The sequence below is a fragment of the Paenibacillus sp. EB106-06-01-XG199 genome (assembly GCF_058791575.1).
This window is the reverse complement of the sequence record NZ_JBYTDQ010000001.1, coordinates 1,089,050-1,204,392: the sequence shown is the minus strand read 5'-3', so window position 1 is coordinate 1,204,392 and position 115,343 is coordinate 1,089,050. Positions and strand designations below refer to the sequence as shown.

Sequence of the window (115,343 nt, the reverse complement as noted above, 5' to 3'; positions counted from 1 at the left end):
CGCCAAAGGACGCGATAACGCACGAACACCTATGCAATGGGATACTTCCGATAACGCTGGTTTTACACGAGGGGAACCATGGATTAAGGTGAATCCGAATTATAAGCACATCCATGCCGAACAAAGTTTGAATAACCCCGAATCCATATTCCATTATTACCGGAAGTTAATTCAATTAAGGAAAGATCATGAAGTAATCGTATATGGTGAATATGAGCTGATCTTTCCAGAGAATCAAGACGTGTTTGCATATACCCGAACATTGGATGGTACCAAAATTCTTGTCGTATGCAATTTCAAAGGATATACGACCGAACTCCCGCTTCAGGGACAATTGGCACAGACGAATCAGCTGTTGATATGCAATTATACAGGTGATATGACGGAGAGCGAATTGCGTCCATACGAAGCAAGAATGTACCTTAGCCATGATAAAGCATAATACGTTAAATAAAGTTTAGTCCTCAAAACTGCTATTATATTCAAGATCCGGTATTGATCTGATATGGATCTGCCCGATGTATAAGGCACCCAACGATGATAATGGTTATGACATCAGTGATTACTGTTCCATCATGGCTGAATTCGGCACGATGGCGGACTTTGATCAATTACTAAATGAAGTTCATCACTGCGGCATGAAACTTATTATGGACTTGGTGATCAATCATATAAGTGACGAACACCCGTGGTTTATAGAATCCAGAGGTTCGCTGGATAACCCTAAACGAGATTGTTACATCTGGAGTTATGATAGAAGAAATAACGGAAAAATTAAATGGAAGATTTGGAAAAGTGAATTTGATCCGTCTTACAGGCGGATACACTAATCTTACATTTCTTATCGAGGGTACTAATCCATTATTAGTGGCTAATGAGGTAAATTGTTTGAATTTTTTACAGGGGTCGGGAGTTACACCTATCATTCATGATGTATTGGACATTTCTAATATGAGAATTGTATTAATGGACTATAAGAATGGTATTCATGGACACTCTAATACATACAAACCACTTTAATGAAAATGGCAAAGGGATAAGAAAAAGTAATATTGCTATGTTAAAGGATGCGGATTTAGATTTGAAATACGTACCAGTTGAACTAACTAAGCAGTCAAAGGAGATATTATGTAGGGCTGAATGGGGAAATCCTTTGAATGATTTAGCTTGGGTATGTTGGTTTACAAAGCTTCATTACTCTGAAAAAGCACTTTTACTGAATACAGCATTTATAAATGAATACCTATCCCATTATCCCTTAACCATTTCGTCAGAACAATTAAAAGCATGTTGTTTATATAAAGTATTGAATATCCTTATAAGGGTAAGTAATGCTCCTGTAGAAGTTCAAAACGAATGGGTTAGACGTTTAGAGTGGACAATTAATACAGATTTTTCTGACGTATGTCAAATGATTTCTTAACAGTCTATATAAAAGGGGAATTCTATCCAAAGAAAAGCCAAATCCATTGTTAGGATTGGCTTTTCTTCTTTATATGCTGATATAACCCACCGAACTAAAACATGCTGACGGGTTTGTTTTTTTCTGCAGCGTGTCTAGTAGCTAGGACGGAAACCCGACTTTTTTAACATGTCTAATTTCTATGCATTGATTTGTTCAGATGTACAGGAAAGATAATACTACTATATCCTACTATGAAATTGCATCGGGTGAACAGGGAGGAGGAGAATGAGCGGATTCTACAGCGGTTGGAAGTCCAAACATTCTCTGTAGTTACGGCCAATCCCCATATAGAAGTAATGTTTATATAAAGGATATTCTACAGAGTCCGCGAATTAGACATTATCCGGAATTTCGAAAGCCCGTATTAACAGGGGGATACGAATAGAACTCAGGCAAGCCATCGGCGAAAATGAAACAGACGCTTACAGCCCAGTATCCAACCGACGATGAGGTATAACAGAATGCGGTGCACTGGGAATTGGATCAACAAGATCCATTTAAAGAGGTTGGGAGGTATAAAGATGCCAAAAACGATATTAGTTGTAGACGACGATGAAGAAATCGTAAAACTCATCACAAAGAGTTTAAGGTACGAGCAATTTGCAATAATTTCGGCATGTTCCGGGAAAGAAGCCTTATCTGCATTGGAAGAAAACCACATTGATTTCATCGTTCTTGATATAGTGATGCCTGATATGGATGGACTTGATGTCTGCAGAAGTATCCGAAAATCTTATAATGTTCCAATTTTGTTTTTAAGTGCGCGTGATAAGGACATTGACAAAATCGTCGGGCTTGAAATAGGAGCAGACGATTACATGACCAAACCTTTCAGTATTCGGGAGCTTGCCTCCAGGATAAAGGCCCACTTCAGAAAAGTGGACAGGCTGTTTAAAGAGTGGGATGAACTTAGTACCAGTAACGAAAAGGCGGATGCTCCGCTCATTTTGAACGATAAGACGTTTGAAGCATTCCTGCATAGCAGGAAGCTCGACTTATCAACGAAGGAATTTCAAATTTTGTCTATTCTTATGCGTCACCCCAATCATGTATTGACTCGTGAGCAGATATATCAAAACGTCTGGGGAGACGAATACGGAGAAATAAATACCGTAACGGTCCATATAAAAAATATCCGTAAGAAACTTGGTCCTGAATATGACTTTATTAAAACCATATGGGGCATAGGATATAAATACACGGAAAGAGAGCAATAGTATGAAACTGAAAATAAAAATTCCTCTCTTATTCCTGCTGATGCTTATAATTTTTATGTTTTCAATTGGAATGTACCTGAAGCTTGTCTTTGCAGTATATTCCCCTATACGCAGTTCATTGCTGGACTCACGATATATTGCATTGCTCCTGCCCATATTTGGCATTGCCTTTTTCATATTTATTATTCTGATTATCTATATTCATTTTTGCATAGAGAAACCCATTCAGCTTCTGAATACCAGGCTGGAAGAAGTAAATATTGTACATCCAATGCCTCCGCTAGCTTTGAGGAGTAATGACGAGATCGGAGAACTTTATAAGCACTTCAATAAGATGGAGCATAGGCTTCAACTCGCCCACAGAGAGCAAACCGATATGATTGCCGCAATCGCCCACGATTTGAAAACACCCCTGACCTCTATTAACGGTTTTACTGAACTGCTGGCTGCACACAAGGACTTACCAGAAACGGAAAAGCAGGAATATTATGAATTGATTCAAAGGAAGTCAGAATATATGGTCGAACTCATCAATGATTTCTCCAGCTTCACCAAAGAAAAACTGGAGTTGGAATCCATGGTAGCTAAACCTGTAAATGCATCAAAATTATTCGAAAAAATTGCCCTTGAATATGAGTACGAGCTGGCGGGACTTGACAACGAGCTTACTTGCCGCCACTCATTCACGGACAATATATTGCTAATGGTCAATGAACCGATGATCCGTCGGGTTTTCGGCAACCTCTTTAGCAATGCTGTAAGATATGGAGGGAAGAATAAGCTGAAAGTGTATATGACCGGATACCCGCTAGGACATTATGCCTATTTCCAAATCGAGGATAATGGGATTGGAGTGCCGGATAAGGATATTTCTTCTCTGTTCCTCAAATTTTTCACTGTGGATAAATCGCGGCAAATCCAAAAGGGCGGGCTGGGGCTGGGTCTAGCAAGCTGTAAGTCCATTATTGAACATCACGGTGGCGAAATTGTTGCCTACCCTTCCGAATATGGCGGTTTGGGGATAAGATTTAGCCTTCCCCGGGCGGCACAGCGCTGACCTTATTTTTGCACACATATTCTTTTACAACAAAGTTAAAGGCTGCTGCCACACACACCCGGGAAGCTGCCTTTTTTGTTTTTTCAGCGGTTTATAGTTTTTTATATTCTCTTTATAAACATTTATTTTTCTTTTAAAGAAGCTTTATCTTTGTGTTGTAAAAATTACTTGTAGTAAAAAAACTACAATCACTAGAACTGGAAAAGGAGAATGCTACAATGTCAATTGAGTTCAGCCGTTGGCCCAATAACTACATGATGTCATACCAAGTCACCAAAGCTTTGGGTATGGCAAGCCTAGGTGCTACGGACGTCACCGAGATCTACGAGGCCTGCAAAAAAATCGACCCCGATGATAAGGATACGTGGCACAGGGAATGGCTCATAACCGCCCAGGCACTGGAAAGACACGGCAAGGAGGCCGAAACAGCTGGAAACTGGTATACAGCACGAAACTGCTACATTCGCGCCTGCAATTACTACAGAATCGCAGAGTATGCGGTGATGGATGATGACATCGAGAAAATCCGTATCTTTAAGAAGGTAAATGAACTCTTCGAAGCTGCCGGAAAGTACTTCGATGTCCGCCCGGAGAAGATTGAGGTTGATTACGAGGATGTCAAGCTGGAGGGGTACTTCTTTTCCCCTTCCTGGATAAAAGGTCCAAAGCCGACTCTTTTTGCTCTTAACGGTGGCGATGAGTGGTCAATTGAAAATTATTTCTGGCTAGGTCCCGCCTTCATTTCGTGTGGATATAACTTTCTGGTCTATGACCAGCCTGGCACCGGCCTCTCGCTGTACGAAAAAGGAAAGGGGAGACGGGCGGATAGTGAGGCTTTCCATTCCCGGGCAATCGACTTTCTTCTAACACGGCCGGAAGTCGATCCCGATAAGATTATCGTGCACGGGGAGAGTTTTGCGGCTTACGACTCGCTGCGATTCGCTTCGTTCGATCACAGGATTGCTGCCGTCATCTCCGACGGCGGTACGCACGCCTTCGACTGGGGTGCCATGCTTAATTGGATGCCGCCGAGTCTGGCCGCACACGGCATGAGAATTCTAGGGGCAAAAAGCTTGGAGGATTTTGCGGGGAATCCGCGTTTTGCCTATGATCTTGAGGGCAAGCTCCACCAGATAGAATGTCCGCTTCTTGTAATGCACGGAGCGGAAGAGATATTGGTTCAGCCAAATCCCCTGACACAAGCCTTGAAGAATTACGAGCAAGCGGGTTCAAAAAACAAGACGTTCTACCCGATAGAAGATAGACGACTTGGCGGATTAGAACACTGTCAGGTAGACAACATCAACGTGCTGCATGAGGTAGTGCTGAATTGGCTCTGCTCAATTGGGCTTGGGCCAGCCTCGCCTCGCTTAAGCGATTGCCAGGACATCATAAAGTAGATTTATTGAAAGGTTTCTAATTGAGCTTGTTCAGGAGTGTCGTACTTAGATTCCTGAATAAGCTCTCTCTTATGGAGGAGTTGCCGGAAACTAGCACCACAAATCGAAGCTTTTATTTATATCCTTAATAAGCCTTGATTGTTTATAATATGATGATAAAACAGAGAGATAAAAGCAACAGCTATGTGCATAAGGAAGGAGGATCGTTAATCATGGTGCTGCATAAAAAACAAAATAATCATCTCAGGCTGAAGCGGATTTATGAGAAAGCTGAGCCAGAGGATGGGTACCGGATACTGGTAGACAGACTGTGGCCCCGTGGCATTTCCAAACAAAAATCCGCAATTGACGAATGGATGAAGGAGATTGCCCCCAGCCCCCGGAGCTGCGAAAATGGTTCGGCCATGAGCCAGGGCGGTTTGCGGGATTTACAAGCAGCTATATCAGGGAGCTGGAGGAAGACCCGGAGCGCGGCAGACTTGCTGCAAAGATTGATGAACTGGTGCTGGAACAAGAGGTTACTTTGGTCTATGGAGCAAAAGATCCCGTTCATAATCATGCGAACGTCCTGCTTGAATGGCTTGTTTCCCGATAAAATACAGGCCGCCCCCAGATCGACTAAGATCCGGGAAGCGGCCTATGTGTTTTCTTACTAGTTGTTGTCCAACTGCAGGGCGGGGCCGAAAAATTCATAATGAATTTGTTCTTCTTTCATTCCGAGCGCATGCAGTTCACGAATCATCGCTTCCATAAAAGGTACCGGACCGCAAACATAAGCATCACCTGTAATGTCTACATATGTCTTTAGGACTTCACCTGTAATTACGCCATCCGGACCACCGGAATAGAAGGTTTTGGTCTTAACATTGCTCATAACAGATGCATGTTTCTCGACATCTTTACGGAAAGCGGCCAGTGCTTCATTCCGCGCAGAATGCAGGAATACAGTCGGCCGTTCCGGCGTTGCTGCCGCAACGGTTTCGAACATGCTTATCATCGGCGTGATGCCTACACCACCAGAGATAAAGGCCACTGGCGTTGTTTTGGTGGCATCCAGCAAAAACTCACCCGCCGGGGCGCTTACTTCGACGGTATCTCCTTCTGCAACCTGCTCATGAAGATAAAGCGAGACGACGCCATTCGGATCATTATCTGCTTCGCGTTTCACGGAAATGCGGAATTCATCCGCTTTTGGTGCTTGTGAAAGGCTGTACTGGCGGATCATGGTGTACTTCTCCCCAGGGATTAGAACACGCACAGAGATATACTGTCCTGGCTTATAATCCGGTACATTGGAACCGTCTGCCGGTTTGAGGTAGAACGATGTAATGTTGGTGCTTTCTTGTACTTTGCGCGCAACAGTGAACGGTTTGAAGAAGTTCCAGCCATTTTCCTGTTCCCGCGCTTCTTTGTACATGCTGTCTTCAACGCCGATAAAGGCACCTGCGATGACGCCGTAGGCTTCTTCCCATGCTTTGAGAATGTCATCTGTGGCGGCATCACCCAGCACTTCCTTGATGGCTTTCAGTAAAAATTCGCCGACGATCGGGTAATGCTCCGGTTTAATGCCAAGACTGACATGCTTGTGTGCAATCTGGACAACCGCAGGCAGAATACTCTCAAGGTTGTCAATGTGGACGGCTGCTGCGTACACCGCATTGGCAAGTGCAGCCTGCTGGCGGCCTTGCGCCTGGTTGGCATGGTTAAATACATTAAGAAGTTCTGGATGGGCTTCGAACAAATTCCGGTAAAACACAGATGTAATGGTTGTGCCATGTTCGGCTAATACGGGTGCTGTGGATTTGACAATATCCCTGGTTTCCTGTGATAAAATAACGATCAGCTCCTCTCAATTGTTGCAAATTTAATATATACTCATTTTAAGTTAAAAGATATATTTAAAATACCACTTTAACAAAATGGACAATATATATGATATTATTTGTAATAAATATCACTTACTATACCTACAAATGGAGGGAAATATGAGACTTACTTTGTATACAGATTTTTCTTTGCGAATCCTCCTCTATCTTGGATCAAAACAGCAAAGTGAGCTTTCAACCATACAAGACATTTCGAACGCTTATCATATATCTAAAAATCATTTAATGAAGGTCTCACACGAATTAGGAAAGGCAGGATATATTGAAACTGTAAGAGGGCGGGGGGGAGGCATACGGCTTGCCCGGACACCTGAAGAGATAAACATTGGGGAGGTCGTACGCCGGATGGAAGACGACTTCTATCTTGTCGAGTGCTTCAATCCTTCAGGCGGCAGCTGTCCGATCTCCCCGGTTTGTGGACTTAAAGGAGCGCTTGCCAGAGCACTTCAAGCCTATCTGCAGGTACTTAATGAATATACGCTGCAGGATTTATTAATCAACAAAGATGACCTGCGTGCTATTCTTCAACAGCAGGAGAAGGTCACGCCTCCGCTAACAACAGCCGTTCTTCATCCCGGCTATGAATGGAGTTCACAACCAACAGGGCATGGAACTGATGAATCGCCTCAGGAGTGAGGCCGTCTTCAGCAAGCATTGCTTTCACATCTTGTACTATGATTCGCAGCAGTTCATGGTCACGTGTCAGCTGTTTAACTGCGTCTTGCAAGTGAGGACTCTTCTCGGCCATTTCCTGATAGAAACCCTCTTCTTCCGCATCGGCGTGGCTAATGATTCGCGTCTCCCAATACTCAATCAAATGATCGGCTGCTTGGCGCGCCACCTCGAATTCTTTTGCTTCCAGAAGCTCTTCCACTTCTTCAGTTTTAGCTATAGCACCAGACAGCCCGCCTTGATGAATGGCATGATGGGCGTGCAACTGGCGCAATGAAGGACCTGTCATGTGGCTCATCCTCTCGTTTTTTTTCAGTATAGCACACCAGAAAGCAGTGGAATTCCCGCTAAGGAATTCCCCGGATCACAAACAGGGAACTCCCTAATAGGAACTAATATCCTTAATCATCAAGTCCACAACACAGCTTTTCTCTCAGCGGGGAAGGCTTTTTTTGCTTTTTATTCAGATCAAGGGAATTCCCGCGGCGCAATAGGCGATTCCCTAATGGGAAGTATCGCCAGGGGGATCCATAATGAGATTAATTGAATGAATGTATTTTTTTACGTAACCCTGTCCTTCATTCTGCAAAGGAGTGTTCGTAATCGATGAAGAAAAAATATGGTCTCAACTTTTTCAAGCCAATTGAAAGCTATTCCGGGAACTGGTCCATTCTTGAGGAGAAAAACCGGGATTGGGAGAATATGTACCGCCAGCGCTGGTCTCATGATAAAGTAGTCCGCACCACTCACGGAGTCAATTGTACAGGTTCCTGCAGCTGGAAGGTATTTGTGAAGAACGGAATTATTACCTGGGAGAACCAGCAGATTGATTATCCTTCCTGCGGGCCGGATATGCCGGAATTCGAACCGCGCGGGTGTCCCCGTGGAGCTACATTTTCGTGGTATGAATACAGTCCTCTACGTGTGAAATATCCCTATGTTAGAGGGAAGCTGTGGCGTCTGTGGCAAACGGCGCTGTCCGAGCATGACAATTACGTCGATGCGTGGGCCAGCATTGTAGAAGATCCTGCGAAGTCTGATCTTTACAAGAAGGCCCGCGGCAAAGGCGGCCATATCCGAGTGGGATGGAACGATGTACTCCACCTCATTTCGGCACAATTGATTTATACCATTAGAAAATATGGACCCGACCGGATCGCCGGCTTTACACCTATTCCGGCCATGTCGATGGTCAGCTACGCTTCGGGTGCGCGCTTCATCTCGCTCCTGGGCGGGCAAATGCTGAGCTTCTATGACTGGTACGCCGATCTTCCTCCGGCATCTCCGCAAATTTGGGGGGAGCAGACAGATGTACCGGAATCTTCCGACTGGTACAATGCTGGCTATTTGATGATGTGGGGGTCCAATGTGCCGCTTACCCGGACACCGGATGCACACTTCATGACGGAAGTGCGGTACAAGGGAACCAAGGTAGTATCGGTGGCACCGGATCTCGCGGAAAACGTCAAATTCGCCGACAACTGGCTGGCGCCAAATCCCGGTACGGACGCCGCGCTCGCTCAGGCCATGACGCATGTAATTCTGAATGAGTTCTACAATGAGCGCCAGGAACCGATGTTCCTGAATTATGCCAAGCAATATACAGACATGCCTTTTCTGATTTTGCTGGACACGCATGAAGATGCCTTGAAAGGCGGACGTTTCCTCCGGGCGAGTGACCTCGGTGAGATGTCACAGCATTCAGACTGGAAACCGGTCATCTTTGACAAGTCGGCCAGTGAATTTATCGTTCCCAATGGGACCATGGGCCAGCGCTGGGAAGAAGGCAAGCAATGGAACCTGATCCTTCAACGTGAAGATGGAAGCAAAGTGGAGCCGGCGCTGAGTATTGAAGGTCATGGAGAGCAGTGGGCAGAAATTGTATTCCCTTACTTCGACAATGCCGGTAACGGTACGTTCAGACGGATGATCCCGGTCAAAACAATCCAGCTTGCAGACGGTACAGAACGGGTTGTTGCCACTGTTTATGATTTGATGATGAGCCAATACGGCATCGCTCGTACAGCCAGCCCGCTGAATGCCAAGGACTACACTGATGAATCCTCTCTTTACACGCCTGCCTGGCAGGAGGAAATTACAAGTGTGAAAGCAAGTGTTGTCGTTCAAATCGCCCGGGAATTTGCCCAGAACGCGATTGATACGGGCGGACGTTCGATGATTATCATGGGGGCTGGGATCAATCACTGGTTCAACAGTGACACCATTTACCGTTCCATCTTGAATCTGGTGATGCTCACCGCTTCACAAGGAGTTAACGGCGGGGGCTGGGCGCATTATGTCGGTCAAGAGAAATGCCGCCCGATCGAAGGATGGTCAACGGTAGCCTTTGCTAAAGACTGGCAGGGTGCGTCCCGTCAGCAAAATGCCACATCGTTTTTCTACTTTGCAACAGAGCAATGGCGTTATGAGGAGAGCGGCACGGATTCGCTGAAGTCGCCAACTGGCGGAAAGGTAGCTTATCAGCATCCGGCTGACTATAACGTGCTGGCTGCACGTCTCGGCTGGCTGCCGTCCTTTCCGCAGTTCAATAAGAACAGTCTTTTGTTTGCGGAAGAAGCTGCACAGCAGGGCAAGAAATCCAATGCCGAAATAATTGACCACACGCTGGAAGAGATCAAATCGCGTAAAACCCGCTTTGCGGTGGAAGATCCGGGCGCTCCTGAGAATTTCCCGCGTTCACTGTTTATCTGGCGCTCGAACCTGATCTCAAGCTCCGCGAAGGGGCAGGAGTATTTCATGAAGCATTTACTGGGAGCTTCCGACGGGCTGCTCGCCGAGCCGAATGAAGAGCAGAAGCCGGAGGAAATCATCTGGCGGGAAGATGTGGAAGGCAAGCTGGATCTGATGGTTGCCCTGGATTTCCGGATGACCACAACGCCGCTGTATGCGGATATTGTTTTGCCTGCGGCCACATGGTATGAGAAAACAGATTTGTCATCAACAGACATGCATCCTTTTGTTCACCCGTTCAATCCGGCTGTGAACCCGCTGTGGGAATCACGTTCGGACTGGGATATTTACCGCCAGCTTGCGGAGGTTTTCTCCGAAATGGCGAAATCGCATCTGCCTGGCGTCTACAAAGATCTTGTCTCAACACCTCTCGGCCATGACTCAGTAAGCGAGATTTCACAGCCTATGGGCCATGTGAAGGACTGGGCCAAAGGCGAAATAGAAGCGATCCCGGGCAAAACAATGCCAAACTTAAGTATTATAGAACGGGACTATACCCAAATTCATGATAAGTACATCACGCTTGGACCCAACCTTGCAACTGGCAAAGCTGGGGCACATGGCATCAGCTTCTCTGTCGCCGAAGAATATGAGGAATTGAAGCAGATAAGCGGAGTTCATTACGATGATTCGATCAAAAACGGCCTGCCAAAACTTCAAACTGCCCGTCAGGCGGCAGATACGATCCTTCATCTGTCATCGGCTACCAATGGCCGCGTATCCCAGAAGGCTTACGCGCAAGCAGAGAAAGATTCGGGCGTCGAGCTCAAAGATATCTCGGCTGACCGGGCAGCAGAGAAGATTACGTTCCAGAGCATCACCGCTCAGCCGAGGGAAGTCATTCCTACACCGGTATTCAGCGGCTCGAACAAGCAGGGCCGCCGTTATTCACCGTTCACTACCAATATCGAACGTCTTGTTCCTTTCCGTACCTTGACAGGAAGACAGCATTTCTATATTGACCATGAGATCTTCCTGCAGTTTGGAGAATCGCTGCCAGTCTATAAGCCAACCTTACCGCCGATGGTCTTCGGACCGCGTGACAAGGCTGTGAAAGGCGGACAGGATTCGCTTGTTCTACGGTATTTGACACCGCATGGCAAGTGGAATATCCACTCTACCTACCAGGATAACCAGCACATGCTGACCTTGTTCCGCGGGGGTCCAACCGTATGGATTAACAATGAGGATGCCGAAGCGCATCAGATTTCCGATAATGACTGGCTGGAAGTATACAACCGCAACGGTGTCGTAACCGCACGCGCAGTCGTCAGCCACCGGATGCCGAGAGGCACCATGTTTATGTACCACGCCCAGGACAAACATATTCAAGTACCAGGCTCTGAGATCACGGATACTCGCGGCGGAAGCCATAATGCTCCTACACGAATTCATTTGAAGCCTACTCAGATGGTGGGCGGATACGCACAGCTCAGCTACGGTTTCAACTACTATGGTCCAATCGGCAACCAGCGGGATGTCTACGTAGCCGTACGCAAAATGAAGGAGGTTAACTGGCTTGAAAATTAAAGCGCAAGTAGCAATGGTAATGAATCTGGATAAATGCATTGGCTGCCACACATGCAGTGTCACCTGCAAGACAACCTGGACTAACCGTAAAGGCGCGGAATATATGTGGTTCAACAACGTTGAAACGAAGCCGGGGATCGGCTATCCGAAACGTTGGGAAGACCAGGAGCTCTATAAAGGCGGCTGGAAGCTGCGTAAAGGAAAACTGGAGCTGAAGTCAGGCAATAAGCTGTCCAAGATCGCGCTCGGCAAAATCTTCTACAATCCAGACATGCCGGAAATGAAGGATTACTATGAGCCGTGGACTTACAATTACGAACATTTGACGAATGCAGGCGAGCAAAAACATTCCCCGGTCGCACGGGCACATTCGGCGGTAACGGGTGAGAAAATGGATCTGGAATGGGGGCCGAACTGGGAAGATGATCTCGCTGGAGCGCATGTAACGGGACCGCTGGATCCGAACATCCAGAAAATTGAGGAAGAGATCAAATTCAACTTCGAGAAATCTTTTATGATCTATCTGCCCCGCCTATGTGAACACTGCCTTAATCCGAGTTGTGTCGCGTCCTGTCCTTCCGGTGCGATGTACAAACGGGATGAAGACGGAATTGTGCTCGTCGACCAGGAAGCCTGCCGCGGCTGGAGATATTGCATGACGGGCTGCCCGTATAAGAAGGTGTACTTCAACTGGCAGACCAACAAGGCGGAGAAATGTACCTTCTGCTTCCCGCGCGTGGAAGCGGGCTTGCCGACGGTCTGCTCCGAGACTTGTACCGGCCGGATTCGCTATTTGGGCGTTCTGCTGTATGACGCCGACAAAGTACTTGATGCTGCTTCGACGCCGGATGAGAAGGACCTGTATAAAGCACAATGTGATCTGTTTATGAATCCGCATGATCCGGAAGTAATCGCTCAGGCAAGAAAAGACGGCATTTCGGAAGACTGGCTGGAGGCAGCCCAGAACTCCCCGGTCTACAAGCTTGCCATCGAGCACAAGCTGGCATTCCCGCTTCATCCGGAATACCGGACACTGCCAATGGTTTGGTATGTGCCGCCGCTTAGTCCGATCATGAATTATTTTGAAGGAAAAGATTCGCTGAAGAATCCGGATCAGATCTTCCCGGCTATCGAAGAAATGCGCACTCCGATCCAGTATTTGGCCAACATGCTGACTGCAGGTGACACGCAGACGGTCAAAGAAGCCTTACAGCGGATGGCAATGATGCGCTCATATATGCGTGCCAAATCTACAGGTCAGGACTTCGACCTAAGCCGTCTGGAACGTGTAGGCATGACTGCGCATCAGACGGAACAGATGTACCGGCTGCTCGCTATCGCCAAATATGAAGACCGCTTTGTGATTCCGACTTCCCATAGAGAAAAGCATATGAACCCTTATCGTGCTCAAGGTTCGACCGGCTATGGCAATAGCATGGGAGATACGGGCTCCGGCTCCGGCTGTGACGGCTGTGGCCCGGCCAGCGCTGCAGGAACTACGATGAAGAGCGGCAAGGAAATGTATGAAGAGAACTTCTACGGAGGGATTTGGCGTGATTGATCTGATCAAATTATACGATTTCAAGCAATCCTTCGGATATTTCGCCCTGCAGCTTATGTACCCGGAGAAGCTGGATTTTCATCCGGCTTTTCTGGAAGAGGCGTTCAGCAGCGGCCACCCGGGTTACGCCCATGTGCACACCTACTGGTCAATGATGCAAAACTTCAGCCTGGAAGAGATTCAGGAGAGTTATGCGGCCACTTTTGATTTCCAGAAAGACTGCGCCCTGTACATGACCTATTTTAAATTTGAAGATGCCAAAGAACGCGGACAGATGCTGGCCAAACTGAAGCTGTTATACGAGATGTTCGGGCTGCAAATGCCAGAAGGTGAGCTGCCCGATTATCTTCCGCTGATGTGTGAATTTCTGTATGCTGCAGAATGGCTTGAAGATCCGTCGGCACCTGAGAATTTCAGCATGCTGATTGCGATTCTTGAGGATGGCACCTATCATCTGCTCAAGGCGCTTGATAAGAATAAAAGTCCCTATTTCCATCTGGTGAAGGGATTGCGTGAAACATTCAAAGCTTGTGCCCGACAGGAGGCCCCCAGTCAATGAATATGTTTGCTCAGTTTCTATGGGTTATTTTCCCTTACATCTGTATGGTGGTCTTTATCGGCGGACATATCTTCCGTTACCGCAAGGATCAGTTTAACTGGACGGCGAAATCCAGTGAATTCATTGAAAAGAAACAGTTGAAATATGGAAGTATCTTATTCCATCTTGGGATTATTCCGGTCATTTTTGGCCATATCGGGGGTCTCGCCATACCGAAGTCATGGATGGAGGCAATCGGTGTCAATGAACATCTTTACCACATAGGCGCGCTGTATATTGGCGGATTTTTCGGAGTAGCTACGTTACTGGGGATGATCATTCTGACCTCCCGCCGTTTTACGATCAAGAATGTCCGCCGGCTCAGCAGTGCCTCCGATTTGATTGTCAATTCACTGCTGCTCTTTATCGTCTTTATGGGAATGTACTCCACAATCGTAACCAATGCTGTACAGCCCGAGTTTGATTACCGTGAGACGATTTCCGTCTGGTTCCGGGGCCTCTTCATGTTCAGACCGGATCCGTCACTTATGGAAAGTGTGCCGTTTTCCTTCAAGCTGCACATCCTGTCCGGCTTCGCCATTTTTGCCCTTTGGCCGTTCACCCGCTTAGTCCATGTATGGAGTGTTCCATTGAATTATGTAGGCAGAAGTTATATTCTATACAGAAGAAATAAATCGAATTAAAGGAAAGTAAGCGAAAACTTCTTTCCCTGTTCAATTAGGAGAGAGAACGATGACAAATACGGTGAATTACCAAAAGGAGCTAGATCAGATCCGTAAGGTTTTAGGTTATGATTTTATGTCAATGGCCCTTGCTGAACCGGCAGAATATGACTATGTGATCCGATGGAAATACGCCTCCGGCAATACGAATGACCGTTTCAAACGGATTGTACTGCAATCGGGAAGAGGAATTGCGGGAATCGTGTTCAAGACCGGAAAACCGTTCTTACTCTCTTCTGTACAGAAACATGTGCAGCCTGATACCTTGTTTAACTATCCCATTACTAAGATGGAGAATTTGAACAGCATTGGCGCTGTCCCCATATGGAACGATGCCCGTGTCGCAGGTGTACTGCTTGGAGGATTCAGGGGAGAAGAGCAGGTAACCGGAGAAATGCTGCACGCCTTGGAGACAGTTGCGCGTAAAGGTATTGGAGACTTGAACGGGAAGGAATTGTTGCTGAGTTGAGGGTACCCGGAATGGATCTGCCGAATCTGTTAATGACGAAGCTGTTTGAGAACAGCATGGAGGCCATGTTCTTTTTTGACCGGGAAGGGAAAGCCCTGGCAATGAATCCGGCTGCAGAAAATATCGTAGACAAGGATATCCTGAAGCAGCTTTATCAGGGAAATCCCCAGGCCCTTTGTGGAACTTGCCGGGGGTATACCAGTGAAACGGAACTGCGCACCTGCCTTAACTGTTATTTCAATACTCCGGACTCCGAGGATTTCACATCCTATCAAGTTTACCTGGAAACCAAAGACAAAGGGATTGTTCCTTATGCCGCTACGTTTCATACCATTGATTACGAGCAAGGTATCCGGGTATTTATGCTGAGAGATTTAACCAGACAGTTCAAAACACAAGAGAAGTTTTATCAGAACAAAATGATGAAACATGTGATAGAAGCACAGGAAAATGAACGCAAACGGATATCCCGTGAGTTGCATGACAGTGTTGCCCAGGAGTTGATGAGCGCCGTCATTGATCTTCGCGTGCTCAAATATATGACATCTGACGAGCAGCTGCTGAGGAAAGTGAAGCAGACTGAGGTATCAATGACCCGGCTGCTGAATGATATCCGCAACCTCTCAGTAGAGCTTAGACCTGCGGCACTCGATGATTTCGGATTGGAAGCTGCTTTCCGGTCCCACTTCAAACGGATGGAACAAAGCTATGGCCTTGTAATCGAATATAAATCTCAGCTTTCAGAGAAGCGCTATGAGAGTGAAATCGAGACCGTCATGTACCGGGTTTGCCAGGAAGCCGTTTTGAACGCGCTAAAGTATGCCCAAGTAGACACGGTCAAAGTTTCTCTTACAGAGAAAGACGATGTCCTGCGGCTCCTGGTCGAAGATGAAGGAACCGGCTTCAAATTGGGGGACGAACCTAGCGGAACCGGACTTGGCCTCTTTGGCATGCAGGAACGGGCGGAATTGGTTGGCGGTACTTTCAATGTAGATTCAGGTATCGGCAGAGGTACAAGAATCCTTTTACAGGTTCCTGTAGGATTTGCTCAAGGGAAGGAATGAGATTCTGATGAAGATCGTCATTGCAGACGACCATGCGATAGTACGCAGCGGATTCTCCATGATCCTGAATTTTCAGGATGATATTGAAGTAATCGGAGCGGCGGCAGACGGAAGAGAAGCTTATGCCATGGTAGCCAAATTCCGGCCGGATATTCTGATCATGGATCTGAGCATGCCGCCGGGAGAAAGCGGACTGACTGCGACAGGCAAGATTAAAGAGGATTACCCGGATACCAAAATCCTGATTCTGACGATGCATGATGATGAGGAATACTTATTCCATGTACTCAAGAACGGAGCTTCCGGATATGTCCTCAAAAGCGCGCCGGACGAGGAGCTATTGCTGGCCATTCGGACCATTTATGAAGGCGGGACCTACATCCATCCCAAGATGGCGACTTCTCTAGTCCGTGAGTTTATCAAAAAGGATAAGACCGTCAGCACAGAAGACCTGTTCGAACTGTTGTCGAAACGGGAACTGGAGATCTTGCCGCTAATCGCCAAGGGATACGGCAACAAGGAAATTGCTGAGAAGCTGTTCATCTCCGTGAAAACGGTCGAAGCCCACAAAGCTAAAATCATGGAGAAATTAAATCTTAAAAGCCGGCCTGAGCTGGTTGAATATGCATTAAGGAAAAAAATGCTGGATTTCTAACCGGTGAATGGAGGTTATGCTTGCGTGCCGGATTTTTCAGAATTGCAGTTTACAACACCCGCCATGCGCATTCTTGAGAATGAACACCGTTATCTGTCTTTTCTTATGGAAGAATGGCATGCCATCGTGCTTTGGTTTGAACAGGAAACGATAAGTGTGGATGAAGGCTGGACACGGGTTCAAGAGCTGCGTAAAGGGGTCCTCGATTTTACCGGTCCGCTGAAGAAGCATACAGCGAAGGAAGAAACACACTTTTTTCCGCTGCTTGGCACTTATATCGGTTTTGAACAGGGGCCGCTTGTCGGTATTCAGGAGGAGCACAGCGAAATTGACGATTACATCGGCCATTTCCTGCATCACACGGGTGGCGGGATAGAGCTGCTGTCACTTGAAGAGATGCGCGAAGCTGTGAAGTACGCCGGAGAAGCTTTTGAAGTATTGACTGTGCACTTTGTAAAAGAGGAGAATGTCATTTATCCGATGGCCGAAAATCAGATGAATGCCTTAGACAAAGAGCGGTTATGCCAGAAACTAAATACACTCATCACCTGAAACACAGGAGGGGTTGTCCCAAAAGCCTTGAAATGGCTGCTTGGGACAGCCCCTTTTTTATGCTTTGTAGCTAGCTGCGACTGAACCTTTACTCTAAACTTGTCAGTTCAAGTTATATAGAACTTAAGAAGGTGAGTCCAGTGTCTTCATACAGGGCGAAGATGTTCCTGCCTATTTTCAGGGTTTACCCTGTCAGGGAAAGGGTTCTCCCCTATATCTGAACAGGGGGATCGGCGGATACAATGAGATCAGGAAATACGTATCTAGAAAGACAATCAGGAGAATAAATGGCGAAAAGGTGAGTTGAATGATTAAAAAAATGCAGTTGCCGCTACAAACATTAAACTTGATTCTCGGATTCATGGTATGGGTTATTATTTCCTCCCTGATGCCTTTTATTTCCGAAGACATCAGCATTCCACCAGGAAAATTGGCGATGGTCACCGCAATTCCGGTTGTCCTGGGTTCGATTCTAAGAATTCCGCTTGGCTATTATGCAAATATTTTAGGAGCACGGGTTATCTTTATGACCAGCTTTATTCTGCTCTTGTTTCCGGTCTACTTTATTAGTGAAGCTTCTACAATGACTCATTTAATTATTGGAGGAACTTTTCTTGGAGTCGGCGGGGCTGTATTCTCAGTAGGGGTTACTTCACTGCCTAAGTATTTCCCTAAAGAAAAACATGGTTTGGTAAACGGGGTTTACGGAATAGGCAATATCGGAACTGCCGTCACAACCTTCTCTGCCCCGTTCGTAGCCGCACAAATCGGCTGGTCGCCGACTGTCAAGATGTACCTGATCCTTTTACTTATCTTTATTGCGTTGAATTTCTTTTTCGGGGACCGGCACGAACCCAAGATGAAAACACCAATCATCGACCAAATCAAAGGCGTTGCCAAAAATGAGAAGCTCTGGCTGTTCTCGCTGTTCTACTTTATTACCTTCGGGTCTTTTGTAGCGTTTACGATTTATCTGCCGAACTTCCTGGTCTCCAATTTTGGACTGGAAAAGGTGGATGCAGGCATGCGCACAGCCGGCTTCATCGCAGTTGCTACCTTTTTCCGGCCGGTAGGTGGCTGGCTCGGCGACAAATTCCAGCCTTTGTTCCTGCTGATTGGCACATTCAGTATCTATACGGTTGCAGCGATCATTCTTGCATTTATGCCTTCCATGGGTCTGTATACAGCGGGCTGTCTTGCCATTGCAGTAAGTGCGGGAATCGGAAACGGTGTTATTTTCAAATTGATGCCTTTGTACTTTAATAAGCAGGCTGGAATTGCCAACGGGATTGTGTCAATGATGGGTGGTCTTGGCGGCTTTTTTCCGCCGATTATGCTGTCGTTGATTTATTCGGTCACAGGTCAATATTCCATTGGATTCATGCTGCTCTCGCAGGTGGCCCTAGCCAGTCTGGTGCTGGTGGTATGGCTGTATTATCAGGATCGGCTTGCGCTTACCTCTGAAGTGTTCAACTCGACCGGGCAGGGGATTCTGGTAACCGATGTATCAGGACTTATTAAAACCGTGAATCCGGCATTTACGAAGCTCACGGGCTTCACCGAAGAAGAAGTACTCGGCAAACAGCCCAGTATCCTGAAGTCAGGCCGCCAATCCAAGGATTTCTACAGCGGCATGTGGAGTGAAATCAGGGCGAAGGGGATGTGGCAGGGCGAAATCTGGAATCGACGCAAAAATGGTGAGGAATATTTGCAGTGGCTAAATATCAGCGCTGTCAAAGACGAGACAGGCGAAGATGTCCGCTATGTGGGCACGTTTAGCGATATCACGCAGAAGTAACCGAAAGGGACGATGCCAGATGAATGTACATCCACCACAAGATCAACGGCGGCGGCCCATCCACGATTTGCGGATATCTGTAACCGACCGGTGCAATTTCCGGTGTTCCTACTGCATGCCAAAAGAAGTGTACGGTGAAGATTATGCCTTCCTTCCCACAAGTGAACTGCTGACATTTGAAGAAATTCACCGCTTGACGAGGTTGTTTGTTTCGCTTGGTGTAAGCAAAATCAGGCTGACCGGCGGTGAACCGCTAATGCGGCGGGGTCTGCCCGGTCTTGTTGCCAAGATGGGCTCTTTGGACGGTGTAGAAGATATCGGTTTAACGACCAATGGGGTGCTGCTAGGGCAACAGGCGGAGCCTCTATACGAGGCGGGACTACGCAGACTGAATGTAAGCCTGGATGCACTGAATCCTGAGCTATTTGGGAGAATGAACGGGCGTGGCATCAAACCCGGTTTTATTTTAAAACAGATTGATCATGCTATAGAAACAGGTTTTGAGGTCAAAGTGAACATGGTGGTGCAAAGAGGTCTGAACGAACCGGAGATTCTGCCGATGGCCCGCTATTTCAAAGAAAGAACTATAACGTTGCGGTTCATCGAGTTCATGGATGTCGGCAACGACAATGGCTGGAGCTTTGAAAAAGTCGTAACGAAAAAAGAAATTATGGAGCGCCTCCAAAGTACATTCGAGCTGGAAGCACTCGATAACAATTATTTCGGTGAAGTTGCCCAACGCTACCGCTATAAGGGCAGCAAGGCAGAGGTTGGTTTTATTACTTCGGTATCTGAGTCGTTTTGTTCTTCCTGCACGCGCGCCCGGCTGTCCTCTGACGGCAAATTTTATACCTGCCTGTTCGCATCAAGCGGTTTTGATCTCAGGAAGATGATTCGCAGCGGGGCGGATGATCAAAGCTTGCTCGAAGCTATTAGGAACGTCTGGGAGCAGCGTACAGACCGCTATTCTGATGACCGGACGGAACAAACCGTAAGGAATAGAACAAAGATAGGGATGTCCTATATTGGAGGTTAAAGACTGATATTACGATGGGAGATGAATTGTGCCAATGAACGGAGCACAGCTGCTAATTCAGATGTTGATAGAGAAGAAAATTGACACCCTATTCGGATACCCCGGCGGTGCGGTATTACCTTTGTATGATGCTTTGTATGATTGCGACAGCATACAGCATGTTCTCGTTAGACATGAGCAGGCAGCGGTACATGCCGCTGATGGATATGCCAGAGCAACGGGACGCCCGGGAGTAGCGCTTGTTACCAGCGGGCCGGGTGCCACAAATGCGGTTACCGGCATTGCTACAGCCTTTATGGACTCGATTCCGTTAATCGTCCTGACGGGCCAGGTATCCACCGATCTCATAGGTCTGGACAGCTTTCAGGAAGTAGACATTTATGGCATGACGATGCCCATTACCAAGCACAACTATATTGTCAGGGAGGTCGCCGATCTTCCGAAGATTGTGAACGAGGCATTCCATGTGGCAACAACGGGACGACCCGGCCCAGTCCTCATTGATTTGCCGAAGAATGTAATGGCAGCAGAATTTAACATGGAGGAACTCTCTGGCAATCAGGATTCCCAGCCATATATCCGGGGTTATCAGCCAAAGCATTCAATTGATCTTCTGGATATCCAGCTTGCAGCTGATCAGTTAAACCGTTCTGAACGCCCGCTTATTCTTATTGGTGGAGGCTGTATGACAGGTAATACTCCGGCGTTGTTAAAAGAGTTCGCCGAGCAATTCAACCTTCCTGTAGCCAGTACGCTCATGGGTTTGGGTGCCTTTCCATCCGGGCATCCCCTACATCTGGGTATGGTTGGGATGCACGGAACAGTCGCGGCCAATCGTGCGCTGCAGGGTGCTGACGTGGTGTTATGTCTCGGGGTTCGTTTCAGTGACCGTGTTACAGGCAACCGTAAAGCATTCTCGCCGGGCTCTTATAAGATCCAAGTCGATATTGATACTTCCGAATTAAATAAAAACGTTGCAGTCGATCTTGCTATTACAGGAGAATGCGCAGATGTGCTTGCCGGACTGTCTGAAAAAATACATATGCAAGAACCTGCTGTTTGGAATCAGCAAATCCGGATCTGGTCCAAGCGTTCAACAAAATCACCCCGGGTGAAGGATAATAAGCTGACTCCGGTTGAGGTGATAAGATGTATACAAAATGCAACAGATGGCGATGCCATCATCTCTACCGACGTAGGACAGCATCAAATTTGGACGGCCACACATTATAATTTCTCAGAAGCCCGTTCTTTCCTGACCTCCGGCGGGCTTGGGACAATGGGCTATGGCTTACCGGCTGCAATTGGTGCTGCAGTAGCTTTTCCTGACCGTCAAGTAGTGTGTATCACGGGAGACGGAAGCATCCAGATGAATATGCAGGAAATGATGACAGCGGTCGATCTGGGCCTGAACGTCAAAGTCGCTATCTTCAAAAATGGCTATCTGGGCATGGTAAGGCAGTGGCAGCAGCTGTTTCTTGGCCGCCGTTATTCTTCCGTACGCATCAGTTCACCCGACTTCGTAGCCTTGGCCAAATCCTTTGGCGCTCAGGGGCTCCGGGCCGATAATCTTGCCGAGGCCGAGCATATTATTGATCTTGCCCTCCATACGGACGGACTTGTCGTCATGGAGTTCGATATTACCGAGGAAACGAATGTATATCCCATCGTACCTCCGGGGTCCAGCAATCAGGACATGATTGTTGAATAACATCAGACCAATTCAAAAAGGATGTTTCTCTATCGAATCACCGGTAGAGGACCATCCTTTCTTTTGCTGCCAACCACTAGAAGTACAGCACAAGCACAGACACATACAACATAAGGGAAAAGCCAATTTCAATCATTCCGGTACGCTTGGCGGTGATCCCTGTCTTGGGGAGAATGGCTGCCCGCAGCAGCAGGATAACAAGTGGAGCGAGCAATGAAGGGAATAGCAGCAGACCAGCCACAGCGAACAGCAGATGATACAGAACAGATCCGTAATAGAAGCGGATGTTATTTCGTTCACGAATAACCGTTTTGACATACAAGGCGGTCCCGATAAAATAGAGTACGCTGAGCAGGAACAGCTCTGTCACGGCTCCCCAGTTTTCTCCTTTGCCGACATAAAAGACAGGATAAATGATCAGGCAAAATGCCAATATGGCGCAAATATCATTAAGCAAGGCACGTTCATTTTTGGTTTTTGCATAATACAGATTAACAGCGAACAGGGGAACAAGCGGCAGAACAAATCCTAACAGCTTAGGTTCAGCAATCACCAGATATAGGATAAAGGGCAGAAGCAGAATCCCGTAAACCCGCATAGGCTGTAGGTAACGCTCCAATTTCCCTGTCTTTACCCATTGCAGCAACGGGAAGCTGAACAAATAAATCAGAAGCCAGCAAACAAACAGGGGAATATGTATAAATTGCCCTTTCGATGAAGCAACTCCGAACAGAAATGGAAGGATAAGCATCGCCCAAGCCCCGTGCTGGTTGGGTATGTACTTCCTCATGAGAACAAAACCTCCTTCCCTGAAAATAAACGACAACCATAGGTTGCCGCACTACTTAACTATACGTCCTTACCTATGTTGTTATAGTGATTTGAGACACTAAGTATCGATAATGTATGAATAACAGACATTTACCTCGTGCATAGTAAAGAAGAACGCTGGTAATGAAGTGGAATAAGAAGGGAGTGCTGTGGAGCATGAAGGAAAAAGAAATTAAACAGAATGCGATTGAAGCGGACCAGTTGAACTTTCACGACCAAACGGACGATGTAGTCCGTAGTGTGTCTGCCCCAAAGGGGATCAACGAAGCCGTTGTAGCTATGACCTCACATATCAATAAATACGATGTACCGGATGAGCTGGAAGACAATAATTAATGAATCGAGCGCGTGCAGGTTAACCTGATACGCGCTTTTTTATATGGCCTGATAAACTTCCCTGACGATAGCTGTCAGGGAAGTTTAATTATAATAGGTTTATCAAATGTGATTGGAGTGTTATAGAATGCAAACCCAAAAAGCTTATCTTTATGTATTTAATACAATGTCAGACTGGGAATACGGATATTTAATTGCTGAACTAAACACAGGCAGATATTTCAAAAAAGATTTAGCGCCTTTAAAAGTAGTTACGGTAGGAGCTAATAAAGAAATGATTTCTACGATGGGTGGACTGAATATAAAACCGGATATTTCCATTGATGAGTGTACATTTCAGAGTAAAGATCTTTTAGTTTTACCCGGAGGGAATACTTGGGGAGAAGATATTCACCAGCCTGTCTTAAAAAAAGTTGGCCAAGCTTTACAGCTAGGCACTATTGTTGCTGCAATTTGTGGGGCAACTGAGGGTCTGGCGAATAATGGATACCTAGATTCTAGAAAGCATACAAGCAATAACTTGGAGTATCTTAAAATGGTCTGTCCGAATTATAAAGGAGAAAAATTCCATGAGATAGGACCTGCTGTATCTGGTGAGAATCTGGTTACTGCATCAGGGGTAGCTCCTCTGGAATTTGCGATGGAGGTACTGAAACAATTAGATGTATTTACACCAGATACATTGCATTCATGGTACAAACTCAATAAGACTCAACAACCTGAATACTTTTTCCAGTTAATGAGTTCAATATCCTTGTAAGCGTGCAATCAACATGTGATTATACATTATTGCGAAAATGTTGGGGGGAAACACCTACATATTTTTTGAATAGCCGCGAGAAGTAAAAAACATCATTGTATCCAAGGGAAACGGCAGTATCTTTAATCGATCGATCTGTATTCAGCAGTATATTTTTGGCTTCGGAAATTTTGAGACGGTGAATGTACTTATTAAGTGAGTACCCGGTATGTTTCTGAATGATACGCCGGAGCGTGGATATCGAAATGTGGTAGCGTTCGCAAAATGCAGCAGCATCAAAACTTTGATGCAGGGATGCCGCAATATCATCCATGAGCTTGGTGATGTAGTCGGTCGAATCAGTATTTGGCTGGCTGCTGTGTACAAATTCATACAAAAGGGATTCCAGGAGTAAGGAAGCCCGGTCCAGATTGCTTGGAATGCCGCTTTCCATCAACATGAAGATTCGATCAATTTTGCTCTGCTGTTCATCACCCAGTCCTGTCTGGCGAACACGGTAAGGTTCGGTTAACCAGGTGGAGAGCCACTCCTCAATTCGTGATCCTTCAACTGTGAAATAGAATTCATCCCAAGTCTCTTGCGGGTCGGGTCCATAGTCAAAGGTGGCATCTGGAAAAAAGACAAAAAAAGAACCTTTATGAACAGGCTGCTTTTCCTTGTTGTTAACCTGATATGTGCCCTTGCCGCCTGCAATGTAGACGAAAGCATAATGATCGAATTGTGCATGGGGTCGATAGAGCGAGCGGTTGGGGAGGTGCCCCACATTGACGATCGATAATGATTTTAGCTGCAGCTTACTTTCATCTGTCGTGCGATCAATAATGCGAATAGGCTTAGAACTGATTGTATAGTCCATGTAGGTGGTCATGATGGTTATTCTACCTCCAGAAGAGTCATGTTATCTTAATTGTATAATAAAATATGACCAATATATAGGAGGGTTCACGCGGCATGAGTAAAAAGAAAATTGGACTGATCGGAGCCGGCTCTATCTCCGACTTGCATTTGCAAGCCTATCAGGGGAATAAACATGCAGAACTATATGCTATATGTGACTTGAATCAGCAACGGGCAGAAGATAAAGCGAAGCAGTACAATATTCCGAACGTGTATACAGATTATCATGATTTATTGGCCAATCCGGAAGTGGAAGCGGTCAGCATTTGTACGTGGAACAACAGTCATGCAGAGATCAGTATTGCAGCCCTGCGTGCCGGTAAGCATGTGCTAGTGGAGAAACCTTTATGCCGCAGCGTTGAAGAAGCGAATGCCATCCAGAATGCGGTACGTGAAACTGGCAAGTTGTTGCAGGTCGGATTTGTACGCCGTTACGACGCAAATGCGCAGCTTGTAAAGAACTTCATTGAGAAAGGTGAACTGGGTGAAATCTATTATGCTAAAGCTTCTTGTATCCGTAGACTTGGGAATCCGGGTGGCTGGTTTGCAGATGTTGAACGTTCCGGGGGCGGTCCATTAATTGATCTCGGAGTCCATGTTATTGATTTGTGCTGGTATATGATGGGGCGTCCAAAGCCCGTTTCGGTTAGCGGCAACACGTATCATAAATTAGGCAACCGCGCGAATGTGAAGAACTTATCCTTTTATCAGGCAGCCGATTATGATCCAAGTATCAATGGAGTGGAAGATATGGCCAATGCATTAATCCGTTTTGAGAATGGGGCATCACTTATGGTTGATGTCAGCTTTACCCTTCATGCGAAGTCAGATGAGCTTGCTATTCGTTTATACGGTGATAAGGGCGGAGTGGAAATTGAGCCTGAATTGACCATGATTACTGAAAAATATGACACTATTCTGAATGTAGCTCCGCAAACAGACAGCAAATCCATAAATGTGCCGGAGGCATTTTGTAATGAAGTGAATCACTTTCTGGCCTGCCTGCAAACTGGTGCAACACCGATCAGTCCGGTAGAAGATGGCTTGCAAATCATGAAGATATTGTGCGGTATCTATGAGTCTGCGAACAAAGGACAAGAAGTTCAGCTCTAATAGAATTTCAGGAAAAGAGGGTGAAACCATGAAACTGGGAGTCAGTTCATACAGCTTGGTAAATGAGTTGGAATCGGGTGAAATGGATATTTTGGGTGTAGTTGATTGGATTGCCGACCAAAGCGGCGAGCATATTGAGATTGTACCCATTGGATTCGAATTGACTGGTAATCCTGACTTGGCGGACGTTATTCGGGAAAAGGCAAAGTCACGGAACATAGATGTCTCCAACTATGCCATCGGCGCTAATTTTGAAACAGATTCACAAGAAGCCTTTGAGCTGGAAATCAAGCGGGTAATGGGTGAAGTCGATGTTGCCGCAAGACTGGGTGTAACTCGTATGCGCCATGATGTAGCAAGCAGCAGCGATACTTCGATCGGCAACTTTCATCGTCAATTGGACCGCCTGGCAGAAGCCTGCGGGCGAATTGCCGATTATGCAGCACAGTACGGTATAGTAACCAGCGTGGAGAATCATGGCTATTTTATACAAGCCAGTGACCGGGTACAGGCATTGATTCAGCGGGTGAATCGGACAAATTTCCGTACAACGCTGGATGTGGGCAATTTCATGTGCGTGGATGAGAACTCTGTGGTTGCCGTGAAGAACAATATTGCATATGCTTCTGTGGTGCATGTCAAGGATTTCTATTGGAGACCTTCGTATCAGAATCCCGGGGAGGGCTGGTTCCAAACGGCAAGCGGTAATTATTTAAGAGGTGCAATCGCAGGCCATGGAGATATTGATATGCGTGAAGTGCTTCGTGTGGTTAAAGCGTCAGGATATGACGGATATATTTCACTGGAATTTGAAGGGCTTGAGGAATGTAAACGGGGAACCCGGATAGGTCTTGATAATGTGAGAAGGCTTTGGAACGAAAGTTAATCTGCGATGAGATCAGAACCCAATAAAGAGGAGGCTTAATAATGAATTTGGCAAACCCGATTGGTATAATGGTCGATAGTTTGCGTCTTAACTTGCGGGATGGACTGGCGAAAGCTAAAGAGCTGGGAGCAGATGGTGTACAAATCTATGCAGTTGAAGGTGAGATGGACCCTGAGAATCTGTCCCCGCGAGAGCGAAAGGAATTGAAGAGTTATATCGAATCCCTCGGTCTGAGTATTTCAGCATTGTGTGGTGATCTGGCTGGCCATGGCTTTCAAGATGCAAAGGTAAATTCGGCGAAAATCGAAAAATCGAAGCGTATTCTCGATTTAGCAGTTGATCTGGGAACACAGATTGTTACCACGCATATTGGTATTGTTCCGAATCAGGTGAATGATCCAGTCTATGATACGATGCAGCGTGCGTGTGAAGAGCTTGGTGTCTATGCCAAGAGCTTGGATGCCTATTTTGCAATTGAGACTGGACCGGAAAAATCTGCACATTTGAAGCAATTCCTCAATTCGCTGAGCACGAATGGCGTTTCTGTCAACTTTGACCCTGCCAACATGGTCATGGTAACGGGGGACGATCCTGTTCAAGGGGTGCACAATCTGAAAGATTACATTGTTCATACGCATGTGAAGGATGGCATCCGCCTGCGGGAAGTAGATCCCCGTGAAGTCTATGGAGCGTTAGGCTATGAGCCGATGAGTCACGACCGTATTGCCGAAGATGCTGCATCTGGCGCAAGCTATCGGGAACTGGCTTTAGGGGAAGGCCATGTGGATTTTGATAACTATTTCAAAGCGCTCCAGGATATTGGCTACACCGGGTATTTGACCATTGAACGCGAAGTGGGCGATCAGCCGGAAGCTGATATTGCCAAAGCGATTGATTTTATCCGGCGATATCGTTAAAGAAATAGGGCAGTGTTGAATACAACCAAAAAAGGCGAGTCTCTGAATAATGGAGACTTGCCTCTTTTTGTTGTTCTGCGTTTAGCTTAGGCAACCTAGCCAAGTGAACACACCTTCGGCTAAATCCCAGCCACCGTCAGCCTCTTCATACTCACCAAACCCTAGGGTTATTATACTTTTGGAAAATGGGTGTTGACTTAGAGTTAACTCCAGAGGGTAAACTCCTCTATGTAGCTATAGCAAATTGTTGACCGTTAGAGATATGTACCAGATACTAAGGAGTGAAGAAAACATGTGTAGAATCCATGTACTAAGTGTAGCAAGTGCAAAAGCACCTTTTGAAAAAACAACGATTGAGCGAAGAGAACTGCGGCCCAATGACATTTTAATTGATATTCAATTTTGCGGCATTTGCCATTCCGACATTCACAATGCTTTTGATGAATGGGGCGGCGGAATTTTCCCGATGGTCCCCGGGCATGAAATGGCCGGAGTCGTAACAGCTGTGGGTACTGAAGTCACTACATTTGCTATTGGCGATCGAGTGGGTGTCGGCTGCTTTGTGGACTCCTGTGGAGAATGTGAGTACTGCCTACGTGGTGAGGAGCAGTTTTGTACGAAAGGCGTTGTGAACTCGTACAATTCATATGATTACGATGGTAATGTGACCTATGGCGGATACAGCCAAAAGATCGTGGTCAAAGAAGCGTTCGTTGTCCGCATCCCCGACAGCCTGGCTTTGGATGTGGCAAGCCCGCTATTATGCGCAGGCATCACCACTTACTCTCCTTTGAAAAAGTGGAACGCCGGCCCAGGCAAAAGGGTTGCTATTGTAGGTATGGGAGGTCTTGGTCATCTGGCGGTCCAATACGCACATGCCATGGGTGCTGAAGTAACCGTCCTCAGCCAATCTATGAATAAGAAAAGTGAGTCGCTGGAGCTTGGCGCAGATCAGTATTATGCAACCAGCGATCCCGCAACATTTACTGAGCTGGCAAATCATTTTGACCTCATCTTAAACACAGTATCTTCAAATCTTAATGTCGATGCCTATCTGTCTATGCTTCGGATCGACGGAACGCTTGTAAATGTCGGTGCACCAACCGAGCCTGACAAGTATCAAGTATTCTCACTAATCATGGGCCGCCGCAGCATTGCGGGTTCACTCGTTGGCGGAATTCAGGAAACTCAAGAAATGCTCGATTTCTCTGCAGAGCATGGGATTGCTCCAAAAATCGAGGTCATTTCTGCTAACCAAGTAGACGAAGCCTTCGAACGTGTTGTCCGCAGTGATGTGCGTTATCGTTTTGTCATCGACATGTCTACCTTGTAAGGACGAAGTTTCATGCAATATAATAGTTGATGCAAACCGGGAGGTGAAGCGAGTATGGCGTTGGCCATTAAACAGGTAGCAGAGAAATTTGATGTTTCTCAGGATACACTCCGTTATTATGAACGGATTGGGCTGATTCCTCATGTAAATCGCAACAAAAGCGGCAACAGAGATTATACGGAAGAAGACTGCAAATGGGTTGAGTTTATCATCTGTATGCGACATGCCGGTCTCTCGATAGAAGTATTGATTGAATATGTCGATTTATTTAACCAGGGTGATGAATCCGCCGAGGCCAGAAAAGATCTATTAATCGAAGAGCGCAAGCAGCTCGCCATAAGAATGGAAGTCATGAAAAAAACGCTGGAACGCCTGGATTCTAAGATTTCAAGGTATGAGGAAACTATAGGAAAAAGAGAAAAAACACTAAGAAGATCTACTGAGAAGTTTGATAACGAAATCTAGGATTAAACACCTGTGTACGATCTCTTTAAGGCGTAATAAAAAGCGAACCCGCAGCTACAGTGCTGCTGGTTCGCTTTTGTTGGTTAACTTTTCGCTGCTGCAATGGTCATTATATATCAAGTTTAACGTTATCTATAAGTCATTCATCATTTCATTAACGTAGGTGCTTTTCAACGATTGGACTGTGGATTCCCTGTTTATCGAATAAGAAATTTTATAGATACAGGAGTATATCACGTTCAGGACGTATTCAAATGCTATTTGCGAGGAAAAGGTTCCGATCTTGGCATGTTTTACTTCGTCATTTGGCACTTGAATACAGAGCGTACTGAGTTTTGCCAGTTCACTTTGATTGGTAGCTGTGATAGTGATAAAAGGGATCTGTTCACGTCTGAAGTTCTGAGCGGCTCTTACATAAATCGGTGATTTTCCGTGGTAAGTCAAGAAAATCGCGCAATCCTCTTCCGTCAAATTAACGGTATGATACGCCCATTCGTACAGCTCCGTAGCGATCACTACGTATTTGTTGATTTTAATCATTTTATTCTGAAAACTCTTCGCGCGGATTTGGGAATCGCCCAAGGCATAGATAAAGATCCTTTTGGCTTGGTCCAGCATCCCGGCTGTTTGGGACAGCAAATCATCATCCACGTAGGCAAAGGTTTTGTCGATCGTTTCCTTCATCAATTCAGCAATTTCTTTCGCCACTTGAAGTGGAGATTCCTCATCACTAAACGGATAGTTAGGGTCGACGCTGGAAATGTTCTGGGTATATTGCTGGAATTCCCGGGCAAGTTTAATGATGAACTCTTTAAATCCGGACAGCCCGAGTTTATGGGTTAAGCGACTGACCGCTGAGTGCGACGTATAGGTAGCCTTTGCAAGCTCCTGAATATTTAAATGCAGTATGCTTTCTTTATGCATCAGAATATAGGCAGCGATACTTTTTTCATTTGGTGTAAAGTTATGCATTTCCGATAATTGGGTCAATATCTTCAACTAATTCACTCCTATAAACATTTTGTTCAAAAAGCTACCGGGATCTAACCAAGGAATTGGTGAATTGTACCGTTTTGCCGGCTGATCCTTTACGTTAGACTGAGTTCTTCTATAATAAATGAAAAAGACCTGAGGGGGAATCCATATGCTTACGATCGGTTATATCGGGAATGGCAAAAGCACAAACCGTTATCATCTGCCTTTTTCATTAAACCGGGAAAATTTAAAGGTGAAGGCGATCTACGCCCGTAATCCGGATAAAGGAGAGTGGGAGAAGGCGCAAGGCGTCCTTTACACTGATGAACTTGCAACTTTAATGAACGATGAAGAGATTCAGTTGATCGTGATTTGTACACATATTGATTCGCATTATGCTTATGCCAAAATGGCGCTTGACCACGGGAAGAATGTGCTTGTCGAAAAACCTTTTATGCCAACCAAAGAAGAAGCAGTCTCAATCTTCCAATACGCCAAAGAGAAAAAGCTGGTACTCCAATGTTATCAGAATAGACGTTTCGATTCGGACTTCCTCACGACCAAAAAAGTTATCGAATCAGGCAAACTGGGTGATTTGCTGGAGGTGGAGATGCATTACGATTATTATCGCCCGGAGACCCCGAATTCAGTTAAGTATTACTCCAAAAATAACAGTTATTTATACGGACATGGGGTTCACACCATTGATCAGGTCTTATCCTACTTTGGGGAACCGGAATATATACATTACGATGTTCGTCAACTGCTGGGAACCGGCAGAATGAATGATTACTTTGATCTGGATTTCTATTATTCTACACTCAAGGTATCGGTTAAATCGAGCTTCTTCCGCTTGAAGGCGCGGCCAAGTTTTGTTGTATACGGAAAAAAGGGGGTATTCGTTAAACAAACGCAGGACCGCCAGGAAGAGCACCTGAAATTATTTTATTTGCCCAAGGGACATGCTGATTTTGGCATTGATTTGCCGGAGCATTATGGTACCCTGATTTATCTGGATGATGCAGGCCAATATCATGAAGAAAAGGTCGTCTCTGAGAAGGGCGACTATGCCCGGGTATATGACGATATGTATCAAGCTATCATGCAGGGCAAAGATAAGACAATAAAAGATGAAGAAACGATTGCCGTTATGGAGATCATCGAGAATGGGATAGAGGGGTGCAGCTAGAATGAAATTAGGAATCGTGGGAGCCGGCAATATAGTGATGGAGTTATTAAGTTTTGTTCGTGATATTCCTACTATTTCATTACAGGCCATCTGTTCAAAACCTGACCATCAGGAAAAATTGCTGACCCTGCAAGGCCAATATGGAATCTCTCAGATCTTCTACAATTATGCTGAGATGCTTGGCAGTGATGAAGTGGATACGGTCTATATCGGGCTGCCTAATCATCTGCATTATTCCTATGTGAAAGAAGCTTTACTGAGAGGCAAGCATGTCATCTGTGAGAAGCCGTTCACATCCAATTTGGGTGAATTTCTGGAGTTGAAAGAGATTGCACTTCAGAGTGGATTAATACTGGTAGAAGCCATCACGAATCAATATTTAAAAAACTATCTAAGCATGAAGGAATTTCTGCCCAAGCTGGGTGAGCTTAAAATCGTGGAATGCAATTATTCCCAATATTCATCCCGCTATGATGCCTTCAAAGCAGGAGAGGTGCTGCCCGCGTTTAACCCGGAACTATCCGGGGGAGCGTTGATGGATATCAATATTTATAATATTCATTTGGCAATAGGCCTCTTCGGAAGCCCGGAGAAGGTGGAGTACTTTGCGAACATGGAGCGTGGGATTGATACTTCTGGCATTCTGATGCTTGATTATGGTAAATTCAAATGTGTCTGCATAGGTTCAAAAGACAGCGCAGCTCCTAGTGCAGCTAACATTCAAGGCAATAAAGGATATATCCGCCTGACAGGCTCGACAAACAGTATAGATTGCTTTGATTATGTTCCCAATAAGGAGCAACCCATCCGGGTGGATCGTAAAGATCATCCCCACCGGATGTATGATGAATTCATCGCCTTTGACCGTATGATAAATGAAATGGATATGGAAAAGGTTACGGATAGGCTCGAACATAGCGAGAGAGTCATGCGTGTGATAGAGCTTGCCAAGCTGTCTGCCAATCTTGTGTTTGGACCGGACAGATCAAAGCAATAAATATAAAGAAGGGCCACTGAGAAATTCGGCTTCTTTAATATATTCATCATTAAATTTAGCCACCGAATTTCCATCTGCCATTATGGTGATATTACATCACCTATATCAAAGCTGCAGAGTAAAACACAATTTGATGCACATATAGTTGGATGTAAATCAACTTAATCGAATAGGGGTGACCCACAGCCATAAATGACTGCTTGGGACACCCCCTGCCGTTATCTACACTTAATACCCTTATTTACTGCTCCATAAGGCTACACGGTCTTGAACGAATTTGGTATAGCCTTTTTCCATTTTCTCAACGCCGGCTTTATCCAGTTCAGCCATGTAGGCATCCCAAATTTTATCGAATTCGGCCGGTTTCGCCAGGATGGCCTGGGGAATGCGTTTCCACGTAATATCCCTCATTTTGTTACCCAGAATGGAGACTTCATCCTCGCCCGGAATCGCGATATTCCATGCCGCTCCATAAGCTTTTTCGGTGAATTCTTCTTCTTTCGGGAACAAATCCTTCCAGGTGGTAGCCTTATAAGCGGCTAAGGTTTCTTTTTCGACATCGCTGTAACCCAGTACAAGCTGTTCCGGGAAATTTCTAGTGTAATAGTTGCCGGTTGAGTCCTTGGCGCCATCACCGTAGTGGACCATCATATTCCAGTAGAAGCCGAGCCCGGATTCTTTCGTAAACGCCGTATTGTCGTTGTTAATACGGTCCTGAACTTCTGCAGGAATGACACGTTTGCCGTTCTCCACTACATAATGCTTTCCTTCAATCCCCCAGTTGTTCAGGATTTGTCCTTCATCGGAAGCGAGGTAATCCAGGAACTTAATCGTACGGACCGGATCTGGATTCGTGCTGGAGATCGAGATGCCGTAACCACCCATGAAGCCGGTAGGCCAGAAGCTGGTTTCCTTATATTCTTTCGTAAGCGTTACGGGATAGTGGCCATAGGTCTGATCGAATTTCCCTGCCGTCTTGAGTGCCTGCTGGGCGTCGTTGTAGTCCCAATCCTGGTCAATCAGGCCGAGCACCCGTCCGGTGGCTACTTTAGCTTTGTATTGGTCATACTTCTGGACGAAGCTTTCCTTATCAAGCAGGCCGATGTCATTCATATGGTTCAGCCAGCGGAAGTATTCTTTCTCCTCTGGACGGCGGAAGTGGTAGATGGCCTCATGTGTCTCCTGATCGACGTAATATTCCCCGTCATCCGAGCCGCCTGTCGTGGCAACCGCAGGGTTGGTGACGGAAATATACATATGCCAGTCATCTGCGTTCAGGGAAACCCCAATGTTTTTGTTGCCGTTCTCATCGGTGGGATGCTTCTCCAGATAGGCTTTGATCACATTCTCATAATCAGCAACCGTTCTGATTTCCGGATATCCGGCTTCTTTCACCACGCGGTGCTGCAGTTCGAACCCGCCCCCGGCCACGAATTTCTTCTCATCTACTGCTGCCCAGGTCGGAATGGCATAGATGGACTGGTCTTCATTGGTATACTTGGCCCGGGCGAGGTTATCGCCGAGCACACGTTTGATGTTGGGCGCATATTTATCAATTAATTCGGTCAGATCGATGACCGCTCCGGCGTCGACAAGCTTGCCGATATCCGCTTTAGCGGAAATAATATCCGGATATTCGCCGCCGGCTGCGATCAATGCGATTTTTTGCTGCGGGTCACCGACAGCAAATTCCGCATCGAGGGTAACACCTGTTTTCTCTGTAAGTACTTTACTGACTTCGTCTTTCATATTGTTCCAGTTCGGATTCGGGTCCTCCGCGAAGAAGGAGAGGGTAAGCGGACTTAAATCTTCGGCTTTCGCCGTAGCCTCTGCGGTGGCGCTGCCACCATTTGTAGCCTTAGTGCCTCCGGCATTCTCTGCGGTATTCTTGGTATTGTTCGAGCCGCCGCAGCCAGCCAGCACACTGAGGAGCAAGGTCAAGACCATCAGAATGACGTACGGTTTCGCTGTCTTTCTTGTCATAAATAGAAACCCTCCCTTTTTCTGGTCACAAAATGTATTGTATACACAGGCTAAGCCTGCCGATACCGGAGACGGACTAGCTTTTTACTGAACCCAAAGTCATGCCTTTGACGAAATAGCGCTGCAGAAACGGATAGACGACCAGAATAGGTACAGTGACGACGATCGTGATCGCCATTTTGACCGATTCCGGAGAGATTTGAGCCATAACCTCGGTCATATTGCGGCCGCGGAAATTATCTGCATTGGTCGTCGTGCTCTGGATGACCTTCATCAACTCAAACTGCAGGGTGGTCAGCTCATCCTTGGAACCGTTATAGAGGTAGGTATCTAACCAGGAATTCCACTGGCCGACAGCCAGGAACAGGGCGATGGTTGCCAGCGCCGGTTTGGTTAGCGGGAGAATAACCCGCCAGTAAATCGTAAAGTCGTTAGCCCCGTCCAGCTTGGCGGATTCCTGCAGGGCGTAAGGGAGGCCATCGATGAAGGAACGGATGACGAAGACATTAAATGCACTTACGAGACTGGGCAGGACATAGACACCGAAGGTCCCCATCATATGCAGATTTTTGATCAGGATGTAGATGGGGATCAGTCCGCCCGAGACGTACATAGTAAGCGCCAGAAATGTGGAGACAAATTTGCGGGCCTGAAAGTCTACCCGGCTCAGGGTGAAGGCCAGCATGGAGGCACTGACTAGCCCGAGGATCGTGCCGATGACGGTGCGCAGGATAGAAATTTTAAGTCCGGTCATTAGCCCGGAATAGGCAAAGATCGTCTCATAGTTCTTAAAGGTGAAGACACGGGGGAAAACCGTAATCCCGCCTTTGATACTGTCTGTGGAGTCGTTGAAGGAAATCGCCAGCACATTCAAAAAAGGATACAACGTGGCTATGGTCACCACAGTAATCGCAACATAGACTACCAAATCGAAGATGCGGTCCGACCAAGACGCAGCGGCCATTTTTTTGTTCAGCATAAGGGCCTCCTATATAATGCTTTCCTTCGTTATTTTTTTGAAAATTCCATTGGCCACAAACAGCAGAATCACACTCACCACAGAGTTAAAGATGTTAATAGAAGTACCGAAGGAGAAACGTCCCATGCCCAGTCCATAGTTCAGTGCATATAGATCCAATGTCTGCGAGAAGTCGCGCACCAGATTATTTCCTAGCAGGAACTGCTTCTCGAAACCTATACTGATTAAATGCCCGATTGAAATAATGAGCAGTATAACAATCGTAGTCCGGATGCCGGGCAATGTAATGTTACGCACCTGCTGCAGACGGCTCGCACCATCCACCCTTGCGGCTTCATACAGCTCCGGGCCTATACCCGAAATGGCTGCAAGATAGATAATCGTGTTCCAGCCCGTTTCCTTCCAGACATCCGAAGCCGTGACAATCCCCCAAAAGAAATGGCCTTTGGCCATAAATTGAATAGGTTCACTGATAAGATGAAGGCCCATCAGCAGATCGTTCACCGCACCGTTGTCGGTAGATAGCATCTTGCTGATAATCCCGGCGGCAACTACCCAGGATACGAAGTGGGGAAGATAAGAGACCGTCTGTACGAAGCGTTTCAGAATTTGCAGCCGCATCTCATTCAGAAGGATGGCGAATATGATGGGAATGATGAATCCGGCAAGCAGGCCCATGATACTCATAGCGAGCGTATTGCGCAGCGCATTGAAGAATTGCTCATCCTGGAAAAGCTCTCTAAAGTACTGCAGACCGACCCATTTCTGCTCGAAAAAGGATTTGCCGGGTTTGTATTTTTGAAAGGCCATAGTCCATCCCCATAACGGCAGGTAGTTAAATACAAATGCCCAGAGCACAAACGGGATGGCCATCATATAGAGATATTTCTGCTGTAGAAACGTTGCCCAAAAGCGTGAGGCAGGCTTCTTCGGCTCCAGCTTCATTTTGGTGGTGGTAATCGCTTTCATTTATGTCCCTCCTTCGATATGGCATTATCATAAGCTACAGTAAATCAGGGAAACACCCGAACATTTTATATAAAAAACAGGGGGAAATCAGCTCTTTTCGTAAGCGATTTCTGAAACTTCGTGCTCACACAGAGCTTCCTCTACGGTAGACGGAAGGAGAGATCCCTTCAACTTTTTTGAACTTTTCGCGAAAATAATCCACATCGCTGAATCCGACTTCGCTCGCAGCCTGATGGATTTTCCAGCCCTGATCCAGCAGCTCCTTGGCTTTTTCAATGCGGACCTTGTCCAGATAGCTATTGAAGGAAAGGCCTGTACTGTTTTTGAAAAGCTTGCCCAGATAAGCGCTGCTGTAAGTAAACACATCCGCCAGCGTTTCGAGTTTCAAGTTCTCATTGTAATGGCGGTGAATAAGGTCTAGCAGTCGCTTCATTAAGACGTCCATATCGTCTCGGGTAATTACGCCGGCATACTGCTCCAGCATAGTGGTGATGTAGCGATACAGCTGGGGCAAGGAGGTGTGTTTATAGATTTGCTGGATTTGCTCATCCATCCGGTTGTGCTGCAAAGCCAGCTCACTGTATTGGAGTGAGAGTTTGTTGATCAAATGCGTGACCATTCGTACATAGCGTGATTTCATAGCCATCTCGGAGTAACTGGCGGCGATCATCAGTTCACCGGTTTCCTGGATTAAGGAAGGGAGTACATCGAAGCTGCCGATATCCATGGCGAAATACAGGCGCTCCACCACAGAATCAAGCCTGCATTCCACTTCCTCCGGTCTGACCTTGAGTACTTTCTTCAGCTTTAGGGAATCCGGTCCAATCATACCTGACTCGTCGTAGAAAAAATGCTCCTTCATCCGTACCAGTGCGGATTGGCGGGAGACGGGAAGCTCCTCCAGGGTATCCACCATATCACCCGCTGTGATGATGCATTCAAGCCCATGGGCAGTTACGGCTTGCTGTATATTCTGTACCATTAATTTGCGTACAAGCTCCTTCTGATAAGAGGGCTGCAGGAGAACCCCCAAATAGGAGTCCAGCGAGAAGACAATCCCCCACGCCTGTTCATCAAAGCTTGCTGCAAGTCTGGCTTTTACGGCCGTTGAAGGCCCGTTGTCCGCATTGTCCTGGAGCAGCAGCCGGATCAGGACTACCTGATAGGAATCCCATAGCAGTCCTGCTTCATGGATGGATGCCTCCATTGATGGCAGCATCTGCGGGCTGTTCTCCATCAGCAGGGATTGAACCAGCATTTCACGGCTCCATACCTTGACGGCAGCATGATTCTTGCGATGGGAGCTCCTCGCATCCAGCTCAGCGGACAGTTTTGCCAGATATAACTGCAATTCCAATTCATCTACCGGCTTAAGTAAATAGTTATCAATGCCAAAAGCCAGTGCACGCTTAGCATAGTCGAAATCGGCATAACCGCTGAGGATAATGATGTGCATCTCCGGATCGTTTTCCCGCAGCTCTTTAATAAGCTCCAGACCATCTCTGCCGGGCATCCGGATATCTACAATCATCAGATCAGGACTATAGAGTTCATATTTATACTTGGCTTCTATGGCGTTCGCCGCTGTATCTATAATCTGAAATCCACTGCTCTCCCAGTCCAGCAGAGCAGTAAGTCCTTCACGGATTGCCAGCTCATCATCCACAATCAACACACTATACATAAGAATCGCTCCTCAGGGGGATGGCAAAGCTAATCTGCGTTCCGAATCCGGTTTGACTGGACAGGGTAAGTCCGCATTCCGGGCCGTAGGTTAACTGAAGCCGCAAATGAATATTGCGCATCCCGATATTATTGGTTTCATAGTCATCCTTGTTCTCCAGCATCTGCCGGAGTTCTTGCATCCGTTCTTTGGAAATACCTATGCCATTGTCGGATACCTGCACCTTGAGCTGTTTGTCTTCTATACGGATATCCACCCGGACCATACCGCCGTCAATCCGGTTCTCCAGCCCGTGGATCACACAATTCTCCACCAGGGGCTGAATGATCAGTGGCGGAATCTGAATACTGTGAGCCTTGGGGTCTACTTGAAGCTCATAGGCTAACCTATCATCATAGCGGAATTTCTGAATGATCAGGTAGCAGTTTACGGTCTCCAGCTCGCTTTCCAGGCTGATCATCCCATTGCCGACCTCCAGGTTTTTGCGCATCATTTTCCCGAGCAGCCGCACGACCTGGGATATATCAGACTGGCCCCTGACTAGAGCTTTCATGCGGATGGATTCCAGAGCATTGAACAGAAAATGGGGGTTGATCTGGCTGGCCATCATTTTGAATTTAATCTCATTCTGCTTCAGCTCGATTGCATTCTTTTGCCGGTTGGATTCCTGTACCTCGCTCATGAGGTCGTTAATATTCCGCACCATATGATTGAACTGTCTCGCCAGCTGGCCGATTTCATCTTTACCGTCAATTACCAGCGTAGCACTTAGATTACCGGAAGCGACCTTGGAAATATGTTTGCTTAAGTGCAGCATCCGTCCGGTGAGTACCCGGGAGAAATAATAGATAAGCAGAATAGCCATCAGTAATGCAGAAATAATGACAGCGGAAGCCAGTGAGATAATCCGGTTGGGTTCGCTCACGATACTTTCAACGGAAAAGATGGAGATGATGCGCAGACTGTTCAGGCTTCCCCCTGGATGCCAATCATCAATCAGCATTTTGAAAGGTTTGCCCTCAATCGTTATATCATAGGGACCTTGTCCGGCGATCGCGGCAGATACAGGGCTGAAGTTAATATCATCCAGTGATTTGCCCAGCGTATCTGCACGGTTGGAGGCTACTATATTGTCGTTCTCATCTACTATTATGGTTTCAAAAGTCTCCTGATTCAGGATGGCATTTAGTTCGTCCGTATTCACATTTACAACTAAAACTCCAGCGGTACGCTGCTTCAGAAAATCTACTTTGCGGATCAGACTGAGATAATACCGGCCGTCGCGGTTGTCACGGATATAATTCCAGCAGACCAGGCCTTTCTTGGCGATAGCGGTTTGATACCACTGCTCCTGTGTGACCGTATCATCCGCCTGCAGAAACTCCCAGTTGTCAAGAATCGTGGGGTTATTGATATACAGGCGGATGCTGGAGATCTCTTTGTACAGACGGATAAAATCACGAAAGTCAGGATAGTCCCAATATGCCTTCACAACATCATAGACCGACTCGTACCGGTGGTTGGCAGCTTCCTCCAGCCGGCTGTCATTGGACAGCCGGTAAGCAATGTCGAGCGGGACGCCCAGCATTTCGCCGGTCCGTTTTTTCACCCGGTCCACATTGGCTGTAATTTGCTCCAGAGCATTGTCCATCGCCATATTCCGTAGTTCACTCGTCAGAAATAACCCAACAATCAACACTGGAATTAAGGCGACACAGCCAAAAGACAAGAACAGCTTCGTCCTGAGCCGCAAATTGTTCATTAGAGTGATGATTCGGGCATACACAAAAACAAACACCTCCATTAATAAAATTGATAGCGCTTACAATTAAGTGCATCGTTAAACTATCATCCATTAAATGTAATACAATATGCATTTATTGTCTCGTGAAAGAACTATATAGATTGAATTTGGAAAATTAAAAAGGGGGGAAGTGAAGGAGGAGAAGTTTGGATACTTACGGAGCGACTAAAGAAGCTGAGAAGTAAGATGGGTGAAGCAGGAAACAGCTATGTTCAAGGAGAAAGTAATGGGGAACCAAAGATCAGGAGTAACAACATAGGGTTGCATAGATTACCATGATTAGGAGTGAAAGAGTTGCAGACAAAGATTAGCCTTGAAGGCGAGTGGAAATTGCAATTAGATAAGGAGAAGCAGGGACTGCAGCTGCCTTTTTCTGATTTCATTACCTTGCCGGGAACGACATCACATGCCCGCAAGGGACCGAAGAACGAAGAGGTTCTGGTCAGCGCCCTGACAGATGAGTACCTGTTCGAAGGGTCGGCCTGGTATTCGAAGGAAGTAGTCATTCCAGAAGAACTCGCAGGAAAGACTTGTTTTCTATATTTGGAGCGTACCAGGCTTACGACACTCTGGCTGAACGGTCAAGAGATTGGCAGCCGTGATAGCCTGAACACCGCGCATGTATATGATTTGACAGGGAAGCTTCAGCCTGGCAGTCAGACACTCACTGTCCGGGTCGATAATACCGGTTATCCGACCAAAGGCGGACATATGACTTCGCCGGACACTCAGACCAACTGGAACGGAATCACAGGACGCATCGAGCTTCAGTTCTACGGCAAGTCCTATTTGAGCGGAATTCGGCTCGATCCGAATCTGCCCGAACGTTCTGTCCGAATCACAGGAACACTGGAAGGAACGGCTGTAACAACGATTGCTGTATCAGCTTCCAGTTTTAATAGCCAGACAGCCCATTCAGTGGCTGAGCAGGAATTCACAATCTCGCCGGGGAACTTTACGATCGACTACACGTTAGGTTTGGATGCGCTTCCTTGGAGTGAAACCGCACCCAATCTCTATAACCTTAACATCCTCCTGAAGGATGGAGCAGTCGGAACCGGCGAATTGTATGAGTCGTTCTTCGGCTTGAGGGAGTTCAAGGCGGACGGCGAGAAATTCACGATCAACGGGGAGAAGACTTTTCTCCGCGGTAAACATGACGGGCTGATCTTCCCATTGACCGGATATGCCCCGACTGACGTAGAGGAATGGCTTAGAATCCTGGGGATTTCCAAATCCTATGGTATCAACCATTACCGCTTCCACACTTGCTGTCCGCCGGAAGCGGCCTTTACCGCTGCCGATAGGCTCGGGATCTATATGGAGCCGGAGCTGCCGTTCTGGGGAACGATTACGGAACCATCCGACGAGGGTCATAACCAGGCGGAGCAAGACTATCTGGTCAGTGAAGGATATGAAATTCTGAAAGCGTTCGGCAATCATCCGTCATTCGTGATGATGTCGCTAGGCAATGAGCTGTGGGGCAGCAGAACCAAGATCGATTCCATTCTCAAAGACTATAAAGCATTCGACAATAGACCCCTGTATACTCAAGGCTCGAACAACCACCAATGGGTTCCGGAAATTCTGGAGCATGATGATTTCTTCTGCGGAGTGCGTTTCTCGAAGGATCGTCTGTTCAGAGGCTCTTATGCGATGTGCGACGCACCGCTCGGTCATGTCCAGACTGCGCTGCCGGGTACGATGAAGGATTATGACGACCAGTTCGTTCCACCGTCCCTGCAGGGCAGGGAGATAGCAGAAGCTGGAGGCACTGTCCAAATTCAGTATGGTACCGAAGCCAAGACGGTGCAGGTCGGAGACACATCCGGGGAATGGATTCCGCATATTCCTGTGATCTCGCATGAGATCGGGCAATACGCGACTTATCCGAATTATGAGGAAATCGGCAAATATACAGGAGCGCTCAAAGCTGGGAATTTCAAAATTTTCCAAGAACGGCTGGAAAGCAATGGCCAGGGACATCTCGCGGGCAAATATTTCGCGGCTTCTGGACAGCTGGCGGCTGCTTGTTACAAAGAAGAGCTTGAGGCCGCTTTCCGCACCCGGAGACTTGCTGGCTTCCAGCTGCTGGATCTGCAGGATTTCAGCGGACAGGGTACAGCCTTGGTTGGTATCCTCGATGCCTTTATGGATTCCAAGGGAATGATCACGCCTGAAGATTGGCGCACCTTCTGCAGCGATGCTGTCCTGTTGGCAAGATTCCCGAAATACAACTACGTCTCCGGAGAAGTCTTCAGCGCCAGCGTCGAGCTGAGCTGGTTCCGGCCCGGAACACCAGACTCCCTTGTGCTGCAATGGGAGTTGACCACAGATGGCAGAACGCTGGCCGAAGGCTCAAGTGAAGTTAACATCCCGGCGGGTTTGAATTACATCGATATCTGCCAGCTGGCCATTGATCTTCCTGCCGTCCAGAGGATGACCAAAGCTGTACTTACTCTGAGAATCGCCGGATCAGATATCCGTAAATCCTACGACCTGTGGGTATATCCAGAGAAAAGCAGTTCCGGGCTGGATGGCATCCGCATTTTCGAAGAGCTTTCCGATGAGGCACTTGCGCTGCTGGAGCAAGGTGACAACGTGCTGCTCATGCCGAAACCGGAGTCGCTTCATAACGCTGTTGAAGGCTTCTATTGTACGGATTTCTGGTGCTACCCTATGTTTCGCTCCATCTCTGAGAGCATGAACCGCCCGGTACCTGTTGGTACCCTGGGGCTGCTGATCGACAACAGCCATCCTGTGTTCCGTGATTTCCCGTGTGAACAATATTCCACGTACCCTTGGTGGAGTATCATAGAGAACTCAAAATCAATTATCCTGGACGGAACCGACCGGGAGTGGAGCCCAATTGTGCAGACAATCGACAACTTTGAGCGTAATCATAAGCTGGGGTTCCTCTTTGAGTGCCGAGTAAGGGCGGGCAATCTGCTGGTCTGTGCCCTCGACGCCAGTAAAGCAGGCGAAACGCCGGAAGGAAGACAATTCCTGTCCAGCGTAGCCGGTTATATGGCATCCAGCGAATTCAAACCGCAGTACACAGCAAGCGTATCAGAGCTGCACAAGCTTATTCAATAAGCATCAGGCCCAGTTCAATCTATATAGATCTTAAGTTCAATTTTACAGGGAGCCGTTTATCGGCTTCCTGTTTTTTTTAGATATACAGAAGTAGAAGAAGGAGAGATTGTGATAGGGAGATCAATCAAGCATATTGAAAATAGATATCGAATAATAACCTCGCAGAGTAGGCTTTTCTTGCCCGTTAGTGCTCATAAAAATAAATTGTCAAAATCATGCTTTATTTGGGAGTATTTTGTTGTAAATTTGTCATTATTTAGTTATAATTCTATTAATCATCAATGAGTAACGACGTCAATCTAGCAACATGAAAGGATGAACAGAGTGGCACTGGAATCGCATCATCTGCAGCTCGAGTATGAATTCTTAAAGGCTCTGAGGAATGCTGAAGTTCCGCTAGGAGCCAGCACTCTGGTTCATACGCTGGGGAAGAAATATGAACTCAGCCAGGCAACCATCGGACGCAAGCTGATGGAATTTGATTTCGAGGGCTATACCGTTCTGGAAGGCCGGAAAGGGCGTATTCTGACGGAAAAAGGAACAAGGCGCATTGAATATTTGGAGAAAGAGCTGCACCAGAAAAATGTGAATTCTCAATTCCTGCAGCTATTGAATAATTCAGGAGAGTCCGCACTGGTGGATGTGTTAGTGGCCAGACGGGCGCTTGAGCGGGAAATTGCCGCACTGGCTGCACAGCGGGCTACAAAGGAAGAAATCAGTCTGCTAGAGGCTTCTATTGCAAGTCAGAACAAGCTGTTATCGCAAAATATCATTCCCTATGAAGAAGACCGTGAATTTCATACTTTACTAGCACTTACGGCGCGTAATCAGGTATTGCTCCATGCGGCTCAGCTGGTATGGCAAACCGGCAAGGACTTCCTGGAAACCGCCTATATTCGCCGTACGGTGGGCAGCGAGCTTGTGGTTGATCACCGTAAAATTCTGGATGCCGTTGCTGCGGGTTCACCTGAGCAGGCGGAAGCGGCAATGGTTATGCATATCAATCAAATGATAGAGGATGTCAAACGTTATTACGCTATCCAAAATCAGGAACAGCGCAATTTGTAAATGCTTTGAATAAAGGAGTGGAAAGTGTGGAGATCCATTACCGCTTAGGCATAGATATTGGCGGAACCTTTACGGATGCCATTGTTACAGACGGGCAGGGCCAGATTGTCGCGGCGCTCAAAATACCCTCGATAGCCGATGCTCCCGAACAGGCGATATTCCAGGCATTAGACCAGCTGCAGTCGAAGGGAGTGGACACACGCAAAATTGAGCTCTTCGTACATGGTACTACACTTGGCGTAAATACGCTGATCGAACGCAGTGGTGCAGTTACCGGGCTGCTGGTGACCAGAGGTTTCCGGGATGTACTCGAAATACGCCGCTTGCGGCTTGAGAATACAACTAACCTCTATGGGGATAAAACGCTGCCGCTTGTCCCGCGTCAGCTTGTAAAAGAAATTGATGAACGTCAGCTCGCAGACGGCAGAGTGCTCACCCCACTGGACCCGCAACAACTGCTCCAGGCAGTGGATGAATTGATGCAGGAGGGGGTTACGGCGCTGGCCATCAGCTTCCTGCATTCTTATGCCAATGCCGGGCATGAGCAACTGGCCGAACAGCTGATCCGTGAGCGTTATCCGCAGCTGTTCATCTGCAGAAGCAGTGCAATCTGGCCGCAGCAGCGAGAGTTCGAGCGGACGCTGGCCGCAGTGATGAATGCTTATGTAGGCGAACGGATGGGGTCTTATTTCAAGCGTCTGCAAGAAGGAATCGGACCCTACAGCGTATCGGCGACGTTGCTGTCCACCATGTCAAACGGTGGTATGATGACCGCTGCCCGCGCTGCGTCCGAGCCAGTAAGGACGCTCCTGTCCGGTCCTGCCTCGGGTGTGATTGGCGCAACCTTTATCGCGGAGCAGGCAGGGATTAACCAGGTCGTTACCTTCGACATGGGCGGGACAAGCGTAGATGTCGCCTTAATCGACAAGGAGCCTGCTTACTCCACAGAGAATCAGGTGGGGGATTTCCCGGTCATCATCCCTGCGGTAGATGTAACCGCCATCGGAGCAGGCGGAGGCTCGATTGCCTGGGTTGATTCGGTCGGGGTATTGAAGGTAGGGCCACGCAGTGCTGGCGCCAAGCCGGGCCCGGCGTGCTACAACCGCGGCGGCAAGCAGGCAACAACCACGGATGCCTATTTGTATTTAGGCATTCTGCAGGCCGACCGTTTTCTCGGCGGCCAGATGCAGCTGTTCCCTGAACTGGCTGAACAGGCGCTTACGATTTTGGGTGACCAGCTCGGGCTAACTGCCAAGCAGACGGCGCAGGCCATTCTGGATGTGGCCACTGCGAATATGTATGCCCAATTCTCACCGCTGATGGCGCGAAAAGGAGTCGATCCCCGTGACTTCACTCTGCTTGCCTATGGGGGGGCCGGCCCGATGCATGCTTTTCTGATGGCACGTGAAGTTGGCATCCGCCGGGTGCTAATTCCACCTTCTCCTGGCACGCTTTGTGCTCTGGGCTGTACGGTTGCCAATTTGCGCAACGACTTTGTCTTCACACTTCACAAGCGCAGCCGTGGACTGGATGCCGAAGAACTTCAGACACATTTCTTTTCGCTTGAGCAGCAAGGACGCCGCTGGATTGAGGATGAGGCTAAGGGCGGAGTAACCCTGGGCGGTACATACGTCATTTACAGCGCGGATATGCGATATGAAGGACAGGCATTTGATCTGGAGGTTATCCTCTCAGATTCTGATATTTCTGATCCTAAAGAAGCGGAGATTAAATTCCACCGCAAATATGAATCCGTGTTCGGAATCAGCCAGCCGGAGGCGGAAGTCATGTTTGTCAATCTGCGGGCAAGTATCGTCGGGCTTCTGCCAAGTAAGATTAGGGCAGCTTCTCCGCAGGTAGCAGGCAGTGGAAAACCTGTGGAGACCCGGGGAATCACTTTTGACGGATTGGATTATCAGGCTAAGGTGCTTAATCGGGAGCATCTGAACGCAGATACAAGAATCTCCGGTCCGGCTATCCTTGAGGAATATGATACGACGGTGTTTGTACCTCCCGGCTACACAATACACGGAGATGCTAACGGAAATATTATCGGGGAGGCAGATCTATGATTACGGATAAAGTCTTCCTCGAAATCTTCAATAACCGGATTCAGGCAGCAGTAGAGGAAATGGCCAACGTTGTGCTGCGCACCGGCTTTACCGCTTTTGTCAAGGAAACGGGTGATTTCGGCACCTACCTGTTAACGCCGGAAGGCGAGACGTTCGGCTCTCCGCTGAATACTGGATACAACCTCTCCCTCGGAATTCCTGCGGCTACCGCCATCAAGGCAATACACCAGTGGCAGGAAGGTGACATAGTCATCTGTAATGACCCCTATACCACGGGGGGGATGGTTACCCATCTGCCGGATATTCACCTGATTAAGCCTTATTTCCATGACGGCAGGATCATTGCTTTTGGACTTTGCTTCGTACATTCTTCGGATGTCGGCGGAAAGGTTCCGGGCAGCGTATCGCCAAGCGCCTATGACATACATATGGAGGGCATCCGGATTGCGCCGGTCAAGCTGTATGAGGCTGGCCGCAGGAATGAGCAGGTGCTCCGGCTGCTGCTGGACAACAGCCGGATTCCCGGGCAGAACCTTGGCGATCTCAATGCGCTTATGGCAGCGCTGAACAGAGGGGAACAGCGGCTGAAGGAACTCATCGGCAGATATGGTGCGGAGCAGGTGGAGCAAGGCATTGAGAATCTGCTGGAGTATGCGGAGCTTAAAGCCCGGGCGATCATTCAGGATATTCCCGACGGCTCCTATGACTTCTGGGACTATCTGGAGAAGGGTCCCGGCGGCTATCCGATCCGGCTGCGCTGCCGCATGACAATTACCGGCACGGATATCTATCTGGACTTTAGCGGAACCGACCCGCAGGTTAGAGCTTCGTTTAATATTCCGACCCATAACCAGCAAGGGCACTATATGCTTGTGCCGGCGTTGATCCGCTACTTCCGGACACTGGATCCGGCGATTCCATGGAATTCCGGGATGGTGCGGATGGTGCGCAACTACGCGCCTCCGGCATCGGTGCTCAATCCGGAACCGATGGCGGCAGTAGGTGCGCGAGCGGCGACCTTTATCCGGGTGATGGATGTCATTACAGGGGCGCTGAGCCAGGCGCAGAGCAGCAAGGTGCCGGCTGCAGGAGCAGGTCAAGCCTGCATTGTGATGATGGCAATGACCGATGCTTCCGACGGCAAGAGCAAAGTTGGTGTAATTCAGCCGATCTGTGGCGGATCAGGGGCAAGACCGATGAAGGATGGGATTGACGGGATGGATTTCGCCGTAGGCCATTTGCGGAATATCCCGGCTGAAACGGTTGAGGCGGAGATGCCTGTACTAATTGAACGTTACGGTTTAAGGGCGGATTCAGCCGGAGCCGGCAAATTCAGGGGCGGCAGCGGCATCGACCTGCGCGTCAGGATTCTCAGTCCGGATACCGTGATGACCGCAAGAAATATGGAACGGATGGAATTCCAGCCCTGGGGCCGCTTGGGAGGTGGTGTAGGTAAGCATGGAGAAGCGATATTTAATGAAGGCCGGCCAGATGAACGCAACCTTGGCCGGATTGATGAGCTTTTACTACAACCGGGAGATACCGTGACTTTTCTGTCCCAGGGCGGCGGCGGATATGGAGATCCTTATGAACGGGAACCTGCATTCGTACTGAATGATATGCAGAAAGGACTTTTGTCGGAAGATCAGGCGCGGGAGCAATACGGTGTAGTGCTAAATTCAAATGGCAAAACCATTGATGAAGCATCCACTAAGCTGCTGCGTAATGGCCGCAGTAAGAATCGGGAAGCTTTCAGCTTCGGGGAAGCCCGGACTGCGTTTGAAACGGTGTGGACGGATAAAATGCAGCTCGCCGTGAACGCTGCTCTGAGCAGCTATCCGCTGGCACTTCGGGATTATTTGAAGAGACAGACGATGGCAGAAGCTGAGTCCAGAGTTGCTGCGGGCCATCCAGTTTCGGCTTCAGCAGTACCAGAGATCATGGAAGAATTGCGCAGGGGAATAGGGCTGCGCTGATGACAACAGCGGCTATGACCGGAAGGCGACAAAATTAGGAATTATATTAAATAACCTGAAGGAGAGAACCGAATGAGTACTCAAAAACTTAAACGCTCTTATATCTTACCGGCAATGTCGCTTGCCATGATTGTGGCACTATCAGCTTGTGGAGGGGGAAACAACGCGAATAACGCTACCGGAAACAATATTGCTGATAACAATCCTGCCGGGAAATCGGAAGATTCGACAGCAGCCGGCAGTGGTGAAAAGGTCAAGCTGACCATGTTTATCTGGGCCGGCTCCAATCAGGATGTGGTTCCTAAAGAAGTCGTAGCAGAGTATGTGAAGAACCATCCGAATGTTGAGGTGACCTTCGAAGAATCCTCCAATGCTGTAATGTATCCTAAAATGCTGGCAGGCAAGCAGGCTGACCCGAACAATCCGATTGTAAACTTCGGTTATTTCAACGCAGATGCTTCAGCCAAAGGCGTCAATGACGATATGTGGGAGCCGCTTGACCCGGCCATAGTCACCCATATGAAGGACATTCCCGAAGCATTCCACACCGCTGATAACAAGGGCATCGTCTGGGGCGTGTCGAGCTTTGCGCTGGTCTACAACAAAGATCTGGTAAAAACACCGCCGACAAGCTGGAACGACCTGTGGGGAAACGAAGAGTTCAAAGGGAAAACTGCATTGTGGGATTACATGTTCTATTCTTATCTGTCCCCGCTTCTGGCTGTAAAAGGGGAAGAACTCGGCGCATCCTACGAGAATCCAGAGCCGGCCTTCCAGTTCTGGGCGGATAACAGCGAGCAGATCGGCACACTGGTTACCTCGAACGACCAGCTTAAGGGTCTGCTCGATTCGGGCGATGCCCTGATTGCTCCGTTCAGCTCACAAGTAGCACAAACTTGGATCGACGGCGGCTCGCCGCTGGCCGTAGCTTATCCTAAGGAAGGTGCGATTTCCTTCCCTTATTCGCTGCAGGTTGTCAAAGGTTCTACGCCGGAGCAGGCAAAAGTGGCCAACGAGATCATTAACGAGCTGCTTAGCGCAGATGCGCTGTCCCGTTACGCCGAGGCGACAGGCACTCCAGTGACGAGCACGGCAGCAGTCATCCCGGATAAATACAAGGATGATCCATCCTTCTCCGTTGAGGAGCAGAGTAAGGGAATGAATCCTGACTGGGATACGCTGGCCAAGAACAGCTCCGCCTGGAAGGAACTGTGGGACCGTCTGGTCAAAACAAAATTATAAACCGGCTGCTGGCAGCAACCGGAGAGATGGGAGTTGGGACAATGAGTGACGGAGTGGGGCCGATTGCAATCGAGACGCGTGATGTGAGCAAGCGTTATGCGGGAAATACGGCCGTTAATCAGGTGTCGCTACAGGTGAAACGGGGAGAATTCGTCTCTCTGCTCGGGCCCAGCGGCTGTGGGAAAACCACGCTGCTCCGGCTTCTCGGCGGCCTGGAGCAGCCTGATGAGGGGACTGTGCTGCTGTCAGGACAAGATGTCTCGGGGATTCCGGCTTATGGACGAAATACAAATATGATTTTTCAGCAACTGGCGCTGTTCCCGCATATGGATGTCTACAATAACATCGCTTACGGTTTGAAAGTCAAAAATACCCCGAAGCACGAAATTAAACAGCGGGTACAGGAGATGCTGGAACTGGTGCAGCTCGGCAACTACAGCCAGCGCGCCGTCTCCCAGCTATCCGGCGGACAGGCGCAGCGCGTTGCCATCGCCCGTGCCTTAATCAACAAGCCGGAAGTGCTGCTGCTGGACGAACCGTTGTCTGCACTGGATTTGCAGCTGCGGCTGGATATGCAGCGTGAACTGAAAAGGATACAACGTGAATTCGGGGGCACGTTTATCTTCGTTACCCATGATCAGCATGAAGCGATGAACATGTCTGACCGCATCGGTGTCATGCGGGGCGGCAAGCTGCTCCAATATGCGACGCCCGATGAAATCTACGAACGGCCGGTGGACAGCTTTGTTGCCAAGTTTATCGGCGACACCAACCTGCTTCGGGTGAAGGTACTTGGTGCGGAAGAAGGCCGGGTCTGGGTTCAAGCCGGCGGCTTGAAGCTTGCCGTACGCCCGCAGGAAGGGCAGCCCCCGCTCCCTGCGGGGAGTACGGGTTCACTCTCCGTCCGTTACGAGTATCTCCGGATCGGAGAAGCGGCAAGTGGCTGCGACAACCGGCTGGAAGGAAGAGTGACCGAATGTGCATATGGCGGTGCAAGCATCCGCTACACGCTGGATATGGGTGGCCATATCCAGCTGCATGCCAGCACACTGTATCAGCGGGGGGATGCCCGGTATGCTCCGGGCGACTCGCTGCAAATCGGATTCAATCCCGAAGACGGTCTTCTCCTGCCCGTTGATGGCCCTCCACTAAGAGTGGGTTCCTTATGATGAAGGCTGCCGGCAAGCTCGCGGGTCTGTTCTCTCCGGGGAACCGAACCTGGGCGGCTCAGCTGCTGCTGCTGTTGCCTGCGCTTGCCTTGATGGGCATCGTGTATCTAGGTGGACTGCTGATCTTCGGCCGGTATAGTTTTGATCTCTACGAGAACGGGAGGCTGATCCGGGACTGGAATCTCGATTCCTACCGTTCTTTCCTGGGTGACCCTTATTATTGGACCTTGATAGGTACCACCTTTCGAGTCGCCGCCAAGGTAACTTTTTGGAGTCTGCTGCTTGCCTATCCGCTAGCCTACTGTATTGCCGGCCTGAAACGGAAAGGCTTACAACAGTTCTTCTTGCTGCTAACATTTCTTCCGCTTCTCGTCAGTGCTGTTGTCAGATCATATGGATGGCAGCTGCTATTGTCTAAGCAGGGTTTTATGAACTGGCTGTTCATAAAGATGGGACTGACGGATAGCGGATTTGAGATGATGTATAACGAGACCGGGGTTACCGTTGCGCTTGTACATATCTTTCTGCCGTTTATGGTGTTCCCGATCTTGAATGTGCTTACCCAAACCGATGATTCACTGAAAGCGGCAGCCCATGATCTGGGCGCAGGTCAATGGCGCACGTTTCTAACCATTACACTGCCCTTGTCCGCGAGGGGCATTGCGAGCGGGGTGCAGATTGTCTTTACACTCTGCCTGACCGCATTTACAACGCCTCAATTGATCGGAGGCGGGCGCGTCATGACGCTTCCGGTACTGATCTATCAGCGGACATTGGATACGAACTGGCCGATGGCGGCTGTGGCGAGCCTCTTTTTGTTTGCTTCATCGATCTTTGTATCATTGATTGTGAACAAGTTAGCTGACCGGCTGATGTTCCGGCGTACCCGGACGGGAGGGCAGACCCATGACTAAAAAACCACGGGATTACAAATGGATTCTCTACGTATGTGCAGGGGCCGTCGGATTGTATCTGCTGCTGCCGTTGTTGATGATCCTGGTAACCTCAGTGAGCAGCGGAGCCTCCAGCAAGTTTCCGCCCGAGGGGCTGACGCTGGAATGGTACAGCCGTCTGGGTGATCAGAAGCAGTTTCTGGAAGCCTTCCGGAACAGTATGCTGTCTTCAGCGGGTGCAGTTCTGCTGGCTCTGGTTACTGGCACAATGGCTGCGCTGGCGATAGTCCATTATCCTTTTCCGGGCAGGGGACTTTTACGCGCCTTTTTCATGTCGCCAATGGTAATGCCCAAGATTACATTAGGTGTGGCGTATCTGATCCTGTTCTCAAAGATGCACATCGCTGGCGGATTATTTGCCCTGATCCTGGGGGAGGCGGTCATCGTCCTGCCGTTTGTCCTGTCCATTGTTGGCAGCGCTCTCGCCAATCTCAATCCGGCACACCGCGAAGCTGCCGCCGATTTGGGGGCCGGACCTTTTCGCATTTTCTTTACGATCACATTGCCGCAGCTGCGGCTTTCGCTTGTTTTAGCAGGTTCGATTGCCTTTGTCTTCACCTTTGATCAGGTCGAGACGGCACTGCTTATCTTACGTCAGGGAAGTTATACCTTGCCTATACAGCTCTTCTTGTACATGGAAAAATGGCAGGATCCTACGGTCGCTGTCGTGTCCATGGTGCTTATCGCTTTTGCACTTGTTCTGTTTTTTGCAATCAAACTGCTCATCCGCTCCGCACCGGGTCTGGAAAAACTGCTCGGCAGCCGAACGAAGAAAAGGAGGTCTTGAACCTGATGGACAAGCAAATCTCGAATCCTGTTTCCGGAGTCAACCGGCCGCGTGCCGCTGAACTTATGGCAACCAGAGGTCTGGCCGCTCTTGTGGCGACCACACCGGAAAACATCAACTATATTCTTGGCTCGCAGCTGCGGGCCAGCAACTGGACGATGCAAATTTATGCTGTACTGCCGCGTGAACCGGAAACCCGTCCCTGTGTCATTATTCCTACCAACCGGCTGGGTGTAATTGCGCAGCTGGGGATTACCGGAGCAGATTTATATGTGTACAGCGATTTTTTTGTGGAGGGGTCTATCGAAGGCAAGCCATCTACTCCGGATATTGATCTTTTTTACACTTTGCTGCAAAATACGACAACCTATGCGGGGCCGATTGAAGCGTTGGAAGCGGCTCTTGAAGCTCTTGGGCTCAAGGGACAAGCAGTAGGGGTGGATGAAATGAGAATTGCTCCAGATCTGCTTGCTAAATTTGCCGCTGGACTTCCCGGCGGACAGGCTGTTGCAGCCTACCAGCTGTTCCGCCAGATCCGGCAGATCAAAACACCGTTTGAAATCGAACGTCTGCGGAAGTCTGCAGTTCTGAACGAGACGATTGAGCAGCAACTAATCGGTCTGATCGCCGCGGGTGTGCACGAGAAGGACTTGGCCGACCATTACCGGCTTGCCGTGATGAAAGCAGGGGGCACCCCCGCGATGACGGCAGTTGGTGCGGGTCCGCGCAGCGCTCTGCCGCTGATTGAGAATTATTTCCGCGTCATCGAGCCGGGGGACCAGATCCGTTTTGATCTCTGTCTTCAGTTGGACGGATACTGGGGAGATACAGGCCGGACTGTAGTGCTTGGAGAAGCCACACCTTGGATGGAACAGCACTTTCATGCAGTGCGCAGCGGCTGGGAGCAGGCGCTTGAAATGATCCGCCCCGGCGTAAAAGCATCTGACGTCTTCCAGGCAGCTGTAGCCAGAGTTCAGAAGGAAGGCATTCCGCATTACCGGCGCCAGCATGTGGGGCATGCCATCGGCCTGGAATTGTACGATGATGTAACTCTGTCGCCCGGAGATCACCGCATTCTGCAACAGGGGATGGTGCTGTGTGTGGAGGTTCCTTATTATGAACTGGGCGCAGGCGGATTTCAGATTGAAGATACGATCGTGGTGACAGCAGACGGCTACGAGTTCTTAACCCAGATGGAACGAAAGCTGTTCCGCAAATAACAAGGAGGGTTCCGGTCACCCTGTCCTGTTCCGACAATCGGAGTTTCTCCAGCAAAGAAAGTAGGGAGCAATGAAAATTCAGCAGGGTTCAAAATCGTTCCGAAATATTAGTCTTGCCCTGTTTGCCGGAGGTTTTGTCACATTTGCGCTTCTTTATACCCTGCAGCCTTTGATGCCGGAAATTACCGAAGCGTTTGGAATCACGCCGACGGAATCCAGTTTAACCTTGTCGGTCACCACTCTATCCATGGCATTGACCATGCTGTTCATCGGTTCCGTATCCGATGCGGTTGGCCGCAGAGCCATTATGACGGCCTCTCTGGTTGCAACTTCCGTGATCGCCATCATTTCCGCTTTTAGCCCGTTTTTCCCCGTATTGCTGCTGTTGCGTATATTACAAGGCATTGCGCTTGCTGGATTGCCCGCTATAGCAATGACTTATCTTGTGGAAGAAATCGAACCCCTCAGTCTGGGTTATGCAATGGGTCTTTACATTAGCGGCAACTCCATTGGAGGAATGGGGGGCCGGATCATCAGCGGGTTGTTGACCGACTGGTTTGACTGGCGCGCAGCTGTCGGTGTCATTGGCGTGTTGGGTCTGGCTGCGGCTTTGATATTCTGGAGGGTGATTCCGCCTTCGCGCCATTTCGTGAAGAAGACAGGCAAGCTGGGCCAGGTGATTCCACTGCTCTGGTCGCAATGCCGTAATCCGCGGCTCCTTTGTCTATATGGGCTAGGTTTCCTGCTAATGGGCAGCTTTGTCTCCTTGTTTAATTATATTGGCTTCGAGTTGACCGGTGAACCGTACAATCTTAGCCAGTCACTGGCCGGCAGCATTTTCGTCGTGTATCTGATGGGAACCTTCAGTTCCACCTGGATGGGGCGGCTGGCTGACAGGTATGGCCGTACCGGTGTCATTAGGTTAACCCTTGCCATCATTTTAACGGGAGCACTTTGCACGATGCATCCCTTCTTATGGGTCAAAATCATCGGCCTTGCGCTGTTCGCCTTTGGTTTCTTCGGTGGCCATTCCATTGCCAGCAGCTGGGTGGGCCTGGTAGCTGATGATCATAAGTCGCAGGCCAATGCACTGTATCTCTTTTTCTACTACGTAGGCTCTAGTGTAAGTGGTACAGGCGGCGGGTTGCTGTACAGCCATTTTGGCTGGTTCGGCATCATCGGCATGATCGCAGCCTATGTGGCAATTAGCCTGATGTTATGCGGCTTCCTAGTGCATAAGAGCGGGGAGAGGGATTCAGAAACTTTAATTCCATAAACTAAGAAAAGGCAGCCGACGGACGGCTGTCTTTTTTGTATAATCGCCGATTGAGGATAAACTATAAGTTCATCAAATCACGTCCGTTTTCAGCAGTGAAGGAAATATCTGCTTGTCTACTTTCCTTAAAAAACTTGGTAAGGTAGAGGTTAGCAATCAATAAGAGGTGAAAAGTTGTCATGAATAAGAAACACTGTTTGTTCTGCGATGAGATTGTTCCCATTAAACCGGAAGGCGATTACGATAGATATATTGGCTGTGCCTGTTCACCCGGCGGTTTCTATAGCCTGCGGAGAGACAGCTATGAACCTATTAATTCGTTGCCGCACCCCAAGAAACGCGACATGCTTCATTTAATATCAGCTTATATCCGGGAGCTGACCGATTGTGATGAAAAGGTCACTCTAGCCGCCAACGACTTAGAGTCGATTGCAAATTCTCCGAAAATACCCGTTACCATTGAAGATAAAGGAAACCGTCTATTGCAATATTTATACAGACATTCCGAAGGGCCGGAGGAACCTGTTGTCATTCAACCACTCTCCGGCAGCTATAATTTGACCTATTCGCCCAATCTGCAAGAGCTGGTTTATATCATTGATAAGCTGATCAACGAGCAGCTGCTTATCAGGGAAGGTATGTCTTTTAAGCTTACCGGCAAAGGCTGGAGCGAAGCCGCTGCGAACGCCGGAGGGAAAAAATTAAAGCCTTGCGTCGTTCTCATTTCGGATGAGGGGGATTTGCGCACGGAGTGGCTGGAAATACTGTTGCCGAAAATCGAGCAGTGCGGTTATTTGCCGCGATTGCTTACACATACAAAAACGCAGAGCCGTGAACAGTATTCCTTGGAGCTTATCGCGGACAGTAAACTGATGATTGCGGACTTATCCGGTCAATCCCCCGAGGTGTATTTTGCAGCGGGATATGCGCTCGGTTTAAACATTCCAGTGATCTGGACCGTAAACGGGAGCGATGCCGAGAACCTTTTTGTACAAATCCAAGATATCCGTCCGATGGTTTGGGATACAGCCGAGGGGCTGGCAGTATTACTCCAGCAGAAGTTGAGTTTATAGAGGATTTCCAGGATATAACCCGGTAAACGAAGTCAAAATAAATAACAGGCGTCTCTCATAGAGGAGGGCGCCTGTTATTTATGCTTTATAAATTCTCGAAATTTTCAGCATACAGAAAACATTTCAATATCTGTTCACAAGCTGGTCAATAATCTTCAGGATGACTTCCCGCTTAATAGGCTTGCTGACATACTCGTCCATCCCGGCAGCGAGACATTTTTCCCGATCACCTTTCAAAGCATTGGCTGTGACTGCGATAATCGGGGGACAGTTCTCCTTGTGTTCTTCTCTTATCAACTTCACCGCATCGAAGCCGTTCATAATCGGCATGTGCAGATCCATTAAAATGAGATCAAACTTCTCTTTGTGTGCTGCTTCAACTGCGTCTAAGCCGTTTGAGACAGGGGTGATTCTATGACCTAATTTTTCAAGTGTTTTGGTTAACACCAGTTGGTTGATGTAATTGTCTTCAGCAAGCAAAATATTAATCTCTCGTGTAATAGGGTGCTTGTACGAGGAAGATTCTTGAGCGGGAATTGCCGCTGTTTTCTTGGGCTTGATGGTGAAGGTGAAAGACGAGCCACTCTTGCCGTCACTCTCCGCGTAAATCTCGCCGCCCATCATACCGATAATTCTGCGGCTGATAGCAAGGCCCAGACCAGTGCCTTCGTGATTGCGCGTCATAAAGCTGTCAATTTGGGCAAACGGTTCAAAAATGTCATTCAGCCGCATAGGATCAATCCCAATGCCCGTATCTGTTACCGTAAAGGCCAGCTTTGTCGGATCTTCCTTTAGCAGCTTCACTTTTACCGATATATTGCCCTTGGAGGTGAACTTTACGGCATTGCCGAGCAGGTTCAGGAGAACCTGTTTCAAACGGTCGCAGTCTCCGTAAATGTAGTCCGGAACATCGTGATTTATCGTACTGGAGAGCTCGATTTGCTTTTGATCAGCCTTCATAGAAATAACAGCGAAGCTGTCCTTGATGCATTTGCGAAGAGCGAATGTATCTTCTTGCAGTTCAGTTCGGCCTGCTTCGATTTTTGAAAGATCAAGAATATCATTGATGATATTGAGCAGGGTATCCCCGCTTTTGCGGATGATCTCCACATAGCCTCGTTGCTCTTCATTAAGGTCAGTTGTATCAAGCAGAATATCCGTCATGCCGACTACCCCGTTCATAGGGGTGCGGATTTCGTGGCTCATCATGGCAAGAAACTCACTTTTCGCTCTGTTCGTAGACTCGGCAGCCTCCTTTGCAAGCAACAATTGCCGCTGTTCAGAGATGTCCTTACAGATGAGGTAGAATCCGATATTTTGATTACTCACATAAATTGGTGCAATACTGGTAAGCACTTCAACAATCTGGCCACTTTTGGTTCTAAGCGCATTAATGTGCTGTTCAACCGAATCATCGTACAGCGCTTTTTTCAGAATCTTCTGGACATTCTCGTGGCCAATTAGACTCGAAAGCTCCATCCCGATCAGATCGGCCTCTATGGAGTAGCCTGTGATCTTTTCCGCCATACTGTTGGCGTTAATAATTCGGCCGTCTAGCCCAAATGAAATCACGGTGTCATGATTGTATTTTTTGAGTGATGTATACCGCTCAACTGACTCCTGTAGGCGCTGCTCGGATTCCTTTTGCTTGGTGATGTCAATGATTTGGCAAATGTAATACAATGCCTGGTCCGCCTCATCACTGAAAAGCTTGAGAGATAGCAGCCCCCACAAGTCGTCTCCATTTTTTGAAATAAACCGCTTTTCGAGCTGTACGTTGGTTCGGTCACCCATGAGCGTCTTGAGTTGGTGTATAGTTCTAAAATCATCATCGGTATGGGAAAGGTCTTCCAACCTCATGCCGTCAAATTCTGCAGTGGAATAGCCAAAAATCTGTTCAATGGCGGGGTTAACAGTTAAAATCACACCTTCTGGCCCAACAAGGGCGATGCCAAAGGAGGCGTGATCAAATACCTGTTGGTTGAATCGTTCCTGGTTCAGGTTTACGCGATGCATGGCGGCCTCCATAGGGTAAGGTAATGTGTGCGTCAAAAATAGACCTCCTATATGGAAGGCCCCAATCTAATGAAATGAATATAACTCCGAAATTGAATTACCCGATTGATTTTTTATTGAAACAGGAAGAAAATAGAAACACCTGTAATATAATTTCAAGCTAGGAGGATGAATTAGAACAATGTACAATCAAGCCGAAAGAACGCTTACTACCGAACGGTTGATTTTAAGACCCTTTAAAGAGTCTGATGCACAACGTGTCAGTGAGCTCTGCAATAATTACAATATCTATAAAAGTACATTAACTCTACCTTATCCATACTCCAATGATTGTGCATTATCATGGATTCAAACACAAGAGGCTAATTTTAACAGTAATAAATCCTATGAGTTCGCCATTACTGATAAAAATACATATGAGCTCTATGGAGCAATAGGACTGTCAAATAACCAATCGCACAAAAATGGCGAACTAGGGTATTGGATAGGTGAGGAATACTGGGGGAAAGGATATGCGACAGAAGCAACAAAAGCTATCCTTGAGTTTGCCTTCACAGAAAAGCACTACCATAAAGTGTACGCGAGATACTTTGCTTCAAATCCAGGCTCTGGACGGGTTATGCAGAAATCGGGCATGGTGAAGGAAGGTGTTTTATTTCAGCATGTCTATAAAGAAAATAAATTTGTAGACCTTATTCATTATGGAATTATTAATTCTGGAGAATGTTATATAACGAATTAAAACAGCGGTAACCTTGGACGAGAGATACAGTCCTGGACTACCGCTGTTTAGATTATTACGATGGCTATCAGCATATCTGGAATGTTACAGACGAAACTGTTCATTATAAAACGGCTCTACCCCCGCTTTAAGATAGTCTCTGTATGTTTCAACATACCATTCAAGGCATTTCGCTTCCCCGGGTTTAAATCAGAGGCATTCCGCTTTAACGCATCGCGGATGGGGATGACCTCTGTCATTTTTCTGCCGCTTTTCACTTTACGAACTACGCAGGTCGGGATGTAATCGACGTTAGTGATACTTGTGTTTCCTTTTTGATCCTTTTTGATTTTGAGAGTTAGAATGATACTGCTTTGTGTATAAGGAATATTCATTAGCTTAGTCGAAACAAAATTACCCAGTGAATAGATAACAAATTGTTTCTTTCCCCGAACCGCTAACGGTTGAAGAACATGCGGGTGAGAACCCAGGATGATGTCCGCGCCATTTTTAAAGAAGAGGTTGACCAGCTGCTTTTGCCTCTTGTTTGGAGTGTACTTATATTCGTTTCCGAAATGCAGATAAAGCAAGACCAGGTCAGCTTTCTTTTTTAAATTTCGAATTTGCCGGATGATTTTACCGGTTTCTATCCGATTGACCAGCCATGGCTTACTCGCAGGTACAGGAATCCTGTTGGTTCCTGCCGTGTAGGAGAGAATTCCGATCGTAATCCCTTTTACGTTTTTGATAAGAGTTTTCTTGGATTCTTCTAATGACTTAGACGTTCCGGTATGGTCGATTCCAGTATGGTCCAGAACCTTTAACGTGCGAATCAGACCCTGGGTACCATAATCCATGCAGTGATTGTTCGCAGTTACTAATACATCGAATCCGGCTTCCTTAAGGGCCGGGGCCAATTCGTCTGGACACTTGAATATCGGACCGCTTGAACGCAGACTTTTCCGGCTATTCCGCCCGTTTCCGGCAAAGGTGGTTTCGAGATTGCCAATCGTCAAATCAGCCTGTTTCAGATAAGGAGCAACTTTTGCGAACAGGGGGCCGAACGAATAGGTACCGTCAGCTTGTTTAGCATCTGAAATAATATGACGTTTGACCATAAGGTCTCCTACAGCATTTATTTGTATTTCCGTCATCGTTATCCACCTTTTTATTGTTTTGATTAGGATATGGCGGAAGGGGGATATGGGTTATTAATATTCACAGCAGAACAAGGGCTGTTTCGGGACATCGAAAGCTCGGAATGAGGCTTATTTTTTCTTTTTTTATACTTTTTTATATAAAATGTGACCCTACGCATAATCACTTCATTTGTATCGTCTAAATTTATGGTATACGAATTTTTTCTCAAACTTTCATAATTTGATTCAAATCCTCTTTTTTGTTTGGCGGCCATAATAGAATATGGTTATTGATAAACATTATCAACCAAACATTGGAGGTTAACGAAATGAGTACACAGTTCAAAAAAATCGCCGAGGATACTTTCTGGATAGGCAAAATCGATAACCGTCAGGTTCCCTTTCACCGTCTGGTACTATCAAAAGGAACGACCTATAACTCATACCTGTTGAAAACAGGAAAACCGACTGTCATTGATACTGTAGATATGGAATTCGGACGTGAATATGCCGAGTGTCTGGGTGAAATGATTGATCTTCTGGATATTCATTACATCGTGATTAACCATACAGAGCCTGATCACTCCGGTGGACTGGCGGCGCTTGCTGGCAAGGCTGCAAATGCCACAATTGTTTGCACTGAGATTGCCGTACCGGAATTGCAGGAAATGTACAAGCTTCATAGCCGGAACTTCCTGGTGGTTAAAGACGGAGATAAGCTGGATATCGGAGGAAAAACACTTCTGTTTAAAGAAACACCGTACCTTCATACTGCTGAAACGATGATAACCTATTGTATCGAAGATCAAATCTTATTTCCTTGCGATATCTTCAGTACGCATGTTGCGGTGGAGAATCTGTTCAGCGATGAAGCCGGATTTGATATCACGGAAGATTTCCAGGGTTATTACGCCGCTATTATTCATCCTCACAGAAGATATGTAAGAACACTGCTGGAGGCTGTCAAGGATCTTGAAATCCGGATGATCGCTCCTTCCCACGGATTTGTGATCCGGGAGGACATCTGTAAATATATCGAAATGTACGCCACGTTGAGCCGCGAAACCACTCAAGGAAAAAAGGCAGCCATTGTGTATACCACCATCAAAAACAGTACCAAGAAGATGGCCAAAATTATACAAGACTGCTTGCAGGAAAATAATATTGCGACAGAGGTCTGGGATGCGGATAAAAGCAGCGCTGCCGATATTCTGAACAGCATTGCGTCAGCCGATGCAGTCTTTATCGGCAGCTCCACTAAATATGCGGACATGATCGGAAACCTGGAGAACATTCTGAAAGAAATGCAAAACATGAATCTGGAAGGCAAACTTGCTGCAGCCTTTGGCTCATACGGCTGGAGCGGTGAAGCCATTGAAGTCATTCAGGATTATCTGAACGGAACCAACATGACGGTGCAAAGTACTTCTGATGTGATTAAATCCACAGGGATGACACATGTGGAGTTCCCTTTAAGAATCAGATTTTCCCCTAAAGAGCCTGAGAAAGTACAAAAAATTAAAAATGCGGCTGAATTTGTATCGGATTTGCTGCTGAGTTCATTTTAGGAAGGAGGATTATAGGATGACAAAACATTACGTTATTGTCGGCGGCGGAGTAGCCGCCGTCCATGCCGCTAAAGCGATCCGTGATCAAGACGCAGAATCGGAAATCTCGATCCTCGGAGAGGAAGACCAACTGCCCTACAACCGGATTAAACTAACCAAAGGCCTGTTTACCGACCTGCACAGTGAGAAGGTGCTGATCAAGAAGGAAAAATGGTATCGCGATAATCGTATATCCGTAAAGACCTCTACGCGAATCAGTTCTGTCCACCCGGACCGGCAGCTGGTGGAGACAGAAGACGGGCAAAGTGTATCGTATCATAAGCTCCTGTTGTGTATGGGAGCAAGGAACCGCGCGCTACCGATTGAGGGTGCAGGCCTGAACAATGTTCATACCCTCCGTGATATGAATGACGCGGACCGGCTGAAAGACAGCCTGCAGGATGGAAGCCGTGTAGCCGTAATCGGCGGGGGAGTACAGGGAATCGAAACCGCTTGGGCGCTGCATGAAGCAGGCTATCAGGTAACGGTGATTGAAGCATTTCACCGCCTGATGGGCAGACAGCTTGATGAGAAATCCTCACAGCTGCTTAAGGACACCCTCGAACGATCAGGTGTTAAGGTTATTCTGCAATCAGGGGTGGCGTCTATTACAGGGACAGAGTTTGTTACCGGAATTACGCTGGACGATCAGTCTCACTTCTCCTGTGACCATGTAGTTTACTCTATTGGTATCGTGCCGAATACGGCGCTGGTAAATGGCTCGAATATTCTAGTCCGGCAGGGCATTCTCGTAAATGAACAAATGCAAACAAGTGATCCGCATGTGTACGCAGCCGGAGATGTTGCTGAAATTAACGGGCATGTGGAAGGACTGTGGGGCGGAGCGATCGAGCAGGGCCGGATTGCCGGCAATAATATGGCCGCCAATCTCACTGTTTATCGTAGAGCTGTTCCAGTGACCTTGTTTAATGCCTTTGGCCTCTCACTATTTTCAATAGGCAACGTTGATGAACGGCAATGCGATATGGCGGTGCGCGGAGAAGACAATGGAGCGTATACGCTCATCTATGTGAAAGATAACACAATAACCGGGGCGATATCCTGGCAAGGCGCAGCTGCTTCCCTGGTATATAAAGCCGCTGTCGAGCAAGGCACCACGCTTACGGGAATTGATCTCAACGGTAGCAATATCGTGGAAATTATGGCTGAAGTACAAACCAGATTGAACTAAACTACCAACTTTTTAGGAGATGATAATGATGAAAAAATACATCTGCCAACCCTGCGGCTATATCTATGATCCGGCAATAGGCGATCCTGATGAGGATGTGGCTGCAGGCACAGCGTTTGAAGACTTGCCTGAGGATTGGGTTTGTCCGGTATGTGGTGAGGATACAAGCCACTTTGCGCCGGTTGAGGACAAAAAGTCTTAAGGGGGGACAGTTATGAATGAGCATTCTTGCCAACACGCTGCAGAACCTTGTACCCGCAAGGTGCCTATTTTCGCTGCGTTGAGCGATGACGATCTCTCCCGGATCAGCGCCATGATCAAGCACCGTAAGTTCACTAAAGGTCAACCGTTAATTCTGGAAGGGGCGCCGTCGGATACGCTGTACATCATTCAGCGGGGGCATGTGAAATTATCCAAAACAACTCCTGAAGGCAAGGAACAAATTCTGCACATCCTGACGAACGGGGATTTTTTCGGGGAACTGAGCATATTTAACAGCGATGAGCTGAGCAACTTCAGTGCTTATGCGCTGAAAGACACCAATATTTGCATGCTGACCCGATCCGATATGGAGCAGTTAATGACTGATAATCCGGATATTTCGCTTAGGCTGCTGAAGAGTGTTACCAAACGACTAGCCCATACAGAAAATCTGGCGCAAAGCCTGGCAACCAAAGATCCGGAAATACGGATTGCTTACATGATCATGGAACTCAGCGACAAATATGGCAAGCAACGCGGCGGTCATATTCATATTGACCTTCCGCTGTCTCGTGAAGAACTGGCCAGTTATGTCGGGGTCACCCGCGAAACGATTAGCAGAAAATTCTCAAGGTTCGAAGATTCGGGTCTTATTGAGCTGATTGGAAACAAGCAGATGGTTATTATAGATCCGGCAGGTTTGGAGAGTTATATGGGGTATTAAGATATGGAGCAAGCTCCGATACTTGTCGTTCCCGGAGGTTTTCAGTATGATGAATACTGTATAACTTGTCCCTATGGGCTCGATTAATCGGAAGATGGCGAGGAACCCCAATGCAGAAAAGGAATAGCAGGAAATTTTTCCGTATTCGGTTAGAGGAAATGATTCAAACCTTGCGGCATGAAATTCGTTCCGGGAGTATTGCAATCGGCAGTTATCTCACTTCGGAGAGTGACCTGGAGGTGCGCTTCGGACTTAGCAACGCTTCCGTGCGCAACGGGCTTAAGGTGCTGGTGGACGAAGGTTTAATTGAGAAAATCCCTCGCGTTGGCAATCGGGTACTCTCTCCGGTGCCGGAGGGCAGAACGGCGATCAAGTTCGGATATGTGAACACGATCCCAAAGCTCGTAGAGATGCAAGAGCTTCTGAATGAGTTCGGCAAGCGGTATCCGCATATCGAAGTTCAGCCGCTCGAGTTGTCTTCAGGAAACTACTCATCATCGCTAAAGGAACATTTGCAATCGGAAATCATGGATGTCGTACTGATGAACAATAATAATTATCAGGATTTTGTGGAGCAAGGCTGTACGGAGCTGCTGGAACCGCTGGAGGAGCAGCCGGACACCTACCGTTTTCTTTCCGATCCGTTCCGGTATGGTGACCGTAATCGCGTTCGGCCCTTTATTTATTCTCCGGTCGTGCTTTGTTATAATAAACACCATTTTAAGGAAGCCGGCGTATCACCACCTGACAGCAGCTGGACCTGGGATGATTTGTTCGCTTACGGCCGGAAGGTAGCTGAGGGTCAGAATTGGTACGGATTTTATTTTTATTTGCCTTCCCGCAACCGGTGGCCGTTGTTCCTGTTGCAGAGCGGCACGACGTTTGAAGCAGAACAGGACGGCGAAGGCAAATTCCGGCTCAGTGGCTCAAAGCTAATCGACAGTTTAGGTACCATTCGAAAGCTGATCGGCATGAAGGATGTATTTCCAGCCGTACTGTCCGAGAGCGACGCGGATGCGGAAGCGTTATTCTTGCAAGGCAAAGTATCCATGATTATGACGACTTATTACTTCTTGAATCAATTGCGTCATTCCGATCTGGCATTCGATATTGCCCCGCTGCCCAGGCTGCAAAATGCCAATACGCTGCTGATCATAAACGGTCTGGCGGTTAACAGTAAATCGCAGAATAAGGATGCTGCCATGCTTCTCGTCGATTTTCTCACCTCGCATGAGGCGCAACTGCTCCTTCGGCGCAAGACGCTGAATATTGCAGCCAGCCGTTTGGCGATGGAATGGGAAGGGGAGGAAGCCGGTTATCGTCCGGCCCGCTTTCAGTTATACCGCGAGATCTTTCCCACCTATCGTCTGGTCACGGAGCTGGGCTTAAGCAACTGCCAGTTAAAAGACATTCAGCGCGATATCATGATGTTTGTTTCTGGCTTGCTGAATAACGATGAGTTATGCGGCAGGTTAGAGGAAACATTGAACACGATGGATCAGGAGACTCCGCTCTCTTGAGTAGTGCATTGTGATTTGAAAATTACGGCACAGGTTCAGTTCTGAACCTGTGCTTTTTGCTTTGTTGAATGATTTGTTCATCAACAATTACTAACTCATAAAAGACTCATATAAAACATAAATACATATTGACTGCGCTTACATTGTTATTATATGATTCATTAGAAGTCAGATATGAGTTAACGCTGACTCGTAATCATTAAGGTGGTGTAGCTGCAACGATGGAGAAGGACGGCGTTTATTTTCACAATGTTTCGGAGCTGGTACATAAACCCTATCAATCCGGTTTGCACCTGCAGCGTTTTCCGCAGCAAGTGCGTACCGGTTTGTCAGAGAAAGGACGGACCAAGGCCATACAATCGAACGGCTGTGAATTGCGGTTTGTCACCGAATCCAAGCATGTCAGAGTGACCATCGGCTCGAATGATAGCAATGGACGCGTCGTGGTATGCAGAGGGGATTTTTTTCATTCCCAGCATTTACTGCAAGCCGGTGCGGTAACCACCCTGCATTTGGAGCAGCCGGAACGTTTCGCGGAGGTGCCGAGCGGGCGGCTGAACCAGTCTGGATTTTCCTCTAATGTGTGGCGTTTGCATTTTGACCGCTTCGGGGCTGTCTTCTACGATGTGGATGCATTTGGCTGCGAAGTGCGCGTGCCAACTCCAGATGAGGTACCGAAGCTTACAATGCTGGCATACGGATCTTCCATCAGTCAGAGCGCAGGATCCACGCATCATTTCAATGGATACTTGCAGCAGACGGCGCGCAGACTCGGCGTGGATGTGCTTAACCTTGCACTCAGCGGATCCTGTTACTGCGAGAACGTTGTTGCCGATCATCTGGCGGAACGCGAGGATTGGGATTTCCTGTTTCTGGAGCTTGGGGTCAATATGCGCGCAGTGGTGTCTCCCGGGGAATTTAAGCGCAGGGTGTCTTACATGCTGGACCGGGTTATCGAACGCCATCCCGCCAAACCTGTTTTTGTCACTACGATTTACCCGAATCGAGCAACTTATTTTCTTGATACAAGTCATCTTCTTCATGTCCAAGAGGGGATTTTTAACAAAGCGCTGCTTCATTGCTTTGAAAGCAGTAAACATCCGCAGCTGCATCTGCTGGATGGCGCAGCGATTATGTGCGATCTTACATCGCTCACGTCCGATCTGATTCATCCTTCGGATTACGGACACACGCTGATGAGCGAGCAATTAGCAAAGCTGCTGCAGCCGGTGATTGAGCCGCTCCGGACATCTAGTCATTCTAGTGCCGCTGACCAAAATTTTGTAACAGGGAGTTGATGAACATGAAGCGTTGGATGCTTACCATAGCGGGAGTTTCATTATTAGCCGCCTCTATGAACGGATGTTCCACTTCAAATAAGGGAGAAGAGGAACAAGCAGGGGAGAATCCGGGAAAGAACACTGCATTCTCCATATCGTTCCGCAGCGGAAACATTTCGTATGCAGACAATCACCCCAATATCAATGATGACAAATGGGTTAAAAAGCTGGAGGAACTTACCCATACAGATCTTAACATCCGTTTGATGCAGCAGAAAAATTTTGACTCGCAAATGATCCAAATGTTCGCGATCAACGACATTCCGGATGTCGTTCAAGCAAGCTCCGGGCTGACGAATCCCCAGTTGGCCGGTTCCGTGGAGGCCGGAGTATTCATGCCCCTTAATGAACTGCTTGAGAAGTATGGGCAAGATCTGCTCAAGAAAGTTCCTAAGGACGCTTGGGAAAAGGAGACCGATGCGAAAGGCAACATCTACGCGATTCCCGAATGGCTGTCCAATCCGTCACGCCGGGCGACTTGGATTCGTGAGGATCTTCTGGAAAAAACGGGGCTGCCAGAGCCGAAAACAGTGGACGACTTCCTGAACGTCATGCGTGCCTTTAAGAAGCTGGGTGTGGAGAATCCATATATGGGCCGGGAGGACTTTGTATATTCGGATATGTTCTTCGGGTCTTACGATACCTTTGGCAATTTCTTTATGAAACAAGGGGATCAAATCGTACCGAAATTTATGAATATCGAGAATATGCAAAAGACGATTCAAACGTATAAGACAATGTTCGACGAAGGACTGATCAACAAGGAATTTGTCACGATTAATCCCACGAAATTCAAGAACGATATTCTCTCAGGCAAAGCGGGCATCTGGAACATGAATGCCAATCTTTTGATCCAATGGGACCAGCAGCTAAAGGAACAGATACCTACCGCGAAAATGAAACTGATCGCCTCCCCGACAGGGCCGGATGGGAAGGGTGGACTTCGCCTTGTCGGTACGGTGCCGCGAGCCTATTTAATCAACAAGAATGCGAAGGACCCTGCCGGAATCGTCAAGTTTTTCAACTGGATGGTCAGTGACGAAGCGGAAAAGTTCTTTACCTTCGGGATTGAAGGGGAAAATTATACGGTAGAGAACGGCAATATTAACTACAAAAGACCGAAAACCGCCGATGAGGTCGACGAGGAAACGTTCCGTCAAATCCTGCTGTGGTTCGTACAAGATACAACCTACAATAAAGGCGCGCTCAGCCTCACCCCTGAAGGAAAAGACTTGATGAAGCTCTACGATACGGTACTTGCGAGTGAGGGGCGTGACGGGATTCAATTCGAACCCCAGGTGCAAGGCTACCAGAAAAACCCGGATATTACTCCAGGGGGAGATAAACTGCCGCCCGTCATATTGACGCATGTGATCAATATGGTATACGGCAAGGAGCCAATTTCCGATTATCCGAAGGTGGTGGAGGAATGGCTGCAAAAAGGGGGGAGTGATGTCGTCAAGGAAGCAACTGAACGTTTTAACAACAACGACGGTGTCATTTTGTCCCGGCAACAATAAGCATTGATAATATCTATACCTTGTCAGGGAGGAATTCATTTGAGAAACGGACTGCGCAGGAAAGTATTTCGATTCAGCACAAGAGTATTGTTGTCCTTGATATTGTTATGTCCACCCCTTGAATTGCAAGCGCTTACTCAGGTACATGCAGAGACACTGGTGCCGATCTCTTCATCGGCTGAGCCTCAGCCGGTTCCGGTTCCGGAAGGCGTTGAGCTGTATGAAGATGTGCTGATTGGAAATGCTGGAACACGTCCGATTTATACTTCGATAGCCGTACCGAAGACCACGCCTCACGCACCGATGCCGGTGATGGTATACATCCATGGGGGAGGCTGGAACCACGGAGACCGGAAGCAAGCCCTTGCCAGTATCTGCAGCTATGTGACCAAGCGGGGATACATCGGAGTTTCACTGGATTACCGGTTAACCCCGGAAGCGCCGTTTCCGGCGCAAATTCAGGACGTGAAGCTGGCAATTCGTTATTTGCGCGCACATGCAGCAGAATATCATCTGGACCCTAGCCGAATCGGTGTATGGGGTACGTCCTCAGGCGGTCATCTTGCTTCGCTGCTCGGTACAACAGCGCAGATCACTTCAGGTGAGACGATCACACTGGATACAGGACATGTCGTCAACGTTCCGGATTTGAGCGGGAATGGCGGTTGGCAGCAATATTCCGATCAAGTCCAAGCCGTTGTCGATATGTACGGACCAGCAGATTTCACCACAAACTTCGCCAATAGCTACAAATCCGTGAAAGCGCTTTTAGGCGGAAATAACGCCTTCTCTGTGCCGGACCAAGCTCGGCTGGCCATGCCTGGCACTTATGCCTCACCGGACGATCCGCCTTTTTTCATCCGCCATGGTGATGCCGATGCGACGATCCCATACACGGACAGCGTTACGTTCTCCAATCAATTGAAGGATGCAGGCGTAAAAGTGGTCGATGTCAAAATCGTGCCAAAACAAGGACACGGCTTCACCGGCGAGGCGGCTGAACAGGCAAGCGCTGAGGCGTGGGCCTTTTTGAATCAATATGTGAAGAACCGTACCACAACAACACCTCCGGGTGAGGTTCTCTACCGGGACCTCACTAGTCTGACGCCGAGCGACGACGCGGTCATCGACAGCAGTAAACCCGCCGGCAACCTTAGAAGTTGCACCGGTAACATTTCTTTCATCCGGTCAACGCTGGCAGAACCCATCCTTCCTTACGCGACGGTAAACGTAACAGCCAGTGACAGCGATGGCAATATCGCAACGAATACTATTGATAATAACTTGTTTACCCGTTGGTCCGCAGCCGGTAACGGTCCTTGGATCGAATACGATTTAGGCGAATGTAAGCCGATCGGCTATTTAGGTATTGCCGTTTATAAAGGAGATACGCGCACGAGCCAATTGAATATCGAAACTTCAAGTGACGGTGCGGTATGGACTCCGGCATGGTCCGGCGCCAGCCGGTTCATGACTACAGAGATGCAGGCATTCGATCTCCCGGACACAGAAGCGAGATTTGTACGCATTGTAGGTCTTGGGAATTCCGATGGCAGTGCGTTTACAAGTTTATCGGAAGTAGATGTCTATGCGCCGTTTGCGAATGGCGATACACCTGTAGCCAGTATCCCGAATTTCACGCCGGGTCCGCCCCGGGAACCGGTCCCGTTCACAGCTCCAGGATTAACCGAAGCTGACGGAACGGTACATCCGGTTCATTCCCCGCATGTGACAACCGGCCGTGTCCTGAATGTGCTGAACTATCATGCCGATCCCGCTGATAACGATACAGACGACGGTCTTGCCATTCAAGCTGCCATAAACAGTGCCCAGCCCGGTGACGAAGTCTATTTGCCGTCCGGGGTTTATAATTTGAACTCGACACTAGATACCCTTGTCAATTTGAAGCTAAAGTCTGGTGTGAATCTTCGCGGTGAAAATCAATCCGCAACCATTCTCAAAACGGCACTCAACAAGGTGAAAAACAGTGCGCTAATGAAGGTATCCGGTCAGCACGATCTGTCCATATCTAATCTCACCTTAACCTCTACCTGGAAGGGTAACTACACAGCAGATCATAAAGTGAACAATCCGGACGCCGGCGGTCCCGACAGTATGATCACCATTGCGAATTTTGGTGAGCTTCCGTCCTACAACATCACGGTTGACGGGATTACTGTTGAGAAATACTCGCGTATGGGCGTGCGTATCGACAACAGCCGTGATATTGTTGTACGCCGCAGTACGTTCCGCAATGCGACGGATGTAGGTCCGGGTGGTGCCGGCTACGGCGTGTCGATTCAGGGCATGGCCAAACAGGATCGTAACGGATACGATAATGACACGCTTTGGAACGTAGTCGAGGATTCTCGTTTCGAAGGGCCTTATTTGCGGCATGGTGCGCTGATCCAATTTGTTGCACATAACAATGTCCTGCGAAACAATCAGTTTACGAATACAAAGCTGGATGCCATCGATCTGCATGGGGAACTCGAATATTTGAACGAGATATACGGCAATGTGATTAGCGATATTCCTTACGGCGCTGCGATCGGACTGGGAAACACCGGCGGAACAGCACCCAGCAACCACAGTAAGACAGGACCACGCAACTATATCCATGACAATACGATTCGCAATACAAGAGAAGGAATCAATGTAACGATGGGTACCCCGGATACAGTCATCGAACGTAATCTGGTTGAAAACACAGCCCACATAGAGGACGCCAAGGGCATTCGGGTACTGAACGGTCCGGGCACGATCATCAAGGAGAATGTCATTCGCAATAATACCGCGCCTAATTATTGGGCTGTCTCGCTTGAGCATGATCCCGGCGACAGCAAAGCAAATAATATCGGGGAAGGTGACCCGCAGAACGTTCAATTGATCGGGAATTTGCTGACCGGCAATACGAACGGCATACGGCTTCTTGCTGGAACCGGGATCACCCTGCAGGGAAATTTCGTTGACAGCGTAAGTCTCAATTATTTCAAAAGCGAACATGTGGTGGTAGAAGGCTGGCCTTCCAAAAACGAAACTAACCCCTAAAGAAAACACAAGTACACTCACAGAAACCCCATATTGCAAGCGCTTTATTGTAGGTAGAATAAGGATAGATTCAATCACTATTCGAGGAAATGGAGGAAAGACGATGCCACATATTGAGATCAGAATGTACGAAGGCCGAACGCGTGAGCAGAAGGAGGAGATAGTCACTGTATTCACGCGGGAGCTATCCCGGATTATTGAACGGGAGGAGCGGTTCATAACCGTCGAATTTGAGGAAATTCCCCTAGATGAGAATGCTCCGGCAAACCTGTTGAAAACAGGACCTGGAGGAAACGGTCATGAAGGCTAAGTTAACTGGGGTAGACCTTATTAACTACAAGGCCGATACGAAAAAGTCCCTGCTCTTAAACATGTGGAAATTCAGAGCGCTGTACGTGATCGCAATTCCCGGGATTTTGTACTTTATCATTTTCAAGTATGTGCCGTTAGCCGGTTCAGTTATTGCGTTTCAGAACTACAACATTTTTAAAGGCTTCACAGGCAGTGAGTGGGTGGGGCTTGAGCACTTTAGAACCATGTTTCAATACCAGGATTTCGGACGGATCTTAAGCAATACGATTCTGCTGGGCTTGTATGATCTTCTATTCGCCTTCCCTGCTCCGATATTGCTTGCGCTCCTGCTGAATGAAATCCGTCTTGTGTTTTACAAACGCTTTTTGCAAACAGTGGTTTATATGCCCCATTTTCTGTCCTGGGTAATTGTCAGTGGAATCGCTTTGGGCATTCTCTCCCCGGGAACAGGGATCGTGAACCAGGTTTTACAGGCTTTCGGGTTTGAACCGATTTATTTTCTTGGTGAAAATTCATACATTCGCACGATTCTGATCAGTTCCGGCATTTGGCGGGATTCCGGGTACGGTACGATCATTTACCTGGCCGCATTAGCAGGAATCAACCCGGATCTGTATGAGGCTGCAGAAGTAGACGGAGCCGGGCGCTGGAAACAAACCATGGCGATTACACTCCCGTCTCTTATACCGACAATTATGATTTTGTTCCTTCTCCATATCGGGAGATTTCTTGATCTTGGCTTCGAGCGGGTCTGGGTATTCCTGAACGCGCTTAATACCGGGAACGGGGAGATTCTGGACACTTATATCTATAAGGCGGGGCTGCTGTCTCAGCAATACAGCTATACAACAGCAGTGGGGCTATTCAAGTCGGTAGTGGGACTCATTCTGGTGCTCATCGGCAACATTTTGAGCAAGAAAACAACCGGTGAATCGCTGTATTAATCGCTCTTTATGGAGGTAGGGATGATGAGAGTACGCTACACTCGCGGCCAGAATCTATTTAATGTGTTTAATCTTTTGTTTCTGACCGCCCTTGCTTTGGCTATGTTTCTGCCGTTTCTGAATGTGATTGCCCAGTCCTTCAGCAGCTCCGAAGCAATTATTAATGGCAGGGTAGGCTTGCTGCCCAAAGATTTTACGGCGATCAATTATCAGTACGTCTTCAGCGATCACTCCATTTGGCGGGCGTTCGGTGTCTCCGTCTATATTACAGTGCTGGGCACCGCCATCAATCTGATTGCGACAGCGTCTCTCGCTTATCCGGTGTCGCGTCCGGAATTCGTAGGGCGAAAATACATCGTCATGATGGTATTGTTCACCATGGTATTCAGCGCCCCCCTAATTCCGAACTTTATTCTGATCAAGAATTTGGGGCTTATGAACTCCCTATGGGCACTCATGATTCCCGGCGCCATCAGCGCATTTAACTTCTTCGTGATGAGAAGCTTCTTCATGCAGCTGCCGCAGGAACTGATTGACTCCTCCCGGATCGACGGGTGCGGCGAGCTGCGGATCATCGTCAGTATGGTACTGCCGCTGTCCAAACCGGTCATGGCCTCATTGGGGATTTTCTACGCCGTCGGACATTGGAACACTTACATGAGCGCGCTCTATTACATCAACAAGCCGTCCTTATGGCCTCTGCAGGTGATGCTGAAGAAGCTCTTCGAGACGGACGATATCAGCATTGATCCGGCTTCCTCGGTCTATAGCTCTCTGGCACACACATCGCCTGAGGGTATCAAAATGGCCGTTATTATTGTCGCAACTATTCCGATTATCATGATTTATCCGTTTCTTCAACGCCATTTCGTTAAAGGAATGATGGTCGGCTCCGTGAAATCCTGATCTATTATAATATGATAGAATAGGAAACGCATGTAGCGAGACGAATCGGAAGGTGGTATCCATGGATGAGATGTGTATTGATCGTAGACGACGAGCCCATGATTCGAAAGGGACTTTCTATCATGATCTCTCAATGCGGCGGGCATCCGTATAACATCAAGCTGGCCCAGAATGGAGAAGAGGCAATTCAGCTCATTATGGAGGAAGCGCCGGATTTTCTGTTTACAGATATCCGTATGCCTAAGGTAGACGGACTGGAGCTGTGCCGGCGATTGTCGGAGATGGAGACGGATATTCAGACCGTTGTCATCTCGGGCTATGGAGATTTTGAATACGCCCGCCAATGCGTGTCTTATGGAGTGAAAGAATATCTCCTGAAGCCCGTAAGCAAAGGGAGCCTTCAAAATGTGATCGCCAAGTTAGAGGCGAATAGAGTGAAGCTGGAGAGCTTTGTCTCTGTCGCCAAGCTTGATGAATGGGTCGTGCGTATGGATGATGCCATCTGGACCTTGGATAAAGAGAAGCTTCACCTTGTATTAAAGGAATGGGAAACGGACTTCCTCCAGCGGAAGATGAGCCGAAGCCAGCAAAAAGAACTTCTGGAAGAGGGCTACACCTTGCTCGTGAAGAGGCTCCATATCAATTCGGTCACACCCCGTAATAGTGTGCTGGACTTGTCTGCAGCATCCGGACCAGATCAGTTATTCCACTGCTTCGCAGAAGCGTCGGCAGCTATACTGGAAGATCTTCGGATCAAGCGCAAGGGCAAGGCAAAGGACCCGATAGAGGAAGCTAAAGCTTTCATAGAAAAACATCTCGCCCAGGAAGTATCGCTGGAGGAGGTGGCGGAGGTGCTCGGTCTGAATGCCTCTTACTTCAGCCAGTTGTTTAAGCACTCGACAGGAGAGACCTTTGTACACTACCGCATTAAACGCAGAATGGAGAAGGCCAAAAGGCTGCTTGCCGATGCAAGCTATCGGATAACCGATATTTCCTATGAGGTCGGGTATGCAGACCACCCTCATTTTACGAAGACGTTCAAGAAGTTCACGGGGCAGGCTCCGTCCGAGTATCGCAACCGGCTGGGAATTGATTGATGAGAAAGAGCCTGTCGAACAAGCTGTTTGCCTCATTTCTGACCGTCATTGTTCTATCCTTGGCCATGGTAGGATTTATCTCTTATTTTCAGGCTTCGGCTGAGCTTGATAAATCTTCGGAGAAGTCCATTGCCCAAGTGATCAGGAGCGCGTCCTATCAAACGGACCTGTATTTGCAAAATTATGAAAAGGCCAGCGATTCCATCCTGTCCTACAATCAGGTCAAACAATTCCTGGATATGGACCCGGAGGACAGCTACTCTTACTATCAATATACAAATGATATACAGAAGGATTTATTTCGATCTTTATTCATTCTTTATCCTCAAATTAACCTGATGTACGTTATTGGTGAACACGGCAAGGCCATTAGCGACGATAACTCCTATCAGGCGTATAGCCTGAAGTTCAATCCGCTGGAACGCTACCGGTTCTTAAGCAAGCATACGCCGGAGAGCGGCCGCATCACCATTCTCAACACGAATGTGATGAATGAAGGGGATCAGAACATTATAACGATGGTCCGCCGGATCAGAGGGGTTTCGTCCTATCACCCCAAGGGCATAGTGGCTATCGAATTCAAGGCAGAAGACCTGGCCCGTATATGGGAACCTCTTGATTTGGGACAAGGCGGGTCCTTCTTTATCATGGACGAATTCGGCAAACTCCTATATCAGCCCGAAGGAAATGAGAACCATCCAGGGTTATCTGCCGGTCACATCCGAAATGTATTTCAGCACCCCAATGACTCTGTTGTGGAAAAGGTAGACGGGAAAGAGTATTTGTTCGTGTCGAGAAAATCCGATTATTCCAAATGGCAGCTTGTGGTATCCATACCGGTTGGCGAGCTGCGCAAGCCCATCTCTACCATTCGTACGACCACGCTGGTTGTAGGAGTTCTCACCCTTATCGGTACTTTGTTGCTTGCCACCTGGTTCGGACGATCCATCACGAAGCCGATCCTTATTCTCAAGGAAGGCATGAGGCAGACGGAAAAAGGCAACTGGCGCAGGCTTGAGATGAATGGCCGTCAGGATGAGCTGGGGGGGTTGATGCATAGCTACAATCTTATGGTGTCCCGGCTGTCCGAAATGATCGAGCGGGTATATGAAGCGGAGCTTACAACCCAGAAGGAGGCCCTGGAGCGTCATCAGGCTGAATTTCAGGCACTTCAGCTGCAGATTAACCCGCACTATCTGTATAACACGTTAGAAACTATTAAATGCTACGCCGTTGTTCAGGATTCGGACGAAATTACAGAAATAGTGGAGGCCATGGCGTTCATGCTTCGTTACTCCATCCAGACCAATCTGGAGGAGATTACGATTGCCAATGAGCTTAATCATGTACTAAGCTACATGACGATTCTCAAGCACCGGAACGGCAGGGAGTTCGAAATTGATGTTGTGATTCCGCCGACGCTGCTACTGGCCAAGATGGTCAGGCTGACGCTTCAGCCTTTGATTGAAAATATTTTTCAGCACGCGTTTCCTGATGGGATTGAAGACAGGCATTATATTCGTATCGACGCCAGAATAGAAAGGGACCGGTTTCTCGTTCTCGTAGAGGATAACGGAGCAGGGATGTCCCGGGAACGGCTAGATAAACTCCGCGAGAAGCTGAACCTGAACCAGCTGGCGGATACAGAAGGTGACTCTCTCTATCATCGAGGTGGGATCGGGCTGATGAACGTCCACCGGAGAATCCAAATGGTATTCGGAGAACAGTACGGGTTAAGCGTCGAAAGTGAGGAGAATGAAGGAACACGGATGATCTTATCCATGCCTGCGGAGTGAAAATACGGATGATTAAGAAAAAAACTACTACTTGGAGGAATATGTAATGAAAATTGATTTGACTGGTAAAATCGCCCTGGTTACAGGGTCCAATGCAGGGATAGGCCGACAAATTTTAGAGACGCTTGCAGCTTCCGGCGCCAAAGTCGCCGTAAACTATCTGTACGGTTCTTCGGAGGAAACGGTCGAAGCCGTCCGCCAGGCTGGAGGAGAAGCTTATGCATTTCAGGCGGATGTCACAAATCCAGCCCAGCTGGACAACATGGTGAAGGAAATAGAGGCACAATTCGGCGGAACCATCGATATCCTCGTCAACAATGCCGGAGGTATGGTCAAGCGGGTTCCCAATACTGAAATGGACGAAGAACATTACAACAAGGTGATGGACGTCAATTTTAAATCATGCGTGTTTGCCTGCAAAGCGGTTGCACCGGGAATGATCGCTAAAAAAAGCGGTAAAATCATCAATGTATCCTCTCTCGCGGCTCATGACGGCGGAGGACCGGGCGCTTCCATCTATGCAGCAGGCAAAGCGGCGGTATGGTCTTATACCAAGGGACTTGCCAAAGAGCTCAGTCCTCACGGGATTAATGTAAACGCTATCTCTCCCGGATTTATCGGTCAAACCGCATTCCATGCCACCTTTACTGCAGATGCGGCAAGACAGGCGACAATTGCAAAGATTCCATTGGGCCGGGAAGGCGCACCGCAGGATGTGAGCAACGTGACACTCTTCCTCGCTTCAGAGCTATCGGATTATCTGACTGGAGAAATCATTGAAATTAACGGAGGCTTGTTCATGCGATGATGAACCTTAAGGAGAAAGCAGACACTTTTTCCTGGGTTGGCCCTGTGGTGGATAAACTGAAGAGGGAGCTGGACCTTTTCCGGGAAGAAGAGATTCGGCTTCCGGCAGAACCCGGCGGCTGGTGGCACCAATATGTGTGCCCCCGGCATCATACCGAGCTAATCTTTAATGCTGCGGAGCAGGACACGTTTGTCTTTACTTGTCCGCAAGGCTGCAAGCTGGAAGGCGAGCCTTACCGGGGAGCCTGGCTGGTATACCGGCATCAGGCGATAGCACGTTATGCACTGCAGGCTGCCGCGGTATTCGCCGCAGACGGGGAAGACTTCTATAGCGGCTTGGCCCAGAAGATTCTTGTTGGATATGCGGAGCAGTTCCCGCTGTATCCGGTTCATCCCGATGCCCAGCCCTGGATGCTTAGCGGCCGTGCCTTTCATCAGGCGCTGACGGAAGCGATCTGGTCGACCACACTTATTCGGGCTTATCTGCTTCTTGTGGACCATGGAGTAACGTTCACGGAAGAGGAAGAGTTGAAACTGCAGGTGTTCTTCACGATGCTGGAGGAGAGCATGGAGCAATACCGCCACATTCTCATTCACGAGAAGAAGAATGCAGAGAACAATTATACCGCATGGCTGAACGCCAGCCTGGCCTGCGTATATGCCGCCAAAGGTACCCGGGCAAAACTCGGTTCCCTGCTGGAGGGGGAAGGCGGTTTCTATCATCATCTTTCTATCGGCGTCAAGCCGGACGGCTTTGAATTTGAAGGCAGCACGTACTACCATATTTTTGTGCTGCGGGCTTACCTCATAGCAGCCGAGATGGCCGGACGCTTCGGGGTTGACCTATATGATGCCAAAGGGGATCAGGGACAATCCATCCGCGGTATGTTTCAGCTGCTGGTAGAGCTTAGCGGCGACAACGGGGAGCTTCCAGCTGTGCATGATGGTCCTTATGCACGCATTCCTTTCGCGCGGGAAATCGTTGAAGTACTTGAAATAGGGTGTACGGCTTATAAAGACCCCACCTACCAGCCTATACTGGCGAATGCTTACCGGTATTTATACGGAAAGGAAGAGCGGAGCGGTCTGGAGGCGGTGCTGTATGGAGAAGGAGAGCGTAAGGAGCTTCATTCTACCTCCACGGCAAGGGTTTCTATCCTGCTGCCGGATTCAGGCTTCGCCGTGCTCCGTCATCCGGGCAACCCGCTGTCCGTACTGGCAGACTTCGGTGAGCATGGCGGATCTCATGGGCATTATGACAAGCTTCATATCACGATTATGCACCGGTTGGGAGAGGTTGCTCCCGAGCTTGGCATGGTTCCTTACGGTTCTATATTGCGCAAGGAATGGTATGCCGAAACCGCGAGTCATAACACGGTCACCATCGGAGGCTGCTCTCAAGCAGCCCATACCGGCAGCTGCAGAGAATTCCGGCAGGAAAGCGATGATACGTATTTATGGATTCGCTCGGATGGCGCCTATGAAGGAGCGGTTCTCGACCGGCATCTTTTGTTGACTGACGGTTGGCTGCTGGACTGGTTTCATGTTGAGCAGACAACGGACCGGAAGCAGGATCAGGAGGTGGACTTATGGTTACATCCGACAGGAGATTTGCTGTTACCGGTCGAGTCCCGCCGCATCCGGAAGGACTCCCCGGCAGTCCTCGGACAGGAAGCGGGCTATGGTTCGGTAGAGGTATTGTCCGTACTGCAGAATGAGTCGGACTGTGCGTTAAGCGCCAGGTGGAGCAGCCGTTATGATCAAGTGGGCCACGCTGCGGAATATGAAGTTTCCGCGTGCACTCTGCTGGCACCCGGCTCCATTCTGCATGAAATCCGCACACCGGGTGTAGCTGAAGACCCGAGCAGTCTGATCCGGGGCATCATGCTTCGGCATAGAGGCCCGTCGGTTGATTTTATTACAGTTTATCGGGCCGGTCATGAATCTGCTGCACTAAAGCTTGTGAGTCAGGCGGGCGAAGAGGTCCGAATCCAGATAGAAACAAACGGGCAAAGAGTTGTCTACTGCCTGAATCCCAAAAAGGGACTGATTCAGGAAAAGTCCCTGAATACGGAGGAGTAGAGATGTCAGAACCTTTATTTCAACCTGCCAGCGGCGTGCTCGACCTGCCTTATGGGCCTGATGAACATTCGGATGTTGGAGAGAACCCGCCGCGTTTTACATGGATGCCCGCAAGTCTGGAGGAAGGGATGTATGAGCTGCAGATCTCCTCATACAAAGAGTTTGAGCCTGAATACACGCTGACCTACAGTCAAATTCCCTATAATCTGTTTACTCCGGATAAACCGCTGGAACCAGGAATGTATTATTGGCGGTACACTCTTATCGGTGATAACCATATCCGTTCAGAGTGGAGCAAAGTAAGAGCTTTCGTGGTTGCGGATGAGCTTCCGCTAACGCCTCTGCCATCCAGAACGGAGCGATACACCGCTGCTTCCGGCAATCATCCGCGGCTTTGGCTTCAGGCGGAACAGCTTGAGTCCTACCGGGAAACCATCCGCCAAGATCCTGACTTAACGGGCTGGAGTGACTTCCTCAAGCATTCCGTACTGCCCTGGACAGAACGAGCGCTTATTCCCGAGCCTGCACCGTATCCGGATAACAAGCGTGTCGCCAAGCTATGGCGGCAGATGTATATGGACTGTCAGGAAGTTTTCTATGCTGTTCGGCATCTAGCCATAGCAGGGATTGTGCTGGAGGACGAAGTGCTTATTGCTAAAGCCAGAGAGTGGCTGCTTCATGCTGCAAGCTGGAACACGGAGGGTACCACCAGCCGGGATTATAATGATGAATGCTCCTTTCGCATAGCCGGAGCGTTGGCATGGGGCTATGATTGGCTGCACGGCTCTCTTACGGAAGAGGAACGGCTAAAGGTGCGGCAGGCACTGCTGCGGAGAACCGGTCAGATCGCCTTCCATGTCATCGAACGCTCCCGAATTCATCAAGTGCCTTATGACAGCCATGCCATCCGTTCTTTATCCTCCGTGCTCGTTCCCTGCTGTATTTCTATGTTGGGCGAGGAGGAGGAGGTTCAGGAATGGCTTGATTATACGCTGGAGTACTTCTCCGCCATGTATACCCCATGGGGTGGCAAGGATGGCGGCTGGGCCGAAGGCCCGATGTATTGGACCACTCAAATGGCTTTTGTTACGGAGGCGCTTAATCTGGTCCGCAAATACATGGGAATCAACTTCTATGAACGTCCCTTCTTCCGCAAAACCGGCGACTTTCCGCTCTATTGCTATAGCCCGGATACCTTGAGGGCCAGCTTCGGGGATCAATCGTCGCTGGGAGATCCGGTCAGTCTCAAGACGGGCTTCAATATCCGCCAATTTGCCGGTTTAACGGGAAATGGACAGTACCAATGGTACTATGAACGGACAAAGGAATTGAATCCAGATAGCCAGATGATCTTCTATAACTACGGCTGGTGGGATTTCCGGTTTGATGAGATGGTTTACCGTACGGATTATCCGCAGATTCCTTCAGAACCACCGCTGGCCGCAGAGCCTCTCAAGTGGTTTCAGGATGTTGGCTGGGTCGCCATGCATCACCGGATGGAAGCTCCGCAGGAACATATCATGATGCTGGCCAAGAGCAGCCGTTACGGTTCTGTGAGCCATAGCCACGGGGATCAGAACGCCTTCCTGCTGCATGCCTTCGGCGAGCCTCTGGCTATCGAAAGCGGCCATTACGTCGCATTCAACAGTACAATGCATATGCAGTGGCGGAAGCAGACCCGCTCCAAGAACGTTATTCTTATTGACGGAAAAGGCCAATATGCCGGCACAGACAAGTCGAAGAACATGGCAGCCTACGGCAAGGTGCTGAAAGCGTCCACTGCACCTGGGATCAGCTACATGCAAATGGATGCAACGGAAGCCTACCGGGAGAATGTACCCTATATCAAACGGTATGTGCGGGAGATCTACTTTTTTGACAGCGCTTATTTTGTCATTACAGATAGTGTTGATCTGGAGTGTCCCGGAAAATTGGATTGGCTGTTCCATACGCTCTATCCCATGAAGTTAAAGGACCAAACCTTCAAAGTAAAGGGCCAAAAAGCTCAAATGGAGGGCAGGTTTGTCTACAGCTCCTCTGGAGATATGGCGCTTAGTCAAAACGACCAATTTACCGATGTAGATCCGAAGGAATGGGAAGGGCTGCCCGGGCACTGGCATTTGACCGCATCCACTCAAGAGGCTATAAGCCATCGGATCGTTACGCTTCTGATTCCCCAAAAATCTGGAAGCCGGGATTACGTATCATACTTCATGGACGATCAGGACCATGGGGTTCATGTTTACTTTACCAATCAGGGGGTTACCCGCCGGGTTGAGATTCCTAAAGCATATTAGTCTAAAAAAACATTTTCATTTGTGTATGGCACCCATTGTACAAGGAGAGGGTTATCATGAAAAAATGGATTGGCGTCTGTCTGACTGCTTTAATGGCTGCTACAGCCGTTGCAGGTTGCGCGGACAAGGACAAAGAAGAGACTGCCGGAGGAGCGTCAAATGCGCCGCAAAAAACTAAATTCTCCATCTCGATGCGGACACTGGCTTTTAACTATGTTGAGAAATCGCCTAATCTGAATAAGGATAAATGGGTGAAAAAACTGGAGGAGATGACAAACACCGATCTGGACATTGTGCTGGTGCCTCATAAAGAATTCGAGCAGAAAATGGTTCAGATGTTTGCCACTAATGATATTCCGGATGTGGTTCAAGGCTCGGGCGGTGTGAACGGCAAGGAAATGGCCGGTTCCGTTGAAGCCGGCGTGTTCATGCCCTTGGATGATCTGCTTGAGCAACACGGTCAGAACCTGTTGAAAGTAATCCCGAAGGAAGCCTGGGAAAACGTCACCTATCAAGGGAAAATCTACGCAATACCGGAGTTCCTGTCCAATCCGTCCCGTCGCGCGACTTGGATTCGCAAGGACCTGCTGGATCAAACCGGCTTGCAGGTTCCAAAAACAGTCGATGAGTACTTGAATGTGCTGCGGGCTTTCAAAAAACTGGGTGTTGATAACCCTTACATGGGCCGCCAGGATTTCAAATATGCCGATGCTTTCTTTGGCGCTTATGATGTTTTTCCGTACCTGACGATGTTCGAGGAAGTAAACGGCCAGGTTCAGCCGAAGTTTATGGATAACGAAAATATGATGAAGGCGTTACAAACATACAACACCATGTATAAAGAGGGGTTGATCAACAAGGAATTTGCCACCATCAACCCGACCAACTATAAAAATGCGATTCTCTCAGGCAACGCGGGCATGTGGACGATGAATGCCAACGAGCTGCTGCAGTGGGAGCAGCAATTGAAGGCTACAACGCCATCCGCCAAGCTGGAGATTATCCCGTCGCCAGTTGGCCCTGACGGAAAAGGCGGCTCTTATTTGTACGGCTCCGCTACGCGCACCTACTTTATCAAGGAAGGTACGAAAAATGCTGCGGATATTGTGAAATTCTTTGACTGGATGCTAAGCGAAGAGGCGGAAACCTTCTTTACCTTCGGGATCAAGGGCGAATCCTACAAAGAAGAGAACGGTAAAATCGTATATACGGCCCCCACGGATTCCGCTGCCATAGATGAAGAGCGCTACCGTCAGTCTTTCTTGTGGCTGGTGCAAGACACCACGTATAACAAGGGTGTTCTGAACATGACGGAAGAAGGCAAAAACCTGATCAAAGTATATGATACGATTCTGGCTAATGAAGGCCGGGACGGGATTCAATTCGACCCTCGTCTGGACGCACTAGTGAAGAATCCAGACATCGCTCCCAACTCGGACACGGCTCCTCCGGTGCTGCTGACGCATATGGTGAAGATGGTGTATGGCAAGGAACCCATCAGTGACTGGCCGAAGGTTGTGGAAGAGTGGCTTTCCAAGGGCGGCGAGGACGTCATCAAGGAAGCTACGGAAAAATACAACTCTAAAGCGGGCGTCACCATGCCCCGCAGATAAGATAGCCCTCCTGACAGTTTAAACCGATGCGGTTACCATTTATTCGGATGGAGATCCATTACTACAGCGAGCTTATAGGCGTGCTAAACAAGCTGTCGAGATTATTCTCGGCAGCTTGTTTTGCAGCGTCACAGGGTGAATCTACTTCTTCAGGGTTGTCAGCATACTCTGGATATGGCTCTCCATTAGCTGCCGGGCTGTTTCGCTTTGTCGTTCCTCAATGGCAATGGCGATCAGAACATGATAATTGGAAGCTTTCGTCCGCATATTGGGCAGCGTATTGGTCTGCTTGCGTCCTTCGGCCAGCAATGGAAGAATCGAATTCAGCATCCGCGCCACTACCGGATTTGCTGCTCCTTCGGCGATTAACTGATGAAAGGCGAGGTCTGTCTCGAAGAAGGGGCCACCTTCCTCCATTTGCCGCACCATTCGCTCTGCCAGTACCCGCAGCCTGCGGATCTGATCGTCATCGGCCCGCTGCGCAGCCAGAGCGGCAAGTTCAGGCTCAATGAGCAGTCTAGCTTCCAGCAGATCCACTATCGAAATGTTTTCCAATTCCTCTAGGGCTACCGCCGGATCATCCAACAGCAGCGGATCGTTTCGTACATACATCCCACGTCCGTGCTCAATGCTGACATTCCCCTGACTCTCTAATATCCGCAGCGCCTCACGTACTGTAGTGACACTAACGGAAAAATCGACAGCTAGCTGCTGCAGAGTAGGGAGCCGATCCCCCGGAGCCCATTCCCCATCAAGGATTTTCTGTTTCATAAGCTCTATAGTAGCCTGAAACGCGGTCTGTTTGATCTGTTTCATGTTTAGCCGTCCTTATCACTTGGAATGAATTCATTTTAGCATAGGAGCTTCTTGAGGATAAGTAGATATGTCTATGTATTGATTTAGTATTGACTAGTAAACAACAAGATAATATGATTGTAGCATAAAGATCGTATCTATATCTAAAAAGTAATTATATTTAACGTTGGGAAACGATGTTTCGTACATTTTTCTGTGTAAAACGGCAGGGGAGTAAGTGATTCAATTTTATTCAAGAATAAAGATATGATCTTTATGCAGAAACTCTATCAGTGATGAAGCAGAAGGAGGAGGGGCAATGGAGGTAGTAACCTTTGGGGAAACCATGGTACTTTTGGCACCGGACCGGATGGTTCCCCTGGAGTATGTGAACGGCTTTCACAAGCATGTTGCCGGAGCCGAAACCAATGTGGCAGTTGGGCTTGCCCGTATGGGACATACCGTGGGCTGGTTCAGCAAGCTCGGAAATGATCCATTTGGACGCTATATTAGGCAGGTCGTAAGAGGACATGGCGTTGATACTTCCGAAGTCAGGATTACAGACGAAGCGCCGACGGGAGTGTTTTTCAAAGAACAAATATCCCCGGATAAAATACAGGTGTACTACTACCGCAAACAATCGGCTGCCAGCCTGATGCACGAGGATGAGCTTAATGAGGCTTATGTTGGAAAAGCCCGCATCCTGCATGTTACCGGCATTACTCCGGCGCTTAGCCCGGAGTGCAGGAAATTAACCTTTCGAGCCCTCGAAGCGGCAAAAAAACACGGTGCTGCCATTGTGTTTGATCCCAATATCCGCTGGAAGCTTTGGAACAGAGAAGAAGCCTGCGTTGTGCTTAACGAAATGGCGGCTCTTGCCGACTACGTGCTGCCCGGTATTGAGGAGGGTCAGTTTCTGACAGGATGCTGTACGCCTGCTGACATCGCAGACCGTCTGCTGAAATCCGGCGCCGGTACTGTCGTAATTAAGCTTGGCGCCAACGGGGCTTATTACAGTAACGGACGAATCGCGGGAGATGAGCCGGGATTTCCCGTGAAGCGGCTCATTGATCCGATGGGTGCCGGAGACGGTTTTGCCGCCGGATTTATAAGCGGATTGCTGCAAGGGGAGGACCTGCCCTCAGCGGTGCGACGCGGCAACGCGGTGGGTTCCATTGTTGTCGGGGTAAGCGGCGATGTGGAGGGTCTTCCGACACGGAAGGATGTGGATCTTCTCCTGGCAGGGGGATCCGACTTGGAGGATATTATCCGGTAAATGAGGGGCATTCCAAAGGAGGAGGAAGGAAATGGACAAAAATCTTCAGATTGAGCGGTTGATAACTTCCGGACTGGTCGCCGTTATTCGCAGACCAGAGCCTGAAAGGGCGGATAAAATTGCCGCGGCACTGGCAGATGGCGGTGTCGGAGCGCTGGAGATTACAGCCGATACGCCGGAAGTGAACAGGTTGATCGCGGACATGAAGGCTAAATATGGAGATCGCCTGCTGGTGGGAGCGGGTACAGTACTGAAGCTGACGCAGGCCGAGCAGGCTATCGCGGCGGGAGCCGATTTTATTTTTTCGCCAAATTTGAATGAGGCAATAGTAGATCTGACCTTAAAGTACGGGCGAATCTCCATCCCCGGCGTGATGACGCCGACCGAAGCTGTCAGAGGGCACGAAGCGGGTGCAGACCTGCTAAAGGTGTTCCCCGGCGGTTCGCTGGGCGCCTCCTACATAAAGGAACTGCAGGGGCCCCTTGGTCATATCCGGATGATGCCGACAGGAGGCATGACACTTGCGAATGTCGGATCCTTCATTGCCGCCGGATCTGTTGCTGTCGGTTTAGGAAGCGCTCTCGTAGACCGGAAAGCGGTGGAGCGGGGCGACTATGCGAAGATAACCGAGACGGCCCGCCAGTTCGCGAAAGAAGTCAGCAAGGCCAGAATGAACAACACAAAAGGAGTTAAATAATCGATGAAAATAACCGGATTTGAGACCTTTATCGTTCCTCCCCGCTGGCTGTTTCTGAAGATTGAAACCGATGAGGGCATATCCGGCTGGGGAGAGCCGGTGGTCGAAGGCAAGGCGCATACTGTTCAGACCGCAGTGGAAGAGATGATGGATCTTTTGATCGGACAGGATCCTCAGCGGATTGAAGACCTATGGCAGTTGATGTACCGGGGAGGATTTTATCGTGGCGGGGCTATTTTAATGAGCGCGATAGCAGGGATCGATCAGGCGTTGTGGGATATTAAAGGGAAAATCTACAATGCGCCTGTGTACCAGCTCCTTGGCGGCGCTTGCCGAAGTTCAATGCGGGTGTACTCCTGGATAGGCGGAGACCGCCCCATCGATGTCGTCAAATCTGCTCTGGAGAAGAAGGCCGCCGGTTTCACGGCGATTAAGATGAACGCCTCGGAAGAGATGCAGTTCATTGATACACATGACAAGGTGTATGCTATCGTTGAGCGGGTCGCAGCCATTCGGGAATCCTGTGGACCGGAATTCGGGATTGCTGTCGATTTTCACGGGCGGCTCCATAAACCGATGGCACGGGGATTGGCCAGAGAGCTGGATCCGTACCGTCTGATGTTCATTGAAGAACCGGTACTGCCGGAAAACAACGAAGTACTGCGGGAAATCGCACATCATACCAGCACTCCGATCGCGACGGGTGAGCGCATGTTCTCACGCTGGGATTTTAAAAATCTGCTGAAGGATGGGGTAGTCGATATTATTCAGCCCGACCTGTCCCATGCGGGAGGCATCACGGAATGCAAGAAAATATTCGCTATGGCCGAAGCGTTCGATGTTGCGGTCGCTCCGCATTGTCCGCTTGGGCCAATCGCTCTTGCCGCCTGCCTTCAGGTAGATGCGACGTCTTATAATGCGGTCATTCAGGAACAAAGCCTCGGCATCCATTATAATCAAGGAAATGACCTGCTGGATTATATCACCGATCCTACCGTCTTTGCCTACAGTGACGGTCATGTCAATATTCCTTCCGGACCGGGTCTTGGCATTACGGTGAACGAGGAGTATGTGCGGAAGATGGCGGAGACGGGCCACCGTTGGAGAAATCCGGTATGGCGGCATCGGGACGGCAGCATTGCTGAGTGGTAAGGCCAATTACAATATTCAGGAGGATGGTCATGTCATTTATGCCGAATTACTGGGAAGATACCGAGACGCTGCAGATAAACAGGAAAGCAGCCAGAGCTTATTATATCCCATACGCATCAGCTGCAGACGCGCGCCGCAGAAAGCGGGGGCGTTCCCCATATTATCAGACGCTGAACGGCCGCTGGAAGTTCAAATATCACGCCAGCGTCAGAGAGGTCAAGGAAGATTGTGTAGCCCCTGAACATGACATTAGCCGATGGGATGATCTGGTGGTTCCGTCCTGCTGGCAAGTAAACGGTTATGATCAACTGCATTACACGAACATCAACTATCCCTTTCCGTTTGACCCGCCTTTCGTGCCCAATGATAATCCTGCCGGACTTTATGTCAGGGAGTTCACACTGCCGGATAATTGGAACGGCAAGGAGAAGGTAGCGGTATTTGAAGGAGTCAATTCATGCTTCTACCTGTGGGTGAACGGACAATTTGTTGGCTACAGCCAAGGAAGCCGGATGCCGGCCGAATTCGATATATCGCCTTATGTCCGTCCTGGTGTGAACCGGATGGCCGTCATGGTGCTGAAATGGTGCGACGGAAGTTATGTGGAGGATCAGGATCTTTGGAGATTCACTGGTATTTTCCGGGACGTCTACCTGCTTGCAAGGGATTCCGCTCATATCTCCGATGTATTCAACCGCACGTCTCTGTCTGCAAGCTTCGATAGTGCGGAGCTAAACTGCAAGGTGGAGTCAACAGGCAGGCTTGAAGTTGAAGCTGTTCTGCAGGATGCAGACGGTGCTGAGATAGAGCGGACGCAGGCCGTGATCGAAGGCCAAGGTACGTTGAAGCTGCATGTGCAGAATCCCGTGCTGTGGAATGCAGAGAACCCGCATTTATACCATTTATACTTGTTCGCAGGCGATGAAGTTCTGCATTTTCCCGTAGGTTTACGCGAAATATCCATTCAGGATGGCGTGTTCACGATCAACGGTCAAGCGGTAAAGCTTAAGGGTGTCAATCGTCATGACTCCCACCCGGAGCTTGGACAAACGATTCCGGTCAATCATATGATCCAAGATTTGCGGCTGATGAAACAGCATAATATCAATACCATTCGAACCTCGCATTACCCGAACGACTCCCGTTTTCTGGAGCTCTGTGATGAATACGGCTTCTATGTGATCGGAGAAGCCGATCTGGAATGTCATGGCGCGCTTCCAGCAGGGGACTTCAACTGGTTCACGCGCAACCCCGAGTGGGAGAAAACTTTCGTCGAGCGGGCAACCCGGATGGTGGAGCGGGATAAGAACCACCCATGTATCATCATTTGGTCCATGGGCAATGAATCCGGTTATGGAGAGAACCATATGGCAATGGCCCGCTGGACCAAAGCAAGGGACGCTTCGCGTCCTATTCACTACGAGGGTTCGGATCCCCGTCACGGCGGCAGCCCGGATACGGAGGTGCTCGACATGGAGAGCCGGATGTATGCCTCCAGCGGGGCGATTGCAGCGTACGCGTCCGATCCGGATACGACCAAACCGATGTTTCTGTGCGAATACAGCCATGCCATGGGCAACGGGCCCGGCGATTTGCAGGATTACTGGGATGTGATCAACCGGTATCCAAAGCTGATGGGTGGATGTGTCTGGGAATGGGTGGATCATGGCATCAAGAATATAAAGCACGGACGGCTTTATTATGCTTATGGGGGAGATTTCGGCGATCAGCCTAATGACGGCAACTTCTGCATTGACGGTCTGGTTGCCCCCGACCGGAAGCCGCATTCCGGACTGCTGGAACTCAAGCAGGTGATTGCACCCGTTGTATTTGAAGCCAAAGAAATCGGATCGGGGCTCATAGAAATTCACAACCGCTATGATTTCAGGGATCTATCTCATGTGAGAGTTCTGTGGAAATTGGAAAAGGACGGTGAAACGGTAAATCAAGGTGAAATCAGAGGTTTGTCGGCAGGCCCTCACGGCTCGCAGACAATCGAAGCTGGTTTCGGGATTCCGGAGGAGCCGGGAAGGTACTTTGTTACTCTGTCGTGCAGGACGGCGAAAGAAACCTGGTGGGCATCACCCGGCCATGAAATTTCCTTCGGCCAGTTTGAACTGCCGGCTCCGCAGCGTGAGCTGTACCAACCCGAGGCCCGGTCACCTCTTCAGGTGGAGCGCAGGGACGACCGGCTTGTCATCACGGGATTTGATTTTGAATATGGCTTTAACCTTGGCTCCGGCATGTTTGACAGCCTGGTCAAGAACGGAGTGGAGATGCTGCATGCGCCGTTTTCTTTTGCGGTATGGCGCGCCCCGGCAGATAATGACCGGTTCGTGAAGCACGAATGGATGCAGGAGGGGTACGAACGGGCTGTAACCCATATTTACCGCGTGGACACGATCCGGCAGGACGGTGAAGCCGTAGAGCTGGAAGCGGACTTCTCGATGGGAGGCTATTTGCGTCCGCCGTTCTTGCGGGGAACGTTCCGCTGGAAGGTGGACGCTACAGGAGAGCTTTATCTCCGTACTAACGTAACAACCAGAGACGGTATTCCATTCTTGCCCCGGTTCGGGCTATGCGTCGTGATGCCGGAAGGGAATGAGGAGATCGAATATTTCGGCCGGGGACCCCATGAAAGCTACATCGATAAGGGACATAGCACTAAAATTGGGAAATACATGACTACCGTCGATGAGCAGTTTGTGGATTATATCATGCCCCAGGAGAACGGTTCCCACAATGAAACGGAATGGGTTATTGTCTCGAATGAGCTCGGCATGGGACTGAGATTCCAGAGTGACCGTCCATTCTCCTTCAATGCTTCGCATTATACGCCGGAGGATCTGACCCAAGCCTCGCACCAATACGAGCTGACCCGCAGGCCGGAGACGATTGTCCATCTGGATTATCAGATGAGCGGCGTAGGCTCCAATTCCTGCGGTCCCGCGCTGCTGGCTCCCTACAGGCTGGATGAGAAGGAGTTCCAGTTTGAGCTGAATATTGTACCGGTGTTCAAAGAAGACGAATAAACCGGGTTTACCGGATTTGCGGAAATAGGTAAGGGGGACCGGATCACGTAGATCCGGTTGCCCTTTTTACGCATTGGTAAGGCCAGTCGATGCTGTGGAGGGAACGAAATGAAAACGAAAGCTTCACACCCCCGGAACAAAGGCAAACCGCAGGCATTATCAATAGGCCGAAGCATGTACGCCAAGCTGCTGATGTTCTTCACAGTCATTGCGTTGCTTCCGTTGGCCGTAATGGGTTATTTCTCCAATCATAAATCGTCGCAGATCGTGAATTCACAGTTCGGGAGCTACGGAATGAACGCCATTGAGGAGCTTAAGCTCCATTTGGATACCAGCATCGCGCAGATGGACAATATTACGGGCAATCTACTGAATTATTTGATCTCTGCACCCATGGTCATCGAAGATGGCGAAACGCTGAACTATAGCCGATATAAGGAGGAACAGGCGCTCCAGCGATATCTTATATCTTTTGAAACGGTCAATATTGTAAGTGTTTCGGTTGTGATGCCTTCGGGCAAATTTATCGGAAGCGGCGGACTTGATCAGGCAAGGCTTACGGAGTCCTCCTTCTGGCACCAAGTTGCCGGGAATGGCGGAAGACAAGTTATCATCCACCGGCCGGATTACTATTACCGCTTTGTAAATGACAACATGGTCATCAGCCTGGTTGTGCCGGTCAAGGATCATTTCGGACTCCCGCCAGGCAGCCGGATTCTAATCGACACGAAGGCGGATTCCGTGGTGAATCTGCTTCGGGCGTTTCAGCATAATATGAATGCTCACCTGCAAATACGGGCAGCGGACGGAAGCGTGCTGCTGCAAAGCTCGGAGAAATACAGTAGTTCGGAGGACGATATTGTCTGGTCCGGGGTTATGGAGCGGGAGGGCTGGACTGTCGAGGCCAGAATGCCGCATGCTGAGTTCTATCGCTCCTCGGGCGTGATCCTGAACTATACGCTGATCGTTGCGGGCTGCACGCTGCTCTTCGCCATCGCGATGGCCCATTTTTTCTCGCTTCGGCTTACGCGGCCCATTCAAAAGCTGACCCATTCGATGCGAAGATTCGGACAAGGGGAGCTGTTCATCCAGACCCCGGTGCTCACAAGCGATGAACTGGGCTATTTAAGTCAATCCTTCAATCGGATGACCGGACAAATCCAGGATCTGGTGCGTGAGATCAGCCGGAGCGAAAAGCTGAAGAGCGAAGCAGAACTGCGGGCGCTTCACTACCAGATCAACCCCCACCTGCTATTTAACACTCTGAACAGCATTCAGTGGAAGGCGAGGTTGGCCGGGCGCCGCGATATTCAGAAAATGATTGAGCATCTGGTTGCCGTCCTGGAGAGCACTTTTACAGTGTCTAAGACACTGGTGCCGCTTGAGGAGGAACTGGCTTTAGTGCTTCATTTTATCGAAATCCAGCGGCTCCGGTACGATGATGCCTTTAGTTTCAAGCTGGAGGCCGAGCCGGAGCTGAGGTCCTGCCTGGTGCCGCGGATGGTGTTCCAGCCGCTACTGGAGAACATCTTTTTTCACGGCTTTACAGACGGAGCAGGTGAAATTAGGCTGTCACTCGTCTCCGGATCAGGCGAAATTAAGGCGGAGTTAACTGACAACGGGATCGGTATCAAGCCGGAGCATTTGCTCTATGTGAGGAACGGCCAAGTCATTCCGGGCAAGAAAGGAGGACTTGGCATGCGGAATGTCAGAGAGCGCTTTAACATGCATTTTGGCGAAAACTGCGATTTTACGATAGAGTCCGAACGAAACCACGGAAGTAAGGTGATCATACGATGGCCAAAGACTTACGGAGAGATTCACCCCTGAAGGTGCTTATCGTTGATGATGAACAGCTTGTGAGAAAAGGGCTGAGGATGACAGTCGACTGGGGCAGACATGGCATGGCAGTCGTCGGCGATGCACCCAACGGCATCCTGGGCTGGGAGAAGGTGGTCAATCATGAACCCGACATTGTCATTACTGATATCGTGATGCCCGAGATGGACGGAATCGAGCTGGCTCATAAAATTAGACACAGATATCCCCATGTCAAAATCCTGTTTCTGAGCTGTCACCGCGACTTTGCTTACGCACAGCAGGGGATCCAGCTCGGTATCTCTGACTATATTGTAAAAACCAGCATGGGCGACGAGGAAATGGAGCGATGCCTCGATAAAATCCGGCGTGAATGCGGGCTTCATCTGGAGAATCAGTCCTCCATGGCAGCCTCTGAGGACGAGATGCAAATTGTAATGGAGTGGCTTCGGGTACAGGATATCACTGCAGACGAGAGGCTGGTAGCCAAGCTGAATGGAGATTGGGGTTGGATGACCCGAGGCGGCTGCATCTTTCATTTGTATAATAATGGAAGCGCTAACAATTCCAGTTTTTCGACTTCTGAGCAAAAAGCATGTCTAAAGATTGGTGAGGCATTTCCACCCGGGTCACCAGGACGTGCGTTCTTACCGTGTCCAGACGGTACTGCATTGCTGGCCTGCCACTGGGCGGAACGGGATACGGCGGAGCATGAACTGCTGCATCTGAAGAGTTCACGTAATCCCGGATTGGGATGGAGACTGGAGGGGCCGGTTGAGGGCGGGGTGCGATGGATAGAGGGCGTGCTGCGTCTGTTGCGCCTGCGGGCAATCGAGCGCGAGACCCGTCTGGTCAGCCGCCAGCATAAGGAGGATATTCTCAGCGCTATTGACTATATCAACCACCATCTGCATCTCGATCCCCGAGTCGGCGAAATCGCCGACCGGATCGGTATAAGCCGCAGCTACTTCAGCACCGTATTCAAAGAAGCGACAGGCAGCAGCCTGATTGATTTCCTTTCACAGAAAAAGCTGGAACGGGCACAGAATCTGCTGGCAATGACAGACTACCGTATGGAGGAAGTAGCGGAGAAGATCGGGATTGGAGACGTCAAATATTTCGCCAAATGGTTTAAGAAAAGCGTCGGATTCGCTCCGGGACAATACCGCCAACAAACAAAAAGACACCAAAATCCAATGAATTGACCGTGTAGAAAACGGGCTTTTTTATTACATTCCAATAAAAGTGAACCTTTTTCGAACGGCAGTCGGATTTGAAACCCCTTACATTTCTCTTATGATGGTATCAACCCACTCAAGGAGGTCAAACAATGCATAACAAAAGAGGGAAAATGCTGCTTTCCACGCTTTTTACAGCTTCCATGGTGTTAAGCGCCTGCTCTGGTTCCAACACACCAAGTAATTCCGGATCGGCTGGAACGGATCAGGGGGGAGAGGAGGAGGTGAAGCTTGTCGTCTGGATCTGGGAGCAGGCCAAAGCCGGGATTGATCTAAATATGGACCGGTTCAAGGAAGCTTATCCCAATATCGAAGTTGAGTTCCAAACCATGAAATCCACCGACCTCTATCAGAAGTATTTGGTGTCCTCCAATACTGACGACGCGGTGCCGGATGTGCTGGCGCTCGAATCCACGAATCTATCACAGATGGTTGAGATCAATTCGCTGCTCGACATTACCGAACATGTGGCTCCATATAAAGATAATATCGTGCCCTACAAATGGAAGGACGCCACCATGGACGACAAAATCTATGCCATGCCATGGGACAGCGGCCCGGTGGTGATGTTCTACAGGAATGACCTGTTTGCTAAGGCCGGTCTGCCGACCGATCCCGATGAGGTCGCCGCCAAGATTAAAACTTGGGACGATTATTATCAAGCCGCCAAGCTGGTGAAGGAGAAGACGGGAGCGTTCATGTACGGCGATTCGAAGACCAATTCCAGCAACCGCGTGTTCGAATCTATGATGTGGCAGCGAGGCTACTGGTATTTTGACGAAAACGGCAAGGTCTCGGTAGACAGCCCGGAAGTAAAGGAGATCACGGATTATTTGATCAAGATGCAGCAGGAGGGGCTTGTCTATGACGCCCGCGCCAACTCCGATCCTTGGGGCAATGCCATCGCTGAGGGTAAAATCGCCAGCGTAGTCGGCGGTTCCTGGCATGACGCGATCATTGAAAAGCAGTACTCGCCGCAGGATTCGGGCAAATGGTCAGTTACGACGATGCCGAAATGGTCAGAGGACGATAAATATGGCGGGGCTAACCAGGGCGGTTCCAACATGGCGATAAATAAAAATTCGAAGCACCCGGAAGAAGCCTGGAAATTCATCGAATTCATGCTCGGTGATAAGGAGTCTCAGACCAAAATGATGCTGGAGGCGGGGCTATTCCCTTCGTTGAAGACGGTATATTCCGACTCGGCAATGGACAAGCCATTTGATTACTTCAAGGGCCAGCCTATCTTAAAAGTGTATGCCAAATCACTGGAGAGCACCTATCCGCTTGCTTACACCTCCGATTTCCCGATGGCCAACAAGCTGATGACGGACGTGTGGGCAAAGGTGTTCCTGAATGACGCCTCCTCCGGAGATGCGTTAAAGACAATGGCCGATGAACTCCGGCAGAAGACCAAAAGAGAGTAGACAGCAGCAAGGATCAAGGAGATGAGAAAATCTATGGGTAAGACAAGATGGAACAGACAGATCCGTTACGCTCCGTATCTGTACATTTCCCCATACTTTATTTTATTTGGCATCTTTTCACTGTATCCAATTATTTATTCGTTTTATCTTAGTCTCACGGAATGGAACGGTGCAAGTGACAAGCTATTCATCGGGCTGGACAACTATACGGCACTGCTGAAGGATCATTACTTTTGGCTGTCGCTGTGGAACAGCTTAGTCATCTTCCTGATGTATGTGCCGCTAATGCTCTTTCTTGGCTTAATCTTTGCCAGTATGCTCAACTCCAAATGGATGGTGGGCAAAGGGTTTTTCCGGATGGCTCTGTTTGTGCCGAATTTTGTGTCGGTGGTCGCCGTATCATTCGTATTCGTGCTGCTATTTAATACCCAAGACGGGCTGATCAACACGTTCCTGCTGAACCTCAGTTGGATCAAGTCTCCGCTTCCTTGGCTTGATTCCCCGTGGTGGGCGCGTTTTTCTGTGGCGTTAATGGTGTTGTATCGTTGGCTCGGCTACAATATGCTGCTGTTGCTGACCGGTCTGCAAAGTATTCCGAAGGATCTGTACGAAGCGGCTTATGTCGATGGAGCGACGAAAGTAAAAAGTTTCTTCTTCATCACCATTCCTTTGGTCAAAAAAATGCTGCTATTCTGCACCGTGCTGTCCACAATCGGCACCTTTTCGCTCTTTACCGAGCCGTACATTCTCACCAAAGGCGGTCCGCTAAATTCGACGCTGACGCCGGTGCTGATGCTGTATAACGAAAGCTTTCAGAATTTCAACTTCGGCTACGCCTCGTCAATCGCTGTCTGCTTCTTCATCTTGATGATGAGCATATCGCTGATCCAGATGCGTCTATTCGATGAGAAATAAGGGGGGGGGAACCGAATGACGCTTTTGACTCAAACGAAAAAGAAGTCTGCGGCGAAAAGGGCCGGCCGTTCAGCTGAGAAGGGCCTGACCGCTGGTGCAGCATTTGTCCTGATGGCCGTGGTCTCCCTCATCACGTTGTTTCCGCTGTTCTGGCTATTCAGCTCATCGCTGAAAGATATCAGTCAAATCTTCGTTAATCCGCCGATCTGGCTGCCGACAACGCTGCATTGGGAGAACTTTACTGAATTGTTCGTGAACCGTAAATTTGGAATTATCACCTGGAACAGTCTGCTGCTGTCCACGACCATGACGATTACTGCGCTGCTGTTCTGCAGCCTGGCCGGGTTCGCCTTTGCCAAATACCGGTTTCGCGGCAAGGACATTCTGTTCGTCTTCGTGCTCGCTTCGCTAATGATTCCTCATGAAGCAACGATGGTTCCACTGTTTGTCATTTATAAGAACCTGCATCTCATCGACAACATCTGGGGAGTAATCTTACCCGATTTGGCCAATGCTTTTGGCATCTTCTTCATGCGGCAGTATTGCAGTTCCATTCCCGATGAAATGATGGAGGCGGCACGAATCGACGGGTGCAGCGAGATTGGGATGTTCCGCCGGATCATTCTTCCCAACCTGAAATCGGCGTTCGCCGCCCTGGGGATTATCCTGTTCGTCAAGCAGTGGAACAACTTTCTGTGGCCGTCCGTTATTCTGCGCTCCCAGGAGCATATGACGTTGTCCGTAGCGCTGAAGGCGCTGGAGGACAGCAACAATACACCTTATCATCTCATCATGGCCGGTTCGGTGGTAAGCGTGCTGCCGCTGCTTATTATCGTTCTGATTTTTCAGAGACAGCTTATTTCCGGCATGATTGACGGTGCGATTAAAGGATAAACACGAATAGATTAAAGAGCTGGACATAACCTCGTGATGGGAAGGAGTTACGCAAGCCATGAAATTTGGTGTTGATTATTATCCCGAGCATTGTCCGCCCGACTTGTGGCAGCGGGATGCAGTAATGATGAAGGAGATGGGCATCGAGGTTGTGCGGATGGCGGAGTTCTCTTGGGCGAAGATGGAGCCGAGTCCCGGCATCTATGATTTCGGCTGGCTGGACGAAGCCATTGAACTGCTGGGAGAGCAGGGGATTACAACCATGCTGGGCACGCCGACGGCGGCTCCGCCGGTGTGGATGATGGAGCTTCATCCAGATCTGTATCCCCTGAATGCGGAAGGACAGAGGGTAGGCTTTGGCGGTCGGCATCATGACTGCCAGTCGCATCCAGACTACCGGAAGCATATTAAAGAATTTGTGCGGACCATGGCTCAGCGCTACCGGGACAACCCCTATGTTGTCGGCTGGCAAATTGACAATGAGCTGGGTAACAGTCACCGTAATTTGTGCTATTGCGATCACTGCCGGGCAAGGTTCCACCTATGGCTGGAGGAACGGCATGGGACGATCGAAGGCCTGAACGAGGCGTGGGGAACGGTGTTCTGGAGTCAGACCTATACCTCTTTCTCGCAGATTCCCGTTCCACTTGCTTCACCTAACAGCCATAATCCTTCGCTTCTGCTAGATTGGAAACGATTCTGCTCCAGTCTGGTCGTCGAGTTCCAAAAGTGGCAGGCGGATATACTGCGGGAGGTATGTCCCGGCCATCTTATTACGCATAACTTTATGGGCTTCTTTGACAAGACTGATTATTTCGAGCTGGCGAAGGATCTGGATTTCATCTCCCACGATCAATACCCGATGCTGTTTCTGGAGGAGCGGATCAAGCGCAGCTTGCCCTCCCACCTCGGCATGGCGCTCGATCTTATGAGGGGAACCAAAGGGAAGCCGTTCTGGGTGATGGAGCAGCTCGCCGGACCGACAGGGACGGAAATTCTCGGCTCAACGCCCCGGCCGGGGCAGATGCGGCTCTGGACCTTTCAATCCGTTGCCCATGGTGCGGATACCATCGTCTATTTCCGGTGGGATACCTGCCTGTTCGGCAGCGAGCAGTACTGGCACGGCATTCTGCCCCACAGCCGTATTCCGGGTCGCCGATACGAGGAAATCCGCGACAGCATAGCCGAACTGGCTCCTCATATGGAGGCTTTCCGCGGGGGACTTCCCGAAGCCGAGGTGGGGATTGTGTTCAGCTACGACCAGGAATGGGCGCTGCAAATCCAGCCGCATCATCCCGACCTGAACTACGTCGCACATCTGCACCGTTATTATAAAGTATTGTTTGATCACAATATCCCTGTAGATCTGATTTCTGAAAATAACGATTTCTCAAAGTACAAGGTGCTGATTTTTCCGCTTCTGTTCGTCACCGATTCAGAGCTATGTCAAAGACTATATGAATATACAGAAGCGGGCGGGCATGTACTGCTCGATATGCGGACCGCAGTCAAGGACCGGAATAACGCTGTTATTCCACTGACACTGCCGGGTAATTATTCGCAGCTGCTTGGTCTAAGCATCTACGACTACGACTGTCTGCGCCAGTTCGGGCAGAGTGTGAGATGGCTGAATGATGAGGGGATGTCCAGGGCAGCCCAAACGGAAGATGAAGGCGGGAGGTCTGGAGAGGAAGCGGAGCTGTGGTGCGATGTGATCACAGTGGAAGGCGCAGAGGTACTAGCCGTATACGCCAGGGATTTCTATGCCGGGACACCGGCGGTTACCCGCCATACATACGGCAGGGGACGAGCCTATTATGCCGGGACGGAATTGGGGCCGGAGACGATGGAAAAGCTGATCTTGGAGATGATTGGCGACGCTGGGGTCTGTGGAATCGCAGCCGCACCGGAAGGTGTCGAGATTACCCGGAGACGGGGAAAGGACGGTACTTATTTCTTTGTCATGAATCATAACCGGACGGTGTGCGAATGGGATGTTCCAAAGGGATGGAGTCTGGTTTCGGAAGTAAGTGGAATGAACAAGGGTTTCAACCCGAAATTGAAGTCTGAATCCTCCAAGGAATGGCATGAATCCAATCCCATCCAGCTTCAGCCTTTTGATTGTGCATTGTTTCTTGAGATCACCTGATTAAGTTGAACTACATTAGCGGCGGTTCATAAAATCTAACTAACAGACGGACACAGCTATTCTGCGTCCGTCTGTTAGTTTTTTTTTGCCATCAGATCTATAATGAATACAGAAAGACTAGGTATGCATCGACAATCATAATATATCATGATATATTATTATGTAAATCATGAATAATAAGAGTCAGGAGATAGTGAAGGTCATGAACGAACCGACGTCTTCTAAGCCGATGTATGAGAAGATTTTTGACGAAGTGAAGGAGAGCATATTGACTCAAGCCTATAAGCTTGGAGAGCGTGTTCCTTCTGAGAAAGAACTGGCTGATAGCTATAATGTAAGCCGTATTACCAGTAAAAAAGCGCTTGAGCTGCTGGCCGCCGAGCATTTGATCGTCCGTAAGCCGGGCAGGGGCTCGTTTGTGGCCGATCCGGTCGCTGAACTTAAGGAGCTGCCTCCCGGAACAAGTACCGGAATCCCTGCAATCAATGTAGAAGAGAAGACCATCGGGCTGATCATCACCGATTTTGGCAACAGCTACGGTACGGGGCTGATCTATGGCATGGAGCAGGCTTCACGCGATAATGACTGCTTTCTGGTCTTGCGGAGAACCTTCGGTATTCCTGAGAATGAAGAGCAATCCATCCAGAAGCTGCTCAACCTGGGTGTGGATGGGCTGATTATCTTCCCGGCGCAGGGCGAATATTTCAATGCGGAAATACTAAAGCTGGTCATTGGCCGTTTCCCCCTGGTGCTGGTGGACAGACAGTTAAAAGGGGTAGCCGCCGCATCGATCAGCACGGATAATCTTCAGGCAGCGCTTGTAGCTACAGAGTATTTGTTTGATTTGGGACATACCCATATATCATTTCTTTCGCCTCCGCCGGTCGATACCACTGCCGTTGAGGACCGGATTGAAGGCTTCATACAGGCACACGCCCAGCGGGGAATCATGGTCGATAAGGAGCTGTGGGTCAGTGACTTAACCTCGACATTGCCGAAGTTTTTTAACCCGGATAATATCGAACATGATCTCGTACGCTTGGAATCCCATCTGAAGAGTCACCCAGACATTACTGCACTGTTTGCCATCGAGTACAATATTGCTTTGCTCGCAAAGACAGCAGTGGAACGTTTGGGACTACGCATCCCCGAGGATATCTCCATTATTTGCTTCGACAGTCCGCCGACACAGCTTGGAGGAGGTTATGCCTTCACCCATATGCGCCAGAATGAAGAAGAGATGGGTCGGCTTGCGGTAGAGAATGTGCTGACAATTATGAACGGGCATTCTGTGCCGAATAAGGTAATGCTGGAGGCGAAGCTGATCCCCGGCAGTTCGACCGGACCTGCAGTTCGAAAGTAACGGTAATAGATTAAGACGAACCCATTCAATCGAATGGGTTTTTTTATATCCAGATTCTTGAAATGATATATCATTAAGTCTAAAATATTGATTGACATATTATTTATATACCAATATACTATTTAATGAAAGCGCTTAATAACAATACAAAAGGGAGGTTGTTTCTACTGTACTCCTCAAATGAATTACCCCAATCCATTCAGCGTCTGGCTGCACGGGTTCGAACAATATTGCAGGACCGCCCAAAACTGGCAGACATGTTCGAACAATGTTTATCGAACACCTGGAATACAACAATAAAACGCAATAAAGACGGAAAGACCTTTGTCATTACTGGTGATATTCCTGCCATGTGGCTGAGGGATTCTGCCGCACAGGTCAGGCCTTTTCTGATCCTTGCCGCAGAAGATGAAGAAATAGCAGAAATGATCGAAGGCTTGGTTAAGCAGCAATTTGCTTTTATCGAGATTGATCCTTATGCAAACGCTTTTAATCAAGAGGCGGATGGACGGGGGCATCAGGATGATCTCACGGCAATGAACCCCTGGATCTGGGAGAGGAAATACGAAGTAGATTCCTTATGTTATCCGATCCAGCTCAGCTATTTACTGTGGAAGAATACCGGACGGACCAGCCAATTTGATGCCTCTTTTGTAAAAGGGGTCCGGCGGATTATTGAACTGTGGACCACCGAACAGAACCATGAGCGCGATTCCCTCTATACGTTTCAGCGCATGAATGGAGCATCAACGGATACATTGGTCCGTGAAGGCAAAGGCAGCCTGACGGCCTATACAGGAATGACCTGGTCCGGGTTTCGGCCAAGCGACGATGCCTGCGAATATGGTTATCTCATCCCGGCCAATATGTTCGCTGTCGTTGTTCTCCGGTATGTGTGTGAAATTGCCGCTGAGGTGTTAAACAGCTCTGAGCTTGCGGCTTCTGCGCAACATCTGCTGGAGCAGATCGAAGAAGGTGTCCGGCAACACGGGACTGTTAACCACCCTGAGTTTGGGACTGTGTATGCCTATGAGACAGATGGACTTGGTAGTGTGAATTTGATGGATGATGCCAATGTTCCCAGCCTGCTCTCCATTCCTTATCTTGGCTACTCTCCAGTTGATGATCCTGTATATATGAATACCCGCAGCTTCATTTTGAGCAAGAGTAATCCCTATTTCTATTCAGGCATAGCCGCAGCAGGCATTGGCAGCCCCCATACCCCAAACCGCTATATCTGGCCAATCGCCTTAGCAGTACAAGGAATGACTTCAGGTAATACAGAGGAACAGCAATCCATTCTTGACCTGCTGGCGCAGTGTGATGACGGTACCGGGTATATGCATGAAGCTTTTCATGCAGATGATCCCGGCGCGTACACCCGTCCCTGGTTCTCTTGGGCCAATATGATGTTCTGCGAGCTGGTGCTCATGCGCTGCGGAATCGAAGTAAGTGCAGCTAAATGAACGGCAACAATGACATACCAAATAGTCTGAGGGGGATGAAAACAATGAAGAAATGGTTGATAACAGCACTTACTCTGGTGACGGTCTCTGGCCTGGCAGCCGGGTGTGGCGGTAATTCTGGCAATTCCGGGGATACCAAAGCAGGGAAAAGCGGAACAGAGCAAGGCGGCAAGAGTGCAAAGAAGACAGAGCTTACTTTCTGGGGGGACTGGGGCGGAGAAGGCCAGAAGCAGTTCGAAACGATGGTCGATGCTTTTAACAAATCGCAGGATAAAATTCACGTGAAATACGTGCTGCAGCAGGATATGATCACTAAATTTCTTACTGCGGCCACGAACGGCGGTGCTCCTGACATACTTTTCTGGGACCGCTGGCGGACTTCACTTTATGCGCCCAAAAATGTGCTGCATCCGGTAGATGACTATTTAACACGTGATGGGATCTCCAAAGATGACTTTTACAGCGAATCGCTCAACGAACTTTCTTACGACAATAAATTATACGGTCTGCCGCTTACAGTAGACGCTCGTGCACTATTCTACAATAAGAAGCTGCTGGCCGAAGCCGGGCTTCAGCCGCCGACGACTTGGGATGAGCTTGAAGCGGCGGCTGCGAAGCTGACGAAATGGAACGGAGACAAGCTTGAAGTAGCAGGCTTCTCCATGGCAGACCTGGGATTGTTCAACATGTATCTCCAGCAGGCGGGCGGCACCATGCTGACCGAAGACGGGAAGACCAACTTCAACAATGAGCAGGGTAAGCAGGTGCTCGAATTCTGGGACCGGATGATGAACAAAGATAAAGTCTACAAAGTGGGCTTTGAGCTGGGGCTCGGAGAAGGCCAGGATGCTTTTGTTACCGGAAAAGTCGCTATGCTCTATTCAGGCCCATGGATGCTCAGCACTTACAATAAATACGGCAAAGACCTGGAATACGGCGTTGTTCCTCCGCCAGCAGGCCCTAACGGTGACAAAGGCAGTGTGATGGGCGGCTTCGGCCTGGTTATTCCTGAGGGCTCCAAGCATCACGATGAGGCCTGGGAATTTATCAAATGGTGGACGGCTAACAAAGACAACGCTCTGCTGTGGGCTAAGACCAGCTTGAACCTGCCTGGCTTCAAGCCTTCGATGGAGGACCCGTTCTTCAAGGATGATCCGCTGTGGAAACCTTTTATGGAAACCCTGGAATTTGCTAAGGTCCGCCCGTCACATCCCGGCTATTCCGTGATGGAGACGGACGCCTTGGCGCCGAATCTTCAGCTTAACCAGCAGAACAAACTGAGTATTGAGGACACACTTAAGAAGTCTCAGGAGCAGGGAGACCAAATGCTTAAGGATAACGAAGTTGTGAAGTAGCAGTTGTAGCGAGCAGGGAGGCGGTGCCTCCCTGCTGTTATGGAACCTTGCCGCATAATGAAGGGGGGAGTTGTATGGCTTCCATGAGAAAAGTGGAAAGACATCAGGCGCGGACTGCTTATTTGTTCATCACGCCTACAGTGCTGCTGTTCGTGGTCTTTACAATTATTCCAGTAGTAATGGCCTTATATCTCAGCTTTACCAATTATGATGTGCTTAGCCGAAATGACTGGATCGGGCTTGATAATTACCGGCGGCTGGCTCATGATGATCTGCTGTGGAAAACCTTCCGCAATGTGTTTCTGTATTCGCTGATTTTTGTGCCGCTCAATATTCTAATTTCACTGCTACTGGGACTGCTGCTCAGCCGGGCGTGGCGCGGGGTGAAGCTGTTCCGCACCTTTTATTATTTGCCTACGCTGACTTCAGCTGTCGCGGCAGCAACGGTATGGATCTGGCTGCTGCACCCGGAATTTGGGCTGATTAACGGTTTGCTCTCCTATGTTGGGATTACAGGACCGGCCTGGTTGTCCGAGACAAGAACGGCCATGCTCTCAATAGTCCTGCTGACACTCTGGCAGTCCGTTGGCTCTAATATGATTATTTATCTGGCAGGTCTGCAAGGCGTTCCGGATTATCTGTATGAATCGGCCCGGCTGGATGGTGCCAACAAAATGGATTGCTTCCGGTATATCACTTGGCCGCAATTACGGCCGACAACTTTCCTGGTCAGTACCATGGCCATCATCGGTGCACTGCAGCTGTTTGACCAGGCTTTTGTTCTGACGCAGGGAGGGCCGGCCAATGTCACGAAGACACCGGTCTATCTGATCTACCAGCAAGGCTTCAACCAGCTGCAAATGGGCTATGCTTCTGCGCAGGCTTTTGTACTGGCGATGGCCATCCTGGTCTTTTCACTGATCAATATGCGGATATCCAAAGCGGAAGAGTCAGTCATTTAAACAGGGCTGCCCAGGAAAAAAGGAGGCTTACAGCTATGGGTGTTACCGGCGGCTCCGCCCTGAAGCGGGGCATTAACAAATCCATTTATTATATCGTATGTATCGTTATTGCTGTTGCCATGTTCCTGCCATTTTATTGGAGCGTACTAACGTCCCTGAAACCGGATGAGGAGATCTTTGCGATGCCGATCCAATGGTTTCCGAAGCATTTGACCTTTGATCATTACCGCAAAGCATTCTCGACCGTGCCATTTGCTTTATTTTTCTGGAATTCGCTTGTTCTTGCCGTATCCGGTGTACTGGCCAATTTATTCTTTGGCTCCCTCAGCGGCTATGCTTTTGCGAAACTGAAATTCAGGCTGAATAAGCCGGTATTCCGGGTCCTCCTGGCTGCGATGATGATCCCCGGCATTGTAACCATGATTCCGACCGTTTATGTGATGCGCCATATTCCATTCGCCGGAGGCAATGATCTTTTCGGCAGTGGCGGCAACGGACTGATGAACTCCTTCTGGGGCATTATTCTGCCGGGCGCATCCGGGACGTTCGCGGTGTTCTTCATGCGGCAATTTTTCCTCACCCTGCCCAGCGACATGCTGGAAATGGCCCGGATTGAGGGCTGCGGTGAATTTAAGATCTTTTGGCGCATTTATCTGCCGCTCACGAAACCTGCACTGGCTACCTTAAGCATCTTCACCTTTCAGGCAGGGTGGAACAGTTTCCTTTGGCCGATGATCGTCTTAAATGATCCGGATAAAGCGACCATTCAAATGGGGCTGCAGGCCTTTTCCTATAACTTTCAGACCGATTACGGGCCGATGATGGCCGGTGCGCTGGTCGCGATTCTGCCGATACTGGTGCTCTTTTTGGCCCTGCAACGTTATTTTGTACAGGGCATTGCGTTCAGCGGTATTAAAGGGTAAGCAGCTACTGAAACCAGATCAGATATGAGGAGAGAGAGCCTTATGAAGCAATTGAAAATTGAGCCACGACTGTGGGTGGAACGGGCGGACAAGGCGCAGGAAGCGCTGGATCATTATTTCTGGAACGAAGACATGGGCATGTACAACATTGAGACGCCTTGCCCGAATGGAGAATGCAACACTATATTTCACTATTGGTGGATGGCCCATGCCGTGGATACGTTGGTGGACGGTCTGCTGCGGACAAGAGACAGACGGTACGAAGAGCGTCTCGCCTCGCTGCATGAAGGTCTTCTCCGCCGCAATGGCGGGAGTTGGCCAAATGAGCTTTATGATGATATGGAATGGATGGCACTATCATGGCTACGTGCGTATCAGGCAACGGGGAAGGAGAACTACAAGCAGACTTCATTAATTCTGTGGCGGGACATCAAGTCGGGCTGGAACGATCATATGGGCGGCGGCATCGCCTGGCAGAAATCGCAGCTAGATTATAAAAACACCCCGGCCAACGCGCCTGCCGCCATCCTGGCTGCCCGGCTGTATCAGGCCTTCGGTGATCCGCAGGATCTAGAATGGGCAGAACGGATTCTAAGCTGGCAAAAGAAACATCTCGTCGACCCGGAGACCGGTTTTGTCTGGGATGGGCTGAACCGTGAGGGGGATGGCATAATTGATAAAGACTGGAAATACACCTACAATCAAGGAGTGTATATAGGCGCCGCAATTGAACTGTACCGGATTACGGATCAAGCCGGCTACCTTGAAGATGCCCGGCAGACCTTCACGGCAGCCGTTGAAGAGCTAACCGGTCCGCAGCTCAGGGTGTTGCCGGATGAGGGCGGCGGAGATGGCGGTCTGTTCAAGGGCATACTGGTCCGCTATACCGCCGAACTTGTAAAGTCCGATCCTGAGGCCAGAGAAGCTGCATCCTTTCTTCACAGAAATGCGGAACTTCTCTGGGAGAGAGGGAAGGCGGCGGAAAGTGCGTTGTTTGGAACGGACTGGTGCCACCCGCCCGGCGGCATTGTACAGCTAAGCTCTCAGCTCAGCGGCATAAAGCTGCTGGAGCGGATGGCTGAGCTTGGCACTATTATCGGTGAATAATTAACGCCAGATGGGGATGATTCTATGGACATTTTTGCTGAAGCTTCAGCACAGGCGGACTGGAAGGCACGTGCGGACTGGCTCCAGCGTTGCCTCCAGCAGCATTATTACAATGAAGAGACCGGTATTATGAATCAGTGGTTTCCCAAAGAGCATATCCGTCTGGACGACAACTTCTATTATTGGTGGCAGGCCCATGTGATGGATGTGCTTGTCGATGCTTATGAACGAACGGGAGATCCCGCAGCTCCCCTGCGTATCCGCGAATTCAGCCGCTGTCTGCGTGCTTATAATGGCGGTACCTTCTCCCATAATTATTATGATGATATGGAGTGGACGGCTCTTGCGCTGCTGCGGGCGTACCAGGCTACCGGGGAAGAAGAATACAAGAATGCTGTGCTGGAGCTGTGGTCTGATATTCAAACCGCGTGGAACAGCCATTTCGGGGGAGGAATGGCCTGGAAGAAGGATCAGCTGGATTATAAGAACACCCCGGCTAATGCGCCCGCCGCCATTCTGGCTGCCCGTTTGTACGGATTGTTCCGGGATCCGGAGGATCTGGAATGGGCGGTCCGCATTTACGAATGGAACAAAGCCCATCTGGTGGATCCCGGCTCCGGCTTTGTATGGGACGGAATCAACAGGCTGGGAGACGGCCAGATTGATTATGACTGGGAATTCACTTACTGCCAGGGAGTGTTTCTTGGAGCGGCGCTGGAACTGTACCGTGTTAAAGGAGAGCAGCAATATGCAGACGATGCTCTGTGGACAGCCGACACAAGCATACGCCGATTATGCCACCCAGTTACACTCATGCTGCCTGATGAAGGCATTGATGACACCGGATTGTTCAAAGGAATTCTGATCCGCTACTGGGTTCAGCTGGAGAAGCAGTTTCCTGGAACACTGCCTATCCGTAAAGTTATTCTGGCGAATGCCCATGCTATATGGACGAAAGGACTGGACCACGAGCTGGGACTCTGCGGCCCTTCTTGGGAGCATAAGCCTATACTGCCGGTTCAGCTCAGCGTGCAGCTGAGTGGATTGATGCTGCTTGAAGGTGCAGCCGCTTTGGAAAATCAGCAGAACGAGTGAGCAGGGGATTTCAGCTTATCTAGGATACATTTCTAATCTAACCATACTGAGAATCGCAAACAGCACGTTTCCATTCCTTCTGGGAGACGTGCTGTTTAATTTGCAGGCTTCTATTCTTTCGTCATAAAAACACTATGGGGGTCTTCAATATAATCTGTAAACGGACTATAGTATTCAGCTCTTGTACTCAGTTAGCAGAGTTGGCTAATGTACGGTTTAGCAATCGGTCCAAGGCGTTCGGTTCCTTTGAGATTCATTCTTGTCCGATCCATTCTGTATTTATTTTTTATATGAAGAACGTCATAATGAATTAACGACAATTATAAGTACAACAATAGTGGACGGCAGGTGATTTGAATGAAGGAGATCCTTCGTGAAGTTGGAATGATTGCAAGGGCATTAGATTCTATAAGTAATATAGAGTTCAAGGAATTAGATCTTACGAAAGGGCAGTATTTATATCTGGTTCGAATATATGAGAATCCGGGAATTATTCAAGAAAAGCTGTCGGAAATGATAAAGGTGGACCGAACAACAGCAGCACGTGCGATTCAAAAGCTTGAAATCCAAGGCTTTATTGAAAAGAAAGACGATGAAACGAACAGGAAAATCAAAAGGCTATTTACAACTGAAAAAGGTAAGCAAGCGTACTCTTTTCTGAAGAGAGAAGGGGATCATACCGATTTGGTTGCGTTAGCAGGATTTTCTGAAAAAGAACAAGAAACATTGTTTCGTCTTCTACTAAGAGTCAGAAAAAATGTTGAGGTCGAGTGGGAATTCGTAAAGAAGGGGAATAAAAGGGAGTACTGATATCAGAAGCGGCAGTCTAGGATTTTATTTTCCAATCCAAGACTGCCGCTGGTTTATTATTAAATTCAGTTAGAGTTTAACTTCTTCATTCCGGCTTGGATCGCTGTATTTATAAATACCAGGGTTCAGTTCAATCTTTTCATCAAAGGGAATACCTTTGTAGCTATCGATATTAACCCCTGTAGATACCATACCCTTAGGTGTAATTTCAGGTACTATTTCTTTGCCGTTAATCCGTAGCGTAGTTTGGTTAACACCCTTGAAGCCAGGGGATTCGGAATGGGACTCGACCATCAAATTATCGCCCTCTGTATAATACGTGAATTGAATTTCAAAGCCATCCACATTAAGTTTGGCGGACTGCTTTTCTTTCTTAGGTTTATTTAGCGTGATCCAATTCTTAGAGGTATCCCGTTTCTGAATGACAGCATCTTTCAAATTAAGTTTTATTGGAACGTCCGACCAGTTCTTATACCACTCCGAAGTTTCAAATTGAAATAAATGCTGATAGCTTCCGGGATGATCCCCTTTTAAAACCCGATCCCCGGCGATTGTTTTATCCCCTATAACCAGCTGAGCAGTTTTGTAGTGGACAATTCCTTTTTTGAGCGATTCTTCTTCATTGATTAGGATCTGGATATCTAAAGGGGTGATCACCAGCTGATCGAAGGTTATGCCTGTCTTTGCCTGGACTTCAGGACTGGTAGACAATTTCTTAGTGTACATAGCTTCACTTGCCTTTTTTCCATCTGCTTTAAAATCAAACTTCCAACTGCCTGAAATCCGTTTTGCTTCTTCAATGTAACTGAAATGAAGACTGGCGTCCTTCCAATCGGATTCAGTCATATCGAATACTTGTTCAATAAACAAATCCGAACCTTCGTTAGGCATGATGGTGGGAACTGCTTCTTTCACTTGACCACCAGCATGAACTACCAGATGCGGGTTGCCACGTCCCAAGTCAGACGGTGATGCAGCGACCCTATAGCGGATAATGGTTTGATTTGAAGCTTGTCTAACGGATTCAATATGGAGGGTTGGATACTGTGTAGATCCGGTAACAATCGTATCTCCAGCTTGATGATTAGATTTTAAGGGAATATCCCTATTACGGAGAAAAATAAGATTTTCCGCTTCAAATTTGTAGTCTTTTTTATCATCCTTTAAGGTATCAGGGGTTTCGTATACACCAAGGAGTTTCTTGCTTTCCGGGTCGTATTCTAAATTGCCGTATACTTTTGCCTCGCTACCGGATTCACTTGTCATGGTATTTTTCTCTGTAGCAATTCCAATATATTGGCTTAGGTCGGTTTTAGTATCCAGAGATATGAGCATTCTCATTTTTTCTCCATCCGTCACCACACCGTTCAAGTTCATTGTAACTCCAGAACTGGAAGCTTGGAGATCATACTGCTGGCCAATACCGTTTTTTAATGCATTGGTCACACTACGGCCGCCAATTTTATCCCAATTGACCGTCACACTAGCGTATACAGGAATGGCGACAAGCAAGATACATGAGAAAACGATACTGATGGGAACAACCTTCGCACGATGTCTAGGAATATTCTGCGAAGGCTGCAGATTTATTTGGCGTTGATAGGCTTCTTTTTCTATGGCTGTCCACATTAAATCATAATCCGGCAGGGGAATGTTCTTATCCTTTTCAATATACTGATTCATTACTGCTCATCTCCTTTAGTTGAGTTCCAGCCATTTTGCCCTTTAACAGCTTAAGCCCTTTATTTAGTCTGGATTTTGCAGTTCCTTCGGGTATGTCCATCACTTTAGAGATCTCGGGTACAGTCAATTCGTTAATAAAACGAAGGACTACTACCATTCTGATTTTGTCGGGAAGCTTACTATATAAGCCTTGAATTTCTTTTTTAGTTTCCCGGTGATTTAAATGCTCTTCGACAGGGTTGGAATCCTGAGACCTGGATAGTAAATAATTACGTAATTCTTTCATCACTCCTGTTTTACGCCTTCTAATCAGGCTGTTGCACTCATTCGAAGCAATTCGCAAAATCCACGATTTCAGGTTTCTTACCTTTGATCTATCTGCCAAAATCACTTTGACAAATACCTCTTGGCTAATATCCTCAGCATCAGCTTGATTTTTCATCAAATAGTAGCAAAAATAATAAACATCTTCTTTATAGAGCTCGAAAATTTCCCGGTCAGTCATTCTGCTGCACCCCCTTTTTTGTTGTTCTCATCAATAAGACAGATAGAGGCTAGCAATCGTTCATTTTATGTACACTATAGTTTTGACAGTAGACTCCGAGAATGAGAGAATATTGTTTTGTAGAGGATACAGATTTCACAAATTTGGAGGCATATCAATGAATCAGCGTTTTCGTATTACACGATCAATGCAGGAAAACAATGCGGAGCCATCCATCTCTTTGGATGAATGCAAAGATTACTTTGCAGCAAAGCCCGACTTTGCATACTCACAGGTTTTTACCGTAAAAGGCCCGGAAAGCAACATGTCCATTGATGGAGACTTTTGGATGTGGAAGCAGGGGGATGTGGAAATTCCTTTCCGGCTTTACATGGGTGATTTGTATGTAGCTATTTCCAACGAAGCTGTAGTTCCCAAAATGATTGAAATTGCAACGGAACTGCAAGCTGATATAGTTGAAGGGTAAAACACCAATCAAGGAGGCCATTATGCTGCCGATACATCCTCAAGACATCCAAACTGTGATCGACCGCCTCACCGGTCAGGAACTTTACCTGCACCTTGAACTCACCACAGGCGCCTACGCCAGTCATTTGGACAGCAGCCGGCCAACGGCTTCGGCGTTCATCACCAACGCGGCCGTCTCATATACGCACGGCTCCATCTCCGGCACAGGTCCTTACCGGGTCGGATTAAAGACAGCAAACGGCTGGATTTATGCAGAGGGCCTTACGCATGTTGATGAGAATGAGCATGAACGCCTAATCATGGCTGGGCACGACAGTCAAGGAAAGCTAATTGTGTCATTGCAATTAAGCCGGGACAAGTTCTAATGAAAGCGGAGGATCAAGCAGCCATGAATACTAAACAAGCCAAACATGAGCGCATCTTAGTGGTATTTCCCCATCCCGATGACGAAGCATTTGTTGCAGCAGGGACATTGGCTATGTACATAGAAGGCGGCGCTCAAGTCACCTATGCTTGTCTGACACTAGGGGAGATGGGCCGCAATATGGGCATCCCGCCGTTCGCGAGCCGTGTCAGCTTGCCAGCAATCCGCAAGGAGGAACTGACAGCGTCTTGCCATGCGATTGGCATTCAAGACTTAAGGATGCTCGGCTTCCATGATAAAATGATTGAGTTCGAAGACCAGCAGCTGCTGGACTCCCGCATCCTGTCACTGCTCCAGGAATTGACCCCGTCACTGGTCATCACCTTCTATCCAGGGTACAGTGTGCATCCCGATCATGATGCCACCGGGGCAGCCGTCATCCGAACCATCAGCCGGCTCCCCGCGGCAGAAAGGCCGCTTGTGCACTGCAGCGCCTTCGCCAGCAATCACGAGACGGTTATCGGGAAAGCAGATGTGACCGTAGATGTAACATCATTCCTTGTTAATAAAATGGCCTCGATTACAGCGCACCGTTCGCAATTCCAAGCGGCGGAACTCGTTGGCAACCGGGAGCTGAGTGATGAAGAAATCCGCAGCAGGTTCGGCACAGAACAGTTCTGGACCTACCGGTTCGATTCATCTATATGAATAGAAACAGATTTATGGACAAATCCCCCTGCCCAAAAGGCAGGGGGATTTGTTATTTTCCACTTAAATGCTGAACCAACATTCCAACAAACCGCTTAGCCATTTGTTTATCCTGAAGTTCGCCGTTCCAATCGCCCTTGGGAATCAAGCTCATTTTCTGAAGTAAACCCATCATAGACATGAAGATAAAATGAGCGGTCTTCAAGGGCTCAGTATCTGACTTTAACGATCCATCTTTAAAACCAATGTCCAGAGCATCCATTAGGAAATGACGTTCTTTTTCCCGGTTAACAAAATTATTGTACTGCACTTTGAGTTCATCGCTTGAGTCATAGGCTTCATAATGCAGATCGAAGAGAAGAATAAACTTGATGTACTCTGGATGTTGCGAAGCATAATCAATCCAAGCCTCCAGCATCGAAGCAAGCATCTGCTTACCATTCATTTCGGCTGAAGCTGCTCTTCCAACAAATTGGGTCATACTCTGGAGGATTTCCATCTGGACCTCAAAGATCAGTTCGTCTATGGATTGAAAATGCTTATAGTATGTAACCCGGCTTACTCCGGCCACGCGGCATACATCTTTAATATTAACTTTGAGAAAGCTTTGCTTCATAAAAAGTTCCTTAGCCGCAGCAATTAGTTCTTCCCTGTTTTTGTTTCTCAAATTCTGATGCCAGTTCTCAGTCATAGGCAGCAATCCGTTCTTTATCATTTTTTGGCTTTCGCAAGGTCAAGAAAAGCGCAGATGTAAGGATAAGTGCACCAAAAATATAGGGTATATTCATGTGTTTGTCAAACAACTGTCCTGCTAAAATCGGCCCAAGTATATTTCCTATGCTGGTATACGTTGTATTTAATCCGGCAGCATATCCTTGCCGGTCACCAGCTGAGTTGGCAATCAGCGTACTTACCGTTGGTCTTAAGAATGCATTAAAGGCAAAAAACAGGGCAGATACTACGATCAGATAACCTAAATTAAACTTGATGATCATCAAGAGCAAACTTATTGCCGTGATCACCAAAGATAGACGTATAAGTTTCATTTCGCCTAGCCGCTTAATAAGATAATCAAGCAGCCAGATCTGCACAATGATGCCTATAACTGCACCTACCGTAATGATAATTGAGATTTTAGTGGCATCAAAACCGTACTTTTGTTCCACAAATAAGGCATACACCGTTTCATAATTCATCAAACCAAATGTCATGATCAGAATGAGCAGGAGATAGCGGAAATACGAAGTCCGAAAAGAATTTAAGATCAGGTTGCGAAGGGGCTCCCGATGTACCCGTGTACTAACGGATTTCCGTCTTTCCCTGGGAAGTGTCTCTGGCATAAATATACTAAGTAGCGTAGCTGCAAGTCCAAGCCCACCCGCAAAAAAATAGGGGACACGTATGCCAAACTCAGCGATAATCCCCCCTAACCCTGGACCAAGTACCATACCCAAATTCATGGAAGCCCCCAATAATCCCATTCCTTTAGCGCGGGTTTCCTGAGTGGTAATATCAGCGACATAGGCCATATTGGAAGGAACCATTAATCCAATACCTATTCCCCCGATAAATCGGGCAATATACAGAAGCGGTAATGTCGCAGATACAGCAAACATCAGATCAGAAATGACCGTTAAAAACAGACCGGATATGATCATTGATTTTCGGCCCCACCGATCCGAAAGCTGCCCGCCTATAGGTGAAAAAATAAACTGTGCGGCTCCAAAAGCAGCAATAAGATACCCGGCTGCAGCCCCTGAGGCATTAAATTGTTTCAAGTATTCAGGAAGAATGGGGATGACCATACCTTGTCCCAATAAAGCGATAAACAGATTCAGCATTAGAATGAAAAGTGGAAATCTGGCAGACTTAGGTAAGCTGCTCATATCAAAGCCCTCCTGTGAATGGTTTATACCAAGTAATTAATAACACAATGTAAACCATTCTAATTGAAACAGAACCCATTGTAAATGATAAATACAACTCTTTTAACGGATGAATATTTGAGAAATTAGAAATTACCATATGACTCCGATGGCTACTTAAGCTATAATGAGTTCTAAAAAAAGAAAATGGGGCGTTATGAAATGAATCAGTATAAAGGTGAAAAAAGCCTGCTCTCAGAGAAAAAGGAACGTTTCTCCTCCAGCGGCTTTATTTTCGCGGCCATCGGCAGCTCGGTGGGTCTGGGGAATATGTGGAAATTTCCTTATATTACAGGAGAAAATGGCGGAGCGGCTTTCTTCCTGCTCTTCATCGTCTGTCTGGTGCTAATCGGCTTACCTGTTCTGTTGGCCGAACTCGCCATCGGACGCAGCGGACGCGGAAGCGCGGCGACGTCGTTCATCCGTGCCGGAGGCGGAAAAGGGTGGAAGGCAGCTGGAATACTGCAAGTGATTGCACCTTTTCTAATCCTCTCCTTTTATATTATTGTTGCAGGTTGGACGCTGCACTATGCAATGATTGCCTTCAATGGACAACTGTTCAGCACGACTGATTATGCAGGTGAATTTGGCTCATTTATCTCAGGGTACTCGCCGATTGTCTGGCAGGGTGTAGCCATCCTGATTTCTGCGGGAGTTGTTATCCTTGGAGTATCGGGCGGGATTGAGAAGTTCAATAAAGTATTGATTCCCGGCCTGGTTGTTCTCCTTATTGTATTGATGATTCGTGCGCTGACCTTACCGGGTGCAGATAAAGGGGTTTCCTTCTTCCTCAAACCGGACTTCTCGGTACTGACAGCAGAATCCGCGCTAGTCGCTTTGGGACATGCCTTCTTCTCGTTGTCACTCGGCATGGGGATTCTTTTGACCTACGGTTCTTATGTAGATAAAAATCAGTCGCTGGGCACCGCTACACTTGCGATAGGAGCCGGAGATTTGATCTATGCGTTTATCGCCGGATTGATTATTTTCCCGACTACGTTCTCGTTTGGTATTGCTCCTGACCAAGGGCCTTCGCTGATTTTCATCGCTCTGCCGGCGGCTTTCTCGGCTATGCCTTTCGGTTCGTTCTTCGGTGGTCTGTTCTTCATCCTGCTGGCGATTGCCGCCTTGACCTCAGCTGTATCGCTGCTTGAAGTGCCTGTATCCTTCGCGATGGAGCGCTGGAACTGGAGCCGTCAACGTTCGGTTTGGGTATTGTCTCTGGTCTGTTTTCTGCTCGGTATTCCTTCAGCTATGTCGCTGGGAATGTTCCCTGAACTTACGTTTGGCGGTAAAGCCCTGTTCGACTGGATGGATTTCATCACCTCCAACATTATGCTGCCGCTTGGCGGTCTGCTGATCACCATTTTTGCCGGTTATTTCTGGAAGGGGGCAGCAGAAGCGGCAGGACTACAGGCGCGCTGGTTCCGCATCTGGTTATTCATGCTCCGGTATATTGCACCGATTCTGGTATTCCTGGTGTTGCTGCATACCTCGGGAATCCTTAAATTCTAATTCAACAACCATTCATTGCAGAATGAACAAAAGAACTCTTCAACCCATGTGGTTGTAGAGTTTCTTTGTTTAGAGCATCACCTAAGACTCTTCCAGTTGTCGCGAGTTCCTGTGCCGCCAACTCATACATACCAAAGACAATGCAATGACCGATAGGATCACACCAAGCAGTCGAAATCCCCCAGCGCTGAACTTACCTCCCATTATGATGCCCAGCAATAAGGAAGAGAGAATGGTTCCCAGATATCTTGATGTCATAAAAACGCCGGATGCTACACCGATCATTTCTTTTGGCGAACTTTTGAACAGAGCCACTTGCATACCGACATTGTTTAACCCGTTCCCAACACCGAATGCAGCCAACGACACACATACACTGATAACCGGTGAAGTGGGGTTCATGGTCACCATCCATACCGAACCTAGTGTCATTAGTATTCCGGATGTCAGCAATGCGGGCCCTGGTCCTGACTTATCAATCCATCGTCCGGCTAGTGGAGAAACAATAAGCGAGCACAAGCCTAAGCTTAACATCAGAATCCCTGTATGGGATTCGTTGACATGACGTACCATTTGCAAGTAGGACGGAAGCCCGAAAAAGAGTGAGTAATAAAGTACGTTAACAAGCATGAATTCGATATTAACCCAAGTCATCTCAGGA

General features: G+C 48.5%; 94 protein-coding genes and 3 pseudogenes (2 of these 97 running past the window's edge). 79 read left to right on the top strand and 18 right to left on the bottom strand.

What is annotated here, in order from left to right:
• The 7 genes and pseudogenes from AC3WT9_RS05760 to AC3WT9_RS05730 all read left to right on the top strand — a co-directional run.
• On the top strand, window positions 1-442 hold the 3' portion of the coding sequence (locus AC3WT9_RS05760; protein ID WP_342481889.1) for a glycoside hydrolase family 13 protein. 1,193 nt of this gene lie to the left of the window's left edge; 442 of the gene's 1,635 nt are visible here — the last part of the coding sequence; the start codon falls outside the window, past its left edge; it ends in the stop codon at window positions 440-442.
• A 46-nt stretch (window positions 443-488) separates the two neighbouring features.
• Window positions 489-812 (top strand): annotated as a pseudogene (locus AC3WT9_RS05755) (alpha-amylase family glycosyl hydrolase); the annotation flags it as partial.
• Window positions 813-988: 176 nt separating this feature from the next.
• Complete coding sequence (locus AC3WT9_RS05750; RefSeq protein ID WP_341378596.1) at window positions 989-1,423, top strand: hypothetical protein; 435 nt, start codon at window positions 989-991, stop codon at window positions 1,421-1,423.
• Window positions 1,424-1,986: 563 nt separating this feature from the next.
• The gene (locus AC3WT9_RS05745) at window positions 1,987-2,682 is read left to right on the top strand and encodes a response regulator transcription factor (protein ID WP_341093126.1); all 696 of its coding nucleotides are present in this window, start codon (window positions 1,987-1,989) and stop codon (window positions 2,680-2,682) included.
• Between the two features lies 1 nt (window position 2,683).
• Complete coding sequence (locus AC3WT9_RS05740) at window positions 2,684-3,739, top strand: HAMP domain-containing sensor histidine kinase (protein ID WP_341378597.1); 1,056 nt, start codon at window positions 2,684-2,686, stop codon at window positions 3,737-3,739.
• 218 nt (window positions 3,740-3,957) lie between these two features.
• Window positions 3,958-5,139 carry an alpha/beta hydrolase family protein gene (locus tag AC3WT9_RS05735; protein ID WP_341093130.1) on the top strand — a complete coding sequence of 394 codons (1,182 nt, stop codon included), beginning with the start codon at window positions 3,958-3,960 and terminating at the stop codon, window positions 5,137-5,139.
• Between the two features lie 212 nt (window positions 5,140-5,351).
• Window positions 5,352-5,734, top strand: a pseudogene (locus AC3WT9_RS05730) (DUF488 domain-containing protein).
• Between the two features lie 57 nt (window positions 5,735-5,791).
• Here the strand turns inward: AC3WT9_RS05730 and hmpA are convergent.
• Window positions 5,792-6,973 carry an NO-inducible flavohemoprotein gene (hmpA, locus tag AC3WT9_RS05725; RefSeq protein ID WP_341380371.1) on the bottom strand — a complete coding sequence of 394 codons (1,182 nt, stop codon included), beginning with the start codon at window positions 6,971-6,973 and terminating at the stop codon, window positions 5,792-5,794.
• 151 nt (window positions 6,974-7,124) lie between these two features.
• On the opposite strand from hmpA, the pseudogene AC3WT9_RS05720 reads away from it, so the two are divergent.
• Window positions 7,125-7,550, top strand: a pseudogene (locus AC3WT9_RS05720) (RrF2 family transcriptional regulator); the annotation flags it as partial.
• 16 nt (window positions 7,551-7,566) lie between these two features.
• On the opposite strand, the gene AC3WT9_RS05715 reads toward AC3WT9_RS05720, so the two are convergent.
• Complete coding sequence (locus AC3WT9_RS05715; RefSeq protein WP_341093133.1) at window positions 7,567-7,986, bottom strand: hypothetical protein; 420 nt, start codon at window positions 7,984-7,986, stop codon at window positions 7,567-7,569.
• Window positions 7,987-8,303: 317 nt separating this feature from the next.
• Here AC3WT9_RS05715 and AC3WT9_RS05710 point away from each other — a divergent pair, with 317 nt between their 5' ends.
• The 11 genes from AC3WT9_RS05710 to ilvB all read left to right on the top strand — a co-directional run bounded on the left by AC3WT9_RS05710 (window position 8,304) and on the right by ilvB (window position 22,105).
• Window positions 8,304-11,978 (top strand): nitrate reductase subunit alpha, encoded by a 3,675-nt coding sequence (locus AC3WT9_RS05710; RefSeq protein ID WP_341378599.1) that lies wholly within the window; start codon window positions 8,304-8,306, stop codon window positions 11,976-11,978.
• Complete coding sequence (gene narH / locus AC3WT9_RS05705; RefSeq protein ID WP_341378600.1) at window positions 11,968-13,539, top strand: nitrate reductase subunit beta; 1,572 nt, start codon at window positions 11,968-11,970, stop codon at window positions 13,537-13,539. Before AC3WT9_RS05710 ends, narH begins: the two co-directional genes overlap by 11 nt.
• Complete coding sequence (narJ, locus tag AC3WT9_RS05700; RefSeq protein WP_341378601.1) at window positions 13,532-14,098, top strand: nitrate reductase molybdenum cofactor assembly chaperone; 567 nt, start codon at window positions 13,532-13,534, stop codon at window positions 14,096-14,098. Before narH ends, narJ begins: the two co-directional genes overlap by 8 nt.
• A complete protein-coding gene (gene narI / locus AC3WT9_RS05695) occupies window positions 14,095-14,781 on the top strand; it encodes a respiratory nitrate reductase subunit gamma (protein WP_341093137.1) in 687 nt (228 codons plus the stop codon). The genes narJ and narI overlap by 4 nt, the downstream gene beginning before the upstream one ends.
• Before the next feature lie 49 nt (window positions 14,782-14,830).
• The gene (locus AC3WT9_RS05690; protein WP_341378602.1) at window positions 14,831-15,289 is read left to right on the top strand and encodes a GAF domain-containing protein; all 459 of its coding nucleotides are present in this window, start codon (window positions 14,831-14,833) and stop codon (window positions 15,287-15,289) included.
• Between the two features lie 11 nt (window positions 15,290-15,300).
• The gene (locus AC3WT9_RS05685) at window positions 15,301-16,353 is read left to right on the top strand and encodes a sensor histidine kinase (RefSeq protein ID WP_341093139.1); all 1,053 of its coding nucleotides are present in this window, start codon (window positions 15,301-15,303) and stop codon (window positions 16,351-16,353) included.
• 7 nt (window positions 16,354-16,360) lie between these two features.
• Window positions 16,361-17,008 (top strand): response regulator transcription factor, encoded by a 648-nt coding sequence (locus AC3WT9_RS05680; RefSeq protein ID WP_341093140.1) that lies wholly within the window; start codon window positions 16,361-16,363, stop codon window positions 17,006-17,008.
• Window positions 17,009-17,032: 24 nt separating this feature from the next.
• A complete protein-coding gene (locus tag AC3WT9_RS05675) occupies window positions 17,033-17,560 on the top strand; it encodes a hemerythrin domain-containing protein (RefSeq protein ID WP_341378603.1) in 528 nt (175 codons plus the stop codon).
• Window positions 17,561-17,867: 307 nt separating this feature from the next.
• Complete coding sequence (locus tag AC3WT9_RS05670; RefSeq protein ID WP_341378604.1) at window positions 17,868-19,358, top strand: MFS transporter; 1,491 nt, start codon at window positions 17,868-17,870, stop codon at window positions 19,356-19,358.
• A 19-nt stretch (window positions 19,359-19,377) separates the two neighbouring features.
• Window positions 19,378-20,394 carry a GTP 3',8-cyclase MoaA gene (gene moaA, locus AC3WT9_RS05665; RefSeq protein WP_341093143.1) on the top strand — a complete coding sequence of 339 codons (1,017 nt, stop codon included), beginning with the start codon at window positions 19,378-19,380 and terminating at the stop codon, window positions 20,392-20,394.
• 34 nt (window positions 20,395-20,428) lie between these two features.
• Window positions 20,429-22,105: a biosynthetic-type acetolactate synthase large subunit gene (gene ilvB, locus AC3WT9_RS05660; RefSeq protein ID WP_341097669.1), complete on the top strand. Its 1,677-nt coding sequence runs from the start codon at window positions 20,429-20,431 to the stop codon at window positions 22,103-22,105.
• A gap of 76 nt (window positions 22,106-22,181) precedes the next feature.
• Here the strand turns inward: ilvB and AC3WT9_RS05655 are convergent, their stop codons facing one another.
• On the bottom strand, window positions 22,182-22,895 hold the full coding sequence (locus AC3WT9_RS05655) for a YwiC-like family protein (RefSeq protein WP_341378606.1): 714 nt from the start codon (window positions 22,893-22,895) through the stop codon (window positions 22,182-22,184).
• Between the two features lie 164 nt (window positions 22,896-23,059).
• Between AC3WT9_RS05655 and AC3WT9_RS05650 the strand changes: the two genes are divergently transcribed.
• Both AC3WT9_RS05650 and AC3WT9_RS05645 read left to right on the top strand, forming a co-directional pair.
• The gene (locus AC3WT9_RS05650) at window positions 23,060-23,272 is read left to right on the top strand and encodes a hypothetical protein (RefSeq protein ID WP_341378608.1); all 213 of its coding nucleotides are present in this window, start codon (window positions 23,060-23,062) and stop codon (window positions 23,270-23,272) included.
• 127 nt (window positions 23,273-23,399) lie between these two features.
• Complete coding sequence (locus AC3WT9_RS05645; RefSeq protein ID WP_341378609.1) at window positions 23,400-24,032, top strand: type 1 glutamine amidotransferase family protein; 633 nt, start codon at window positions 23,400-23,402, stop codon at window positions 24,030-24,032.
• 19 nt (window positions 24,033-24,051) lie between these two features.
• On the opposite strand, the gene AC3WT9_RS05640 is transcribed toward AC3WT9_RS05645, so the two are convergent.
• Complete coding sequence (locus tag AC3WT9_RS05640; RefSeq protein ID WP_341093147.1) at window positions 24,052-24,900, bottom strand: AraC family transcriptional regulator; 849 nt, start codon at window positions 24,898-24,900, stop codon at window positions 24,052-24,054.
• A gap of 83 nt (window positions 24,901-24,983) precedes the next feature.
• Between AC3WT9_RS05640 and AC3WT9_RS05635 the strand changes: the two genes are divergently transcribed.
• The 5 genes from AC3WT9_RS05635 to AC3WT9_RS05615 all read left to right on the top strand — a co-directional run bounded on the left by AC3WT9_RS05635 (window position 24,984) and on the right by AC3WT9_RS05615 (window position 29,643).
• Window positions 24,984-26,042, top strand: coding sequence for a Gfo/Idh/MocA family protein (locus AC3WT9_RS05635; protein WP_341093149.1), 1,059 nt, complete (start codon window positions 24,984-24,986; stop codon window positions 26,040-26,042).
• Window positions 26,043-26,070: 28 nt separating this feature from the next.
• Window positions 26,071-26,928: a sugar phosphate isomerase/epimerase family protein gene (locus tag AC3WT9_RS05630; protein WP_341378611.1), complete on the top strand. Its 858-nt coding sequence runs from the start codon at window positions 26,071-26,073 to the stop codon at window positions 26,926-26,928.
• A 41-nt stretch (window positions 26,929-26,969) separates the two neighbouring features.
• A complete protein-coding gene (locus AC3WT9_RS05625) occupies window positions 26,970-27,845 on the top strand; it encodes a sugar phosphate isomerase/epimerase family protein (protein ID WP_341093151.1) in 876 nt (291 codons plus the stop codon).
• 292 nt (window positions 27,846-28,137) lie between these two features.
• Window positions 28,138-29,178: an NAD(P)-dependent alcohol dehydrogenase gene (locus tag AC3WT9_RS05620; protein ID WP_341378612.1), complete on the top strand. Its 1,041-nt coding sequence runs from the start codon at window positions 28,138-28,140 to the stop codon at window positions 29,176-29,178.
• 54 nt (window positions 29,179-29,232) lie between these two features.
• Complete coding sequence (locus AC3WT9_RS05615) at window positions 29,233-29,643, top strand: MerR family transcriptional regulator (protein ID WP_341378613.1); 411 nt, start codon at window positions 29,233-29,235, stop codon at window positions 29,641-29,643.
• Between the two features lie 132 nt (window positions 29,644-29,775).
• Here the strand turns inward: AC3WT9_RS05615 and AC3WT9_RS05610 are convergent, their stop codons facing one another.
• Complete coding sequence (locus tag AC3WT9_RS05610) at window positions 29,776-30,642, bottom strand: MurR/RpiR family transcriptional regulator (protein WP_341378614.1); 867 nt, start codon at window positions 30,640-30,642, stop codon at window positions 29,776-29,778.
• A 145-nt stretch (window positions 30,643-30,787) separates the two neighbouring features.
• Here AC3WT9_RS05610 and AC3WT9_RS05605 point away from each other — a divergent pair, with 145 nt between their 5' ends.
• Window positions 30,788-31,807, top strand: coding sequence for a Gfo/Idh/MocA family oxidoreductase (locus tag AC3WT9_RS05605; RefSeq protein WP_341093156.1), 1,020 nt, complete (start codon window positions 30,788-30,790; stop codon window positions 31,805-31,807).
• A 1-nt stretch (window position 31,808) separates the two neighbouring features.
• Complete coding sequence (locus AC3WT9_RS05600) at window positions 31,809-32,804, top strand: Gfo/Idh/MocA family protein (RefSeq protein ID WP_341093158.1); 996 nt, start codon at window positions 31,809-31,811, stop codon at window positions 32,802-32,804.
• Window positions 32,805-33,041: 237 nt separating this feature from the next.
• Here the strand turns inward: AC3WT9_RS05600 and AC3WT9_RS05595 are convergent, their stop codons facing one another.
• The 5 genes from AC3WT9_RS05595 to AC3WT9_RS05575 all read right to left on the bottom strand — a co-directional run bounded on the left by AC3WT9_RS05595 (window position 33,042) and on the right by AC3WT9_RS05575 (window position 40,205).
• Window positions 33,042-34,787, bottom strand: coding sequence for an ABC transporter substrate-binding protein (locus AC3WT9_RS05595; protein WP_341093160.1), 1,746 nt, complete (start codon window positions 34,785-34,787; stop codon window positions 33,042-33,044).
• Window positions 34,788-34,863: 76 nt separating this feature from the next.
• Window positions 34,864-35,766, bottom strand: a complete 903-nt coding sequence (locus AC3WT9_RS05590) for a carbohydrate ABC transporter permease (RefSeq protein ID WP_341093161.1) — start codon at window positions 35,764-35,766, stop codon at window positions 34,864-34,866.
• Window positions 35,767-35,775: 9 nt separating this feature from the next.
• Window positions 35,776-36,735, bottom strand: a complete 960-nt coding sequence (locus AC3WT9_RS05585) for an ABC transporter permease (RefSeq protein ID WP_341093163.1) — start codon at window positions 36,733-36,735, stop codon at window positions 35,776-35,778.
• 124 nt (window positions 36,736-36,859) lie between these two features.
• The gene (locus AC3WT9_RS05580; protein ID WP_341378616.1) at window positions 36,860-38,419 is read right to left on the bottom strand and encodes a response regulator; all 1,560 of its coding nucleotides are present in this window, start codon (window positions 38,417-38,419) and stop codon (window positions 36,860-36,862) included.
• On the bottom strand, window positions 38,412-40,205 hold the full coding sequence (locus AC3WT9_RS05575) for a sensor histidine kinase (RefSeq protein ID WP_492407469.1): 1,794 nt from the start codon (window positions 40,203-40,205) through the stop codon (window positions 38,412-38,414). Before AC3WT9_RS05575 ends, AC3WT9_RS05580 begins: the two co-directional genes overlap by 8 nt.
• Before the next feature lie 303 nt (window positions 40,206-40,508).
• On the opposite strand from AC3WT9_RS05575, the gene AC3WT9_RS05570 reads away from it, so the two are divergent.
• From AC3WT9_RS05570 to AC3WT9_RS05520, 11 genes are all read left to right on the top strand, one after another.
• Complete coding sequence (locus AC3WT9_RS05570) at window positions 40,509-43,319, top strand: DUF8487 domain-containing protein (RefSeq protein WP_341378618.1); 2,811 nt, start codon at window positions 40,509-40,511, stop codon at window positions 43,317-43,319.
• Between the two features lie 324 nt (window positions 43,320-43,643).
• Entirely contained in the window at window positions 43,644-44,387 is a 744-nt protein-coding gene (locus AC3WT9_RS05565) for an FCD domain-containing protein (protein ID WP_341093170.1), read from the top strand.
• Window positions 44,388-44,413: 26 nt separating this feature from the next.
• Entirely contained in the window at window positions 44,414-46,459 is a 2,046-nt protein-coding gene (locus AC3WT9_RS05560) for a hydantoinase/oxoprolinase family protein (protein WP_492407468.1), read from the top strand.
• The gene (locus AC3WT9_RS05555) at window positions 46,456-48,435 is read left to right on the top strand and encodes a hydantoinase B/oxoprolinase family protein (protein ID WP_341378620.1); all 1,980 of its coding nucleotides are present in this window, start codon (window positions 46,456-46,458) and stop codon (window positions 48,433-48,435) included. The genes AC3WT9_RS05560 and AC3WT9_RS05555 overlap by 4 nt, the downstream gene beginning before the upstream one ends.
• A gap of 72 nt (window positions 48,436-48,507) precedes the next feature.
• A complete protein-coding gene (locus tag AC3WT9_RS05550; RefSeq protein ID WP_341093174.1) occupies window positions 48,508-49,677 on the top strand; it encodes an ABC transporter substrate-binding protein in 1,170 nt (389 codons plus the stop codon).
• 41 nt (window positions 49,678-49,718) lie between these two features.
• Window positions 49,719-50,846 carry an ABC transporter ATP-binding protein gene (locus AC3WT9_RS05545; protein ID WP_341378621.1) on the top strand — a complete coding sequence of 376 codons (1,128 nt, stop codon included), beginning with the start codon at window positions 49,719-49,721 and terminating at the stop codon, window positions 50,844-50,846.
• Window positions 50,843-51,760: an ABC transporter permease gene (locus AC3WT9_RS05540; RefSeq protein WP_341093177.1), complete on the top strand. Its 918-nt coding sequence runs from the start codon at window positions 50,843-50,845 to the stop codon at window positions 51,758-51,760. Before AC3WT9_RS05545 ends, AC3WT9_RS05540 begins: the two co-directional genes overlap by 4 nt.
• Window positions 51,753-52,586 (top strand): ABC transporter permease, encoded by an 834-nt coding sequence (locus AC3WT9_RS05535; RefSeq protein ID WP_341093178.1) that lies wholly within the window; start codon window positions 51,753-51,755, stop codon window positions 52,584-52,586. The genes AC3WT9_RS05540 and AC3WT9_RS05535 overlap by 8 nt, the downstream gene beginning before the upstream one ends.
• Window positions 52,587-52,591: 5 nt before the next feature.
• Window positions 52,592-53,806, top strand: coding sequence for a M24 family metallopeptidase (locus AC3WT9_RS05530; RefSeq protein WP_341093179.1), 1,215 nt, complete (start codon window positions 52,592-52,594; stop codon window positions 53,804-53,806).
• A 70-nt stretch (window positions 53,807-53,876) separates the two neighbouring features.
• Window positions 53,877-55,082 carry an MFS transporter gene (locus tag AC3WT9_RS05525; RefSeq protein ID WP_341378623.1) on the top strand — a complete coding sequence of 402 codons (1,206 nt, stop codon included), beginning with the start codon at window positions 53,877-53,879 and terminating at the stop codon, window positions 55,080-55,082.
• 179 nt (window positions 55,083-55,261) lie between these two features.
• Window positions 55,262-56,155: a hypothetical protein gene (locus AC3WT9_RS05520; RefSeq protein ID WP_341378624.1), complete on the top strand. Its 894-nt coding sequence runs from the start codon at window positions 55,262-55,264 to the stop codon at window positions 56,153-56,155.
• Window positions 56,156-56,278: 123 nt separating this feature from the next.
• On the opposite strand, the gene AC3WT9_RS05515 is transcribed toward AC3WT9_RS05520, so the two are convergent.
• Entirely contained in the window at window positions 56,279-58,207 is a 1,929-nt protein-coding gene (locus tag AC3WT9_RS05515; RefSeq protein WP_341378625.1) for a PAS domain S-box protein, read from the bottom strand.
• A gap of 145 nt (window positions 58,208-58,352) precedes the next feature.
• On the opposite strand from AC3WT9_RS05515, the gene AC3WT9_RS05510 reads away from it, so the two are divergent.
• Window positions 58,353-58,913 (top strand): GNAT family N-acetyltransferase, encoded by a 561-nt coding sequence (locus AC3WT9_RS05510; RefSeq protein ID WP_341378626.1) that lies wholly within the window; start codon window positions 58,353-58,355, stop codon window positions 58,911-58,913.
• 116 nt (window positions 58,914-59,029) lie between these two features.
• Here the strand turns inward: AC3WT9_RS05510 and AC3WT9_RS05505 are convergent, their stop codons facing one another.
• Entirely contained in the window at window positions 59,030-60,046 is a 1,017-nt protein-coding gene (locus AC3WT9_RS05505; RefSeq protein ID WP_341378627.1) for a CapA family protein, read from the bottom strand.
• 314 nt (window positions 60,047-60,360) lie between these two features.
• On the opposite strand from AC3WT9_RS05505, the gene AC3WT9_RS05500 reads away from it, so the two are divergent.
• From AC3WT9_RS05500 to AC3WT9_RS05420, 17 genes are all read left to right on the top strand, one after another.
• Window positions 60,361-61,599, top strand: coding sequence for an FprA family A-type flavoprotein (locus AC3WT9_RS05500; RefSeq protein WP_341378628.1), 1,239 nt, complete (start codon window positions 60,361-60,363; stop codon window positions 61,597-61,599).
• Window positions 61,600-61,615: 16 nt separating this feature from the next.
• On the top strand, window positions 61,616-62,830 hold the full coding sequence (locus AC3WT9_RS05495; RefSeq protein ID WP_341378629.1) for an NAD(P)/FAD-dependent oxidoreductase: 1,215 nt from the start codon (window positions 61,616-61,618) through the stop codon (window positions 62,828-62,830).
• A 28-nt stretch (window positions 62,831-62,858) separates the two neighbouring features.
• Window positions 62,859-63,032: a rubredoxin gene (gene rd, locus AC3WT9_RS05490; RefSeq protein WP_341380372.1), complete on the top strand. Its 174-nt coding sequence runs from the start codon at window positions 62,859-62,861 to the stop codon at window positions 63,030-63,032.
• 12 nt (window positions 63,033-63,044) lie between these two features.
• On the top strand, window positions 63,045-63,755 hold the full coding sequence (locus AC3WT9_RS05485; protein WP_341093192.1) for a Crp/Fnr family transcriptional regulator: 711 nt from the start codon (window positions 63,045-63,047) through the stop codon (window positions 63,753-63,755).
• Between the two features lie 110 nt (window positions 63,756-63,865).
• Complete coding sequence (locus AC3WT9_RS05480; RefSeq protein WP_492407467.1) at window positions 63,866-65,275, top strand: ABC transporter substrate-binding protein; 1,410 nt, start codon at window positions 63,866-63,868, stop codon at window positions 65,273-65,275.
• Between the two features lie 221 nt (window positions 65,276-65,496).
• The gene (locus AC3WT9_RS05475) at window positions 65,497-66,573 is read left to right on the top strand and encodes an SGNH/GDSL hydrolase family protein (protein ID WP_341093194.1); all 1,077 of its coding nucleotides are present in this window, start codon (window positions 65,497-65,499) and stop codon (window positions 66,571-66,573) included.
• 5 nt (window positions 66,574-66,578) lie between these two features.
• Complete coding sequence (locus tag AC3WT9_RS05470) at window positions 66,579-68,135, top strand: extracellular solute-binding protein (RefSeq protein ID WP_341093196.1); 1,557 nt, start codon at window positions 66,579-66,581, stop codon at window positions 68,133-68,135.
• Window positions 68,136-68,174: 39 nt separating this feature from the next.
• A complete protein-coding gene (locus AC3WT9_RS05465) occupies window positions 68,175-71,186 on the top strand; it encodes an alpha/beta hydrolase fold domain-containing protein (RefSeq protein ID WP_341378631.1) in 3,012 nt (1,003 codons plus the stop codon).
• 103 nt (window positions 71,187-71,289) lie between these two features.
• A complete protein-coding gene (locus AC3WT9_RS05460) occupies window positions 71,290-71,496 on the top strand; it encodes a tautomerase family protein (protein ID WP_341093199.1) in 207 nt (68 codons plus the stop codon).
• Window positions 71,486-72,442, top strand: a complete 957-nt coding sequence (locus tag AC3WT9_RS05455) for an ABC transporter permease (RefSeq protein WP_341093200.1) — start codon at window positions 71,486-71,488, stop codon at window positions 72,440-72,442. The genes AC3WT9_RS05460 and AC3WT9_RS05455 overlap by 11 nt, the downstream gene beginning before the upstream one ends.
• A gap of 21 nt (window positions 72,443-72,463) precedes the next feature.
• Complete coding sequence (locus tag AC3WT9_RS05450; RefSeq protein WP_341093201.1) at window positions 72,464-73,348, top strand: carbohydrate ABC transporter permease; 885 nt, start codon at window positions 72,464-72,466, stop codon at window positions 73,346-73,348.
• A 65-nt stretch (window positions 73,349-73,413) separates the two neighbouring features.
• Window positions 73,414-74,445, top strand: a complete 1,032-nt coding sequence (locus AC3WT9_RS05445) for a response regulator transcription factor (RefSeq protein WP_341093202.1) — start codon at window positions 73,414-73,416, stop codon at window positions 74,443-74,445.
• Complete coding sequence (locus tag AC3WT9_RS05440) at window positions 74,445-76,241, top strand: cache domain-containing sensor histidine kinase (RefSeq protein ID WP_341093203.1); 1,797 nt, start codon at window positions 74,445-74,447, stop codon at window positions 76,239-76,241. Before AC3WT9_RS05445 ends, AC3WT9_RS05440 begins: the two co-directional genes overlap by 1 nt.
• 46 nt (window positions 76,242-76,287) lie before the next feature.
• A complete protein-coding gene (locus AC3WT9_RS05435) occupies window positions 76,288-77,049 on the top strand; it encodes an SDR family NAD(P)-dependent oxidoreductase (RefSeq protein WP_341378633.1) in 762 nt (253 codons plus the stop codon).
• Window positions 77,046-79,130: a heparinase II/III domain-containing protein gene (locus AC3WT9_RS05430; RefSeq protein WP_341378634.1), complete on the top strand. Its 2,085-nt coding sequence runs from the start codon at window positions 77,046-77,048 to the stop codon at window positions 79,128-79,130. Before AC3WT9_RS05435 ends, AC3WT9_RS05430 begins: the two co-directional genes overlap by 4 nt.
• 2 nt (window positions 79,131-79,132) lie before the next feature.
• Window positions 79,133-81,427 carry a DUF4962 domain-containing protein gene (locus AC3WT9_RS05425; protein ID WP_341378635.1) on the top strand — a complete coding sequence of 765 codons (2,295 nt, stop codon included), beginning with the start codon at window positions 79,133-79,135 and terminating at the stop codon, window positions 81,425-81,427.
• A gap of 56 nt (window positions 81,428-81,483) precedes the next feature.
• Window positions 81,484-83,040 carry an extracellular solute-binding protein gene (locus AC3WT9_RS05420; RefSeq protein ID WP_341093207.1) on the top strand — a complete coding sequence of 519 codons (1,557 nt, stop codon included), beginning with the start codon at window positions 81,484-81,486 and terminating at the stop codon, window positions 83,038-83,040.
• 141 nt (window positions 83,041-83,181) lie between these two features.
• On the opposite strand, the gene AC3WT9_RS05415 is transcribed toward AC3WT9_RS05420, so the two are convergent.
• The gene (locus AC3WT9_RS05415) at window positions 83,182-83,856 is read right to left on the bottom strand and encodes a FadR/GntR family transcriptional regulator (protein ID WP_341093208.1); all 675 of its coding nucleotides are present in this window, start codon (window positions 83,854-83,856) and stop codon (window positions 83,182-83,184) included.
• 298 nt (window positions 83,857-84,154) lie between these two features.
• Between AC3WT9_RS05415 and AC3WT9_RS05410 the strand changes: the two genes are divergently transcribed.
• From AC3WT9_RS05410 to AC3WT9_RS05325, 18 genes are all read left to right on the top strand, one after another.
• Entirely contained in the window at window positions 84,155-85,111 is a 957-nt protein-coding gene (locus AC3WT9_RS05410; RefSeq protein ID WP_341378636.1) for a sugar kinase, read from the top strand.
• Window positions 85,112-85,142: 31 nt separating this feature from the next.
• On the top strand, window positions 85,143-85,808 hold the full coding sequence (locus AC3WT9_RS05405) for a bifunctional 4-hydroxy-2-oxoglutarate aldolase/2-dehydro-3-deoxy-phosphogluconate aldolase (protein WP_341378637.1): 666 nt from the start codon (window positions 85,143-85,145) through the stop codon (window positions 85,806-85,808).
• Between the two features lie 3 nt (window positions 85,809-85,811).
• Window positions 85,812-86,960, top strand: a complete 1,149-nt coding sequence (gene dgoD, locus AC3WT9_RS05400; protein WP_341378638.1) for a galactonate dehydratase — start codon at window positions 85,812-85,814, stop codon at window positions 86,958-86,960.
• A 29-nt stretch (window positions 86,961-86,989) separates the two neighbouring features.
• Complete coding sequence (locus AC3WT9_RS05395) at window positions 86,990-89,992, top strand: glycoside hydrolase family 2 TIM barrel-domain containing protein (RefSeq protein WP_341378639.1); 3,003 nt, start codon at window positions 86,990-86,992, stop codon at window positions 89,990-89,992.
• Window positions 89,993-90,100: 108 nt separating this feature from the next.
• A complete protein-coding gene (locus AC3WT9_RS05390; protein WP_341378640.1) occupies window positions 90,101-91,822 on the top strand; it encodes a cache domain-containing sensor histidine kinase in 1,722 nt (573 codons plus the stop codon).
• The gene (locus AC3WT9_RS05385) at window positions 91,789-93,015 is read left to right on the top strand and encodes a response regulator transcription factor (protein ID WP_341093214.1); all 1,227 of its coding nucleotides are present in this window, start codon (window positions 91,789-91,791) and stop codon (window positions 93,013-93,015) included. The genes AC3WT9_RS05390 and AC3WT9_RS05385 overlap by 34 nt, the downstream gene beginning before the upstream one ends.
• Window positions 93,016-93,140: 125 nt before the next feature.
• Complete coding sequence (locus tag AC3WT9_RS05380) at window positions 93,141-94,475, top strand: ABC transporter substrate-binding protein (RefSeq protein WP_341093215.1); 1,335 nt, start codon at window positions 93,141-93,143, stop codon at window positions 94,473-94,475.
• Window positions 94,476-94,508: 33 nt separating this feature from the next.
• Window positions 94,509-95,390, top strand: a complete 882-nt coding sequence (locus tag AC3WT9_RS05375; RefSeq protein WP_076112903.1) for a carbohydrate ABC transporter permease — start codon at window positions 94,509-94,511, stop codon at window positions 95,388-95,390.
• Between the two features lie 15 nt (window positions 95,391-95,405).
• Window positions 95,406-96,284 (top strand): carbohydrate ABC transporter permease, encoded by an 879-nt coding sequence (locus tag AC3WT9_RS05370; RefSeq protein WP_341093216.1) that lies wholly within the window; start codon window positions 95,406-95,408, stop codon window positions 96,282-96,284.
• Window positions 96,285-96,342: 58 nt separating this feature from the next.
• Entirely contained in the window at window positions 96,343-98,433 is a 2,091-nt protein-coding gene (locus AC3WT9_RS05365; protein ID WP_492407466.1) for a beta-galactosidase, read from the top strand.
• Between the two features lie 202 nt (window positions 98,434-98,635).
• On the top strand, window positions 98,636-99,796 hold the full coding sequence (locus AC3WT9_RS05360) for a GntR family transcriptional regulator (RefSeq protein WP_341378642.1): 1,161 nt from the start codon (window positions 98,636-98,638) through the stop codon (window positions 99,794-99,796).
• A gap of 167 nt (window positions 99,797-99,963) precedes the next feature.
• Window positions 99,964-101,262 carry a glycoside hydrolase family 125 protein gene (locus AC3WT9_RS05355; RefSeq protein ID WP_341097670.1) on the top strand — a complete coding sequence of 433 codons (1,299 nt, stop codon included), beginning with the start codon at window positions 99,964-99,966 and terminating at the stop codon, window positions 101,260-101,262.
• Window positions 101,263-101,306: 44 nt separating this feature from the next.
• Entirely contained in the window at window positions 101,307-102,617 is a 1,311-nt protein-coding gene (locus AC3WT9_RS05350; protein WP_341378644.1) for an ABC transporter substrate-binding protein, read from the top strand.
• A 74-nt stretch (window positions 102,618-102,691) separates the two neighbouring features.
• Window positions 102,692-103,579, top strand: coding sequence for a carbohydrate ABC transporter permease (locus AC3WT9_RS05345; RefSeq protein ID WP_038592014.1), 888 nt, complete (start codon window positions 102,692-102,694; stop codon window positions 103,577-103,579).
• Between the two features lie 35 nt (window positions 103,580-103,614).
• Window positions 103,615-104,502 carry a carbohydrate ABC transporter permease gene (locus AC3WT9_RS05340; protein WP_038592017.1) on the top strand — a complete coding sequence of 296 codons (888 nt, stop codon included), beginning with the start codon at window positions 103,615-103,617 and terminating at the stop codon, window positions 104,500-104,502.
• 42 nt (window positions 104,503-104,544) lie between these two features.
• A complete protein-coding gene (locus AC3WT9_RS05335) occupies window positions 104,545-105,609 on the top strand; it encodes a glycoside hydrolase family 76 protein (RefSeq protein WP_341378646.1) in 1,065 nt (354 codons plus the stop codon).
• Between the two features lie 24 nt (window positions 105,610-105,633).
• Entirely contained in the window at window positions 105,634-106,704 is a 1,071-nt protein-coding gene (locus tag AC3WT9_RS05330; RefSeq protein ID WP_342479808.1) for a glycoside hydrolase family 76 protein, read from the top strand.
• 357 nt (window positions 106,705-107,061) lie between these two features.
• Entirely contained in the window at window positions 107,062-107,514 is a 453-nt protein-coding gene (locus AC3WT9_RS05325; protein ID WP_341093229.1) for a MarR family winged helix-turn-helix transcriptional regulator, read from the top strand.
• Between the two features lie 69 nt (window positions 107,515-107,583).
• Here the strand turns inward: AC3WT9_RS05325 and AC3WT9_RS05320 are convergent, their stop codons facing one another.
• Window positions 107,584-109,197 carry a DUF4179 domain-containing protein gene (locus AC3WT9_RS05320; RefSeq protein ID WP_341093232.1) on the bottom strand — a complete coding sequence of 538 codons (1,614 nt, stop codon included), beginning with the start codon at window positions 109,195-109,197 and terminating at the stop codon, window positions 107,584-107,586.
• Complete coding sequence (locus AC3WT9_RS05315) at window positions 109,181-109,702, bottom strand: RNA polymerase sigma factor (RefSeq protein ID WP_341093234.1); 522 nt, start codon at window positions 109,700-109,702, stop codon at window positions 109,181-109,183. The genes AC3WT9_RS05320 and AC3WT9_RS05315 overlap by 17 nt, the downstream gene beginning before the upstream one ends.
• A 157-nt stretch (window positions 109,703-109,859) precedes the next feature.
• Between AC3WT9_RS05315 and AC3WT9_RS05310 the strand changes: the two genes are divergently transcribed.
• Genes AC3WT9_RS05310 through bshB2 form a run of 3 tightly spaced genes read left to right on the top strand, consistent with a single transcriptional unit; the run spans window position 109,860 to window position 111,242 of the window.
• A complete protein-coding gene (locus tag AC3WT9_RS05310) occupies window positions 109,860-110,168 on the top strand; it encodes a hypothetical protein (RefSeq protein WP_341093236.1) in 309 nt (102 codons plus the stop codon).
• A gap of 22 nt (window positions 110,169-110,190) precedes the next feature.
• Entirely contained in the window at window positions 110,191-110,535 is a 345-nt protein-coding gene (locus tag AC3WT9_RS05305; RefSeq protein WP_341093238.1) for a YojF family protein, read from the top strand.
• Window positions 110,536-110,558: 23 nt separating this feature from the next.
• A complete protein-coding gene (gene bshB2, locus AC3WT9_RS05300) occupies window positions 110,559-111,242 on the top strand; it encodes a bacillithiol biosynthesis deacetylase BshB2 (protein ID WP_341378650.1) in 684 nt (227 codons plus the stop codon).
• Window positions 111,243-111,294: 52 nt separating this feature from the next.
• Here the strand turns inward: bshB2 and AC3WT9_RS05295 are convergent, their stop codons facing one another.
• Together AC3WT9_RS05295 and AC3WT9_RS05290 are read right to left on the bottom strand one after the other, a co-directional pair.
• Window positions 111,295-111,933, bottom strand: coding sequence for a TetR/AcrR family transcriptional regulator (locus AC3WT9_RS05295; RefSeq protein ID WP_341093240.1), 639 nt, complete (start codon window positions 111,931-111,933; stop codon window positions 111,295-111,297).
• Entirely contained in the window at window positions 111,926-113,128 is a 1,203-nt protein-coding gene (locus AC3WT9_RS05290) for an MFS transporter (RefSeq protein ID WP_341378652.1), read from the bottom strand. The genes AC3WT9_RS05295 and AC3WT9_RS05290 overlap by 8 nt, the downstream gene beginning before the upstream one ends.
• A gap of 201 nt (window positions 113,129-113,329) precedes the next feature.
• On the opposite strand from AC3WT9_RS05290, the gene AC3WT9_RS05285 reads away from it, so the two are divergent.
• Entirely contained in the window at window positions 113,330-114,682 is a 1,353-nt protein-coding gene (locus tag AC3WT9_RS05285) for a sodium-dependent transporter (RefSeq protein WP_341093243.1), read from the top strand.
• Between the two features lie 81 nt (window positions 114,683-114,763).
• Here the strand turns inward: AC3WT9_RS05285 and AC3WT9_RS05280 are convergent, their stop codons facing one another.
• Window positions 114,764-115,343, bottom strand: partial view of an MFS transporter gene (locus tag AC3WT9_RS05280; RefSeq protein WP_341093244.1) — the 3' portion only. Its footprint extends 806 nt past the window's final position; the window shows 580 of its 1,386 coding nt (coding positions 807-1,386); its start codon lies off the right edge, out of view; it ends in the stop codon at window positions 114,764-114,766.

Coding starts and splice junctions, on each gene's coding strand:
- AC3WT9_RS05750 (WP_341378596.1), top strand. CDS start 989: ATGGACACTCTAATACATACAAACCACTTTAATGAAAATGGCAAAGGG.
- AC3WT9_RS05745 (WP_341093126.1), top strand. CDS start 1,987: ATGCCAAAAACGATATTAGTTGTAGACGACGATGAAGAAATCGTAAAA.
- AC3WT9_RS05740 (WP_341378597.1), top strand. CDS start 2,684: ATGAAACTGAAAATAAAAATTCCTCTCTTATTCCTGCTGATGCTTATA.
- AC3WT9_RS05735 (WP_341093130.1), top strand. CDS start 3,958: ATGTCAATTGAGTTCAGCCGTTGGCCCAATAACTACATGATGTCATAC.
- AC3WT9_RS05715 (WP_341093133.1), bottom strand. CDS start 7,986: ATGACAGGTCCTTCATTGCGCCAGTTGCACGCCCATCATGCCATTCAT.
- AC3WT9_RS05710 (WP_341378599.1), top strand. CDS start 8,304: ATGAAGAAAAAATATGGTCTCAACTTTTTCAAGCCAATTGAAAGCTAT.
- narI (WP_341093137.1), top strand. CDS start 14,095: ATGAATATGTTTGCTCAGTTTCTATGGGTTATTTTCCCTTACATCTGT.
- AC3WT9_RS05690 (WP_341378602.1), top strand. CDS start 14,831: ATGACAAATACGGTGAATTACCAAAAGGAGCTAGATCAGATCCGTAAG.
- AC3WT9_RS05685 (WP_341093139.1), top strand. CDS start 15,301: ATGGATCTGCCGAATCTGTTAATGACGAAGCTGTTTGAGAACAGCATG.
- AC3WT9_RS05680 (WP_341093140.1), top strand. CDS start 16,361: ATGAAGATCGTCATTGCAGACGACCATGCGATAGTACGCAGCGGATTC.
- AC3WT9_RS05670 (WP_341378604.1), top strand. CDS start 17,868: ATGATTAAAAAAATGCAGTTGCCGCTACAAACATTAAACTTGATTCTC.
- moaA (WP_341093143.1), top strand. CDS start 19,378: ATGAATGTACATCCACCACAAGATCAACGGCGGCGGCCCATCCACGAT.
- ilvB (WP_341097669.1), top strand. CDS start 20,429: ATGAACGGAGCACAGCTGCTAATTCAGATGTTGATAGAGAAGAAAATT.
- AC3WT9_RS05655 (WP_341378606.1), bottom strand. CDS start 22,895: ATGAGGAAGTACATACCCAACCAGCACGGGGCTTGGGCGATGCTTATC.
- AC3WT9_RS05650 (WP_341378608.1), top strand. CDS start 23,060: ATGAAGTGGAATAAGAAGGGAGTGCTGTGGAGCATGAAGGAAAAAGAA.
- AC3WT9_RS05645 (WP_341378609.1), top strand. CDS start 23,400: ATGCAAACCCAAAAAGCTTATCTTTATGTATTTAATACAATGTCAGAC.
- AC3WT9_RS05640 (WP_341093147.1), bottom strand. CDS start 24,900: ATGACCACCTACATGGACTATACAATCAGTTCTAAGCCTATTCGCATT.
- AC3WT9_RS05635 (WP_341093149.1), top strand. CDS start 24,984: ATGAGTAAAAAGAAAATTGGACTGATCGGAGCCGGCTCTATCTCCGAC.
- AC3WT9_RS05630 (WP_341378611.1), top strand. CDS start 26,071: ATGAAACTGGGAGTCAGTTCATACAGCTTGGTAAATGAGTTGGAATCG.
- AC3WT9_RS05625 (WP_341093151.1), top strand. CDS start 26,970: ATGAATTTGGCAAACCCGATTGGTATAATGGTCGATAGTTTGCGTCTT.
- AC3WT9_RS05620 (WP_341378612.1), top strand. CDS start 28,138: ATGTGTAGAATCCATGTACTAAGTGTAGCAAGTGCAAAAGCACCTTTT.
- AC3WT9_RS05615 (WP_341378613.1), top strand. CDS start 29,233: ATGGCGTTGGCCATTAAACAGGTAGCAGAGAAATTTGATGTTTCTCAG.
- AC3WT9_RS05605 (WP_341093156.1), top strand. CDS start 30,788: ATGCTTACGATCGGTTATATCGGGAATGGCAAAAGCACAAACCGTTAT.
- AC3WT9_RS05600 (WP_341093158.1), top strand. CDS start 31,809: ATGAAATTAGGAATCGTGGGAGCCGGCAATATAGTGATGGAGTTATTA.
- AC3WT9_RS05595 (WP_341093160.1), bottom strand. CDS start 34,787: ATGACAAGAAAGACAGCGAAACCGTACGTCATTCTGATGGTCTTGACC.
- AC3WT9_RS05590 (WP_341093161.1), bottom strand. CDS start 35,766: ATGCTGAACAAAAAAATGGCCGCTGCGTCTTGGTCGGACCGCATCTTC.
- AC3WT9_RS05585 (WP_341093163.1), bottom strand. CDS start 36,735: ATGAAAGCGATTACCACCACCAAAATGAAGCTGGAGCCGAAGAAGCCT.
- AC3WT9_RS05580 (WP_341378616.1), bottom strand. CDS start 38,419: ATGTATAGTGTGTTGATTGTGGATGATGAGCTGGCAATCCGTGAAGGA.
- AC3WT9_RS05555 (WP_341378620.1), top strand. CDS start 46,456: ATGATTACGGATAAAGTCTTCCTCGAAATCTTCAATAACCGGATTCAG.
- AC3WT9_RS05550 (WP_341093174.1), top strand. CDS start 48,508: ATGAGTACTCAAAAACTTAAACGCTCTTATATCTTACCGGCAATGTCG.
- AC3WT9_RS05545 (WP_341378621.1), top strand. CDS start 49,719: ATGAGTGACGGAGTGGGGCCGATTGCAATCGAGACGCGTGATGTGAGC.
- AC3WT9_RS05540 (WP_341093177.1), top strand. CDS start 50,843: ATGATGAAGGCTGCCGGCAAGCTCGCGGGTCTGTTCTCTCCGGGGAAC.
- AC3WT9_RS05535 (WP_341093178.1), top strand. CDS start 51,753: ATGACTAAAAAACCACGGGATTACAAATGGATTCTCTACGTATGTGCA.
- AC3WT9_RS05530 (WP_341093179.1), top strand. CDS start 52,592: ATGGACAAGCAAATCTCGAATCCTGTTTCCGGAGTCAACCGGCCGCGT.
- AC3WT9_RS05525 (WP_341378623.1), top strand. CDS start 53,877: ATGAAAATTCAGCAGGGTTCAAAATCGTTCCGAAATATTAGTCTTGCC.
- AC3WT9_RS05520 (WP_341378624.1), top strand. CDS start 55,262: ATGAATAAGAAACACTGTTTGTTCTGCGATGAGATTGTTCCCATTAAA.
- AC3WT9_RS05510 (WP_341378626.1), top strand. CDS start 58,353: ATGTACAATCAAGCCGAAAGAACGCTTACTACCGAACGGTTGATTTTA.
- AC3WT9_RS05505 (WP_341378627.1), bottom strand. CDS start 60,046: ATGACGGAAATACAAATAAATGCTGTAGGAGACCTTATGGTCAAACGT.
- AC3WT9_RS05500 (WP_341378628.1), top strand. CDS start 60,361: ATGAGTACACAGTTCAAAAAAATCGCCGAGGATACTTTCTGGATAGGC.
- AC3WT9_RS05495 (WP_341378629.1), top strand. CDS start 61,616: ATGACAAAACATTACGTTATTGTCGGCGGCGGAGTAGCCGCCGTCCAT.
- rd (WP_341380372.1), top strand. CDS start 62,859: ATGAAAAAATACATCTGCCAACCCTGCGGCTATATCTATGATCCGGCA.
- AC3WT9_RS05485 (WP_341093192.1), top strand. CDS start 63,045: ATGAATGAGCATTCTTGCCAACACGCTGCAGAACCTTGTACCCGCAAG.
- AC3WT9_RS05480 (WP_492407467.1), top strand. CDS start 63,866: ATGCAGAAAAGGAATAGCAGGAAATTTTTCCGTATTCGGTTAGAGGAA.
- AC3WT9_RS05475 (WP_341093194.1), top strand. CDS start 65,497: ATGGAGAAGGACGGCGTTTATTTTCACAATGTTTCGGAGCTGGTACAT.
- AC3WT9_RS05470 (WP_341093196.1), top strand. CDS start 66,579: ATGAAGCGTTGGATGCTTACCATAGCGGGAGTTTCATTATTAGCCGCC.
- AC3WT9_RS05460 (WP_341093199.1), top strand. CDS start 71,290: ATGCCACATATTGAGATCAGAATGTACGAAGGCCGAACGCGTGAGCAG.
- AC3WT9_RS05455 (WP_341093200.1), top strand. CDS start 71,486: ATGAAGGCTAAGTTAACTGGGGTAGACCTTATTAACTACAAGGCCGAT.
- AC3WT9_RS05450 (WP_341093201.1), top strand. CDS start 72,464: ATGATGAGAGTACGCTACACTCGCGGCCAGAATCTATTTAATGTGTTT.
- AC3WT9_RS05445 (WP_341093202.1), top strand. CDS start 73,414: ATGAGATGTGTATTGATCGTAGACGACGAGCCCATGATTCGAAAGGGA.
- AC3WT9_RS05440 (WP_341093203.1), top strand. CDS start 74,445: ATGAGAAAGAGCCTGTCGAACAAGCTGTTTGCCTCATTTCTGACCGTC.
- AC3WT9_RS05435 (WP_341378633.1), top strand. CDS start 76,288: ATGAAAATTGATTTGACTGGTAAAATCGCCCTGGTTACAGGGTCCAAT.
- AC3WT9_RS05430 (WP_341378634.1), top strand. CDS start 77,046: ATGATGAACCTTAAGGAGAAAGCAGACACTTTTTCCTGGGTTGGCCCT.
- AC3WT9_RS05425 (WP_341378635.1), top strand. CDS start 79,133: ATGTCAGAACCTTTATTTCAACCTGCCAGCGGCGTGCTCGACCTGCCT.
- AC3WT9_RS05420 (WP_341093207.1), top strand. CDS start 81,484: ATGAAAAAATGGATTGGCGTCTGTCTGACTGCTTTAATGGCTGCTACA.
- AC3WT9_RS05415 (WP_341093208.1), bottom strand. CDS start 83,856: ATGAAACAGATCAAACAGACCGCGTTTCAGGCTACTATAGAGCTTATG.
- AC3WT9_RS05410 (WP_341378636.1), top strand. CDS start 84,155: ATGGAGGTAGTAACCTTTGGGGAAACCATGGTACTTTTGGCACCGGAC.
- AC3WT9_RS05405 (WP_341378637.1), top strand. CDS start 85,143: ATGGACAAAAATCTTCAGATTGAGCGGTTGATAACTTCCGGACTGGTC.
- dgoD (WP_341378638.1), top strand. CDS start 85,812: ATGAAAATAACCGGATTTGAGACCTTTATCGTTCCTCCCCGCTGGCTG.
- AC3WT9_RS05395 (WP_341378639.1), top strand. CDS start 86,990: ATGTCATTTATGCCGAATTACTGGGAAGATACCGAGACGCTGCAGATA.
- AC3WT9_RS05390 (WP_341378640.1), top strand. CDS start 90,101: ATGAAAACGAAAGCTTCACACCCCCGGAACAAAGGCAAACCGCAGGCA.
- AC3WT9_RS05385 (WP_341093214.1), top strand. CDS start 91,789: ATGGCCAAAGACTTACGGAGAGATTCACCCCTGAAGGTGCTTATCGTT.
- AC3WT9_RS05380 (WP_341093215.1), top strand. CDS start 93,141: ATGCATAACAAAAGAGGGAAAATGCTGCTTTCCACGCTTTTTACAGCT.
- AC3WT9_RS05375 (WP_076112903.1), top strand. CDS start 94,509: ATGGGTAAGACAAGATGGAACAGACAGATCCGTTACGCTCCGTATCTG.
- AC3WT9_RS05370 (WP_341093216.1), top strand. CDS start 95,406: ATGACGCTTTTGACTCAAACGAAAAAGAAGTCTGCGGCGAAAAGGGCC.
- AC3WT9_RS05365 (WP_492407466.1), top strand. CDS start 96,343: ATGAAATTTGGTGTTGATTATTATCCCGAGCATTGTCCGCCCGACTTG.
- AC3WT9_RS05360 (WP_341378642.1), top strand. CDS start 98,636: ATGAACGAACCGACGTCTTCTAAGCCGATGTATGAGAAGATTTTTGAC.
- AC3WT9_RS05350 (WP_341378644.1), top strand. CDS start 101,307: ATGAAGAAATGGTTGATAACAGCACTTACTCTGGTGACGGTCTCTGGC.
- AC3WT9_RS05345 (WP_038592014.1), top strand. CDS start 102,692: ATGGCTTCCATGAGAAAAGTGGAAAGACATCAGGCGCGGACTGCTTAT.
- AC3WT9_RS05340 (WP_038592017.1), top strand. CDS start 103,615: ATGGGTGTTACCGGCGGCTCCGCCCTGAAGCGGGGCATTAACAAATCC.
- AC3WT9_RS05335 (WP_341378646.1), top strand. CDS start 104,545: ATGAAGCAATTGAAAATTGAGCCACGACTGTGGGTGGAACGGGCGGAC.
- AC3WT9_RS05330 (WP_342479808.1), top strand. CDS start 105,634: ATGGACATTTTTGCTGAAGCTTCAGCACAGGCGGACTGGAAGGCACGT.
- AC3WT9_RS05325 (WP_341093229.1), top strand. CDS start 107,062: ATGAAGGAGATCCTTCGTGAAGTTGGAATGATTGCAAGGGCATTAGAT.
- AC3WT9_RS05320 (WP_341093232.1), bottom strand. CDS start 109,197: ATGAATCAGTATATTGAAAAGGATAAGAACATTCCCCTGCCGGATTAT.
- AC3WT9_RS05315 (WP_341093234.1), bottom strand. CDS start 109,702: ATGACTGACCGGGAAATTTTCGAGCTCTATAAAGAAGATGTTTATTAT.
- AC3WT9_RS05310 (WP_341093236.1), top strand. CDS start 109,860: ATGAATCAGCGTTTTCGTATTACACGATCAATGCAGGAAAACAATGCG.
- AC3WT9_RS05305 (WP_341093238.1), top strand. CDS start 110,191: ATGCTGCCGATACATCCTCAAGACATCCAAACTGTGATCGACCGCCTC.
- bshB2 (WP_341378650.1), top strand. CDS start 110,559: ATGAATACTAAACAAGCCAAACATGAGCGCATCTTAGTGGTATTTCCC.
- AC3WT9_RS05295 (WP_341093240.1), bottom strand. CDS start 111,933: ATGACTGAGAACTGGCATCAGAATTTGAGAAACAAAAACAGGGAAGAA.
- AC3WT9_RS05290 (WP_341378652.1), bottom strand. CDS start 113,128: ATGAGCAGCTTACCTAAGTCTGCCAGATTTCCACTTTTCATTCTAATG.
- AC3WT9_RS05285 (WP_341093243.1), top strand. CDS start 113,330: ATGAATCAGTATAAAGGTGAAAAAAGCCTGCTCTCAGAGAAAAAGGAA.